General features: G+C 69.2%; 97 protein-coding genes and 1 pseudogene (1 of these 98 only partly in view). 45 read left to right on the top strand and 53 right to left on the bottom strand.

Annotated features, from left to right (window positions below; all coding sequences use genetic code 11):
• Positions 1-121 precede the first annotated feature (121 nt).
• Positions 122-886 carry a hypothetical protein gene (locus tag BLU09_RS00885; protein ID WP_244171330.1) on the top strand — a complete coding sequence of 255 codons (765 nt, stop codon included), beginning with the start codon at positions 122-124 and terminating at the stop codon, positions 884-886.
• 374 nt (positions 887-1,260) lie between these two features.
• On the top strand, positions 1,261-2,739 hold the full coding sequence (locus tag BLU09_RS00880) for an FAD-dependent monooxygenase (RefSeq protein WP_090484389.1): 1,479 nt from the start codon (positions 1,261-1,263) through the stop codon (positions 2,737-2,739).
• Positions 2,740-3,074: 335 nt separating this feature from the next.
• Here BLU09_RS00880 and BLU09_RS00875 read toward each other — a convergent pair whose 3' ends face one another.
• The gene (locus tag BLU09_RS00875) at positions 3,075-5,015 is read right to left on the bottom strand and encodes an amidohydrolase (protein ID WP_090484387.1); all 1,941 of its coding nucleotides are present in this window, start codon (positions 5,013-5,015) and stop codon (positions 3,075-3,077) included.
• 738 nt (positions 5,016-5,753) lie between these two features.
• Between BLU09_RS00875 and BLU09_RS39150 the strand changes: the two are divergent.
• Positions 5,754-5,918: pseudogene (locus BLU09_RS39150) on the top strand (IS3 family transposase); the annotation flags it as partial.
• Positions 5,919-5,987: 69 nt separating this feature from the next.
• A complete protein-coding gene (locus tag BLU09_RS00870; RefSeq protein ID WP_244171463.1) occupies positions 5,988-7,061 on the top strand; it encodes an outer membrane protein assembly factor BamB family protein in 1,074 nt (357 codons plus the stop codon).
• Positions 7,062-7,161: 100 nt separating this feature from the next.
• Here the strand turns inward: BLU09_RS00870 and BLU09_RS00865 are convergent, their stop codons facing one another.
• From BLU09_RS00865 to BLU09_RS00845, 5 genes are all read right to left on the bottom strand, one after another.
• The gene (locus BLU09_RS00865) at positions 7,162-7,902 is read right to left on the bottom strand and encodes a hypothetical protein (protein ID WP_090484383.1); all 741 of its coding nucleotides are present in this window, start codon (positions 7,900-7,902) and stop codon (positions 7,162-7,164) included.
• Positions 7,903-8,208: 306 nt separating this feature from the next.
• Entirely contained in the window at positions 8,209-8,781 is a 573-nt protein-coding gene (locus tag BLU09_RS00860) for a HesA/MoeB/ThiF family protein (protein ID WP_090484381.1), read from the bottom strand.
• A gap of 9 nt (positions 8,782-8,790) precedes the next feature.
• On the bottom strand, positions 8,791-9,039 hold the full coding sequence (locus tag BLU09_RS00855) for a hypothetical protein (RefSeq protein WP_026113817.1): 249 nt from the start codon (positions 9,037-9,039) through the stop codon (positions 8,791-8,793).
• Between the two features lie 162 nt (positions 9,040-9,201).
• A complete protein-coding gene (locus tag BLU09_RS00850; RefSeq protein WP_090484378.1) occupies positions 9,202-10,509 on the bottom strand; it encodes a S8 family peptidase in 1,308 nt (435 codons plus the stop codon).
• Between the two features lie 143 nt (positions 10,510-10,652).
• Positions 10,653-11,594: a hypothetical protein gene (locus BLU09_RS00845; RefSeq protein ID WP_090484376.1), complete on the bottom strand. Its 942-nt coding sequence runs from the start codon at positions 11,592-11,594 to the stop codon at positions 10,653-10,655.
• Positions 11,595-12,007: 413 nt separating this feature from the next.
• Here BLU09_RS00845 and BLU09_RS00840 point away from each other — a divergent pair, with 413 nt between their 5' ends.
• The 3 genes from BLU09_RS00840 (at position 12,008) to BLU09_RS00830 (ending at position 15,871) form a co-directional block, all read left to right on the top strand.
• Positions 12,008-12,715, top strand: a complete 708-nt coding sequence (locus BLU09_RS00840) for an endonuclease V (RefSeq protein WP_090484374.1) — start codon at positions 12,008-12,010, stop codon at positions 12,713-12,715.
• 196 nt (positions 12,716-12,911) lie between these two features.
• A complete protein-coding gene (locus BLU09_RS00835; RefSeq protein ID WP_090484372.1) occupies positions 12,912-15,257 on the top strand; it encodes a GMC oxidoreductase in 2,346 nt (781 codons plus the stop codon).
• A 107-nt stretch (positions 15,258-15,364) separates the two neighbouring features.
• On the top strand, positions 15,365-15,871 hold the full coding sequence (locus BLU09_RS00830; RefSeq protein WP_186817697.1) for a DUF2267 domain-containing protein: 507 nt from the start codon (positions 15,365-15,367) through the stop codon (positions 15,869-15,871).
• Between the two features lie 4 nt (positions 15,872-15,875).
• On the opposite strand, the gene BLU09_RS00825 is transcribed toward BLU09_RS00830, so the two are convergent.
• The 4 genes from BLU09_RS00825 to BLU09_RS00810 form a co-directional block, all read right to left on the bottom strand.
• On the bottom strand, positions 15,876-16,247 hold the full coding sequence (locus BLU09_RS00825; RefSeq protein ID WP_244171329.1) for an MPN domain-containing protein: 372 nt from the start codon (positions 16,245-16,247) through the stop codon (positions 15,876-15,878).
• A gap of 10 nt (positions 16,248-16,257) precedes the next feature.
• On the bottom strand, positions 16,258-17,247 hold the full coding sequence (locus tag BLU09_RS00820) for a hypothetical protein (RefSeq protein ID WP_090484366.1): 990 nt from the start codon (positions 17,245-17,247) through the stop codon (positions 16,258-16,260).
• Between the two features lie 30 nt (positions 17,248-17,277).
• Positions 17,278-19,047: a vWA domain-containing protein gene (locus tag BLU09_RS00815; protein ID WP_090484365.1), complete on the bottom strand. Its 1,770-nt coding sequence runs from the start codon at positions 19,045-19,047 to the stop codon at positions 17,278-17,280.
• 290 nt (positions 19,048-19,337) lie between these two features.
• Complete coding sequence (locus BLU09_RS00810; protein WP_090484363.1) at positions 19,338-20,045, bottom strand: metallophosphoesterase; 708 nt, start codon at positions 20,043-20,045, stop codon at positions 19,338-19,340.
• A 433-nt stretch (positions 20,046-20,478) separates the two neighbouring features.
• Here BLU09_RS00810 and BLU09_RS00805 point away from each other — a divergent pair, with 433 nt between their 5' ends.
• Complete coding sequence (locus tag BLU09_RS00805) at positions 20,479-21,147, top strand: RNA polymerase sigma factor (RefSeq protein ID WP_011551621.1); 669 nt, start codon at positions 20,479-20,481, stop codon at positions 21,145-21,147.
• Positions 21,148-21,195: 48 nt separating this feature from the next.
• The gene (locus tag BLU09_RS00800) at positions 21,196-22,383 is read left to right on the top strand and encodes a hypothetical protein (protein WP_090484361.1); all 1,188 of its coding nucleotides are present in this window, start codon (positions 21,196-21,198) and stop codon (positions 22,381-22,383) included.
• A 50-nt stretch (positions 22,384-22,433) separates the two neighbouring features.
• Here the strand turns inward: BLU09_RS00800 and BLU09_RS00795 are convergent, their stop codons facing one another.
• From BLU09_RS00795 to BLU09_RS00780, 4 genes are read right to left on the bottom strand one after another with little or no spacing between them, the layout of a single operon-like run.
• Positions 22,434-23,606, bottom strand: coding sequence for an AraC family transcriptional regulator (locus BLU09_RS00795; RefSeq protein WP_090484359.1), 1,173 nt, complete (start codon positions 23,604-23,606; stop codon positions 22,434-22,436).
• A gap of 11 nt (positions 23,607-23,617) precedes the next feature.
• The gene (locus tag BLU09_RS39765) at positions 23,618-24,172 is read right to left on the bottom strand and encodes an anti-sigma factor (RefSeq protein ID WP_090484357.1); all 555 of its coding nucleotides are present in this window, start codon (positions 24,170-24,172) and stop codon (positions 23,618-23,620) included.
• A complete protein-coding gene (locus BLU09_RS00785; RefSeq protein ID WP_090484355.1) occupies positions 24,165-24,932 on the bottom strand; it encodes an RNA polymerase sigma factor in 768 nt (255 codons plus the stop codon). The genes BLU09_RS39765 and BLU09_RS00785 overlap by 8 nt, the downstream gene beginning before the upstream one ends.
• Before the next feature lie 3 nt (positions 24,933-24,935).
• Positions 24,936-25,421 (bottom strand): PaaI family thioesterase, encoded by a 486-nt coding sequence (locus tag BLU09_RS00780; RefSeq protein ID WP_090484353.1) that lies wholly within the window; start codon positions 25,419-25,421, stop codon positions 24,936-24,938.
• A 117-nt stretch (positions 25,422-25,538) separates the two neighbouring features.
• On the opposite strand from BLU09_RS00780, the gene BLU09_RS00775 reads away from it, so the two are divergent.
• Positions 25,539-27,887, top strand: a complete 2,349-nt coding sequence (locus BLU09_RS00775) for an ATP-dependent helicase (protein ID WP_090484352.1) — start codon at positions 25,539-25,541, stop codon at positions 27,885-27,887.
• A 105-nt stretch (positions 27,888-27,992) separates the two neighbouring features.
• The gene (locus tag BLU09_RS00770; RefSeq protein ID WP_090484350.1) at positions 27,993-28,457 is read left to right on the top strand and encodes a hypothetical protein; all 465 of its coding nucleotides are present in this window, start codon (positions 27,993-27,995) and stop codon (positions 28,455-28,457) included.
• A 28-nt stretch (positions 28,458-28,485) separates the two neighbouring features.
• On the opposite strand, the gene BLU09_RS00765 is transcribed toward BLU09_RS00770, so the two are convergent.
• A complete protein-coding gene (locus BLU09_RS00765) occupies positions 28,486-29,577 on the bottom strand; it encodes an outer membrane protein assembly factor BamB family protein (protein WP_090484348.1) in 1,092 nt (363 codons plus the stop codon).
• A gap of 35 nt (positions 29,578-29,612) precedes the next feature.
• On the opposite strand from BLU09_RS00765, the gene add reads away from it, so the two are divergent.
• From add to BLU09_RS00745, 4 genes are all read left to right on the top strand, one after another.
• Positions 29,613-30,773, top strand: a complete 1,161-nt coding sequence (add, locus tag BLU09_RS00760) for an adenosine deaminase (RefSeq protein WP_090484346.1) — start codon at positions 29,613-29,615, stop codon at positions 30,771-30,773.
• A gap of 81 nt (positions 30,774-30,854) precedes the next feature.
• Positions 30,855-31,634: an SDR family oxidoreductase gene (locus BLU09_RS00755; protein ID WP_090484344.1), complete on the top strand. Its 780-nt coding sequence runs from the start codon at positions 30,855-30,857 to the stop codon at positions 31,632-31,634.
• Between the two features lie 161 nt (positions 31,635-31,795).
• Positions 31,796-33,220, top strand: a complete 1,425-nt coding sequence (locus BLU09_RS00750; protein WP_090484341.1) for an RtcB family protein — start codon at positions 31,796-31,798, stop codon at positions 33,218-33,220.
• 30 nt (positions 33,221-33,250) lie between these two features.
• A complete protein-coding gene (locus tag BLU09_RS00745) occupies positions 33,251-33,793 on the top strand; it encodes a hypothetical protein (protein WP_090484340.1) in 543 nt (180 codons plus the stop codon).
• Here the strand turns inward: BLU09_RS00745 and BLU09_RS00740 are convergent.
• Positions 33,790-34,311 carry a GNAT family N-acetyltransferase gene (locus tag BLU09_RS00740; RefSeq protein WP_090484338.1) on the bottom strand — a complete coding sequence of 174 codons (522 nt, stop codon included), beginning with the start codon at positions 34,309-34,311 and terminating at the stop codon, positions 33,790-33,792. The two genes, BLU09_RS00745 and BLU09_RS00740, sit on opposite strands and share 4 nt — an antisense overlap.
• Positions 34,312-34,318: 7 nt before the next feature.
• Positions 34,319-35,548, bottom strand: coding sequence for a glucose-1-phosphate adenylyltransferase (gene glgC, locus BLU09_RS00735; RefSeq protein ID WP_090484336.1), 1,230 nt, complete (start codon positions 35,546-35,548; stop codon positions 34,319-34,321).
• A gap of 255 nt (positions 35,549-35,803) precedes the next feature.
• Here glgC and BLU09_RS00730 point away from each other — a divergent pair, with 255 nt between their 5' ends.
• Together BLU09_RS00730 and BLU09_RS38625 are read left to right on the top strand one after the other, a co-directional pair.
• Positions 35,804-36,685 (top strand): GGDEF domain-containing protein, encoded by an 882-nt coding sequence (locus tag BLU09_RS00730; RefSeq protein ID WP_026113815.1) that lies wholly within the window; start codon positions 35,804-35,806, stop codon positions 36,683-36,685.
• Positions 36,686-36,688: 3 nt separating this feature from the next.
• A complete protein-coding gene (locus BLU09_RS38625; RefSeq protein ID WP_167371002.1) occupies positions 36,689-36,859 on the top strand; it encodes a hypothetical protein in 171 nt (56 codons plus the stop codon).
• Between the two features lie 149 nt (positions 36,860-37,008).
• Here the strand turns inward: BLU09_RS38625 and BLU09_RS00725 are convergent, their stop codons facing one another.
• The 5 genes from BLU09_RS00725 to BLU09_RS00705 all read right to left on the bottom strand — a co-directional run bounded on the left by BLU09_RS00725 (position 37,009) and on the right by BLU09_RS00705 (position 45,816).
• Positions 37,009-38,037 carry an NAD-dependent epimerase/dehydratase family protein gene (locus BLU09_RS00725; protein ID WP_090484334.1) on the bottom strand — a complete coding sequence of 343 codons (1,029 nt, stop codon included), beginning with the start codon at positions 38,035-38,037 and terminating at the stop codon, positions 37,009-37,011.
• Positions 38,034-42,446, bottom strand: a complete 4,413-nt coding sequence (locus tag BLU09_RS00720; RefSeq protein ID WP_090484333.1) for an AMP-binding protein — start codon at positions 42,444-42,446, stop codon at positions 38,034-38,036. The genes BLU09_RS00725 and BLU09_RS00720 overlap by 4 nt, the downstream gene beginning before the upstream one ends.
• 8 nt (positions 42,447-42,454) lie before the next feature.
• Positions 42,455-44,065: an NPN-dependent hydroxyacid isomerase, LarAH14/15/16 family gene (gene larAH, locus BLU09_RS00715; RefSeq protein WP_011551640.1), complete on the bottom strand. Its 1,611-nt coding sequence runs from the start codon at positions 44,063-44,065 to the stop codon at positions 42,455-42,457.
• 13 nt (positions 44,066-44,078) lie between these two features.
• On the bottom strand, positions 44,079-44,744 hold the full coding sequence (locus tag BLU09_RS00710; protein WP_011551641.1) for an HAD family hydrolase: 666 nt from the start codon (positions 44,742-44,744) through the stop codon (positions 44,079-44,081).
• A 91-nt stretch (positions 44,745-44,835) separates the two neighbouring features.
• The gene (locus tag BLU09_RS00705) at positions 44,836-45,816 is read right to left on the bottom strand and encodes an NAD-dependent epimerase/dehydratase family protein (RefSeq protein ID WP_090484331.1); all 981 of its coding nucleotides are present in this window, start codon (positions 45,814-45,816) and stop codon (positions 44,836-44,838) included.
• Positions 45,817-46,163: 347 nt separating this feature from the next.
• On the opposite strand from BLU09_RS00705, the gene BLU09_RS00700 reads away from it, so the two are divergent.
• The 6 genes from BLU09_RS00700 (at position 46,164) to hemH (ending at position 54,516) form a co-directional block, all read left to right on the top strand.
• Complete coding sequence (locus BLU09_RS00700) at positions 46,164-46,481, top strand: SWIB/MDM2 domain-containing protein (protein ID WP_011551643.1); 318 nt, start codon at positions 46,164-46,166, stop codon at positions 46,479-46,481.
• Between the two features lie 165 nt (positions 46,482-46,646).
• Complete coding sequence (gene treY / locus BLU09_RS00695) at positions 46,647-49,748, top strand: malto-oligosyltrehalose synthase (protein ID WP_090484329.1); 3,102 nt, start codon at positions 46,647-46,649, stop codon at positions 49,746-49,748.
• Positions 49,745-51,886 (top strand): glycogen debranching protein GlgX, encoded by a 2,142-nt coding sequence (gene glgX / locus BLU09_RS00690; RefSeq protein ID WP_090484327.1) that lies wholly within the window; start codon positions 49,745-49,747, stop codon positions 51,884-51,886. The genes treY and glgX overlap by 4 nt, the downstream gene beginning before the upstream one ends.
• A gap of 128 nt (positions 51,887-52,014) precedes the next feature.
• On the top strand, positions 52,015-52,965 hold the full coding sequence (locus BLU09_RS00685; RefSeq protein ID WP_090484325.1) for a TerC family protein: 951 nt from the start codon (positions 52,015-52,017) through the stop codon (positions 52,963-52,965).
• 70 nt (positions 52,966-53,035) lie between these two features.
• Positions 53,036-53,422, top strand: coding sequence for a Co2+/Mg2+ efflux protein ApaG (apaG, locus tag BLU09_RS00680; protein WP_090484323.1), 387 nt, complete (start codon positions 53,036-53,038; stop codon positions 53,420-53,422).
• Positions 53,422-54,516 (top strand): ferrochelatase, encoded by a 1,095-nt coding sequence (hemH, locus tag BLU09_RS00675; RefSeq protein WP_090484322.1) that lies wholly within the window; start codon positions 53,422-53,424, stop codon positions 54,514-54,516. The genes apaG and hemH overlap by 1 nt, the downstream gene beginning before the upstream one ends.
• Here hemH and BLU09_RS00670 read toward each other — a convergent pair.
• A complete protein-coding gene (locus BLU09_RS00670; RefSeq protein ID WP_090484320.1) occupies positions 54,461-55,486 on the bottom strand; it encodes a hypothetical protein in 1,026 nt (341 codons plus the stop codon). The two genes, hemH and BLU09_RS00670, sit on opposite strands and share 56 nt — an antisense overlap.
• A 48-nt stretch (positions 55,487-55,534) precedes the next feature.
• Positions 55,535-56,125: a hypothetical protein gene (locus tag BLU09_RS00665; RefSeq protein WP_244171327.1), complete on the bottom strand. Its 591-nt coding sequence runs from the start codon at positions 56,123-56,125 to the stop codon at positions 55,535-55,537.
• 184 nt (positions 56,126-56,309) lie between these two features.
• On the opposite strand from BLU09_RS00665, the gene BLU09_RS00660 reads away from it, so the two are divergent.
• Entirely contained in the window at positions 56,310-59,855 is a 3,546-nt protein-coding gene (locus BLU09_RS00660) for a DEAD/DEAH box helicase (RefSeq protein ID WP_244171326.1), read from the top strand.
• A 24-nt stretch (positions 59,856-59,879) separates the two neighbouring features.
• Positions 59,880-60,266, top strand: a complete 387-nt coding sequence (locus BLU09_RS00655; protein WP_090484316.1) for a DUSAM domain-containing protein — start codon at positions 59,880-59,882, stop codon at positions 60,264-60,266.
• Between the two features lie 373 nt (positions 60,267-60,639).
• On the opposite strand, the gene BLU09_RS00650 is transcribed toward BLU09_RS00655, so the two are convergent.
• Positions 60,640-61,602: an L-threonylcarbamoyladenylate synthase gene (locus BLU09_RS00650; RefSeq protein ID WP_090486914.1), complete on the bottom strand. Its 963-nt coding sequence runs from the start codon at positions 61,600-61,602 to the stop codon at positions 60,640-60,642.
• 31 nt (positions 61,603-61,633) lie between these two features.
• Between BLU09_RS00650 and BLU09_RS00645 the strand changes: the two genes are divergently transcribed.
• From BLU09_RS00645 to BLU09_RS00625, 5 genes are all read left to right on the top strand, one after another.
• On the top strand, positions 61,634-63,055 hold the full coding sequence (locus tag BLU09_RS00645) for a TIGR01777 family oxidoreductase (protein WP_090484313.1): 1,422 nt from the start codon (positions 61,634-61,636) through the stop codon (positions 63,053-63,055).
• Between the two features lie 72 nt (positions 63,056-63,127).
• Positions 63,128-64,057, top strand: coding sequence for an ABC transporter ATP-binding protein (locus BLU09_RS00640; protein WP_090484311.1), 930 nt, complete (start codon positions 63,128-63,130; stop codon positions 64,055-64,057).
• A complete protein-coding gene (locus tag BLU09_RS00635; protein WP_090484309.1) occupies positions 64,054-64,776 on the top strand; it encodes an ABC transporter permease in 723 nt (240 codons plus the stop codon). The genes BLU09_RS00640 and BLU09_RS00635 overlap by 4 nt, the downstream gene beginning before the upstream one ends.
• Entirely contained in the window at positions 64,773-66,641 is a 1,869-nt protein-coding gene (locus BLU09_RS00630) for a motility-associated ABC transporter substrate-binding family protein (RefSeq protein WP_090484307.1), read from the top strand. The genes BLU09_RS00635 and BLU09_RS00630 overlap by 4 nt, the downstream gene beginning before the upstream one ends.
• Positions 66,638-67,753 (top strand): hypothetical protein, encoded by a 1,116-nt coding sequence (locus BLU09_RS00625; RefSeq protein WP_090484305.1) that lies wholly within the window; start codon positions 66,638-66,640, stop codon positions 67,751-67,753. Before BLU09_RS00630 ends, BLU09_RS00625 begins: the two co-directional genes overlap by 4 nt.
• Here the strand turns inward: BLU09_RS00625 and BLU09_RS00620 are convergent.
• The 4 genes from BLU09_RS00620 to BLU09_RS00605 are packed head-to-tail and all read right to left on the bottom strand — an operon-like array spanning position 67,742 to position 71,292.
• The gene (locus BLU09_RS00620) at positions 67,742-68,575 is read right to left on the bottom strand and encodes a GvpL/GvpF family gas vesicle protein (protein WP_244171325.1); all 834 of its coding nucleotides are present in this window, start codon (positions 68,573-68,575) and stop codon (positions 67,742-67,744) included. The two genes, BLU09_RS00625 and BLU09_RS00620, sit on opposite strands and share 12 nt — an antisense overlap.
• Before the next feature lie 8 nt (positions 68,576-68,583).
• Positions 68,584-68,994, bottom strand: a complete 411-nt coding sequence (locus BLU09_RS00615) for a response regulator (RefSeq protein ID WP_011551663.1) — start codon at positions 68,992-68,994, stop codon at positions 68,584-68,586.
• Positions 68,991-71,096 carry a PAS domain-containing sensor histidine kinase gene (locus tag BLU09_RS00610; protein ID WP_373284000.1) on the bottom strand — a complete coding sequence of 702 codons (2,106 nt, stop codon included), beginning with the start codon at positions 71,094-71,096 and terminating at the stop codon, positions 68,991-68,993. Before BLU09_RS00610 ends, BLU09_RS00615 begins: the two co-directional genes overlap by 4 nt.
• Before the next feature lie 4 nt (positions 71,097-71,100).
• Positions 71,101-71,292: a hypothetical protein gene (locus BLU09_RS00605; RefSeq protein WP_090484299.1), complete on the bottom strand. Its 192-nt coding sequence runs from the start codon at positions 71,290-71,292 to the stop codon at positions 71,101-71,103.
• A 215-nt stretch (positions 71,293-71,507) separates the two neighbouring features.
• Between BLU09_RS00605 and BLU09_RS00600 the strand changes: the two genes are divergently transcribed.
• The 4 genes from BLU09_RS00600 (at position 71,508) to BLU09_RS00580 (ending at position 75,425) form a co-directional block, all read left to right on the top strand.
• Entirely contained in the window at positions 71,508-73,022 is a 1,515-nt protein-coding gene (locus tag BLU09_RS00600; RefSeq protein ID WP_090484297.1) for an FAD-dependent oxidoreductase, read from the top strand.
• A gap of 57 nt (positions 73,023-73,079) precedes the next feature.
• On the top strand, positions 73,080-73,568 hold the full coding sequence (locus BLU09_RS00595; protein WP_090484295.1) for a hemerythrin domain-containing protein: 489 nt from the start codon (positions 73,080-73,082) through the stop codon (positions 73,566-73,568).
• Between the two features lie 444 nt (positions 73,569-74,012).
• Positions 74,013-74,462, top strand: coding sequence for a PH domain-containing protein (locus BLU09_RS38620; RefSeq protein ID WP_167371000.1), 450 nt, complete (start codon positions 74,013-74,015; stop codon positions 74,460-74,462).
• Between the two features lie 288 nt (positions 74,463-74,750).
• Positions 74,751-75,425, top strand: a complete 675-nt coding sequence (locus BLU09_RS00580; protein WP_090486911.1) for a DNA-3-methyladenine glycosylase family protein — start codon at positions 74,751-74,753, stop codon at positions 75,423-75,425.
• Positions 75,426-75,446: 21 nt separating this feature from the next.
• On the opposite strand, the gene BLU09_RS00575 is transcribed toward BLU09_RS00580, so the two are convergent.
• Positions 75,447-76,712, bottom strand: a complete 1,266-nt coding sequence (locus BLU09_RS00575) for an MFS transporter (protein WP_090484288.1) — start codon at positions 76,710-76,712, stop codon at positions 75,447-75,449.
• 210 nt (positions 76,713-76,922) lie between these two features.
• Between BLU09_RS00575 and BLU09_RS00570 the strand changes: the two genes are divergently transcribed.
• Both BLU09_RS00570 and BLU09_RS00565 read left to right on the top strand, forming a co-directional pair.
• A complete protein-coding gene (locus tag BLU09_RS00570; RefSeq protein WP_186817696.1) occupies positions 76,923-78,350 on the top strand; it encodes an APC family permease in 1,428 nt (475 codons plus the stop codon).
• Positions 78,347-78,952, top strand: a complete 606-nt coding sequence (locus BLU09_RS00565; RefSeq protein ID WP_090484284.1) for an SAM-dependent methyltransferase — start codon at positions 78,347-78,349, stop codon at positions 78,950-78,952. Before BLU09_RS00570 ends, BLU09_RS00565 begins: the two co-directional genes overlap by 4 nt.
• A 59-nt stretch (positions 78,953-79,011) precedes the next feature.
• Here the strand turns inward: BLU09_RS00565 and BLU09_RS00560 are convergent, their stop codons facing one another.
• The 5 genes from BLU09_RS00560 to BLU09_RS00540 form a co-directional block, all read right to left on the bottom strand.
• Positions 79,012-80,301, bottom strand: a complete 1,290-nt coding sequence (locus BLU09_RS00560) for a pyridoxal phosphate-dependent aminotransferase (protein ID WP_011551671.1) — start codon at positions 80,299-80,301, stop codon at positions 79,012-79,014.
• 54 nt (positions 80,302-80,355) lie between these two features.
• Positions 80,356-81,162 (bottom strand): hypothetical protein, encoded by an 807-nt coding sequence (locus BLU09_RS00555; RefSeq protein WP_244171324.1) that lies wholly within the window; start codon positions 81,160-81,162, stop codon positions 80,356-80,358.
• 177 nt (positions 81,163-81,339) lie between these two features.
• The gene (dps, locus tag BLU09_RS00550; protein ID WP_090484282.1) at positions 81,340-81,816 is read right to left on the bottom strand and encodes a DNA starvation/stationary phase protection protein Dps; all 477 of its coding nucleotides are present in this window, start codon (positions 81,814-81,816) and stop codon (positions 81,340-81,342) included.
• A 131-nt stretch (positions 81,817-81,947) separates the two neighbouring features.
• Positions 81,948-82,472, bottom strand: coding sequence for a carboxymuconolactone decarboxylase family protein (locus BLU09_RS00545; RefSeq protein WP_090484280.1), 525 nt, complete (start codon positions 82,470-82,472; stop codon positions 81,948-81,950).
• Between the two features lie 6 nt (positions 82,473-82,478).
• Entirely contained in the window at positions 82,479-83,033 is a 555-nt protein-coding gene (locus tag BLU09_RS00540) for a peroxiredoxin (protein ID WP_011551675.1), read from the bottom strand.
• A gap of 475 nt (positions 83,034-83,508) precedes the next feature.
• Between BLU09_RS00540 and BLU09_RS00535 the strand changes: the two genes are divergently transcribed.
• Positions 83,509-85,104 carry a sigma 54-interacting transcriptional regulator gene (locus BLU09_RS00535; RefSeq protein WP_090484278.1) on the top strand — a complete coding sequence of 532 codons (1,596 nt, stop codon included), beginning with the start codon at positions 83,509-83,511 and terminating at the stop codon, positions 85,102-85,104.
• 17 nt (positions 85,105-85,121) lie between these two features.
• Here BLU09_RS00535 and BLU09_RS00530 read toward each other — a convergent pair whose 3' ends face one another.
• Positions 85,122-86,486, bottom strand: coding sequence for a hypothetical protein (locus BLU09_RS00530; protein WP_090484275.1), 1,365 nt, complete (start codon positions 86,484-86,486; stop codon positions 85,122-85,124).
• 255 nt (positions 86,487-86,741) lie between these two features.
• Here BLU09_RS00530 and BLU09_RS00525 point away from each other — a divergent pair, with 255 nt between their 5' ends.
• Positions 86,742-87,317, top strand: coding sequence for a Uma2 family endonuclease (locus tag BLU09_RS00525; protein ID WP_167370999.1), 576 nt, complete (start codon positions 86,742-86,744; stop codon positions 87,315-87,317).
• A gap of 16 nt (positions 87,318-87,333) precedes the next feature.
• On the opposite strand, the gene BLU09_RS00520 is transcribed toward BLU09_RS00525, so the two are convergent.
• The 3 genes from BLU09_RS00520 to BLU09_RS00510 form a co-directional block, all read right to left on the bottom strand.
• Positions 87,334-88,224: a 5-oxoprolinase subunit C family protein gene (locus BLU09_RS00520; RefSeq protein ID WP_090484273.1), complete on the bottom strand. Its 891-nt coding sequence runs from the start codon at positions 88,222-88,224 to the stop codon at positions 87,334-87,336.
• Positions 88,221-89,510 carry a LamB/YcsF family protein gene (locus BLU09_RS00515; protein WP_186817695.1) on the bottom strand — a complete coding sequence of 430 codons (1,290 nt, stop codon included), beginning with the start codon at positions 89,508-89,510 and terminating at the stop codon, positions 88,221-88,223. The genes BLU09_RS00520 and BLU09_RS00515 overlap by 4 nt, the downstream gene beginning before the upstream one ends.
• Positions 89,511-89,762: 252 nt before the next feature.
• On the bottom strand, positions 89,763-91,364 hold the full coding sequence (locus tag BLU09_RS00510) for a c-type cytochrome (protein WP_090484269.1): 1,602 nt from the start codon (positions 91,362-91,364) through the stop codon (positions 89,763-89,765).
• Positions 91,365-91,503: 139 nt separating this feature from the next.
• On the opposite strand from BLU09_RS00510, the gene BLU09_RS00505 reads away from it, so the two are divergent.
• Positions 91,504-92,640, top strand: a complete 1,137-nt coding sequence (locus BLU09_RS00505) for an aminotransferase class V-fold PLP-dependent enzyme (RefSeq protein ID WP_090484267.1) — start codon at positions 91,504-91,506, stop codon at positions 92,638-92,640.
• Positions 92,641-92,652: 12 nt separating this feature from the next.
• Here the strand turns inward: BLU09_RS00505 and cysK are convergent, their stop codons facing one another.
• Positions 92,653-93,573, bottom strand: coding sequence for a cysteine synthase A (gene cysK / locus BLU09_RS00500; RefSeq protein WP_090484265.1), 921 nt, complete (start codon positions 93,571-93,573; stop codon positions 92,653-92,655).
• Positions 93,574-93,594: 21 nt separating this feature from the next.
• Complete coding sequence (gene epsC, locus BLU09_RS00495) at positions 93,595-94,440, bottom strand: serine O-acetyltransferase EpsC (RefSeq protein WP_011551683.1); 846 nt, start codon at positions 94,438-94,440, stop codon at positions 93,595-93,597.
• A gap of 209 nt (positions 94,441-94,649) precedes the next feature.
• On the opposite strand from epsC, the gene BLU09_RS00490 reads away from it, so the two are divergent.
• On the top strand, positions 94,650-96,299 hold the full coding sequence (locus BLU09_RS00490) for an AMP-binding protein (protein ID WP_090484264.1): 1,650 nt from the start codon (positions 94,650-94,652) through the stop codon (positions 96,297-96,299).
• Here BLU09_RS00490 and BLU09_RS00485 read toward each other — a convergent pair.
• Both BLU09_RS00485 and BLU09_RS00480 read right to left on the bottom strand, forming a co-directional pair.
• Entirely contained in the window at positions 96,286-96,687 is a 402-nt protein-coding gene (locus BLU09_RS00485) for a TfoX/Sxy family protein (RefSeq protein WP_090484262.1), read from the bottom strand. The genes BLU09_RS00490 and BLU09_RS00485 overlap by 14 nt on opposite strands.
• Before the next feature lie 62 nt (positions 96,688-96,749).
• Entirely contained in the window at positions 96,750-97,685 is a 936-nt protein-coding gene (locus BLU09_RS00480; RefSeq protein ID WP_090484259.1) for a LysR family transcriptional regulator, read from the bottom strand.
• A 70-nt stretch (positions 97,686-97,755) separates the two neighbouring features.
• On the opposite strand from BLU09_RS00480, the gene BLU09_RS00475 reads away from it, so the two are divergent.
• Positions 97,756-99,129 carry an MFS transporter gene (locus tag BLU09_RS00475; RefSeq protein ID WP_090484257.1) on the top strand — a complete coding sequence of 458 codons (1,374 nt, stop codon included), beginning with the start codon at positions 97,756-97,758 and terminating at the stop codon, positions 99,127-99,129.
• A gap of 17 nt (positions 99,130-99,146) precedes the next feature.
• Here BLU09_RS00475 and BLU09_RS00470 read toward each other — a convergent pair whose 3' ends face one another.
• Positions 99,147-100,343, bottom strand: coding sequence for a serine/threonine-protein kinase (locus BLU09_RS00470; protein WP_090484255.1), 1,197 nt, complete (start codon positions 100,341-100,343; stop codon positions 99,147-99,149).
• Positions 100,344-100,373: 30 nt separating this feature from the next.
• Positions 100,374-101,531, bottom strand: a complete 1,158-nt coding sequence (locus BLU09_RS00465) for an oxygen-binding di-iron domain-containing protein (RefSeq protein WP_090484253.1) — start codon at positions 101,529-101,531, stop codon at positions 100,374-100,376.
• Positions 101,532-101,750: 219 nt separating this feature from the next.
• Between BLU09_RS00465 and BLU09_RS00460 the strand changes: the two genes are divergently transcribed.
• On the top strand, positions 101,751-102,221 hold the full coding sequence (locus tag BLU09_RS00460; RefSeq protein WP_090484251.1) for a YqaA family protein: 471 nt from the start codon (positions 101,751-101,753) through the stop codon (positions 102,219-102,221).
• A 160-nt stretch (positions 102,222-102,381) separates the two neighbouring features.
• Positions 102,382-104,115: a lamin tail domain-containing protein gene (locus BLU09_RS00455; RefSeq protein ID WP_244171323.1), complete on the top strand. Its 1,734-nt coding sequence runs from the start codon at positions 102,382-102,384 to the stop codon at positions 104,113-104,115.
• 74 nt (positions 104,116-104,189) lie between these two features.
• Here BLU09_RS00455 and BLU09_RS00450 read toward each other — a convergent pair whose 3' ends face one another.
• Positions 104,190-105,377: an AI-2E family transporter gene (locus tag BLU09_RS00450; protein WP_090484247.1), complete on the bottom strand. Its 1,188-nt coding sequence runs from the start codon at positions 105,375-105,377 to the stop codon at positions 104,190-104,192.
• A gap of 121 nt (positions 105,378-105,498) precedes the next feature.
• Here BLU09_RS00450 and BLU09_RS00445 point away from each other — a divergent pair, with 121 nt between their 5' ends.
• Positions 105,499-105,915 (top strand): DoxX family protein, encoded by a 417-nt coding sequence (locus BLU09_RS00445; RefSeq protein WP_090484245.1) that lies wholly within the window; start codon positions 105,499-105,501, stop codon positions 105,913-105,915.
• Between the two features lies 1 nt (position 105,916).
• Here BLU09_RS00445 and BLU09_RS00440 read toward each other — a convergent pair whose 3' ends face one another.
• The 4 genes from BLU09_RS00440 to BLU09_RS00425 form a co-directional block, all read right to left on the bottom strand.
• The gene (locus tag BLU09_RS00440) at positions 105,917-107,176 is read right to left on the bottom strand and encodes a threonine/serine exporter family protein (RefSeq protein ID WP_090484243.1); all 1,260 of its coding nucleotides are present in this window, start codon (positions 107,174-107,176) and stop codon (positions 105,917-105,919) included.
• 138 nt (positions 107,177-107,314) lie between these two features.
• Positions 107,315-108,220 (bottom strand): hypothetical protein, encoded by a 906-nt coding sequence (locus tag BLU09_RS00435; protein WP_090484241.1) that lies wholly within the window; start codon positions 108,218-108,220, stop codon positions 107,315-107,317.
• The gene (locus BLU09_RS00430) at positions 108,217-108,645 is read right to left on the bottom strand and encodes a phage holin family protein (RefSeq protein WP_090484239.1); all 429 of its coding nucleotides are present in this window, start codon (positions 108,643-108,645) and stop codon (positions 108,217-108,219) included. The genes BLU09_RS00435 and BLU09_RS00430 overlap by 4 nt, the downstream gene beginning before the upstream one ends.
• A 14-nt stretch (positions 108,646-108,659) precedes the next feature.
• Positions 108,660-109,097, bottom strand: a complete 438-nt coding sequence (locus BLU09_RS00425; RefSeq protein ID WP_090484237.1) for a hypothetical protein — start codon at positions 109,095-109,097, stop codon at positions 108,660-108,662.
• Positions 109,098-109,282: 185 nt separating this feature from the next.
• Between BLU09_RS00425 and BLU09_RS00420 the strand changes: the two genes are divergently transcribed.
• Positions 109,283-110,083, top strand: coding sequence for a pseudouridine synthase (locus BLU09_RS00420; RefSeq protein ID WP_090484235.1), 801 nt, complete (start codon positions 109,283-109,285; stop codon positions 110,081-110,083).
• A gap of 22 nt (positions 110,084-110,105) precedes the next feature.
• Here BLU09_RS00420 and BLU09_RS00415 read toward each other — a convergent pair whose 3' ends face one another.
• The 3 genes in view from BLU09_RS00415 to BLU09_RS00405 are tightly spaced (at most 17 nt apart) and all read right to left on the bottom strand, a layout consistent with a single transcriptional unit that may run on beyond the window.
• On the bottom strand, positions 110,106-110,930 hold the full coding sequence (locus BLU09_RS00415) for an aminotransferase class IV (RefSeq protein WP_090484232.1): 825 nt from the start codon (positions 110,928-110,930) through the stop codon (positions 110,106-110,108).
• A 17-nt stretch (positions 110,931-110,947) separates the two neighbouring features.
• On the bottom strand, positions 110,948-111,517 hold the full coding sequence (locus tag BLU09_RS00410; RefSeq protein WP_090484231.1) for an anthranilate synthase component II: 570 nt from the start codon (positions 111,515-111,517) through the stop codon (positions 110,948-110,950).
• A protein-coding gene (locus tag BLU09_RS00405) for an anthranilate synthase component I family protein (protein WP_090484230.1) crosses the window boundary here: on the bottom strand, positions 111,514-112,943 show its 3' portion. Its footprint extends 25 nt past the window's final position; 1,430 of the gene's 1,455 nt are visible here — the last part of the coding sequence; its start codon lies beyond the right edge, outside the window; its stop codon occupies positions 111,514-111,516. Before BLU09_RS00405 ends, BLU09_RS00410 begins: the two co-directional genes overlap by 4 nt.

Genomic DNA, 112,943 nt, shown 5'->3' with positions numbered 1-112,943 from the left:
CTCACTCGCGAGGTCCCTCTGTCCGTGCCGCCTCGAGGCGTTTCTCCACCTGGGACTGCGACTCTCGTGCGCATGCCGTGTTATTCGGCTCGGCTCAAGACCTTCGGACACGGAGCGAGTCATGCGAAGCCTCATTCTCTGGACCCTGCTGTTGTTCTCCACGACGGCCCTGGCAGCCGAGACACGACTGGTCGTGAGGGCTCTCGCTCGGGACGGCAAGTTCGTCGGGACGTCCATGGGAGGCGTGCGGGTGGTGCTCCGGGATGCGCAGTCCGGCCAGGTGCTGGCCAGCGGCGTCACAGCCGGCTCGACAGGCAACACCCAGACGCTGATGAAGCAGCCGCAAGTGCGGGGGGCGCCGCTCGCGGATGAGTCATCCGCGAAGTTCACGGCCACCCTGGACCTCACCGAGCCGCGGCTGGTGACCGTGGAGGTGTCCGGGCCCCTCGCGCAGCGGCAGGCACTCGCCACCAGCACGACCCAACTCTGGATGCTGCCCGGCAAGCACCTCGAGGGCGATGGCCTCATCCTGGAGCTGCCCGGCTTCGTGATGAACGTGGTGACCCCGTCAGCTCACGAGTTCTTCAAGCTCCCGGCCGACAAGAAGCTCACCCTTCCTCTTCGCGCCAACCTCACGCTCATGTGTGGCTGCCCTACCGAGCCCAAGGGGCTCTGGGACTCCAATCGGTATGAACTGCAGGCCACGGTGAAGCACAACGGGAAGCCGCTCACCCAACTCCCCCTGAAGTACGCCGGGAAGACCAGCACCTTCGAGGCCGCGCTGTCCGTTCAGCAGCAGGGTATCTACGAAGTCACCGTGACTGCATACGACCCCATCACCGGCAACACCGGAGTGGACTACACCACGTTCATCGTCGAGCCGTGACAGAGGCGCTTCCGAGTAGCCCGAGCGTCAGCAGGACTGGCGGGAGGGCTGGGGAGGCCTTCCGGCACTTCGGTGGTGTGTCGCGCGTCGTGCTCGGCGACGACGCCCGCGCGCTCGTCGAGGACCGCACCGGCTTTCTGCTCGAGCTGAAGGAGTAGGGAGCGCGGCCGAGAGGTGAGAGCACATCTGGCCTCGCCACGCGCGGGAGCAGGCGTCCACGCTTTCCGGGGCCGAGACGGGCCGTTGGAGCAGCCATGGCAGCCCTCTCCGTTCTCTCCACTGCCAGCAAATGCCAGACCCCGGGTATTGCCGCAAGCCCCCCCGGTCGTGCTCCACCATCGCCCGTTTCGATCCAGGAACGGGAGGGCCGAGAAATGCACGCGGACGTGGTGACACAGCACGCAGTGGTGATTGCTGGAGGGGGCCCGACCGGGCTGATGCTGGCGGCGGAGCTGGCGTTGGCGCAGGTGGACGTTGCCATCGTCGAGCGGCGCGCCAGTCAGGAGGTCGCCGGCTCTCGAGCGCGCGGCCTGCACGCGCGCAGCCTGGAGGTGCTCGATCAACGAGGGGTCGTCGAGCGCTTCACCTCGCAAGGGCAAGCGGTCCAGAATGTTGCGTTCGGGCAGGCGCATTTGGACCTCAGCGACTTCCCGACGCGTCACAACCATGGGCTCGCGCTCTTACAGGAGCGCTTCGAGCGCATCCTGGCGGAGTGGGTGGGTGAACTGGCGGTGCCCATCTACCGTGGGTGCGAGGTGACGGGCTTCGCGCAGGACGACACCGGTATCGACGTCGCGCTGTCCGACGGCCGTGTGTTGCGGGCGAAGTACCTCGTCGGGTGCGACGGGGGGCGCAGCCTCGTCCGCAAGGCGGCAGGCATCGAGTTCCCGGGGTGGGACGCGTCGATCAGCTACCTCATCGCCGAGGTCGAAATGACCGGAGCGCCGGCGTTCGGCATCCGCCGGGACGAGAAGGGCACCTACGCCATGGGCAAGCTGGAGGACGGACGCGTGGGCGTCGTGTTGAGAGAGGAGCGGGTCGGCACGGGCGACGCGCCGACCTTCGAGGGGCTGCGCGAGGGGCTCGTCGCGCTCTACGGGACGGACTACGGCCTGCGCAGCGCCACGCACCTCTCGAGGTTCACCGACATGACGCGGCAGGCGGCGTCCTACCGGGACCGGCGGGTGCTCCTGGCCGGCGACGCGGCCCACGTGCACTCTCCGATGGGCGGACAGGGGCTCAACCTCGGTGTGCAGGATGCCGTGAACCTGGGGTGGAAGCTGGCCCAGGTCGTGCGTGGCGTCTCGCCGGAGAGTCTGCTCGACACGTACCAGGCCGAGCGGCACCCCGTCGCGGCCCGTGCGCTGCGGAAGACCATGGCGCAGACCGCGCTGAGCCGCGGTGACGCGCGGATGGACGCCGTGCGCGAGACGCTGGCTGAGCTGCTGCGGATGGACGGGCCACGCAAGCAGTACGCGGCGATGATGTCGGGGCTGGATGTCCACTACGATCTGGGCAACGGACACCCGCTGCTCGGGCGCCGCATGCCGGACCTCGACCTGGTCACCGCCGACGGCCCGCGGCGCGTGTTCCACCTGTTGCACGACGCGCGGCCGGTGCTGCTCAACCTGAGCGAGCCCGGCACGCTCGACATCACGCCCTGGGTGGACCGGGTTCGGACGGTGGCTGCTCGCTACACGGGGGCGTGGGAGCTCCCGGCGCTCGGCGCGGTCACGGCGCCCGCTGCGGTGCTGATTCGACCGGACGGACACGTTGCGTGGGTCGGGGAGGGCACGGACCAGGGGCTGCGTGAGGCCCTGACCCGATGGTTCGGGCCGCCGCGTGCGACGTAACGCGTTTCGCTTACCTCCTGGGAGACACAGAGCGGGCGCAGATAGTCCCGGGAGAGGCATTGGCTCCGTAGGCCAGTACCGGAAGACCTCCCGGGTCCGTATTGCGGTGGCATAGGGGGCAGCCGTGCGTGCCGCTTGACAAGGCCTGGCGGAGGCCGACCTCCCGAGGGGCCCCGGCAGCACCTGTAAACCACTCTCGGTGACCATGTCCGATTTGACGGGGGCAACTCCAATCGCCCACGACCTGGGGGCCACGAACCTCGCGCAACTGCACAGTTTCATCTCCGAGGAGGTGTCCCCGACCGGCAGACAGACCGGCCGGGGACCCAGCAGACTCAGTCCTTCGCAGCGTAGAGCCGAACGCCGCCCTTCCACGTCGACAGCACCTTGATGTCGCGCATCTGCTGGTAGATGGCCTGAACGGGCGGCAGCTCCTGCTCCGTCCTCGCCACATCGTGGCCATGGCCCCGTGCGGGCAGCTTCTTCCCCATGCTCAATGGGTCCTGCTGCAGGACCACGAAGTCGGCGAGGTGGCCAGGCTTCAGCGACCCGACCCAGTTTTCGGCCCGGCAATGCCAGGCCGCGTCATAGGTGACGGCGCGCAAAGCCTGCTCCGGCGTCAGGCGTTCGTCCTCGTTCAGGACGCCCTTGTCCGGATCGGCTTCCATGATCCGGGTAATCGCCTGCTCCATCTGCCGCAGCGGCCCGAGCGGGCTGACGCTGTAGTCGCAGTGAAAGGTGATGCGCAGACCTCGGTCCAGCGCCGACTTGCACAAGTCGAGGGTGCGGGCCTTGTCTTTCTCGAAGATCGCCTTGTCGAAGGCATAGCCCCAGTAGCCGACGTGACCGATGAGGAAGCTGGGAGAGATGCCCCATGTAGACATGGTATTCAACTGCTCGGGGCTGAGCAGCGAGCAATGTTCAATCCGGTCGCAGCGGTCGGCTCGTTGCTCCGGCGACAGGGACTTCAGCGCGTTGACATAGGCCTGCGTCGTGAACTCAATGGCCTTGTCTCCGTTGGCATGGATCATCAGCGACCAGTTCTTGTTGACTGCCTTCTGCACCAGATCCGCGAATTCCGGGGGCATGGTGTCCGGCTGCGAGGCCGCTACATTGGGGAAGTTGAAGTTGCCGCGGTTCTTCGCCGGGTCGCAGCGGTATTCCGCGTTCTGGTATCCGGTCAGTCCCTGGTTCGACCCGTCGGAAACCACCTTGAGGTGCCCGATGTAGAGGTCCTCGTAAGCGGCCACGGGCTTGTACGGCTTCAGGTCATCCCCGATATCCTCCGGCGTCAGGATCACCTTTGCCCCGCCAATGCGGACATGCGACTTGTAGACCTTCAGGTACGCCTTCAATACCTTGAGTTGGACTTGGTTCAGACCCGCGTCATAGAGCATGGTCACGCCCCGCTTCGCGGCCGTTTCGAACAGTCGCGCCAGGTTCAGCACGGCTTGCGCCGTTATTCCCAACATTTGGCGCCGGGGAATGGCGGCCAGAGCCGGCTGCATCTCCGGAATCTCCTGAAGTTGGCCCTTGTTGGAGTCCTTGTAATCCTCGAACGTGTCGAACTTCTTCTGCAAGTCCGTGCTGTTTTCGTAGGTGAGCTTCAGGGCCGCCGTGTTCAGGTAGGCGGTGTGCATCGACGCGCTCAGGAGCAAGACCGGCTTGTTGGGGACATGCCGGTCGAGAAAGTCGGCATCGATTGTCACCAGTTTGTTCAGCTCGCCCGGCGGGTTCACCGTGAACGGCATGAGCGCTGGATCGACCTCGCGCCCCAGGACCCAGTCATCGGACCTGTGGTGGGAGTCCGCCTCGGCCTTGAGCTGTTCTGACAGCCAATTCTCATTGTAGCCGGACCGCAGGAACTGCCCCTCGAAGGCCCCTATGTCGGGGAAGCCCGCCATCATCGCCGACGCCACAATGTGCACGTGCGGTTCGATCAGCCCGGGCAATAGGGTCTCGGTGGCTTTCAGTTCGTGCGTATTGAACGAGATGCCAAGTTTCTGCATCTCCGCTTCCACCGCCGCGCGCTTGCCGGCGGCGACGACCTGGCCCTGATGGATGCCAATGGCCTCCACCACCTCCGTCGAGCCGTTGATCATCGGGCGGATGATGCCCCCGTAGATGAGCAGGCTTTCCGGAGCCTCCGGCCCACGCGCGGCATGCTCTTCAGGCACGCGGCTGAACGCATCGGTGGTCAACAACTCTTCGCCAAGAGTATCCATCAAGGGATTGTTGCAACCACAATGGGTGCAGGTCGGATGGGAGTGGTGCATGGTTTACGCCTCGTGGCTATGGGTGAATTTCGAACTGCGCCGCTGCGTGCTGAGGCACCTCGGTCAAAGGCAATTGCAACGGGCGCGCCAAGTCCTCCAGTTAGAGGCCTTCCCACGGAAAGCAGAGGAGAGGTTCAGCTCGCGTCCTCCCGTGGCGCATCAACCCAGAGCGCTGACGTGTCAGCCCTCCGCACTGACATGTCAACGCGTGCGATGACTTTCCGTGGGGCCGTGTAGGCGGAGTGGGCCGCCTCCCCGTCGTGTAGCTCCGTCAGTTGCGACGGATGAGCCTGCCCAGAATTCGGCCGCTGGGGCATGGGTCCGTCTCCCAATAGGCAGCGCGTCAATGCGAGTGAGCGAGGCGCGCACGGTCATCGTTCCGCCTGGGTTGGCGATGCGCGGGGCGGGCACTTGGCACCCGGTGAGGTCCGCCTATTCGCGCGACTATTTCAAACACCTCGAATCAGGTCCTCCTTCAGCCCAAGAGGACTTGGTTCATCTGAACCCAAGAGCGTGTATGTCTTTAGCGACGGGCAGCCACGCCCATGCAGAACGCGAAGAACGCCGATGTCGCCGAGACCCGCCTCGTAGAGTTCGAGCTACTCAACCCCGGCTCGCGCTTCGCGGTCGCCGAACTCTGACGCCCCTGGGAGCGCGCCTCGCTCATTCGCTGTGACGCGCTAGAGCGCGTCCGCAAACTAAAAAAGCTGCGGCTTGGTTCGCTATGGAGGCCGCGGCGACGCGCAGTTGGCCGAGCGCATTCGCGCCATTCACGCCATGAGCCGACAGACGTCCGGGGCACTCCGTATCCATGCAGAACTGGCCGCCGAAGGCGTCCGCGTCGGCCGCGAACGCGTCGCTCGCTTGACGCGTGCAGCCAACTTCAAGGCGACTGGTCCGAGGTGTCTCCGCTTCCAGACGAGAGCAATCGCGACAAACGCCATCCACCGGGCTAATGAATGGGACCTACCCATGTCGAATTCATCTCGCTCCGTATTCTTTGGCGCCAATGCTGCGCGGACCGGACACTTCGAGGGAACGGGGCCGCTCGTGGTCAAGCGAGCCCGCTGGAAGTTCAAGCCGAGCACGCTTGCGACCACACGCAACACGCCTGCAATCCACGATGGCGTGCTGTTCGCGAACTTCGACAATGACAAGCTCTACGCGCTTGACCTCGCGAAGGGAAAGGAGCTCTGGAGCGTGCGGGTCGGGGGGCGCGTTCCCGAGAGCCTCTCGAATCCGATGGTTGCGCATGGTTTGCTCTTTGTCGTCGGTGGCGGGCAGTGTCACGCCGTCGATCTTGGCACGCACGCCATCCGCTGGAGCATCTCGTGCGACTCCGAGGCGACCTCCTCGCCCATCGTTGTCGACGACGACGTCTACGTGGGGACGCGGCTCGGTGGCGTGGTCGCCATCGACGCGCGTACGGGAGTTGAGCGATGGCGCGTGCTGCTACGATGTGGTGAGAGTGTGCAGGCTGCGGTCAGCGTGACGCGCGATCAGGTCGTCGTCGGGACCCGGCGCGACTTCGTCGAGGGCCACGTCGTCGCGCTCGACCGCGCGACGGGGGGCGAGCGATGGTCGGCGAAGGCCGGTGCGATGGCCAACGGCGGAGCGCCCGCGATCGCAGGCAGCACGGTTTATGCTCTGTCCGGTCTGGGGATGTGCCTTCGTGCGCTCGACCTCGCCAGCGGCAAAGAGCGTTGGTCGTATGAGACGGGCGACGCGCTGTGGGGAACGCCCGCCGTTGCGGACGGCGTCGTGTGCTTCACCGGCTATCACGGGATTCTCCACGCGCTGGACCAAGATACCGGGAAAGAGATTTGGTCGGTCGCGCTCGACAAGCCGCCGAAGGATACGGTCTCGCCAGCGATCGCAGGTGGCGTCGTCTACATGGGGGCCGGCAACGTCGTCCACGCCTGGACGCTCCGGGAGGGAACAGAGCGCTGGCGGTGGAAGGCTCCCTACCGCGTGTCGACGGCACCGCTCGTCGCCGACGGCACGGTCTACGTGGGCTGTGACCGCGCGGTCGTCGCGCTGGGGTAGCGTCGGTCACCCGGCTTCTACATGACTCGCAGGCCCAGGCCCCTGCCGTGCCTCAACATGGCCTCAATCCCGCCTATGCGCACGATACAGGCCCGAACAGCTACCAGAGTGCTCGGAGCTTCGGTCCGCGGTAGCCCCACTTCACGTTGAGCAGGTTCGAATTGGGCTCGATGCGGCCCCCGTCGTCGTCGCGCCAAACGACTTTCGGCCTGTGGACCATCCGCGCGTAGTCTTCGTCCATACGAATCATCCATTCCTCGTGGGTGAGGAGCGTGCTCGTGCTGTCGGCTTCGTCCGTGCACGTGAGCCCGAGCCGGGTGAGCAGCTTGAACGCGTCTCCGTCGGCGGTGAAGTCGCCATCGATTTCCCTCAGGAGCCCGAGCTCGACATCGTGCCCATAGGCGAGCCGGTCGATTCGACCGCAGCGCAGGTAGCGATCCGCGCGCCCCATGAACGGCGACTTTCCGAGCACCGAGGGAATGATGCGGGCCACCCCGTTGGCCCACAGCGTGAGCTTCAGGGTGTTCGAAGCCAGCTCGACACGACCACCCTGCTGGGTGCCCGCTCCTTCGGCGACGACGAGCTCTTTCGATGCCACGTAGGTCGTGCCCGTGAACTCGAGTTCGACTGGCGTCTTCTTTTCGAAGCGAACCTGCAGCTCGGCCCGGAGCCCCCCTCGCGACGAGCTGGTGAGCGAAACCAGCACGCGCGTAACCGCCTTTTTGGCGCGAATGAGTGGCACCAGCGCGGACAGGTCGAGTGCTGTCAGCCCTCGACTCGCCGCGATGGCGCGCCCCCAGTCGTTCCACAACTTCACCGCAAGCAGTTCTCCGGTCGCCATCGAACCTCCGAGCACGTGAATCGCAGGTTGTGGCGGTGCGCTCCGCCAGCCATATCGCGTGTCGAGAAGAGTTGCCGATTTGACGGGGGAAAATCTACCTCCTGCGCACGCCGCGTTGAGGCGTGTTGCGAGTCGCAGGCGAGGACGCTCGCCGCGGTGTTGCTCGCTGCGGGGCCGGCCGCCATCCGTGATGTCGCGAACCGCGTCGGTGGTGAGACGGAGAGCGCGTTCACCGAGGTCTTCCATCGTCGCTTCGCGAGACGCCAGGGGCGAAGCGGCGCCGAGTCCGGTGCACGCGCCCGTGAGTCACTGGGACAGGACCGAACTCAGGTTCACCAGCGAATCACGGCGGGTGCCGTGCTTCACGAAGTCCTGAATGGCGCGGGCCAGTGTCGCGGAGAGCAACCCCAGCAAGGGGAGATGTGCGCCGCCTTCGCAGGTAGCCTGGCCCTGGGCGTCCTCTGCATCCGGGGTGAAGCGCTCATCCCAGCGCACCAGCCCGAAGGTGCCATCCGCGCTCACCGCGCCGTGGACAAGCGGCTTTCCCGTCCGGCGCGCGTAGTCGATGAGCACTTGCCGGCTGAGCTGGTTGTCCATGCAGTCCACCAGCAGGTCCGCGCCACCGCAGAGCGCCTCCGCGTTATCCCGGGTGAGCCGCACGCCGTGGGACTCCGCCTTCACCCCGTGCAGGTTGAGGAGTTGGAGCTTGAGCGCCTCGGCCTTGTTCTTCCCGACGGAGGGCTTCACGTAGGCCTGGGCGAGCAGGTTCTTGGACTCGACCCGGTCGAAGTCGACGAAGACCAGACTGGCCCCCAGGTTGCGGCACAGCACCGCCGCGGTGGAGCCGATGGCGCCCACGCCACAGAAGAGGATTCGCATGGCGGTGCCTCACCGGGCCCCGAAGGGGACCTTGGGACGCAGGTAGATGCGCTCCTCACCCCGCGCGCCTCGGAACCGGTCGACGACGAAGTGGGCGAACGCGTCGTCGCGAAGCTGGCTCAGGTGAAGGCCGGGCACTCCGCCCGAACGAACCAGCTCCGTCGCGATGCGGCGGATGTCGGTGTCCGGCACGGGGCCGTCCAGCTCCACGGGGACGTCCGCGGACATGCCGTCGTAGGTGATGTTGAGCGTGGCCATCGTCGTGTGCGCCTCCTCACGCGCCCGGCGGAGCGCGAGGGTGCGCCCGGTGGGACTCACGCCGGGACGGCAATGGGGGCAGGCTCCTGACGATACCGGCCAGCGGTGTTGCCAACCGGGCCCGGCTCCCCTCACGGGAAGCCGGGCTGCCAGGGAAGACGCCTACCGCGGCTCGCTGCTGCTGACCACGGCGGGCTTGGGCAGGAAGTCCTTGAGTTGCACGACGGGCAGCCCCGGGAGCGCGGTGATGAAGCCTGAGTACGCCATCAGGTTGGGCGAGCACCAGCCCGGGTTGGACACTGTGTTCTCGGTGGCGTTGGTGAACACCGCATTGGCGACCGTCTCGGGCTTCGCCGTGGGATTCACCTCGAGGAACAGCGCGGCCAGTCCCGTCACGTGAGGGGTGGCCATGGAGGTGCCGCTCATCTCCCGGCTTTCGCGGTCGCCGTAGTGCCAGGAGGACTTGATCTTGTTCCCCGGCGCGAAGACGTCCACGCAGTCCCCCCAGTTGGAGAAGGTGGCGCGCTTGTCCTTGCTGTCGGTGGCGGCAACGGTGATGGCCTCCGGCGCACGGGCGGGGGAGTGCTTGCAGGCGTCGTTGTCTTCGTTGCCCGCGGCGACGACGTAGGTGACCCCCGCGGCGATGGAGCGGCGAACCGCGTCGTCGAGCGCCGGGTCCTCGTCGCTGCCCAGACTCATGTTCGCGACGGCGGGCGAGACGTGATTCCGGGTCACCCAGTCGATGCCCTCGATGACGCCAGAGGTGGCTCCGGAGCCGTCACAGCCCAGCACGCGGACGGAATGGACAAACGCGTTGCGGGCCAGACCGTAGGAGGCGCCCGCCGCCGTGCCCGCGACGTGTGTCCCGTGGCCGTTGCAGTCATTGCCCCGCATGCTGTCGCCAATGGCGTCGTAGCCGATGGAGGCCCGGCCACCGAACTCCCGGTGCGAGAAGCGCACACCGGTGTCCAGGATGTAGATGTGCACGCCCTGGCCCGTCGCGGTGAAAGTGTAGACCTTGTCCAGCGGGAGCTTGCGCTGGTCCATCCGGTCGATGCCCCACGTGGGACCCTGCTGGCTTTCGGCGATTTTGACCACGCCATTCTCTTGCACGTAGTCCACTGCGGGGTCGTTCGCCATGGCCCGCGCCTGGGCTTCCGTCATCTTGGCCGCGAAACCACGCAACGCATTCTCATACATCGCGAATGCAGTGCCACCGTAAGCCGTGGTGAGGCTCGTCGTGGCTTGCTGGACCTCGACCTGTTCCAGGCTTTGGGCGGGTGACTTCAGGACGACAATGTATTCGCCCGGAATCTTCTTTCGGACAGTGATGAACTTGCCGGTCTGCTTCTGGCCCATCGTGGGCCTGCTGGCCGTGCGGTCCTTGCAGGGCACCTGCCGCGATGCGCACGCCCCCATCAGCAACATCATGCCCACGGAGACGAACAGCTTCAGTGTGTGTCGATTCATGTTTTACCCAGAGGAAATGGTTGTGATGGGTAAAACGGGTGTACATCAAAAACGGCTTATTCATGAATCAACCCGGAGGGATGAGCCAGCGGTCCGTGATTGAACATGCCATGGCGCTCCAAGGCGCGATGTCTGGCCATGACCTACCACGGACGAATGGTGGTTCCCCATACGTACAAGACTGCTTCCAGTGGACGTTTCCCGGGGCGTGACAGGATGTCGTTGATGCCCATCTCTCGTGCCGCGTTCACCAGGTGGGCATGCCACGTGCCATGCGTGTCGGAGAGTCGCGTTGCGGAGATGGCCAGCGCGCTCGCGCCTACGGAGTAGCCGCCAAAGACGAGCGGACCGCTGGCGGAGTCCTCCTTCCCCTTCACTCCGCGAGGCCACTCCCGGCAGGCCGCCAGCGGTAGGAGTGAGCCCGCGGGCCGAGCGCAGTAATCCCGCACCAGGGTGGCAGTGAAGGTTCCCGCAGCGGGATGCGCGGCCATGGCGAGGAAGGCGCCCGTCCACGCAAGCGTGGTGGCCCGTTGCGTCCGCTCCACGGCGCGTCCCTTCGCATCGACCCGGGTGGGAAAGCCCGAGGGCAGGGCGGACAGTTCCACCAGTCGCGCGATGAGCCGCTCTGCCGCGGCCTCGGAGGGCGCATGGCCTCGCAGCCGGCCATGGAGCAGCAGGGCCGCGGCGGCCGGCGCACTGTCACACGGCCAGATGGAGGTACTGAAGCTGGGCAGCAGCAGCTGGTGTTCGAGCGCCTTCACGACCTGGCTGGCCAGGGCATCGAAGAGCGCCGTGGACGCAGCGTCCTGCATGCCCGCGCGTTCGATGCCCGCGAGCATCAGCAGCACATAGCCCCGGTAGAGGATGCTCCGTGGCAGGGCGTGGCCCAGGACGACGTCCGTCCCACCGCGCATGAAGGGGGCCCGGGCCCGTCCCAGCGCGTCCGCGAGGAGCGCATGCAGTCGTCGCTGCGTGTCCGGCAGGGGATGGCCGTCCAGCGCCGCTTGAACGAGGATGAAGGACAGGTGGCCATCACAGAGGAGCTGTGACTCCACGAAGCGGCGCTTCGCATCGCCGAGCAACATCGTCCCGCACCCCTTGCCGAGGATGCGCTGTTCCAGTGCGTCCAGCGCGGATGCGGAGCGCTGCCCGTGTCCCTGGGATGCGGAGGGAGGGCGGGGCGGCGCATGGTCGCTTTCTACCGGGCCCTCCGCTCTTGCGCTGCCGGCCAGGCATGCACAGAGCGCGAGGAGGGAAAGGCCCGTCCGGCGGAAGCGGGCGTGGGTGGGTCGTGGCATGGGCGGAGAGCTGAGCACGCACGCGTAGGGGCAAGGTCCGCCGGTGGGCTCGCCGGTCGCCAGGACAGGCTCAGCGGTTTCTTTTCGCGCGTGGAGGGGCGCGGGTTCCAAAGGGGTACGCCCAGTTCACCAGTCCACGCTGAAGGGACGTCATGGGTTGCCCTTGAGGTCAGAGCCTTCAGATTGGCAGTGGAGGTTGGGTGTGCATGGAGCTTCAGCCCGAGGTGAGCCGGTGGGACGTCACGCCTTCGGAGGCGGTGGAGCTGCAGCGCCGGCTGCGTGAGCAGTTGGTGCTCCGGCCGCCCCCTGGGCTGAAGGTGGAGCGCATCGCGGGCGCGGACATCTCCACGGAGAAGGGGAAGGACACCGGCTTTGGTGGGTTCGTCGTCCTGGACGTGGAGACGTTGGCGCCGGTGGCCCAGTCTGGGGCGGCGGTGACGTTGCACTTTCCCTACGTGCCGGGCCTGCTGTCATTCCGCGAGCTTCCCATCGTCGCCGCTGCCTGGGAACGGCTCACGGTGCGCCCCGATGTGGTCATCTTCGATGGACAAGGCACCGCCCATCCCCGGCGCATGGGGATTGCGTGTCATGGCGGGTTGCTGTTCGGCGTGCCGTCCATTGGCTGTGCCAAGTCCCTGCTGGTGGGGACGCACGGACCGCTGGGGGAGGCGAGAGGCTCCACCGCGCCCCTCACGCACCGGGGCGAGGTCGTGGGCATGGCGGTGCGCACGCGCAAGGGCGTGCAGCCCGTCTACGTGTCCCCGGGCCACCTGATGGACCTGCCCACGGCGGTGGAGTTGGTGCTCAAGGTGAGTCCGAAGTACCGCGAGCCGGAGACCACGCGGCATGCGCACCGGCTGGTCAACGCACTCCGTCGCGCGGACGGAGAGGGCGCCGAACTGGAGTAGGTGCCGGCCCCTGATTTTGACCGCCGTCCCAACCGACTCTATGTCCGGAGGTGGCTCCCTCGCTTGGGGCCTCAAGGAACGGCGGCTCGGGCGTCTGTCTCCCTGTCCGTCCTTCCCGCCAGCCCGTACTGGCGGTAGCACCTCAGGCCGCGAAAAGGGGCTGGGGCCAGGGCGGGAGATGTCATTGGGAGCGCGAATGCGGAGGTTGTCGTCACCTTGGAGTGAGCTGGCGTCGCATTACGCCGTGGTGGTGGTGGGCTCGGGGTACGGAGGGGCCATCACCGCCAGTCGGTTGGCACGCGCGGGCCAGCAGGTCTGTGTCCTGGAGCGAGGCCGGGAGCTCCTGCCCGGTGACTACCCGCGCACGGACGCCGAGTTCATGTCCGAGTTCCAGGTTCACTTCGACCCCGAGGCCGCCGCCGATGTGGGCAGTCCGACGGCCTTGTTCGAGCTCCACCGGGGTGGGGACGTCTCCGTCGTCACGGGCTGTGGTCTGGGCGGGACGTCGCTCATCAATGCCAACGTGGCCATGCGGCCGGACCCTCGCGTGTTCCTGGATGGGCGTTGGCCGGACGCGTTCCGCGCCGACGTGGACGGCTTGCTGGAGGACGGCTTCGCTTGGGCCGAGCACATGCTGCGGCCGTTGCCCTATCCGGAGTCCGCGCCGCCGCTGGCCACGTTGTCGGCGCTGGCGAAATCGGCGGAGAAGCTGGGCGGCACCTTTCGCCGGCCCCCCCTGGCCGTCACCTTCGAGGAGGGCGTCAACGCCGCGGGGGTGCGTCAGGGCGCTTGCACGTTGTGCGGTGACTGCATGACGGGCTGCAACTTCGGCGCGAAGAACTCCGTGCTGATGAACTACCTGCCGGACGCGCACCGCCATGGGGCGAAGCTCTTCACCGAGGTGGGGGTGCGCTACCTGGCGCGCGATGGCGCCCGGTGGCGCGTGTACTACCGGCCGATGAACGCCGGCCGCGAGCGGTTCGATGCGCCAGACCTGTGGTTGACCGCCGACCGCGTCATCCTCGCGGCGGGGACCATGGGTACCGCGGAGCTCCTGCTCCGCTCGAAGGCGCTGGGGCTGTCCCTCTCCGGGCGTCTGGGCCAGCGTTTCAGCAACAACGGGGACGTGATGGCGTTCGGTTACAACACGGACGTCCCTGTCCATGGCGTGGGTCTGGGCGAGGCGCCCTCCGCGGGGCGCGAGCCCGTGGGCCCCACCATCACCGGTATCATCGATGACCGGGCCACGCTGCGGCAGGAAGACGGCATGATCATCGAGAACGGCGCGATTCCCGCCGCGCTCGCGCGTCCCGTGACGGCGCTGCTCGCCGCTGCGTCGGCCATCGCCGGGCAGGACACGGACCGGGGCGCCATCGACCGGGTTGGAGAACTGGCGCGCATCGCGGACAGCGCCGTGCGCGGCCCGTACCACGGGGCCATGCGCAACACGCAGACGTTCCTCGTGATGTCCCATGATGACGGCGCGGGTGAACTGCGCCTGTCGGGCGACCGGGTCCGCGTCCACTGGCCGGGCGCGGGGCGGCAGGCCGTCTTCACGCGGGTGGATGAACGCCTGCGCCGCGCCACGGAGGCGCTGGGCGGAACCTTCGTGCGCAACCCGCTCTGGAACAAGCTTACCGGCCACGAACTGCTGTGCACCCATCCCTTGGGCGGGTGCGCTATGGGCGAGCGCGCGGAGGAGGGCGTGGTGGACCACGAGGGCCGCGTCTTCGCGAGGCCCGAGGGCACGGAGGTCCACGAGGGCCTCTACGTCAGCGACGGCTCCGTGATTCCGAGGCCGCTGGGCATCAACCCGCTGCTCACCATCTCCGCGGTGGCGGAGCGCACCGTGGCGCTGATGGCCCGGCGGCACGGTTGGAGCGTGGACTACTCGCCGGTCCCGGAGGCCCCGGGGCCGCGGCCCACGCAGCCCCTGGCCGTGCAGTTCACCGAGACGATGTACGGCTACATCTCCGCGGGGGCCGACGAGGACTTCCTGCGAGCCGGGGACCCCGCGCGCAGGGATACGTCGCCGTTCCGCTTCATCGTCACGGTGGACTCACGGGACCTGGAGGAGACGCTCGCGCATCCGCTGCACCCCATGCAGCTGTCGGGCTGCGTGGTGGCGCCCGTGCTGTCCTCCCGTCCGATGACGGTGGAGCAGGGCGTGCTGCACCTGATGACCCACGAGGGCGCTCGTCCTGGCGGACGGCGGATGCGCTACCAGCTCCCGCTGGTCTCCGAGTCCGGCGAGCGCTTCTTCGTCGACGGCTACAAGGACATCCATGACGACGACGGTCCGGACCTGTGGGTGGACACCACGCGGCTCCTGGTGTCCATCTACCGTGGCGAGGATGCTTCGGGGCCCTGCATCTTCCGGGGCTACCTGCGGCTGAACGCCAAGGACTTCGCCGTGCAGCTCTCCACCCTGCGGGTGCTTCATGCCCAGGGCACGGTGCAGCGGCTGGCCGCGCTCGCCCGCTTCGGACGTTTCTTCTTCGGGGAACTCTTCGAGACGTACGTGCGCAGCAAGGCCGCGTAGCGAGCGGGGAGGCGGCGGCACGGCTTTCGTGCCGCTACGTCGTGCTCCTTCTGGATGGCGTGGGCACCGTGAGGCGCACACGCCATTTCATGAAGGAAGGACAGCCCATGCCCAATGACCGTGAGCAGGGAAAGGGCGCTCCGCAGGGCAGCGAGCGTCAGACCAGCCGCCGGGATACGCCCATCGAGGTCCGCAGGCGGCTGCGGCACGAGTCACGCACGAGCCAGACGTACGCGGCCTTCATCAAGCACCTGTGCGAGCGCGGCGGCATGTCACCCGCCGTGGCCGAGAAGGCCGCGGTGTCCGTCCTCTGCGCTCTGGAACAGCGAATCCTCAGTGAGGAGGCAAGCGACCTGGAGGACCAGCTTCCTCGCAAGCTGACCCTGCTGCTGCACCGCTGTGAGAAGCACGAGGAAGAGCTGCCTCCCAAGTTCCACCGCGAGCACCTTCTGCGTCGGGTCGGGGAGGACCTGAGCCTTCATCCAGATGCGGTGGAGCCGGTGGTTCGCGCGGTGATGGATGCCGTCCGCCACCAGATAACCGAAGGGGAGTCCGAGGACGTCATGGGCCAGCTCCCGCAGGACATCCGCGACCTCTGGACGCGCACCGTCTGAGGACTCACGCGAGGCCGCTGGGGGTGTGGCGGATGCCGGAGGCGCTGCGAAGCGCCTCTGCCCACCAGGGCTCGGCCGCCACCAGGACGTCTCGGCCTCGCAGGCGCGCCACCATGCCCTCGGGCGCCACGACGGAGAAGCGCAGGGGCTTCCCGAGCGCGGAGGTGAGCGCGGCCATGGTGCTTTCATCCTCGGCGGAGAAGCCGAGTGGTCCGTCGGGGTGGCTGTGCGCCACCTCTTCAAGGACGTCACGCAGCCGCCAGATGGCTTCCCAGCGGGCGCGTGAGTCGGGCAGTTGATTCGGACTGTCGGACGCGTCGCACCACAGCACTTCGTCGCCGTGGCCGATGAGCAGGCAGACCTCTCGTGTGGACATGTCCGTCTCCTCAGGCATGCCGGGTCACCACCAGGACATCCGTTTCAATGGCCTCGCGAATGACGGACGGCAGGCTCTCCAGCGTGACATCTCCGTCCGCACCGGCCAGGCAGATGCCCGCGTCCAGGACCTGGAGCGAGTCCGCCGCGACGATGGAGACGAAGCGCTCCCCCATGAAGGCATACGTCACCTCCAATCGCTGGCCCGCGAGCCGCCGCAGGTCCAGCGGACGAGCGCCCGCGTTCAGCAGCGCCTCCTGTGCGCGCTGCATGCCGTCCTCCCTCGGATTCCCGCGGACGCCCCGCGTCGCCAGACGGGCCATGCGTCGCTGGGCTTCCTCAATCACCTCCGCGGACCGGGCCCTCCGCTCGGCGTCCTCTCGCTCCTGTCGCGTCCGTGCCGTCTGGGCCTCACGTTCATGGTTCAGACGGCGCAGGCAATCCTCCGCCGGAGCGCGGCCGCCCTCCGCCACCGCGAGTATCCGGCCTCGGACCTCGGCGGGTGCGAAGCGGATGCCCACGTCGCGCGAGACTCGCTCCAGCAGGGCGTAGCCAAACGCGGCCCGCAGGGGGGCGCTCACGCCCCGAATGTGGGCGAGGGGTTGGTTCTGCTCCAGCGCGAGGCGTGCCGCGCCCTCGGCTTCGCTTTCGAAATCCACGCCTTCGAAGAGCAGGGCGCCGTCAAACCAGCGGCGCGCGCTCACCGGCGCCAGGCGCGGCGGCTCCTCCTCCGGCATCAGCTCCAGGGGCTCCGCCACGGCGCCCTCTCGCACCAGCCGGCGTCCCCATGCATGGCCCTGCACGCGCGGCAGCGCCTCCAGGCACTCGGGCTCGGAGGGTTCACGCGGCGTGGCGTCTCGTCCCTTCACTTCGAAGCGCCACCACCCCGGGGTGACCGGGGTGGTGACACGGAGGCGTCGCGAGGCGGAATCCACGGTGCCACCGCCCAGATACGGCAGCACCACCGACTCCACCTTCCCGAGGAACTTCCGGTAGTCCACGACGCCTCCTCCTTCCTCACTGCGTTGGCTTCACGCCACCTTCAGCAGCGGCGTGCGCATCACCCGCTCCACCCAGCCGGACTGGGCGGTTCCGGGCAGCGTGGGCGCATCCATCAGCGCCTTGAGCACCCGGGGGACCTGGTACGGGTCCTCGAACTGGTCCACGTTCACCTCGCTGAAGGGCACTCGCAGCTGCGCGGCGCAGGTTCGAACCGTCGAGCCCCGCGCATGTGCCACCGACACCAGCAGGGCCATCGCCGACACCGGGATGCGGAGGTCACGGAATGCCCGGGCGAACTGGTCGCCTGCCTCTCCGGCCTCGTCTCCCACCACGATGACCACCAGCTTCGCGTCTTCCGGCACACGAACGCCGTCACGATGCAGCGCGTACACCGCGGACGCGTGCGCCGTTCCACCCGACGCCCGCAGCCCCGCCAGCATGTGCTGGACGGCGATGCGGTTGGCGGCCTTGGGACGCAGCACCGTACCCAGGGTGTCGAACGCGGCGATGTGCAGCTTGTCCATCGGGAAGCCCGCGAGGATGCGCGACAGCGCCTCCTTCGAACGCTCGATGGCCCCCTCCATGGAGCCCGACTTGTCGATGAGGAACATCACCCGCACGTCGGTCTCCGCCGTCGCCTCCGCCACCGCCTGCCGTGCCGCGTTGTCGCTGGCCTCCTCCAGCTTGCGTCGCAGCACCGCGCTGCGGACGTTCTTCGCGATGTTCAGCGCCCGCTGGTCCGTGGCCGTGTGCACCGCCTTCTCCCAGCGCGCGCGGATGGCCGGGTCCGTCAGCAGGCCCAGTTCCTCGAGCGTAGGCGTCATCAGCCGCAGGTCACGGTCCGACAGCGAGGGCAGCAGCGCCGCCATGATGGCCGGCGTGAGACCCACGTCCTTCGGCAGCCGGCCCACGACCTCCTTGTAGGAGAGGCGCTCCAGGTCGATCCACTCGCAGATTTCCGCCTCCGACAGGCCGTCGAAGCGCTCGCGCTTGACCAGCGTCAGCCCATTCAGGCCCACCTCGCGGTGGCCCTGCGCGGACTGCTTCTGCTTCCAGCCGAGCACCTCGAAGAAGCCCTGCGCGCGCGGCTTGTAGCCCGCCTTGCGCGCCAGCTTCTTCAGCGTCTCCTTGTAGCCCGCCTTCACCAGGCCCTGGAGCATGGGCATGTTGGCCTCACGCGCCGCCAGCCACTTCGACGCCACGCGCTTCCAGCGGCCCAGCGGCGCCTTTCGGGACGCCGGGTCACCAAAGCCCGCCTCGCGGTTGAGCCGAGCGATCTCCGGATGCTCCAGCAGCTCCGCCACGCGCAGCACGGCCTTGGGCGTGAGCATGCGCGTCGACTTGCGCTCGTAGTGGAGCACCATCGCCTCGCCAATGGCTCGCCAGTCGTCGTCATGGAACGCCACGCCGCCCTGTTCGTCGCGCACGGGCTGGCCCGCGTGCTCCTGCACCAGCATGAGCGCGCACGTCGCGACCTTGAGGTCGCGCCAGTCCGTCTGGGTCAGCGCGTACGACGCGAAGTGCGCCATCAGCTCCGCGTTGAGCCGGTAGATGCCCAGGAGCTGCCGGTAGAGCTTCACCGCGGCGGGCACGAAGAGGCCCGGCTTCACCGGTCGCCCCTTTTCACGCTGGAACGGCGTGGCGTGCGCCGCCGCGTACCAGGTGCCATTCACATCCAGGCCAGGCCGGTTGTGCCACAGGTGGGCGGAGCCTCCGAGCACCAGGTCCAGCAGGCGCTCGGCGGGACCGCGCTGCGACTCGGGCAGCAGCGCGTTCGGGTTCTGCGTCTGGGTCGTCATGGTGTCCCCCTAGGGACGTGCCGCGGGTCAGGCGCGGGGCGGACCACTCGCGACGAAGCGAGCGGAGTGCACCGCGCGTGGACGCACGAGTGCCTTGCGCTTCAGCGAAGGCGGCCCGTGCGAAGTGAGGATGGAAGGGAAAGGGTGCGCCCGAGTGACGAGGCCGGTTCTTGGATTAACGGTCCCAGTGCTCTACCGCTGAGCTACGGAGCCACGAACGGCTCCGGCGGGATTCGAACCCGCGACAGCTGTATGGCGTGTTGGACCCCGTCGGCCGGGCGCGAAATCGATTACGAGAAGACGGACACGTCGCCGTGGACCGGAATCCGGGCCACGGCCTTGCCGCCCCGGTACGTACTCCGGGCCGGCACCGAGACGAGCTCCCAGGTGGGGAGCACCACCGCCGTCAGCGACCGTCCGTAGACGCACCCGGTGTCGATACCCACCGCGTGCTCGGTGACGAGCGGCGCGTCGAAGACGGTGTGGCCGAAGATGACCCGCTCGGGGCCCTTCCAGTGGTGCGTCCAGAAGTTCCAGCCATCAGGTGCCTTGGACGGCCAGTAGCTCTTGGCCGCTGGGGGCCGGATGCACTGGGCATGGAGCAGGTGGTACGGGTCCTGTTTCTCGACAGGGATGTCCGGCAGCAGGCCGGCGTGCACCACGATGGCGTTGTGCTCCGGCAGCCGCAGGTAGCGAGGCAGCCGGGCCATCCAGTCGTAGTGCCCGGGTTGGAGCACCCGGCGAGTCTCGAGGTGGTCGGGAGGCAACCGCTCGTCCGCCCGGTGGCGCTGCTGGAGGTGCTTCTCCTCGTGGTTGCCGAGGATGGCCTCGTGCCGCATGGCCAACTCCACGCACTCGCGGCGCTTCGGGCCCCGGTCCACCAGGTCACCCGCGAAGATGATCCGGTCGCTGGAGGTCGCGCCCACCTTGCCGAGCAGCTCCACGGCTTCGTCGTAGCAGCCGTGAAGGTCTCCGATGACGATGGTGCGGCGGGACATGACGCGAATCCTCGAGAAGGAAAAGGTTGAGCGCCCGAGTGAAGAAGCCAGTTGGCTGATTCCAAGATCAGTGACGGACCACCCGTCGGCATACGCCCATGGGGCATATGTGTGGAGTCGAACCACGGCTTGTAGGGCCGCTTCGGCCGGGCGCTCGAAAGCGATGGGGGCGAAGACGCGGGCCCCCGCTGTTCCTGACAGGTGATTTTCCGGGGCCCGGTTCCTGACGCCTGCTCTATAAATCCCGTCAGGAACGCCATGCGGCTTTCGTCCGACTTCGCGGGTGCCAATTGTCCGGTGATTCCGCCGGGTTGGCGCCCCCTGCTTGTCTCGGAGGCTGCCTGCGGATGCCAACGTGGTACCTTGCCGCGCCACATCCCCGTAACCCAACATCCCGGGGCGACTTCCCCGGCGCAGCCCCCAGGTCCTTCCGGTGTACGAGCAGCTCACGGATGACGAATTGTTCGCGGAGGTGGTCCGCCGCCGCGCCACTGGCGAGCCTGTTGGAGGCCCGCTTGGGGCGTTGGTGCAGCGGTGGGCCCGACCCTCGCGGTACGTCATCAGCAAGATTCAGGCGAGCTACGGCCGTGGTTCCCCAGCGGACGCGGACGAGCTCTTCCAGGACGCGGTCGGGAAGTTCATCGACCGGGGTCTGGACCAGTTCCGCGGCGTGTCGGAGCAGATGCCCGGCCGGAGCGCGTCTCCCAAGACGTTCTTCCTGCGCATCGTCAAGCACGTGGCCATCGACTTCTACCGGAAGCACCGCGAAGAGCTCGCGGCGCCTCCGTCGGACCCCGATGACGCCATGGAAGAGCCACCCTCCGAGGTGGCTCGCGCCGTCGAGTTCGGGAAGCGGCGTGAAGAGCGCGCCGAAGCCCAGGAGCTATATTGGGCGGCATTTGCCCGCCTCCAGCAGGAGCACCCGAAGGAAGCTTCGGCTTGGGACCTGTACCACCACGAAGACGTCGAGGATCACGAAGAATGTGCCCGGCGCCTGAGCATCACCGTGGTGAACAGCTACAAGCGCGTCAGCCGGGCCCAGGCCTACCTCAAGCTCTACCTGCTGGACCTTCATCGCGAGTCGCATGGGGAGGAAGCGTGAGCCGCCTCCTTCCCCGCCACACCCGGGGTACCCAGGAGGAATGAACCCATGATTGTTGGAGATACGCTGTCCCGCTATTCCGCCCGCCGCTCGCAGCTCCTGTCGGGCACGGCTTCTCCCGGTGAAGTGCTCGAGGCGGCGGGGGACCTGCTGCGCCGCCGCTCCCGGTTGGAGACCGAAGGTGTGGACGCGGCCCTGCGGGGCCTGGGTCGACCTCAGGTAGAAGCCTGGTTGAAGGCGCAGAAGCCCCAGTCGCTGCAGCCGGTGCTGCTGAGGGCCGCGGAAGAAGCTGTCGAGGTGGCGCTCGACGGCGGTGAAGAGGCGGACATGTGGCGGGTCTCCGCGCTGGAGGGAATTTCCGCTCGCGACCGGGCCGCCTCCGCCGCATATGCCCTGGCCGTCTGGGAGGGCTTTCACGGTGCCCTCGACGGCGAGTCCGCGCAGCTTCGAGACCGCTTTCTCGCCGCGCTCCAGAGTCTGGACTCAGCACTCCGTCCTCGAGCGCGTTGGTTCATCCCACTCAATCCGCAGCGCCGGCAGGAGCGCGACCTCCTCGAACTCGCCGAGCAGGACGCCGCCTGGTGGTTCTCCGCGCGCGCCGGCTGCGATGACCTGGTCGCCACCTGGACGGCCAATCCCCAGACGCTGACGGCCCATCTTCAGGACTGCGACGCGTGCCGCGCGGACATGGCGGATGCCGCGCCCGTGGACATGCCCCCCCGCCGGCACCTCACCGCGGACGACCTCTGGCGCCTCGACATGGGGCTGCTGTCCGAGGACGAGCGGACCCGGCTGGATGCGCACACCGCGCGCTGCGGCGAGTGTGCCCAGGCCGTGCTGGCGCTGGACGAGGGCGAGGCGGCCATCGAGGAGGCGCTGGACATGGAGGAGGACGGGACGGTGGCCCGCTCCGCTCGCGCCTCGCGCGCGCCGGTCTCCCACCGCGCTCACGCCGCCCGTCTGCCGGAGCAGCGCGAAGTGCTGGATGAGCGCCGCGACTTTCGCGTGGTGCTGGTGCGCGAGCGTCAGCGCGTGCGCCTGCTGGTGCAGCCCTTGTCTGGCCGGACCGTGACGGCGGCGGTGTTCCTGAGCCCTGGCCGTCCCTCGCTCAAGCCGGCCCATGGGCCGGAGGGCATCGCCTTTGATTTGACGTCCGCGTCGTCCACCGGCGCGCGCTCTGCCCACCTGTCCGTGCAGGCGGGGAGCGAAACCCTGGAGCGCGACTTCGCCTTCTGACGGGAGGTCCCCGTTTCACGCCGGGGCCCGTGGTCACGGGCCCTCCGCGCTCAGGGGGACATGGGGATTGCGGTCCGCTGCGTGTCGAGCGCCTGACGGCTGCGCACGGGGGGGCGCGGAATGGGAAGGCTCCCCGCCGGCAACGTGGGGCTGAAGCCATTCACCAGGAAGGAGATGATGAGCTGCGCGTTGGGTGGGCGGGTGCCGAGCGCCGCGCCGCAGACGTCCAGTTGGTCCAGCACCCGGGGGCCCTCGGTGCGCTGGTAGCGGTTGCACGTGGCACCCACCTGCGGGTCCAGGTGTCGCGCCATCTCGCGCATGTTGCGGCCCCAGCGCATGGTGAGCTTCTCTGGCGTGAGCTGGATGTCGACGGGCTCCTCACCCCACGTCCCCTCGATGACGGTGCGCCGTCCACCGGCCTTCAGCTTCAGCTCGAGCGCGCGCTGTCCCAGCGTGCCCGTCACCGCGATGCCGTGCTCGTAGACCTCCTCGCCGAGGATGCTCACCCAGACGCCGTCCTTGCGCCGGGTGTACGGCTTGTCCGCGGCGATGCGGCCGTGGTTGAACCAGACGTCACCCACACGGCCCAGGGGCAGTTGGTCGTTTCTCGCCACCGGCGCGGGTGCGTCCTCCAGTCCTGAAGGACCGGCGGCGGCCACCACCGGCCGCGAGGCCAGCAGGTCCGTCACCGGCACGGACGAGTCGACGACCTCGAAGCGCACGCCGTCCAGCCAGGCCTGTCCCGTGCCGCTCATGATGAGGCCGGCCATGATGGTGGTGGCTTCCTTCGGGACGTCCAGCACCACGTCGTAGCGCTTGCAGCCCGCGGTGCCCACCAGGGCGCGCGACTGCATGTTGTCGAAGGCCAGGGGCTGCTTCGGGTCGGGCCCTTCCACGCGCATCCACAGGCCCGCCCAGCCCTCCACGTCCTTGATGCGGAGCGCGCCGGAGAAGCGCAGCCGCTTGCCCCGGAAGTCATGCGCGCCGAAGGCCTGCATGAAGGTGCCGTAGCCATTCTCATCCGGCGACAGCGAGCGCAGATAGGCGCTGCGGTTGCCTTCGCACGTGGCGCTGCTGTCCACGCCGGCCTCGTAGCGCTTGGGGGCGCTCTCCGTCACATACCAGCCCACTGGCAGCTTCTGGGCGCCTTCCGACGGCTGCGCACTGGCCCCGGTGGAGGCCAGCGCGAGCAGCAGGGCGGCGAGTTTCTTCCGGAAGTCCATGACGGGAATCCTCACAGCGACACGGGGCGGCGCGCGCTCAGCGCACCCTCGGGGAGGCCAGTGCGGGCCTCATAGCGCGGGACTTCACCCGTGCCCCAGGGATATTGGACGAGCAGCCCACGCTCCTCGGCCGCCTGGGTGCAGGACGCCTGGGTGGCCAGGTCCGGGCACGCCACGACGATGGACTGAGGCTCGGCGACCTCCAGCTCCAATTCCACCGAGGGCGGCTCGACATGAAGGGCCAGCGTCCTGGGCGCGTCGGGCGGTTGCCGTCCACCGGGCAACACGACGAAGGCCCAGGCCGCCGCCGCGGCCAGTGCGGCACCGGCCAGGCCGGCCGCGAGACGTCGAGTCTCCCAGCGGGCCGGGCGGAGGACGTGGACGGCGGGCGCATAGGTGTTGGCGACTTCGTGGAGTTGCTCTGACAACAGGGCTTCTTCCTGGAGCAGGCGGGCGCACGGATCACATTCCAGCGTGTGCGCTTCGAGGCTCGCGGCCTTCTCTGGTGCCAGGGCCCCCAGGATGTACTGCTCCGCGGAGTCGCGGGTGAGGTGGGGCTTAAGCATGGGTTTCCTCCTCGAGCGCGGTGCGCAGCTTCTTGCGGACCTCGCACAGGATTTGCCGCACGCGCTGGACCGACAGGCCAACGCGTGAGGCGATTGCGGCATGAGGGAGCTCCTGGCCGTCACAGGCCAGGAGGAAGACGTTTCGTGCGCTGGGTGACACCTGCGCCAGCGCGGCATGGGCGCGGGAGAGTTGCTCCTCGGTCAGCAGGCGCCGCTCCGCGGACACGGACGGGTCCACCGGGTGGTGACGCTCCGGCAGTTCATCCACCGCTCCGGCAATGGACTCGCGACGGGCCCGTCGTGCGTCGTCCGCGGCCAGGAAGGCCGCCTGGGTGAGGGCGAGGTTGGGCAGGCGAAGCTCCGTCAGCAGCCCGCGCTGCTGTTGCTGGATGAGCCGCGCCCAGGTCTCCTGGGCCAGCTCTTGCGCCCGGTCCACCCGGACGCCACGTGCGAGCAGCGATACCACGACCCGCCGGTGATGGCGTGCGACCAGCGCGTCCCAGGCCGCCCTCTCACCCGCCAGGGCGCGCCGCGCGAGGAGGGCTTCGTCCTCCCCGGGCGCCGTCGCCTCGGCCGGCTCGTCGGCTTCCTTTGACAATCGCAGCGTCGTCATCCGCAGGCCCTGCACGGCTGCACTCATGCCGTCTTCCCGTCGCTCAGAGGCGTCCGGGGAGCACGCCTCCTCCCCGGTGTCCCCTGAACGTGTGTCCGGCGCGGACATATCGATGGGGGCAGGGAAGATGTGGGGCGGGGTGGGCAAGGGTCAGTTGACGGCGGGACTGTCTCCCGACGCCCAGCGGAGGTTGGAGAGCTTCACCACACCCTGGCAGCGGCCGCACACACGGCCTTCACCGTCGTACACCCGGGCGGTGGCGAAGAGGAGGGACACCGTCTGGCTGTCGATTTCGGACTCCACGCGCAGACTGTCGCCGGTGACGGCGCGCTCGAAGCTCATGGACAACTGCACGGTGGCGCAGCGCCGGCCCGGGTCCACCAGGGCGCCGGTGCAGCCCACGGCGTAGTCGAAGAGGGCGGCGAGGATGCCTCCGTTGACGGCGCTGGCGCTGCCGGCGCCGCCCCGGTGTTCAGGCCGAAGTTCGGGGATGGTGACGACCACCTTCCGGCCCTCCGGAAAGCTGAGTTGCGCGCCGAAGAGGCGCAGGGTGAGGCTCTGGGAGAACTGCTCGGCGTAACGGTCCAGGTCAGCCTGGGAAGGCCTCGAAGGGGCGCCGGACGTGGAGTCGGACATGGAGTCGCACCATTATATAAGCGCACCGCATGCCTTGGGGGCCGAGCGGCCGGGCGGGACTGCGGAAGGGCGCCCATTGGTGGGGGAAAGACGTTAGAAGCATGGGTTCCCTCCCGAATGTCTCCCGCGAACCCACACGAATCCGCCCTCCTCGAAGACCTCAATGCGCCACAGCGCGAGGCCGTGTTGCATGGTGACGGCCCCCTGCTCGTCCTGTCAGGGGCGGGCAGCGGCAAGACGCGCGTCATCACCCGGCGCGTGGCGTATCTGGTGAAGGTCCACAACGTCTACCCGTGGCGCATCCTGGCCGTCACCTTCACCAACAAGGCGGCGCGGGAGATGCGCGAGCGCCTGGTGCAGTTGCTGGGGGCCCAGGCGAACGAGCTGGTGGTGAGCACCTTCCACTCGGCGGCGGCGCAGATTCTCCGCCGGGAGGCGGAGCACGTGGGGCTCACCCGCTCCTTCGTCATCTACGACGACTCGGACCAGCTCAACGTGGTGAAGCGCGCCATGCGCGAGGCGGGCATCGAGTCCATGCAGCCGCGCGAAATCCTCCACCGCATCGACCAGGAGAAGAACGCGGCCCGGCTCCCGGAGCACATGCAGGTCGCGCCCGGCGACGAGCGGGGCCAACTGGTGCGCAAGGTGTACGCGGCCTACCAGGAGCGGCTGCGCGCGGCCAACGCGGTGGACTTCGGAGACCTGCTGCTCCTGCTGGTGACGCTGTTCCGCACCCGGCCGGACGTGCTGGAGAACTACCGGCGCCGCTTCCACCACGTGCTGGTGGATGAGTTCCAGGACACCAACCCAGTGCAGTACGCGCTGCTGAAGCAGCTGGCGCCGCCCCCTTCCGCCAACCTGGTGGTGGTGGGCGACGACGACCAGTCCATCTACCGGTGGCGTGGCGCGGACGTGGACAACATCCTCGGCTTTCCGCGGCAGTACCCCGGCGCGAAGGTGGTGAAGCTGGAGCAGAACTACCGCTCCGACCAGAACATCCTGGACGCGGCGCATGAGGTCATCCGGAAGAACACGCGGCGCATGGAGAAGAAGCTCTGGTCCGAGCGCCAGCGGGGCCAGACGCTCAACCTGATGCTCAACCGCGATGAGCGGGCCGAGGGGCAGGAGGTGGCGCGGCAGATTCTGGCGCTGCAGCGGGAGGGCTTCATCAAGCTCTCCAGCATGGCGGTGTTCTACCGGGCCAATGCGCAGAGCCGCGTGCTGGAAGAGGCGCTGCGCCTGGCGCGCGTCCCGTACACCCTGGTGAGCGGACGCAGCTTCTATGACCGGGCCGAAGTGCGGGATGCCTCCGCGTATCTGCGGCTGATGGTGAACCCGCGCTCGGACGCGGACCTGCTGCGCATCATCAACATCCCGGCGCGTGGCATTGGCGACACCACGGTGGAGCGGGTGACGGACTTCGCCAACGCGCGCGGCGTGAGCCTCTACGAGGCCTTGTCCCAGCCGGAGCAGATTCCCGCGCTCAATGGTGCCGCGGTGAAGCGGCTCAAGGGCTTCCGCAACCTGCTGGAGTCCCTGACGGCCTTCGCCCAGACGAACGAGGAAGCCGCGGGCGCGGTGGACCAGATGCTGCGCGAGACGAAGCTGGTGGAGACGCTTCAGGCCGAGGGCAGCGACGAGTCTCAGACGCGCGCGGAGAACCTCCGCGAGTTCCTGGGCGCGGCGCAGGAGTTCGACCTGAACCGGGCGGCCGCGGCGGTGGCTGCCGCGGCGAATCCCCCCAGCGACGTTCCTCCCGAAGTGGACGCGGCCCCGCTGACGGCGGACGTGCCGGCGCTGCAGGCCTTCCTGGAGCAGATTTCGCTGGTGGGCGAGGCGGACGCGGAGGTGGGCGAGGGCCGGGTGGCGCTGATGACGCTGCACGCGGCCAAGGGACTGGAGTTCGACGCCGTCTTCCTCACCGGCATGGAGGAGAACGTCTTCCCGCACTCGCGCGCGGTGAAGTCCGAGTCCACGTTCCTGAACGAGGTCGCCTCGGCGGACGGGGAGCCCTCGGAGGAGATGGCCGAGGAGCGGCGCCTCTGCTACGTGGGTTTCACGCGCGCTCGAAAGCGGCTCTTCGTGAGTCTGGCGCAGTGTCGCTCGCTGTTCGGTGAGCTGCGCTACAACGCCCCCAGTCGCTTCCTGCGGGATGTGCCGCCGGCGCTGTTCGGCATCAGCGAGCAGGAAGTCCCCGAAGCGCCTCGGCCCATGGTGCCCTCGACGCCGCGCAAGCGGACCTGGGATGAGGACGACGGGCCGCGCATCGACCGCTCGTACTCGCAGGCGTCGGACATGGACGGCGTGGGCGGGGACGTGCGCGGCATGCGCGTGCGCCACGAACAGTTCGGCGTGGGCCGCGTGGTGTCCGCGGATGGCAACGGCCCCAACGCGAAGGTGACGGTGGAGTTCGGCGGAGGCGTGGGCCTCAAACGCATCATCGCCCGTTTCCTGATGCCGGGCTGAGAAGGGGCCCTCCGAGTGGACACGCCGGATTGGAGACTGGTGGGAGCGACAAAAGAAAGCCCGCGCGCCTGACAGGGCGAATGCGCTGGTGGCAGAGTCCGGCGCGTGAGACTCGCCTCGCTGACCTGGTGCCTCCTGCTGGTGTGGTGTGGCTTCGGCTGTTCGCGAAGCTTCTCCTCGCAGGACCTCGGTGTGCAGTACGAGCCGCCCTCGGGCATGGACCTGCGCTCCGTGGAGGCCGGGCCCCCGGCGCTGGCCCGCTTTGACGGGGGATTGGAGCTGCGCTCGGTGCGCGGCGCGGCGCCCGCCCTGGATGCAGGCCCGGAGGCCGTGCTGGCGGCGGCGGGGTTGAAGGCGCCCGGAAAGTTGCTTCAGGACACGGAGGGTACGCTCCCGGCGGGGCCCGTGGCGCGCTACGAATTCTCACAGACGGGCGGCGCGCGCACGCTGGTGTACTTCCTTCCCAGGAAGGACGGCTTCGTCCTGGTGACCTTCTCCGCGCCTGAGCGTGACTACGGCACGCTGTCCGCCCGCGTGGAGCGCTCACTGTCGACACTGCGGGCGTGGTGAAGTCCGCGGCGGCGTCCTGATTGGAGGCTCAAGGGTCGGTCTTGCGCAGCCGCCACGACAGCACGCGGCCATCCAGTCCCAGGACGATGACCTGGTCGCCGAGCACCACGGGGCGGGTGCGCAGCGGCGTGTCCGCGCGGACCGAGAAGGCCTGCGCCCAGGTCGTCGTGTTCAACGCGATGAGCCGTCCCTGACGCCCGCTGGTGGGCACCAGCAGCAGGTCCTCTCTCACCGGCGTCACCTCCGAGACGAACGGGTCGGGCAGCGTGACGCGCGCCACCTCCTTTCCATCCGAAGGGGACAGGCCGACGAGCGCGGAGGCCTCCCCAGCCGTGCCGACCCACACCGTTCCGAGCGCCAGCGAGGGGGGACTGCTCAGGGCCGCCGCGGGGGCCTGCTCCCACAGGGACGTGCCGTCCCCGAGCCGCAGCGCCAGGACGTGTCCCTGGCGGGTGCTCACGTAGAGCGTGTCCCGCCACAACGTCATCCCCAGCACGTCCCGGAGGTCCCGCTGCCAGCGCTTCGCACCATCCTGGGTGGCCAGGGCCATCAGCCCCGCGTCACCCAGCGCCACCACCAGCAGGCCGTCCTGGAGGACCGGCACGGGAAATCCACGGGGCGCGGCCGTCGGCTCGGGCTTTCCGGGTGGAGGGCGCTCCCAGTCCGTCTTCCCCGTGTCCGTGAAGAGGGAGCGGACGGACCCATCCGGCGCGACCAGGAAGACGAATTTCCCCTCCGCATCCGCCACGGGTGCGGTAAGGACAGGGGGCTCTCCGGTGAGGCGCCATTGCACCGCGCCATCCGCGAGGCTCAGCCGGACCAGGTCTCCGCCCACCGTCCCGGCGATGACGCTGTCTCCCAGCAGGGCCGGGCGTGTGGCCACCTCTCTGTCCAGGGCGGCCCGCCAGGAGACCTGGCCGGTCCGCTCCAGGCGGACGACGGTGCCCGCCTCATTGGCGGTGATGACGCCGTCCGGCAGGGCCACCAGCCCCGCTCGAGACGACGCGTCCGTGGAATGGCGGAAGTCGCTCGTCGCGGGCTCCCGGCACCCCATGGCGGCCACCAATGTCAGCGCCAGGGCGGGCAGCAAGGGCGTGCATGGACAGGCGCGAGACGACATGGTTTGGAGGATGACGCAAGGAAGGAACTTGGACCATGCCTACCATTCGTGATGACGAGATTCCCAGCGCCACCGGCATTCCTTCGTCCGCCCGTCGGACGGACTTCGTGCCGCCGCCCACCCTGGCGGTGACGGAAGAGCTGTTGCGCGCGCTGCCCAAGACGGACCTCCACTGCCACCTGGACGGGTCCATGCGCCTGAAGACCATCCTGGAGCTGGCCGAGCAGCAGAAAATCAAGCTGCTCGCCGACACCGAGGATGGGCTGGCCAAGGCCATCCACATGGGCGAGGTGTGTGAGAGCCTGGAGGAGTACCTCGTCGCCTTCGACGTGACGCTCTCCGTGCTCCAGACGGCCGAGTCCCTCTACCGCGCCGCCTACGAGCTGGCCGTGGACGCCGCCGCGGAGAACGTGCGCTGGCTGGAGGTCCGCTATTCGCCCGCGCTGCACCTGCAGAAGGGCCTGAAGATGACCACGGTCATCGACTCCGTGCTGGAGGGCCTGCGCGCCGCGAAGCGGGAGACGGGCATCAAGTGCGGCGTCATCGTCTGCGGCATCCGCCACATCAACCCGCAGACGTCCATGCGGCTGGCGGAGCTGGCGGTGGCCTACAAGAACCGCGGCGTCATCGGCTTCGACCTGGCCGGCGCGGAGGCGAGCTTCCCGGCGAAGGACCACCGGGACGCCTTCCAGCTCATCCTCAAGAACAACGTCAACTGCACCGCGCACGCGGGTGAGGCCTATGGCCCCGAGTCCATCTCCCAGGCCATCCACAACCTGGGCGCGCACCGCATCGGCCACGGCACGCGGCTGCGCGAGGACGGGGACCTGCTCAACTACGTCAACGACCACCGCATCCCGTTGGAGGTGTGCCCCACCTCCAACGTGCAGACGGGCGCCGTGACGAGCCTGTCGGCGCACCCGCTGAAGTTCTACTTCGACTACGGCCTGCGGGTGACCATCAACACGGACAACCGCCTCATCACCGACACCACGGTGACCAAGGAGCTGTGGACGGCGCACTCCGCGCTGGGCCTGTCGCTGGAGGACCTGACCACCATCCTCGTCTCCGGCTTCAAGAGCGCCTTCCTCCCGTTCCGGGAGAAGCAGGACATGCTGCGGGCGGTGAACGAGGAGATCGCCCAGACGCTGGCGGCCTTCGACCAGAAGCGGCACTTGGTGAAGCAGCCCGCTTGATGACGTGACGTCCGGCGTCCCGGCCCCGTGCGAGGTGCAGTCGTCTCGCACGGGCCGGCGCAGGCCGCGAGGAGGTGGCACGTGGACCTGGAACTGGGTGGCAAGGTGGTACTGGTGACAGGTGGCTCGGAGGGGCTGGGAGCCGCGGTGGCCCGGCGGCTCGTCCGGGAGGGCGCGAAGGTGGCGCTCTGTGCCCGCGGGGCGGAGCGGCTGGAGGCCACCGCCGCGGCCCTGCGCGCCGAAGGTGGGGACGTGCTCACCGTCCAGGCTGACGTGTCGCGTGCGTGGGAAGTGGAGCACTTCGTGGATGCCGCTCACGCGCGCTTCGGGCGCATCGACGGGCTGGTGAACAACGCGGGCACCGCGGCGGGCCAGCCCTTCGCCTCGGTGAGTGACGCGGAGTGGGAGGCCGACCTCCAGCTCAAGGTCTTCGCGGCGATTCGTGCCTCGCGGCAGGCGCTGCCCTTCCTGAAGGAGTCGGGGAGCGGCGCCATCGTCAACGTGCTGGCCATCGCGGCGAAGACGCCGGGCGCAAACTCCACGCCGTCGTCGGTGTCTCGCGCGGCGGGGCTCGCCTTGACGAAGGCGCTGTCCAAGGAGTTGGGCCCGCACGCCATCCGGGTGAACGCGGTGCTGGTGGGCATCATCGAAAGTGGCCAGTGGGCGCGCCGTGCCAAGGAGGTGGGCAAGCCCGTGGAGTCCTTCCAGCAGGAGATGGCGCGTCACGCCGGGATTCCGCTGGGCCGGGTGGGGAAGGCGGAGGAGTTCGCGGACACCGTGGCCTTCCTGCTGTCGCCCCGTGGTGGCTACATCAGCGGCGCGGCCATCAACGTGGATGGCGGCCTGTCCGCGGCCGTCTGATTTCCCTTCGTCAGGAACGGGCCGGGTGCCCGTGTGTGGATGATGAAGACGGCTTCGCGCCGTCTGGCGACCGCGGCTGCTGACCCCAGGTCCCTCATCTCTCCGTCACGTCCCCCTGGGCGTGCCCGTCTTCGGGCCCCAGGGCATTCCTGAGTTGGGTCATGCAGCCGAAACTGAACCGGCTTCTCCGGGCGCTCGCCCGCGAGGGGCTCGAGGTCGCCTATGACGGCCGCCTCTATTCCGTCCGCCTCCTGGGTGACGCTCACGCGCCGCCCGCCGAAGTCCTCCTTCCGCCGGACCTGCCCGTGGAGGGCAAGGCCTTCCAACAACTCGCCCAGCTCGCGGCCCTGAGACACCCCGGTGGTGGCGAGGTGCTGCGGGTACGTGCCACGCCCGACTTCCACCCGGGAGACTCCGGGGTGGCCATTGGCTCGGTGCTCCACACGCGCGGGCTGGTGGTGCCCGGCGCCATTGGCACCGACATCAACTGCGGCATGCGGCTGCACGTCGCGGACATCTCCGCGGAGGACTTCCTGGCGAAGCGGTCGCTCTTCGTCGAGCGGATGAAGGGCCACTACTTCTTCGGTACGCGTGACGTCACCATGGCCTCGCGGGCCTCCGAGGCGCTGCTGCGCGACGGCGTGCAGGGCTGGCTCCTGGAGACGCTGGAGCAGCCGCTGGGGTGCGCGGGACGGGCCGACCTGGCGCAGCTCGACGCGGAGGTGTCGCGCATCCACCTGGGCGGCGGGCTGAAGGGCCATCCGCGCTGGGCGCCCGAGTCCTTCACGCGCGAAGGGCTGGTGCGCGACGCGGGCCTGGCCACCATTGGCGGCGGCAACCACTTCGTGGAGGTGCAGCGCGTGGAGGCCGTGGAGGACCGGGCGCGGGCGTGGGACTGGGGCGTGCGCGAGGGACAGCTCGCGTTCATGATTCACTCTGGCAGTCGGGACGTGGGCAAGCACGTGGGCGTGGCGTGGCAGGACCGTGCGCGCCAGGCGTGGCCCGCGGGAACGCCGCTTCCGGCCAGCGGCATCCTCCCCCTGGGAGATGCGCGGCTCGTCACCGAGTATCTGGAGGCGGAAGCGACGGCGGCCAACTACGCTTTCCTCAACCGCCTGCTGCTGGCGGAGCTGCTGCGCCAGACGCTCCGGGAGCTCTTCGGGGACGTGGAGGCGCCGCTCGTCTATGACGTGCCCCACAACCTGACGCTGCCCTACGAGGGCGGCTGGCTGGCGCGCAAGGGCGCATGCCCGGCGGGGGCGGAGCAACCCGTCATCATCCCCGGCTCCATGGGGGCCACGTCCTTCCTCATGGTGGGGTGTGGGGATGCGCGGGCGCTGGAGTCCGCGTCGCACGGCGCGGGCCGCGCGCGCTCCCGCTTCTCCCTGTCGCGTGGCGGCGCGGACCAGAGCGAGGCCGCCCTGGGGCTGACCGGCGTGGACTGCATCACCCTTCGCGCGGAGCGCCGCGTCGAGGAGGCGCCCGCGGCGTACAAGCCCATCCGTCCGGTGGTGGATGCCCAGGTGGAGGCCGGCATCGTCCGGGAGGTCGCCCGGCTCTGCCCCCTGCTCACCTTCAAGGCCTGAGCAGGGAGGGAAGGGGGCACGTCATTTCACTTGGCGTGCTCCCCCGTCTGCGAGTGGAATGGCCGCGCGGCGGGCCCACTGCCCGCACGGCATCTCACGCGGCATCGAGGGGAACTGGGGACCATGGAGAACACCTACGGAACGATGAACTCTCCCGGCGGAGCGGGCGCGAAGGAGGCCGTGTCGCTGCCGGCCATCCTGCTGATGGTCCTGTCCGCCATCACCGTGCTGCTGGGGCTCATCAACGTGCTCCAGGCCTTCGGTGGGGCGGACCCCGCCGTCGAGGAGGCGCTCAACAACCCCGACCTGCCCGAGGGGGCCCGGCAACTGCTCGCGGGCATGACGACCACGGGCGGCAAGCTGATGTTCGCGCTGCCCACGCTGGTGCTCAACGGCCTCGTCTTCTTCGGCGCGCTGAAGATGAAGAACCTGCAGAACTACGGGCTGGCGATGACCGCCGCCATCATCTCCGTCATCCCCTGCTGCGGCCCCTGCGCCTGTCTGGGCATCCCCGTGGGCATCTGGGCCCTGGTGGTGCTGAACAAGCCCGAGGTGAAGGCGGCCTTCACCTAGCCGCGGCGCCAGGCCGGCCATCGTCCCATGGCCGTGGCCGGCCGCTGCTTCTGCATCCGCACGCACGCCAACTGGACGTCGACCGTGAGTGGGCGCCGGGAGGAGTGGACGGAGGCATAGCCGTGCCGCTGATAGAAGTGTTCGGCGTTCAGGCTGGCATCCAGCCCCAGCAGTGGCGCGCTGCCCCGCCAGACGGCGGACTCCAGGGCCGACAGCAGGGCAGGGCCCACGCCATGGCCCGCCTCGTCTGGCACCACGTAGAGCGCTTCCAACTCACCTAGCGCCGCGTCCACCTGGCCGAAGCCCACCGCGCGCCGGCCGCGTTCCGCCACCAGCACCGTGCGCGGACGCTCCGGCCGCAGGTAGCCCTCCGGTTTCAAGAGCCGCACCCAGGTGCTCACCTCGTGCGGCGCGTACGCGCGAGGGCACAGGGCTTCCACGGCCAGGGTGTGGATGCGCCACAGCGTGCGGCGGTCGGACTCCTTCGCGGGCCTCAAGAGGAGTCCGTCCGCGCCCATGGCCGCCTCAGGTCACCTTCATGCCCTTGGGAATCACCACCACGCCCCCGGGCGTGACGTGAAAGCGCCGCCGGTCCTCCACCGGGTCGAATCCGATGGTCATCCCCGGAGGAATCTCCACGTTCTTGTCGATGATGGCCCGGCGGATGCGGCAGCGCCGGCCGATGGTGACGTTCTCGAACAGGAGGGAGTCCTCCACCTCCGAGTACGAGTTGACGCGCACCTTCGGCGACAGCACCGAGCGCCGCACGCTGCCGCCGGAGATGATGCAGCCCTCCGCCACCAGCGTGTCCATGGCGTGGCCCACGCGGTGGTTCTGCTCGTCCGCGAAGACGAACTTCGCCGGCGGGTAGTTGTTGGGCTGGGTGTGGATGGGCCAGCGGTCGTTGTAGAGGTTGAACGTCGGGTCCACCTCCACCAGGTCCATGTTGGACTGGTAGTAGACGTCGATGTTCCCCACGTCCCGCCAGTAGCCGCGCTCCTTGGCCTCCTGGCCGGGGACCTCGTTCTGGGCGAAGTCGTACACGTACACCGGCGCGCGCTTGTACAGCTCGCTGATGATGGACTTGCCGAAGTCGTGCGCGCTCGCCTCGTTCGCCGCGTCCCGCACCACCTCCTGCACCAGCACGTCGGTGGAGAAGAGGTAGTTACCCATGGAGGCCAGGCACATCTTCGGGTTGCCCGGCATGGGCGGCGGGTCCTTGGGCTTCTCCAGGAACTGCCGCATCCGCCCGTCCGGCCCCACGTCGATGATGCCGAACTCGCGGCCCTGCTCGATGGGGACGGGAATCGCGGCCACCGTGCACGCCGCCTTCTTCGCGCAGTGGAAGTCCAGCATCTGGCGCGTGTCCATCCGGTACACGTGGTCCGCGCCGAAGACGAAGATGTAGTCCGGCTCCTCGTCGGTGATGATGTTGAGGTTCTGGTAGATGGCGTCCGCGCTGCCCTTGTACCAGTCCAGCCCCGTCCGCATCTGCGCGGGGACGGCTTCCACGTAGTGGCCCAGGAACGCCGTCATCCGCCACGCGCGGGACAGGTGGTTGTTGAGCGAGTCGCTCTTGTACTGCGTCAAGACCTTCATCCGGTACACACCGGAGTTGGCGAAGTTCGAGAGAACGAAATCGATGATGCGGTAGCGGCCGCCAAAGGGGACAGCGGGCTTCGCGCGCTCGCGCGTCAGGGGCTCCAGGCGCGTGCCAGCGCCTCCAGCCAGAATCATCGCCAGGACTTTGGACATAGGTGTTCCGGACGTTAGTCGTCCCTGGAGGGCCGGCAAGGGCACGTGTGCCCGCCTGCCGGCCATCGTTGAATGCCGAACCGCCTGTTCAGGTGTCCTGACCGGCGCTGGACGTCCCGACGCCTCGGGTTTCCGGGCCTCGCCCGGTGGCCACCCCCGGCTGGCATGTGGGAGAAGCGCCGCAAAGGGCCGAAGAACCGGCCCCCGCTGCGTTGCATGGCGTCTGCCGAGGCTATCGTGCTAGCCTCGTTTCCGATGGCCGGCGACGAAACCCGCGTCACCAAGATCTCAACGCTCAACGTGCATGCCCACCGCAGCACGGAGTGTTGTCTCGTGCAGATTCATGGCCCGGAGCTCGGCAAGAAGTACCTCATCGAGGATGCCGAACTCACCATCGGGCGGGATCAGCACAACCACATCGTCGTGGACCTGGACAACGTGTCCCGCCGCCACGCCCGGATTCTGGGGCGTGGGGGGAAGATGCTCGTTGAAGACCTGGGCTCCACCAACGGTACCTTCCTCAATGACCAGGAAGTGCTTCAGGCCTCTCCGCTGCGCAGCGGAGATCTGGTCAAGGTCGGAGGCTCCATCTTCAAGTTCCTCGATGGCGACAACATCGAGACCCAGTACCACGAGACCATCTACACGCTGACCATCGCGGACGGCCTCACGGGCATCAACAACAAGAGGTACTTCCTGGAGTACCTCGAGAAGGAGATGGGCCGGTCGACCCGCTATCAGCGCACCCTCACGCTGATGATGTTCGACATCGACCACTTCAAGCAGATCAACGACGTCCACGGCCACCTCGCCGGGGACTACGTGCTGCGGGAGTTGGCCCAGTCCATCAAGCGCCTGGTGCGCCGCGAGCAGTGCTTCGCCCGCTACGGCGGCGAGGAGTTCGCCGTCGTCCTCCCGGAGGACGGCCCGGACAAGGCGCGCCTGTTCGCGGAGAAGATTCGCCGGCTCATCGAGGGCAAGTCCTTCGTCTACGACGACAAGGAAATCCCCGTCACCATCTCCATTGGCGTGGCCGAGCAGACGTCGGACATGCTGGAGCCCACGCACTTCATCAAGGTGGCGGACGCCAACCTGTACAAGGCGAAGAAGTCGGGCCGCAACCGCGTGGTGGGCTAGGCCGTGGCCGCCAGCGCAAGCGAAGCGGGTCCGTCCTTCCTCGCGCGGTTGGTGCTCGTGCTCGTGGGCTGCGCCTTCCTCGGCGCGGCCTGGGTGTGGAGCCACCGCGCGGAGCCCTGGGCCGCGCGACTGGTGGACAACGCCCTCCGCACGGTGGGTGTGTCGCAGCGCTAGGGGTGAGGTGAAGCGCCTGGGCGCGGTGCCGCCGGGAGGCGTCGCCCGGACGGCTCCGGTCGTGGCACGGCGCCGGGCTGCGGTGCACTCCCAGCGGCGAGAGCAGGGGCGGGAGTCCGGTGCCCGGAAGCTCCCGCCGCGAGCTTTGCTCAGGTGTTCTCGCGCAGCTCCGCCAGCCGGCCCTTGGTGCCCGGCAGGCTCTGAGGCGGCATCTTCCCGTAGATGTGCTGCACCGTCTCGGAGAGCGTCTCCTGGATGTCGCGCGCGCGGAAGCCAAGCTCGGCCTCCGCCTTGGATGCGTCCAGCCAGAACCAGTGCTCGCCGATGTCGATCTCCTGCGGGTCCAGCGTCGGCGTGGTGCCGCGCACCTTGGCCCAGCGCTCCAGCAGCTTCCCGCCGAGCACGTTGACCTTGGAGGGGAGCTTCAGCTTCGGCGCGGGCACGCCGGACAGGCGCTCCAGCCGCTGGAAGAAGTCCTTCATGGACAGGTTCACCCCCATGAGGTGACGGCCGTACACCTCGCCCCGGGTGAGCGCCTGGACGAAGGCGTCCGCCGCGTCGCGCGCGTCCACGAAGGAGATGCCGCCGCCCGGCATGGCCGGAATCTCGCGGTTGAGGAACTTCACCACCGTCCACGTGGAGGACAGCCGGTCATCCCCGGGCCCCATCAGCAGGCTGGGGTTGAGCACCACCAGGGGAATCTCGTGCTTGCGGCAGTACGCGAGCGCCAGCTTCTCCTCGTAGATTTTCGACAGGTAGTAGGGCCACTGGCCCACCACCGTAATCGGGTAGTCGGCGCGCTCGTCGAGGACCTGCGCCTCCTTCGACACCGCGATGGTGCCGGAGGTGGAGGCCAGCACCACGCGCTTCACGCCCGCCTCGCGCACGTCCCGCAGCAGCTCGCGCGTGCTGTCCACGTGCAGCTCGAACATCTTCCGCGCGTCCTTCGGCTGGAAGGAGACGAGCCCCGCCAGGTGGTAGACGGCGTCCACGCCCTCCAGCGCGCGGCGCACCGCGTCCCGGTCCTTCAAGTCACCGGGGACGTACTCCGTGCCCGCGTAGGGGGCGCCCGAAGGCCGCGAGCGGCCGATGAGCCGCACCTCGTGGCCCGCCGCCACCAGCCTGGGCACCAGGTGCGTGCCCAGAAAGCCCGTGCCTCCCGTCACCAGCAGCTTCACGAGTCCTTCCCTTCCGTGGACGTGGACGCGCGGGGACTGGTCCCGGCCGGAGGCAGGTCCACGCGCTCCAGGTTCAGCACCCGGCCGTCGCGCAGCGCCCGCATCGAGTCCTCGGCGATGCGCGTGACGTAGCGGTAGCCCTCCGAGCGCGCCATGCCCTGCACCCGCGTGCGCAGGTCCGCGTGGCCCAGCACCGGACCGATGTTCACCCGCAGGGGCGTCTTCGTCTTGGGCAGCACGCTGCCCTTGGGCAGCGCGTCGAAGGCGCCGCCGATGTACAGCGGCAGCACGTCCATGTTGAAGGTGAGCGCCAGGTAGCCCAGCGTGGACTTGAACTCCATCAGCTCACCGGTGGTGGAGCGCGTGCCCTCCGGGAAGATGAGGACGTTGAAGCCCTGGCGCAGCGCCTCGCCCGCCATCCGCAGCGACTCGCGCAGCGAGCCCTGCCGTTCAATGGGGACCAGGTTGGTGAAGTTCTCGAACCAGGCGCGCTTGAGCGGCGTGTTGAAGAAGTAGTCACGCGCCGCCAGGGACACCAGCCGCTCGCCCTGGTCACCCAGCGCCACGCGGACCAGGCCCGCGTCCAGGTGGCTGGAGTGGTTGGCGATGACCAGGAAGTTGCGGTTCTGCGGGATGAAGGACTTGCCCGTCACCTTCACGTCGAACACGCCGCCGTAGAGCACCTTCTGCCCGAAGGACAAGAGCTGACGGCCCACGTCCGCCACCACGTCGGGCACCGGAATCTCCACCTCTTCCGCGCGCTCGTTCTCCTTGGAGATTTCCTTCGCGCGCGTCTCCACCGTGGGGCGCTTGCCGGAGGACGCCACCACCTTGCGCAGGTCCTCCACCGTCTGCACCTGCGTCAGGTCGTCCACCGCGGGCAGCGGCACGCCGGCGGCCTCCAGCGCGGAGGACAGCTCGGTGAGCATCAGCGAGTCGAAGCCGAGGTCCCCGCTGAGCAGCGCGTCCGGACGCACGTCGGACACCGGCCGGTGGCTGACGTCCGCGATGAGCGGGAAGAGCCAGTCCGCGATGCCGCCCGTGGCGGGGTTGGCCGCCTTCTCGCGCGCCTTGCTGGCGCTGGCCGCCATGCGCTCCTGGCGCTTGAGCTCCTCCACCACCTGCTTGCGCTTCACGCTGCGCTTGGCGGTGCGCGGCAGCTCGCCGTCCCACAGGCGCAGCACCTTCACGCGCCGGTAGAAGGGCATGCCCGCGCTCACCTTGCGGAAGTGCTCCTCCAGCTCGCGGCGCACTTCCTCGCGTGGGCGGTCCGCGTAGTCGGGCACGCACAGGCACGCCACCTTCTCACCGCCCGCGTCGTCGGGCAGGCCGACGATGGACAGCTCCTTGATGTGCGTATGGTCCTGGTACAGCTCCTCCAGCTCGTCCGGGTAGATGTTCTTCCCGTTGTGGTCGATGATGACGTCCTTCGCGCGGCCCACCAGGTACAGGTGGCCCTCCGCGTCCAGACGTCCCAGGTCGCCCGTGTGGAGCCAGCCGTCCTTGAGCACCGCCTCGGTGGCCTCGCGGTCGCCGAAGTAGCCGGGCATGACGTTGGGGCCCTTGGCCAGCACTTCACCCAACCCGTCATTGTCCGGATTGAGGATGCGCAGCTCGATGCCGGGCAGCGCGCGGCCCACCGTGCCGGGCTGGCGCTTGTTGCCGGGCTTCGTCACCGCCAGCACCGGCGCGGCCTCCGTCAGGCCGTAGCCCTCCGTGATGTTGAAGCCCAGCTCGTGGAAGGCCTTGTGCACGTCGTCCGGCAGCGCCGAGCCGCCCGACACGATGACCTTGATGCGCCCGCCGAACTTGCGGTGCACCGGCCAGAACAGCAGCTTGCCCAGGTTGATGTTGTTGCGGTTGCGCAGCTCGCCGTGGGTGGCCATCAGCGCCTTGAGCGCCTGTTCGATGAACGGCGGGCGGCTGGCGAACTCCTGCGTAATCTTGCGGTGCAGGAGCTGCCACAGCGCCGGCACGCCCACCATGGCGGTGATGCGGCCCGTCTCGAACACCTCGCCCAGCCGGTCCGACGTCAGCTCGTCGATGTAGGTGATTTCCGCCCCGCGCCAGAAGGGGGTGAGGAAACCGGCGGCGAACTCGAAGGTGTGGTGCAGCGGCAGGACGGACAGCACGCCGTCGCCCACGCCGATGTCGAAGGTCCCCGCCAGCTTCGCCACCAGCGCGGCGAAGTTCCGGTGGGTCAGCATGACGCCCTTGGGCGTGCCCGTGGTGCCGGAGGTGAAGATGATGCTGGCCAGGTCATCCGCCGCGGCGGACCTGCGCACCGGTCCGATGCGGTCCGGGTGCGCCGGGTCGCCCGTCATCGCCTCCGCGAGGCTGGCCACGGTGACGCCGTCACCCAGCGCGGCGAAGAGGCCGGGGAAGTCCCGGGCCGCGTCCTCGGAGACCAGGCACGCGCGCGCGTCCGCCCGGCGGGCGATGTTGACGAGCTCCGCCTCGCTCAGGCCCGGGTCCACCGGAACGACGGTTGCGCCCGCGCGCAGGATGCCGAAGTAGCTGATGCCCCACTCCGGCCGGTTCTCCGACACCAGCAGCACGCGGTCGCCGTGCTTGATGCCCGCGGCCAGCAGGAAGCTGCCCACGCGCGCGGCATAGCGGTGCACCTCGCCGTAGGTGAAGCGCTCCTCCTTCTCGCCCGCCACCATGCGGAAGGCCACGCGGTGCCGGTACGCGTGCACCGTGGCTTCCATCAGCTCCAGCAGGTCGCGGTGCGCGGGGATGACGGTGCGCTTCTCGCGCTCCTCCTCCATGCCCGGGAACACCCACTTCTCCAGGCCAGGGAGGTGTGTCCCCAGGAAGTAGTCGCGCCAGTCGATGTGCTCCGGGTCCCAGGGCACCTTCAACCGGTCCGCGTGCGCCATGCGCGCATACACGGAGCGGGTGTTGTCGCAGCGGAAGACGTAGCGGTTCTCGTAGAGGAAGGGGAGGAACAGCTCCGTCAGGGCGATGATGCCCTGGGCGTTGTCGTCCACCTCGTCCAGCGACTCCTTCGCCTTGTCCAGCATGGCCTGGACGGCCGGAGCGCCCCACGCGGGACGCACCTCGTCGATGGCCTTCTTCAGGAAGCGCGCGCCGCGCGACAGCATGGGCGCGCTGAACAGCTCGAACTCCTTCTTGCTGACCGGCTGCGGCTCGACGCGCGAGCGCAGCTTGTTCATCAGCGCGTTGCCGGACTCGCGGTTGCGGTAGTAGCGCCGCCGGTACAGGCCCACCAGCTCCACGGAGCGGCCGGCGTAGAAGGGATTCTCATCGCCGGAGGCGAGCTGGTAGATGCGCCGCTCCTCCACGTCCATGGCATGCGCGGTGATGCCGATGGTGGCGCCCGCCACCTGGTCCACCGGGATGATGTCCAGGATGGTGTTCTCGCCCGCGGGGATGCCGCCGGGGCCCTTGATGCCCGCGAAGGCCAGGGGCGCGGAGGTCGTGAAGCCTTCATTCCAGCCGGGGAAGGGGAAGTGCCGCGCACTCTCCACGATGGAGGGCCGGACGATGGAGTAGCGCAGGCCCGGCGTGGCCGCGAGCACCTGCTCGCCCAGGGACTTGGTGTACGTGTACGTGTTGGGCCAACCCCAGTGGGCGGCGCGCTCCATGCCGGCGCGCACCAGCTCGCCGCTGAGCCACAGCTTGCGCTCACGGCCCACCGCCAGCCGCAGCGTCTTCTCGTCGTTGGGGTCGCGGCCTTCTTCCTCCAGCCGGTCCAACGCCTTCTTGCGGAAGGTGGACGTGAGGGCCCGGTCCTCGGCCTGCTCGCGCAGCCGCGCGACGATGCGCGCCGCGTCCTGCAGCTCCTGCTCCAGGCTGAAGTCGCGGCCGTCCATCTCCTCCCGCTTGGGGAAGTAGCCGCGAATCTCCTCGTCCTCGAAGACGAGCCCGCTGCGGTTGCCGGCCACGAAGGCCGTGGACATGTGAATCAGCGGGACGGACCAGCGCACCGCCAGCGCCGCGGCGAACTTCAGGCCGTGGGTGTTGACGTTGAGGCCCACCTCCAGCGACGGGTTGAAGGACACCAGACCGGCGCAGTTGATGAACGCGTGCACCTTGCCGGTGAGCGCCTCCACCTGGGGCTCTTCCAGGCCCATCCACGGGTCGGTGATGTCGCCGTCCAGCACCTCCACCTTCTGGCGGATGAAGGCCAGCGCGCCTTCATCCCCCAGGCTGTCTCGCAGCGGCTGGAAGGGCTCACTGGTGGCGACCTTGTCGAAGAAGCGGCGCTCGGCGGACGCGGCGCTGCCCTTGCGGACCAGCACGTATACCTTGTCCAGGTCCTGCCCGTAGCGGGTCAGCAGCATGGACAGCGTCACCTTGCCCACGAAGCCGGTGGCGCCCGCGAAGAGCAGGCGCTTGCCGGTGAAGGTCTGGGTGACGTTCAGCTCGGGAAGGGCGGCCATGGGCGTCCTCACTTCACATCCACCATCACCGTGGGCGCGATGCGCAGCAGGCTGATGGTGGCCGAGCGGCCCATGAACCCGCGCGCCTCTTCAATGGCCTCGGTGAGCGTGTCGGTGCGGTCCCAGCCCATCAGGGCGGGGACGTGGTTGTTCTCCGCGCCCGCGACAATGACCTTGCCCACGTGCTGGCGGCCATTCTCGCCCCAGTACCACATGTAGAAGGGGTGCACGCCGTGGTAGGCGTTGCCCTTGCGGTACAGGTGCACGTAGCTGGGGTTCTCCGCGAACTCGCGCTCGTACTTGTGCTCCAGCTTCATGGAGTCGCGCGTCTCCGGCAGCAGCCGGTGGAAGAACTCGATGTAGCTGGGGTGGTGCTCCGGGTCGAACTCGTCGTAGGCCGGGTGCAGGAGGATGAGCACGCCGCCCTTCTTCACCAGCGGCACGCCGCGGTTCAGGTTGTAGAAGTAGCCCAGCCCCATCACCTGCACCAGCAGCGGGTTGAGGATGGAGTTGACGCTGTACGGGGAGATGAACGGGATGGGGAAGATGACGATGTCGCTCTGCCCCTCCACCGGCACCACGTACTGCTTGTAGCTCGTCTCCAGCGTCTTCGCGTGCGTGGGCTCCGTGGCGCCGGCGTAGACGCCCGTGACGTCATAGGGCGCGGGGACGGAGTTGAGCACCTTGCGCGCCGCCGCGCGCGGCAGCTTGGACAGCGCGAAGCGCATGGCCTGGAACTTCAGCCGGTCCGCCTCCGTGTAGTCCTCTTCCTTCTTCGCCAGGAAGTCGGTGGGGCCGCCGAACATGCGGTTGTTCAGCGCCGTCTCGATGTGGAAGACCTTCAGGTGCTTGTCGATGTTGCGCCCGATGCGCTCGTTGCTCTTGTAGAGCGCGCTCGTCTTCGGCTCCATGTAGCTGTCGGAGGCGCGGATGGTCTTCGGGTTGTGGTGGTGGCGCAGCGACGCGTAGTTGGACACGCCGGTGCCCATGGACTTGTGCCCGCCGTTCATGGGCACGAAGTTCACATTCACGTAGACGATGAGGTCGCTCTCCGCCACGCGGCGGTTCACCGACACCTCTTCACCGTGGGACGTGCGCTCCAGCGCGACCATCCCGTCCGGGTCCTCGGCGTCGTGGTTGTAGTAGCGGTCCGGGTAGTAGGCGTCGAAGATCTTCTCGCCCACCATGCGCTTCATCTCGCCTTCCGTCATCCGGCGGTGCAGGGCGTTGGCGATGATGAGGTGCACGTCATCCACGCCGCTGTCGGCGGCCAGCTCCAGGACGATTTCCAGGATGGTCTGCCGCACGTCCGGCGTGACCATGGGCGGCAGCGGCACGCTGATGTCGTCGATGACGCACGTCAGGCGCATGCCCGGCTTGAGGAGCGCGTGCAGCGGCTCCATGCCCTCCGGGTTGTTGATGGCGTAGCGGATGGCGGCCTTGACGTTGGGCACGCCGGCCAGGGGCGGGCGCGGGAAGATGACGCGCGTGCCGACCGGAAGGTCTTCCTGCAGGAAGTTCTCACCGTGGAACAGCACGCGCGGGGGGCTGCCCTTCTCGGTGATGACGACCTGGCTTTCCTCGTCGTACAGCTTCTGGAGCGTCTTGAACGGGCGCATGGCGTGGGGGCTCTTACTTGAGGTCGAGGATGGGCCAGTTGTAGGCGCGCGCGATGGAGCGCAGCCGCAGGTCCGGGTTCACCGCGGTGGGACGGCCCACCACCGCGAGCATCGCGTAGTCAGAGGCGCTGTCGGAGTAGCCGTGGCACTTGTCCAGCGACAGGCCCTCCTTGGTGCAGTAGGCGCGGATGGCGTTCGCCTTGTTCGCGCCTTCGATGATGGGCGGAATCACCTTGCCGGTCGCCTTGCCGCCCACGAACTGCATCTTGTTGGCGATCATGTCGTCGGCGCCCAGGTGGCGCGCCAGCGGGCGCATGGTGAAGTCCAGCGCGCCCGTGACGAGGACAATCTTGCAGCCGCTGCGGCGGGCCTGGTCGATGAGGTCCTGCGTCTGCTCGAAGAGGGCGGGCTGAAGCACGTCCTCGAACATGTCCTCGGCGATGGTGACCAGGCGGTCTTCGCTCAGGCCCGCATAGTAGCGGTAGAAGAACTCGTTGAACGTCTTGCGGTCCACCGCGTCCATGACACCGAAGAGCGGCACGCTGAGGGCGGTGCTCAGGGTCCGCCCCGCGATGCCCAGGACGGAGCCGCGGTTCATCGCGTAGTACGCGTAGACGTGGACGACGTTCGTCTTCACGAGCGTCCCGTCGACATCGAAGAAGGCAGCTTTCGAGGACATGGGGCTGCGGGCTTCCTGACACTTCGAGGGGGGGGAGGTCAATGATGCCGGGAGTTTGGCGTGCCTCCCGGCGGCTCGGGGGGAGAAGGGGCTACAGCCAGCCCTGCTCCCGGTACCACTGCACGCTGCGACGGATGGAGTCCGCCAGGTCGCGCTGGGGGTGAAAGCCGAGCAGCCGCTCGGCCTTGGCTCCGGAGCACGTCCAGGCGGGCGCCAACAGCTGCTTCGCCATCTTCCGGCTCAGGGGCAGCTTGCGGCCCGTCAGCTGGGACACGCCGTCCGCCGCCGTGGCCATGGCCCGCAGCAGCGCGGGGGACACGCGCACCGTGCGGGGCGTCAGGCCCAGGACCTGCGCGCCCAGGTCCTGCACCTTCTCCAAGGACAGGGGCTCGCCGGGGCCCGCGCAGAAGAAGGCCTCACCAATGGCCGCCGGGTGGGTGGCCTGCAACAAGAGGATGTCCACCACGTCCTCCACATCCACCATGGTCAACGGGCGAGGGCCGCCGGACAGCTCCAGCCGGATGCCGCGCTGAGCCATCTTGAAGAAGGGGAGGTTCTCCCGGTCCCCGGGCCCCAGGATGCGCGGCGGCCGGGACACCGTGACGGGCAGCCGGTCTCCATAGGAGAAGGCGATGCGCTCCGCCTCCGCCTTGCTCTCCCCATACCATTCGTGGGGGTGGAAGGCGTCTTCCTCCACATGCGGCCGGGTGGGCGTGGACGGACCGCAGGCGGCCAGCGAGCCGGTGAGCACCAGCCGGGGGCGGTGGCCCGCGGCCACCATGGCCTCGCACAGGTGGCGGGTGCCCTCCGCGTTGACGCGCATGAAGTCGTCGCGTGTCGCGCCGCGGCGAGCGCCCGCCAGGTGGAAGACGACGTCCTGGCCCGTCACCGCGGCTGAGAGCGTGGAGGGCACCGTCACGTCGCCCTCCACCCGCGTGTAGGTCAACCCCGCGAGCCCCGAGGCATCTCCTCCCGGGCGCAACAGGCATGTGACGCTGTCTCCCCGCGCGGCCAGGGCCTTGGCCAACCACATTCCCAGGAAGCCGCCTGCACCGGTGATGAGGGCTCTCATGTTGGGGTTTCATCCAAAAAAACACACCACGACCGCAAGGAGAATCCGGCGGCCGCTTCCGGGAGTGATCCACGCCGTTAAGGGGTTTCCCGAGGGAAGATAGCGTTCCGGAGGCTGATTTTCGGGCTCCGGACGCGTTCCGAAGTGAAGGCGCGCGAGGGTGCCGAGCGCTCCGGAGGCTGATTCTCGGGCTCCAGCCGCGTTCGTAGAGGGGCGCTCAGAGGGAAAAACGCAGGAGAGGGCTGTTTTTCGGGCTTGGGCGTGCTACTTCTACGCCGCAACGGCTCTCGCTTCACATAAGCAAAGCCGTACAACGTCCCCTTCGGAGGGGAGGAGACTCAAGACGAATGGCCGCCAAGAAAGCTGCTGCGAAGAAGGCTCCCGCCGCGAAGAAGGCTCCCGCTGCGAAGAAGCGCACGCCGAACGCGTCGTTCATGAAGGAGATGACGCCGTCTGCCGCGCTCGCTGAGATCGTCGGCGCGAAGCCGCTGCCGCGCACCGAGGTTGTCAAGAAGCTCTGGGCCTACATCAAGAAGCAGGGCCTGCAGGACGCGAAGAACAAGCGGCAGATCAACGCCGACGACAAGCTCAAGCCCATCTTTGGTGGCAAGAAGAGCGTCACCATGTTCGAGATGACGGCGCTGGTGAACAAGCAGCTGAGCTGAGCATTGGCCGGGGCCTCCCGGTGGCCGTACTCGGGGCTCGCCGCGACAAGCGGCGGGCCCTTTGCATTTCCAGGGGTTGGCGTGTCGGCGCGGAGCGTTGGATAGAGGGCGGACGCGTTTCTGCGTGCTGGCGGTCGGCGGGCGGGCGGCCTACCTCTGCGCCACATGTTGCTCGACGCCTTGGAAGAAGAGGGGTCCGCCTCGAATGGGGCGGGTGGCGCCACGATGACGGCGGAGGCCCTGGCCGAAGGGCTCTACGCACGCGTCCAGGCGGAGCTGGATGCGCGTCCGCACACGCCCCTGTCCACGTACCGAGTGCAGTTCCATCAGGGCTTCACCTTCGAGGACGCGCGGCAGGTGGTGCCGTACCTGGCCCGCCTGGGGGTGAGTGACCTTTATGCCTCGCCCTATCTGAAGGCCACCCCCGGAAGCACGCACGGCTACGACTGCGTGGACCACCAACAGTTGAATCCCGAAGTCGGGACGCCCGAATCGCACGCGGCGCTCTGCGCGGCGCTGCGTGCGCAGGGCATGGGGCAGGTGCTGGACGTGGTGCCCAACCACATGGGCATCGAGCGGGACAACCGTCTGTGGTTCGACGTGCTGGAGAACGGCCCGTCCTCCGTCTACGCGAAGTTCTTCGACATCGACTGGTCGCCGGTGAAGGAGGAGCTGCGGGACAGGGTGTTGCTGCCGATTCTGGGGGACCAGTACGGCATCGTCCTGGAGCGAGGGGAGCTGAAGCTGTCCTTCCGCGACGGCGCCTTCTTCCTCCATTACTACGACCACCTGCTGCCGGTGGCGCCGCGTCAGTACTCCCGCATCCTCCGCCATGGACTGGAGCGGCTGGAGTCGCGGCTGGGGGAGGAGCACCCCGGCATGCTGGAGTTCCTGTCCATCCTCACCGCCATCGACTACCTGCCCTCGCGCACGGAGGTGGAGCGGCCGAAGGTGGTGGAGCGCCACCGGGAGAAGGAGGTCATCAAGCGCCGGCTGGCCGCGGTGACGGCGGAGTTCCCGGAGATGCTGGCCTACATCGAGGACAACGTCCGCGTCTTCAATGGCGAGCCGGGCAACCCGCGCTCATATGACCTGCTGGACTCGGTGCTGGCGGCGTGCAGCTATCGGTTGGCGCACTGGCGGGTGGCGGGCGAGGAAATCAATTACCGGCGCTTCTTCGACATCAACGGCCTGGCCGCGCTGCGCGAGGAGGACCCGGATGTCTTCCAGGAGGCGCACGCGCTCATCTTCCGCTGGCTGCGCGAGGGGCTCGTCACGGGGCTGCGCATCGACCACCCGGACGGCCTCTTCGACCCGACCGCCTACTTCCTGGACCTGCAGGAGGCGTACTTCGTGGAGCGGGCCCACGCGCTGTTTCTCCAGACGCATGCGGAGGATGACACGCGCTGGCCGGCGGTGGAGTCCACGCTGCGCGAGCGCTGGCGCGCGGAGGTGACGCAGCAGCCGGACAGTCGGCTGCGCAAGGCGCTGTACGTGGTGGTGGAGAAGATTCAGGGCGGCCGCGAGCGCATGCCCGAATCCTGGGCCGTGCACGGCACCACGGGGTACCGCTACGCCAATGCGGTGAGCGGCGTGTTCGTCCAGCCGGACGCGGAGAAGGCGCTGACGGAGACGTACGAGCGCTTCGTGGGAGGGCAGGCGGACTTCGCCGAGCTCGTCTACCAGAAGAAGCTGCTCATCATGCGCGTGTCCATGGCCAGCGAAATCAACGTGCTGGCGCACGCGCTCAACGGCATCTCGGAGATGAACCGGCGCACGCGCGACTTCACGCTCAACTCGCTGCGGCGGGCGCTGGTGGAGTTCATCGCCCTGTTCCCCGTCTACCGCACCTACGTGGACGGCTGGCGCCCGGAGCTGGACGGGCGCGACGTGCAGTACATCGAGTGGACCATCCAGCGCGCCAAGGAGCGCAACGCCACCACCAACGCGTCCATCTTCGACTTCCTGCGCGACATCCTCCTGCGCCGCTACCCGGAGCACGCGGACGCGCGCGAGCGGGCGGAAATGCTGCGCTTCGCCATGAAGCTGCAACAGGTGACGGGGCCTGTCATGGCCAAGGGCCTGGAGGACACAGTCTTCTACATCTACAACCGGCTGGTGAGCCTCAACGAGGTGGGCGGCGAGCCGGAGCGCTTCGGCGTCCACGCCAACACCTTCCACCTGCGCAACCAGGAGCGCGCGGAGCGGTGGCCGTCCAGCCAGCTCACCTCCAGCACCCATGACACCAAGCGCAGCGAGGACGTGCGCGCGCGCATCAACGTGCTGACCGAGGTGCCGGAGGAGTGGCGCAAGCGGGTGAAGAAGTGGGCCCGCCAGACGGAGAAGGCGGTGTCCCAGCTGCCGTCCGGTCCGGCGCCCACGGCCAATGACATGTACCTCTTCTTCCAGACGGTGGTGGGGGCGTGGCCCATGGGCGACGCCCACTCCGCGGAGGAACTGGCGGACTTCCAGCGCCGGGTGCGCGAGTACATGGGCAAGGCCATCAAGGAGGCCAAGGTCCGCACCTCGTGGACCAACCCCGACAGCGCCTATGACGAGGCGGTGGCGCGCTACGTGGACGCCTGCTTCGACTCGAAGGTGACGGGCTCCTTCCTGGCGGACGTGCGGGACTTCAAGCGCTCCATCGAGCGCGCGGGCCAGTACAACGCACTGGGGCAGCTGCTGCTGAAGATGGCCTCACCTGGCGTGGTGGACACCTACCAGGGCTGCGAGCTGTGGGACTTGTCGCTGGTGGACCCGGACAACCGGCGGCCCGTGGACTTCGCGCTGCGCGCGCGGCTGCTGGAGACGCTGGACGCCGAGGCGGAGAAGGACCGGGCCGCGCTGAGCGCACGGCTGGCGGCGAACCTCGATGACGGCCAAGTGAAGCTCTACGTCCTGACGGAGTCCCTGCGGCTGCGCCAGCGGCAGGCGGCCCTCTTCCGGAAGGGCGGCTACCGGGCGCTCGAGCTGACCGGCGCCCGGGCGAAAGCAGCGGTGGCCTTCGCCCGCGAGCACGGCGACACGGTGTTGGTGGCCTGCGCGCCGCGTTACACCCTGTCCGCCCTGCAGTCCCCCGAAGGGCTGGCGGGCGCTTACGGCAGCACGTTCCTGGACCTTCCGGAGGCATATGCGGGCATGATGTTCCGCGATGTGTTCACCGGCCGTCAGGTGCGGCCCGAGCGTGGACCGGGTGGCGCGGTGTTGCCCCTGGGGCCGCTCCTGGCGGAGTTCCCGGTGATTCTGCTGGAGAGGAGCGCCGGATGAGGAGGGCCGAGGTGCTTCCAGGGAAGCCGTATCCCCTGGGCGCCACGTTCGATGGGCAGGGTGTCAACTTCGCCGTTTTCAGCGAGCACGCGAAGAGGGTCGAGGTCTGTCTCTTCGACCCGGAGGACCCCGCGAAGGAGACGCGCCGCTTTCCCCTGCTGGAGACGACGCACCAGGTGTGGCACGGCTACGTGCCTGGCCTGGCCGCGGGCACCCTCTACGGACTGCGCGTGCACGGGCCCTACGAGCCGAAGAAGGGGCTGCGCTTCAACCCCCACAAGCTGCTGGTGGACCCGTATGCCCGGGCCATCCACGGCCAGGTGGACTACCAGGCCCCCATCTACGCCTATACGCCAGGCACCAAGGAGGACGACCTCGCGTTCGACACGCGCGATGACGCGGCCGCCGTGCCCAAGGGCGTGGTGATGGGCGCGGACACCTTCGACTGGGAGGGAGATGCCCCGCCCGCCGTGCCGTGGCACGACACGCTCATCTACGAAGTCCACGTGAAGGGCTTCACCAAGCTGCACCCGCGCGTCCCGGAGGCGCTGCGGGGCACCTACGCGGGGCTGGCGCACCCGGCCAGCATCGAGCACCTGAAGAAGGTGGGCGTCACCGCGGTGGAGCTGCTGCCCATCCAGCACATCGTCGACGAGCCCTTCCTCATCGAGCGCGAGAAGGTCAATTACTGGGGCTACAACACGCTGGGGTTCTTCGCGCCGGACGCGCGCTACAGCGGCTCGGGTTCGCTGGGCGGGCAGGTGGACGAGTTCAAGCGCATGGTGAAGCAGCTGCACCGCGCTGGCATCGAGGTGCTGCTCGACGTCGTCTACAACCACACCTGCGAAGGCAACCAGCTGGGCCCCACGCTGTCCTTCAAGGGCGTGGACAACGCGGCGTACTACCGGCTCACGGAGAAGGACCCGCGCTACTACCTGGACGTCACCGGGTGCGGGAACTCGTGGAACGCCACGCACCCGTACGCGCTGAAGCTCGTCGCCGACTCTCTGCGCTATTGGGTGGAGGAGATGCACGTGGACGGGTTCCGCTTCGACCTGGCCACCACGCTGGGAAGAGACAGGCACGGCTACGACACCCGCGCCGCCTTCTTCCAGATCATCCACCAGGACCCGGTGCTCAGCCGGGTGAAGCTCATCTCCGAACCCTGGGACGTGGGCGACTTCGGCTACCAGGTGGGCAACTTCCCGGTGCTGTGGAGCGAGTGGAACGGCAAGTACCGCGACACCATCCGGCGCTACTGGAAGGGCGATGACCGGCAGGCGGCGGAGATTGGCTACCGCCTCACCGGCAGCTCGGACCTGTTCTCACTGTCCGGCCGCAAGCCCGCCGCGAGCGTGAACTTCGTCACCGCGCACGACGGCTTCACGCTGCACGACCTCGTCACGTACAACGACAAGCACAACGAGGCGAACGGCGAGGAGAACCGCGACGGCGCCAACGACAACCACTCCTGGAACTGCGGGGTGGAGGGCGAGACGACCGACGCCGAGATCAACGCCCTGCGCGAACAGCAGAAGCGCAACTTCCTGGCCACGCTCTTCCTGTCCCAGGGGGTGCCCATGCTGGTGGCCGGCGACGAGATGGGCCGCACGCAGAAGGGCAACAACAACGCCTACTGCCAGGACAACGCGCTGTCGTGGGTGGACTGGGAGCTGAACGACACGCAGCGCGCGCTGCTGGACTTCACCTGCGCCCTGACCAAGCTGCGGCGTGAGCAGCCGGTGTTGCACAAGCGGCGCTTCTTCCGCGGCGCCCATATGTGGGACAGCGAGATGAAGGACCTGGCGTGGTTCCGGCCCGACGGCCAGGAGATGCGCAAGGACGACTGGGAGAAGCCCTACGTGCGCTCGCTGGGATTCCTGCTGGGCGGTGACGCCATCACCGCGCCGGACGATGAAGGGAACCGGATTGTGGGGGACACCATCCTGGTGCTGATGAACGCCCACCACGAGCCCATCACCTTCAGGCTGCCCGCCGTCGAATGGGGCGCGGACTGGGAGCTGGTGGTGGACACGGCGTTGGCGGGGGAGTCGCCTCGCACGCATACGCCGGCGGGAGGCACCGTGCAGGTGGTGGGCCGCTCCCTGGCGGTGCTGCGCCGCCCGGCGACGGAATAGCCCCCTCGGGGCCGGAAGGGGCCCGCTGGACGAACGCAGGAGGTCCAGCGGGTTTCACGCGAGGGGTCGACGCACAGTCAGCCCGCCGGTAGGGTGCGCCCCGTCATACCCTGCAACAGGATTGCTACGTGAACACGCAAGTCGCGCTCTGGGTGGGTTTCAACGTCTTCGTCCTCGCGATGCTCGCGCTGGACCTCGGGCTGTTCCATCGCAAGGACCATGCGGTGACGCCGAAGGAGGCGGGCCTCTGGACGTTGGTGTGGATTACCCTCAGCCTGATTTTCTGCGCGGGCATCTGGCACTACCAGGGGCCCACCGTGGGGCTCCAGTGGTTGACGGCGTACGTGGTGGAGTACGCGCTCTCCGTCGACAACCTCTTCGTCTTCCTGATGGTGTTCAGCTACTTCCGGGTGGCGCCCGAGCACCAGCACCGGGTGCTCTTCTGGGGCATCCTGGGCGCGTTCGTCATGCGCGCTGGCCTCATCATCGCCGGCACGGCGCTGGTGAAGCAGTTCCACTGGCTCATCTACCTGTTCGGCGCGTTCCTCGTCTTCACCGCGGTGAAGATGCTGGTGTCCAAGGACGAGGAGATGGACCCGGAGCAGAAGGGCATCGTGAAGTTCGCGCGCCGGGTGCTGCCGGTGGCCCGGCTGGGTGAAGGCAGCCGCTTCATGGTGCAGGAGGACGGCCGCAGCAAGTTCACGCCGCTGTTCATCGTGCTGCTGGTGGTGGAGGCCACGGACCTGCTCTTCGCGCTGGACTCCATCCCCGCGGTGCTGGGCATCAGCCAGGACGCCTTCATCATCTACACGTCCAACGTGTGCGCCATCCTGGGCCTGCGCTCGCTGTTCTTCGTCGTGGCCAGCCTGATGGAGAAGTTCCACTTCCTGAAGGTGGGCCTGAGCGCCATCCTGGGCTTCGTGGGCGTGAAGATGCTCATCACCTTCTTCGACATCCACGTCCCCATCGGCATCTCCCTGGGCGTGATTGCCGGCGTGCTGGTGGCGGCCATCGTCGCCTCGCTGGTGTGGCCGAAGCAGCCGGAGCCCGGACAGGACCGGGAAAGCGCGAAGACGTAGGCAGGGCGCTGGGGCTTCCAACCCAGCGTTTTCCTTGCAAGTGGCCGCCGTTGCCGCCAAATCTGGGGGCATGTCCTCCAGCGCCACCACCGACGGCATCCGCATCACCGTGAAGCCCGCCTACTGGCCGGAGCGCAGCGCTCCGGAGTCCGGGCAGTTCGCCTTCATGTACACGGTGGAGATTGCCAACGAGGGCGACGCGCCGGCGCAGCTCAAGGCGCGCCATTGGGTCATCACCGACGCCACGGGCAAGGTGGAAGAGGTAAGGGGCGAGGGCGTGGTGGGCCGCCAGCCCCACCTGGGGCCCGGAGAGCGGTTCGAGTACACGAGCTGGGCCATGCTGCGCACGCCCTTCGGCACCATGCGCGGCACCTATGACATGGTGCGGCCGGACGGCACGCACTTCGAGGCGCGCATCGCCGAGTTCGCGCTCACCCTTCCCAACTCCCTGCACTGATGCCAACGCCCACTTCGAAGCGAGGGCTGCTGCTCGTCAATCTGGGGACGCCGGATGCTCCGCAGACGGGGCCCGTGCGCCGCTACCTGCGCGAGTTCCTCAATGACCCGCGCGTCATCGACATCCACCCGCTGGGTCGCTGGGCGCTGCTCAACTTCATCATCCTCCCGATGCGTCCGGCGAAGAGCGCGGAGGCGTACCGCAAAATCTGGATGAAGGAGGGCTCGCCGCTGCTCGTGTACAGCCAGGCCCTGGCGGCCCAGGTGGCCGAGCGGCTGGCGGGGGAGTACGAGGTGGTGCTGGCCATGCGGTATGGCTCGCCCTCCATCCCCGACGGCATCGCGGCGCTCAAGGCGCGCGGCGTGTCGGAGTTCACCGTGCTGCCGCTGTACCCGCAGGAGGCCGCGTCCTCCACCGCGTCCTCGCTGGCGCGCACCTACGAGGTGCTGGCCCAGTCGTGGGACGTGCCCTTCGTGCGCGCGGTGCCGGCCTTCTTCGAGCACCCAGGCTTCCTGGATGCCTTCACCGCCGTGGCGCGGCCGGTGATTGACGACGCGCGCGCCGACTACGTCCTCTTCAGCTTCCATGGCCTGCCGGAGCGGCACATGCGCAAGAGCGACCCCACGGGGACGCACTGCCTGTCCACCGCCTCGTGCTGCGATGCCATGACGGACGCCAACCGCCACTGCTACCGCGCGCAGAGCTACGCGACGGCGAGGGGGCTGGCCCAGCGGCTGGGCCTGCCGGCGGATGGGTGGAGCGTGTCCTTCCAGTCGCGGCTGGGCCGCACGCCGTGGGTGAAGCCGTACACGGACGTGGTGTTGCCGGAGCTGGCGAAGAAGGGCGTGAAGCGCCTGGCGGTGATGTGCCCGGCCTTCGTGGCGGACTGCCTGGAGACGCTGGAGGAGATTGGCCTCCGCGCGCGCGAGCAGTTCCTGGAGGCGGGAGGGGAGTCGCTGACGCTGGTCCCCTCCCTCAACGCCCACCCGGCCTGGGTGGACGCCGTGGTGCGCATGGTGCGCGAGTCGGACGGGCCGCCTACTGCTGTGGCTGGGCCGTCGGCGCTGGCGCGGGAGCCGATTCCACCGCGGTGAGGCGCAGCTTCAGGGCGCCGGCGGGCACCTGGAGCGCGGCGGCGGGGAAGCCGCCCTTCGTCACCGACGTGATGGTGCCCTCCCAGGAGCGCCACCGCCCGGCCTTCACCAGGAACTCGCCGCGACCGGTGATGCTCACCTCGGCGCTGGCGCTGGTTTCGGGCGTGGTCCGGGGCCGGGGGCGTCCCGAGTCGTCCGCCTCCGCGTCTTCCTCCGCGGCGCGCGCGGGCGAGGTGGCGGGCTCCTCCTTCCCGCGGACCTTGCCGGCCAGCTTCTCGGAGATGTCGTACTCCAGCGTGGCCACCTGTTCGCCCCCGTCGGCGGGCGTCAGGCTGGCGAGCTTCACGCGGTTGCTCCGCTCGGGCTGGCCGGCCTGGAACTGGGGTCCCAGCGCCTCCATGAGGATCAGCTCGGTGCCGAGCGACCACGCGTCACCGGTGCCCACTGGATCTCTCGGCAGCTCCAGCACCAGGGTGGCGGTGTTGCGGGTGGCGCCCTGCAGGCCGTCGAGCACGAAGCCGCGCTCGCTCAGCGTGGCCGTGTCCGCGTCGACGTTGCTGCCCACGGGGACGACGCGGAGGCGGTAGTCACCCGAGTCGGTCCGCTCCATGAAGTAGGTGACGGGGCCGGGCAGGGCCGCGGGGGCCGCGGCGACGGGGGCGGGCTTCTCCTTGCCCTTGCCCTTGGCGCTCTTGGTGGGCGCGGCTTCCTCGGTGCTGGCGGGCGCGCCGCCGGTGCGCTCGATGTCGAGCCGGTACGACGTGGGCGCACCTTGGGCAAGCTTCCACCGGAGGACCACCTTCGAGGGGTCCGCGGGTGGCTCCGCGGCAGCCGCGGGAGCGGCTTCCGCGGGGGGCGGAGCGTCCTTCATCCCCGGCGGGCGGGGAATGGGCTCCATCTTCCCACGGGGCTCTTCCTTGCAGGCGGTCAGTGACAGGGCGACGACCAGACCAAACACGCTTTGCTTCACGCGGGGACGCTCCTTGGCAGCCCTCGCGGGATATCGAAGCAGGCGAGGTCATTCAAGTACGTCACCCGGCCGCTTCGAGGACGAATGGGCGAGATACACGTCGACCTGCGTCTTGACGCGTCCGGCGAAGTCTGGGTCGAGCCGCTCCATGATGGCCCATTCGAGCTCGAGGTCCCTGCGGAGGTTGGGCCTGGCGGAGCGCACCAGCACGGGCTCGGTGGAGAGCAGGACCGTGGGCATGATGTTCTGCTTCTCCTCGGGGGTCGTCATGGTCGTCGTCTCCGGCGTCGGCAGCGACTGCGTCCGGGCGGGCATGTTGGCGGCCATATGGTATGCGCGCACGGTGAACCGGCCGTCGGGACGCTTGTGCCCCTCGACGTAGACGCGGGACCAGTGGGTGAAGACGTCGTAGTTGCCGGAGACCTTCCACGGCGTGATGAGGAACATCGGGTCCGTGCTGGGCAGCAGGGCATAGCCGCGCTCACTCAGGATCGCCTCGGCGGCCTTCATGACCTGCCGGGCGGGCATGTCGTACACCACATAGCTGCTCGTGCGCTCCAGCAGCGTCTGGCGTTGGTTCGTGCAACCCACCAGTGCGAGCAGCGTGAGGATGCTTACGAACGCGGGGTTCATCGTCATCGGCGGGCCTCCGTGAGGGGACGCGGGACGTGTGTCGTTGGGTGACAACGCCACGGCCAGGGGGGCCATATCGGCAGGGACATACGGAAAGTGGAGCGGGGCCGTGCAGGGCAGCCAGCCGTCTTGCGTCCTCGCGTCACGGGTCTGCTTGCGTTTCGTGCGTGCTTTGCGAAGAAGCGGGTGCATGTCCGAGCCGCCAGAGAAGCCCGTGACTCCCTTGTTCGATACGACCCGTGACGCGCTGGCGTGGCTGCGGGCGCAGGGGCTCGAGCACTTGTCGCGGCTGAGCCCGGCGGTGCTGATGCCGCTGGTGGAAGCGGCCTGGCTGCCCCAGGCGCGTCCCGTGCTCGCCCGCCGAAGGCTGGTGGAGTTGCTGAGCACGGACTCGCTGGCGCGGTGGATGACGGAGGCGATGCCCTCTCCCCGGATGAAGGAGCTGCTGCCCGCGCTCGCCTGGCGCTTCGTGGAGGCGGAGCGGCTGGGGGCGGAGGCGTCGCGGGCTTCGCTCGAGGAGCGGCTCGCTCCGCCCGCCGAGTCCCGCACGCATCGCGTCCATGGCCTGCTGCTGGCGCTGCGTGCGCGCGTTCCGGCGTCTGTCGCCCCCCGGCCCATGCACGCGCTGGTGCCGGACCTGATGCAGTATGACGCGCCGCTCCCAGGCTTCCGTCTCCGCGAGACGCGCATCTCCGAGCTGCCTGTGGGGGCGCATGCGGGCTTCATCCTTCCCGAGGCCCGGCTGATTTTCGCTCCCACCGAGGTGACGGGGGACTGCTCCTGTGGCGCGACGTTCTGCGTCCACCTGCTGGCGGCCATCGACACGGCGCTGCTGTGGTTGCGCCAGCCCTGGTCCGAGTCCTTTGGAGAGGAGCTGGAGGAACTGGTCCGTCCCGGTTGGGAGCGCGCGCTGCGGGCGCTGGAGCGGGCCGTTGACGACAGTCCCGGTGGGCCTGGAGGTGGCGAGGTCTCCTGGCGGCTGGACGTCATCAACGGGTACGGCGTGGAACTCGCGGCCTACGTGCACAAGCGCAACAAGAAGGGCCAGCGCAGCACGGGCGCGAAGGTGAGCCGGCGCAAGCTGCTGCAGGACCATGGCTCGCAATTGTCGGCGGCGGACGCGCGCCTGGCGGCGTTGCTGCCGGAGTCGGAGGCCCCCGCGTCGCGCGCGCTGCTCTTCGAACTGGTGGGGCATCCCCGCATCCACCTGGATGAGAACCCGGACCTGCTGGTGCGCATCGAGCGCGCGAAGGTCGGGCTCGTCGCCGAGGACCGGGACGGCGTGGTCATCGTGAGCGCGGGGGTGGATGGCGCGATGCTGCCCGCGGCGATGCTGGAGCGGGTGCGCAAGGCTCAGCCGGAGGAGGGGCTCTACATCTGGGATGAAAGCCAGCGGGTGCTCACGGTGCTGGACGCGGGCCCCGAGGTCCGCGCGCTGCTCACGGCGCTGAACCGCCATGGCAATTCGTTCCCGCCGGAGAGCCACGTCGCGCTGCTGGACCAGCTGTCGAAGCTGTCCCTGCGCGTGCCGGTGGCGTTGCCTCGGAGCGTCTTGGGGGAGTCGGTGCCGCTGCGCTACGCCCCCGTGGTGCGCATGGAGGCGCATGCGAGCGGGGCGGTCCGGGTGGAGCTGCGCACGCGCCCATTGCCGGACAGTCCCACGTTCATTCCGGGGGAGGGGGCGCGCGACGTCCACGTCCGGCGGGGGACGGGGGCCGTGCACGCGGTGCGTGACTTCGTTCAGGAGCGCGACGCGGCGGAGTTGCTTCAGGCCCGGCTGCCGCTCGACACGGCGGAGCCCGAGGAGCTGCCCTTCACCTTCCGCTTCACCAGCGCGCAGGGCGGCCTGGCGGTGCTCTCGGCCTGTGTGGAACTGGAGCCGAAGCCGGAGCTGGAGTGGGTGGGGGCGCCGGTGCGGCTGTTCCATGCCGCCGCGCCTCCGGCGCTGAAGGTCATCCTTGAGCGGAAGCGGGACTGGTTTGGCGTGCTGGGGGGGCTCTCCGTGGAAGGCGAGCGAGTGGAGCTGGCGCGGCTGCTCGATGCGGCGCGGCGGAAGGAGCGTTTCGTCCAGGTGGACTCGACGTCCTACGTGGAGATTGAAGGCGCGCTGCGGGAGCACCTGGAGCGGCTGGCGGACCATGCGCATGCCACGCGCCATGGCCTGGAGGTGGGGCCTTCCGCGGTGGAGACGCTCACGGCGCTCGAGGACGCGGGCGCCGAGGTGGAGGCGGACAAGACGTGGCAGTCCCTGGTGGAGCGCATCTTCGCGGCGAAGGAGCTGAAGCCGCGGGTTCCCTCGGGACTGAAGACGGCGCTGCGCGATTACCAACTGGAAGGCTTCCGCTGGCTGACGCGGCTGGCTTCATGGGGCGCGGGTGGGGTGCTCGCGGATGACATGGGCTTGGGCAAGACGGTGCAGGCGCTGACGGTGCTCCTGGACCGGAGCAAGCTGGGACCCGCGCTGGTGTTGGCGCCGACGTCGGTGGCCTTCAACTGGATGGACGAGGCGAAGCGCTTCGCGCCGTCGCTGCGGATGACGCTGTTCTCGGACGCGGCGGACCGGGGCCGGACGTTGGAGCAACTGGGGCCCAAGGACGTGCTGGTGTTGAGCTATGGCCTGCTCACGCGGGACATCGAGCGGCTGTCGAAGCTGCGCTTCTCCACCATCATCTTCGACGAAGCGCAGACGTTGAAGAACGCGACGACGCACCGCTTCCGGGCGGCGCGGGCGCTCCAAGGGGACTTCAAGTTCGCGCTGTCGGGCACGCCGCTGGAGAACCACCTGGGCGAGCTGTGGAGTCTCTTCGCCGTCGTCTTCTCGGGGTTGCTCGGGAGCTGGGAGGCGTTCCGTTCGCGCTTCGCCGCGCCGATTGAGCGGGGCGTGGACCCGACGGCCGCGCCCGCGCTGGCGCGGGTGCTCCAGCCCTTCCTGCTGCGCCGGACGAAGGCGCAGGTGGAGGCGCAGCTTCCGCCTCGGACGGACATCCGGGTGCCCATCGTCCTCTCGTCGGAGGAGTGGGCGCTCTACGAGGACGCGCGGCTGGCGGCGCTCTCTGATTTGGAGACGCGCAAGCCGAAGATGAAGGAGCAGGAGCGGCGCATCGAGATTCTGGCGGCGCTCACGCGGCTGCGGCTCCTGGCTTCACATCCACGGCTGTATGACGCGGGGTCGAAGCTGGAGTCGGCCAAGCTGGAGCGGTTCATGGAGTTGGTGCGGGAGCTCCGCGCGGAGGGGCATCGCGCGCTCGTGTTCAGCCAGTTCACCTCCCACCTGGCGTTGGTGCGCGAGGTGCTGGACGCGGAGGGGATTGATTACGAGTACCTGGATGGGCAGACGCCCGCGGGGGCTCGGGCGGAGCGGGTCCGCGCGTTCCAGGAGGGAGACGTGCCGCTGTTCCTGATTTCGCTCAAGGCCGGTGGCTTCGGGCTGAATCTCACGGCGGCGACCACGGTGATTCACCTGGACCCGTGGTGGAACCCCGCCGTGGAGGACCAGGCCTCCGACCGCGCGCACCGGATTGGGCAGGAACGGCCGGTGACGGTGTACCGCCTGGTGACGCGGGGGACCATCGAGGAGCAGATGCTGTCGCTGCACGAGCACAAGCGCGCGCTGGTGGCGGGGGTGCTGGAAGGAAAGGACGCGGCGGGACGGCTGTCGACCCAGGAGTTGCTGGGGCTGTTGTCCCAGCGGCTGGCTCCGCCGGGGGAAGAGGAGGGGCCTCGGACTCGGCACTGATTCCAATCCTGGATAGGGAATGACATGGACGGCTTGAACTGGACCGATGTTCGAGACCTCGCCCGCCGTGTGGCCCACGGGGAGCCATTCGCGTTCACGGAGTCGACACGCTCGATACTGCGTAGGACAGCTCCTCAAGTGGGGATCGCCCTCAGTGATGCGGAGCGAGCGCTACAGTCTGAGCCCACCGCTGAGGAGTTGTTGGCGGAAGTGTCGCGACGCATCAGCAATGGTTCGCGGCGTCTGTCTCGCACCTTGGCTGAAGTGGAGCGTTGCCGGGACACTGGTGACGTCGACGGCGCTCGCCAGTTACTGAACGATGTGCTCGTCGTGGAAGTGGTGCCGCACTACCAGGACATCCTGCGTGCGAATCTTGCTGCACTGGATGACGGGGGGGCTGCGCGCAGTTGAGCCTCTCCAACCAGAGCAAGGTGGAGCCCAACTCCGGGCTGGACCAAGCCATTGTGCTGCACCGGGTTGTTGAGTCACCAGATTGGTCGAAATCAGGCCGCTTGCTTCAGCCTCAGCTCCTGCCGGGCCTGACTCGGCGAAAGGAAGTCGTGGCGCTCAAGTAATCAGTGCTCGTTATTCCGATGGGCCCATTCCAGCAGGGCCAGCCGGAGTTCCGCCCCGAGTGGCGGTGGGGCACGCCGAGGCCGCTACCGTCGAGCGCCATCCCTCCTGCCGTCCGCTGCCCTGCAACCTTTTCAAGAAATCACCGACCGGTGAACGGTTACCCCAAGCCCTACCTTCAAAGGCAGACCCAAGCTGCTTGGCGTAATCGCTACCCGCGCGGCGCGGCGGCACGGGAAAGCCTGTCGCGGACAGCGATGCCCAGGCCGCTCTCAGCAGGGAGGCATGCCACGAGCACTTCGTGCCCCTGTGCATCCGCCTCACGCAGCCGGGCGTACAACACGCGCGCGGCACCCGCGGGCTCATCCGGCACATCGAAGCGTGGCACGTCGGGTGGCAACGCAAGGCTCGCAGGCCCCAGTACCCCCACGCGCAATCCCTGTCCACGCAGTTCCTGGACGCGCGCCACCGCCTGCCCGGGCTCGGTCAGCACCACGCCGGCACGCGGCGCGTAGTGTGACTCCAGCGAGCCTGACACGCGCACCTTGGACGAAGTCCTCACCGGCACCTTGCGCCCCAGCACCCGCTCCACATCCTCCGCAGCCAGTCCTCCCGGCCGCAGAATCGCGGGCTCATCCGAGCTCAAGTCCACGATGGTTGACTCCACGCCCACCGTGCACGGGCCTCCATCCAGGACGAGGTCCACGTCTCCGCCCAGATCCTCCCGCACGTGCTCCGCCGTGGTGGGGCTCACCTTCCCGAACCGGTTCGCGCTCGGTGCGGCCAGCCCTCCACCCAGCTTCTGGAGCACCGCGAGCGCCACCGGGTGATTCGGCACGCGCAGAGCCACCGTGTCCTGCCCACCCGTGACGGCATCCGTGGCCCGCGCCGTGCGCGGCAGCACCAGCGTCAACGGCCCGGGCCAGAAGGCTTCGGCCAGCTTCCGTGCGGCCTCTGGGACCTCACGTGCCCACGTGTTCAGGTGCTCGACGCCTGGGATGTGGACGATGAGCGGGTGGGTGGCGGGGCGGCCCTTGATGGCGAAGACGCGGCGCACGGCCAGCTCGTCCTCCGCGTTGGCGGACAGACCGTAGACGGTTTCCGTCGGCAGGGCGACGACACCACCGTGCCGCAGCAATTCCACCGCGCGTTCAAGGGACTCTGGAGCAATCATGCGCCGCCGCACTGTCGCCCCAGGAGGGAACATGGGCAAGTCGCACGTCTTCGATGCTCGCACTCGGATGCCCGTCACGGCCAAGGACCTTTTCGCCTGGCATGCCCGGGAAGGGGCGCTCGAACGCCTGACGCCCCCCTGGGAGCGGATGGAGGTCCTGGAGCGTACCGGCGATGGCATCCGCACCGGCGCCCGCGTCGTCGTCCGCATGCGCGTGGGCCCCATCCCCCAACGCCTGGTGGCCGAGCACACCGCCTACGTCGAAGACGCCATGTTCCAGGACACGCAGATGTCCGGCCCCTTCGCGAAGTGGGTCCACACCCATCGGATGTGGCCCGAGCCCGCCTCGGGCACGTCCATCCTGGATGACGAAGTGGAATACGTCCTCCCCGTAGGCCCCCTGGGCAGCCTCTTCGGCGGCAGCTTCGCCCGGCGCACCCTGGAGCGGATGTTCGCGTACCGGCACCGCGTCACGCTCGAGGACTTGAAGCGTCACGCCGCCTTCGCGGGGCAGGGGCCGCTCACCATCGCTGTCACCGGGGCCTCGGGGCTGGTGGGCTCGTCGCTGGTGCCCTTTCTCACCACGGGCGGCCACACGGTGAAGCGCATGGTGCGCGGCAAGGCGGACTCCTCGCGGAACGAGGTCGCCTGGGCGCCTGACAAGGGCGAGGTGGACACCGACGCGCTCGAAGGCGTGGACGCCGTGGTGCACCTCGCGGGCGTCAACGTGGCCGGCCAGCGTTGGACCCCCGCGTACAAGGACGCCATCCTCAAGAGCCGCACCCAGGGCACTCGCACCCTGGCCGAAGCCCTGGCGCGGATGAAGCGCAAGCCGAAGGTGCTCGTCTCCGCGGGCGGCAGCAGCATCTACGGGGACCGCGGCGACGAGGTCCTCACCGAGGAGAGCAGCGCGGACGGGAAGGGCTTTCTCTCCCAGGTATCACGCGAGTGGGAAGCCGCCGCCGCACCCGCCGAGGCCGCGGGCATCCGCGTGGTGCACCTGCGCATCGGCCCCGTCCTGGACGCGCGCGAGGGCGCCCTGGCGAAGATGCTGCCAGCGTTCCTCGCGGGAGGCGGCGGGCCCATCGGCTCCGGGCAACAATGGATGAGCTGGGTGTCGCTGGAGGACCTGCTCGGGCTCATCCACTTCTCTGTCTTCACCGACGCCGCGCGCGGCGCCATCAACGCCGTGGCGCCGGGGGCGGTGCGGCAGGCGGACTTCGCCCGGACGCTGGGCAAGGTGCTGCGGCGTCCGGCCGTCTTCCCGGTCCCCGCGCCCGTCGTGCGGACCCTCTTCGGACAGATGGGGCAAGAGGCGCTGCTGGATGGCGCGCGAATCGTGCCTCAGGCAGCCCAGCGGCTGGGGTTCGCCTTCCTCCTTCCCGACCTGGAAAGTGCGCTGCGCTTCACGTTGGGGCGCACGACGATGGGCCCTGAATACCGCCATTCTTAGCGAGTCCGGCGCTTGACAATCCCCTCCGCTGCGCCAGAAGAAACGACGCATTCGAAGGGGAGAGGACTCCTGATGATTCAGGTCGAAGGGCTGACCAAATACTACGGTGAGCACGCGGCGATCCGGGACCTGGCCTTCACCATCAGCCAGGGAGAAGTCATCGGCTTCCTGGGCCTCAATGGCGCTGGAAAATCGACGACGCTGAAGGTCCTGGGGTGCGTGCTGCTGCCGACCTCGGGGCGTGTCGTCATCGACGGCCATGACGTGGTGAGCAATGCCCACGAGGTCCGCCAGCGCATCGGCTACCTGCCGGACGTGCCTCCGCTCTACGAGGAGATGACGGTGGGGGAATACCTGGCCTACGTCGCGCAGCTTCGCGGCGTCACGTCCCGGGACACCGCCCACCGCGTGGGTGAGGCCGAGGAGAAGACGGGCCTGCGTGACGTCCACGGCGAGCTCATCTCCACGCTCAGTCACGGCTACCGCCAGCGCGTGGGCGTGGCGCAGGCGCTGGTGCACAAGCCCGCCCTGCTCATCCTCGACGAGCCCACCAGCGGGCTCGACCCCCGGCAGATTGTCGAGATGCGTGACGTCATCCGCGGGTTGAAGGGCGCGCACACGGTGCTCGTCTCCAGCCACATCCTCCCGGAAATCTCCCAGACGTGTGACCGGCTGCTCATCATCCACAAGGGGATGTTGGTGGCGCAGGGCACGGAGGAGGAGTTGGCGGCGAAGATGGGCGGCCGGGGCACCATCGAGCTGGAGGTGCGCGGCGACAAGGCGCGCGCGGTGGAGGTGCTCCAGCGCTTTGGCGCGGTGGAGGTGGACCGCGCGTCGGACGGCCTGGTGGCGCTGACGGTGCGGGCCTCGCCCGACCAGCGGCCCCAGGTGGCGCAGGCGGTGGTGGGCGCGGGTCTGGAGTTGTTGCGGCTGGACCAGGGCGCCGGTCAGCTCGAATCCATCTTCTTGCGGCTGACACACGGCCAGGAGGCGCGCGCGTGAAAGCGCTGCTCATCGCCCGCCGCGAGCTGTCCGCCTATCTGCGCACGCTCAGCGGCTACGTCATCATCGCGGTCATCCTCGCGTTGAACGGCTTGTTCTTCAACGCGTATGCCCTGGGCGGCGCCAGCAAGCGCTCCGCCGAGGTGCTGTCGCAGTTCTTCTATTACTCGAGCGGCTTCACCGTCGTCGCCTCGGTGTTCATCTCGATGCGCCTGCTGGCCGAGGAGCGTCAGACGGGCACGCTGTCGCTGCTGTACTCGTCACCGCTGCGCGACCGCGACATCGTCCTGGGCAAGTTCCTCGCGGGATTGGCCTTCCTCGCGTTGTACCTCCTGTGCACCGTCTACATGCCGCTGCTGGTGATGGTGAACGGCAAGGTGTCCTTCGGGCACGTGGCGGCGGGGTACTTCGGTCTGCTGTTGCTGGGCAGCGCGTCGCTGGCGGTGGGGACCTTCGGCTCCTCGCTGGCGCGCAACCAGTTGCTCGCGGCGATTACGTCCGCGGTGATGCTGGTGGCCCTCATCCTGTGCTGGCTCCTGGCGCGAATCACCGAGCAGCCACTGGCGGATGTCTTCAGCGCGATGTCGCTGTGGAATCAGCACTTCCCGCCGTTCCAGGCGGGGCTCATCCACGTGCGTGACGTCGTCTACTACCTCGTGGTCACCTACGTGGCGCTGTTCGCGGCCACGCGGGTGCTCGAGGCGCGGAGGTGGCGATGAGCGCGCGTCCTTCGAGCGGGGGGCTCCCCGTGACGCTGGCCTTCGTGTCGGGCCTGCTGGCGGTCTTCCTCGGTGAGCGGCTCTTCGGCATCGGCACGGGCCGCACCGTCCTGTCGGGCCTGGGCGTGGCGGTGGCGGTGGGTGCGCTGGGCTGGCGCTTCGCGCGCATGCGGTCGGCCAGCGCGGACCGGCGTGCCGTCGAGGCGTGGGTGTCGGGCCTGTACGGCGTGGGTCTCCTGGCCCTGGGGCTCTACTTCGTCCAATCGGACGTAGGCACCGGGCTCTTCGGCGGCCCCTTGTCCCAGAAGGCGCCTCGGCTGGCGGTGTCGCTGGCGGCGCTCTTCCCGGCGTTGCTCGCGTGCTGCTTGCTGCCGCTGGCGATGGTGGAGGTCGCCGCCGCGGCGATGACGCGCGCACCCGTGCTGGAGACGGGCCGTGTCCGCAGCGCGCTGTACTCCGGGCTGGGGCTGGCCTTCGTGCTCGTCTTCGCCTTCGCGTCCATGTTCGTCGCCACCCAGGCGGACGTGACGTGGGACCTGTCCTACTTCCGCACCGCGAAGCCCGGCGACGGCACGCGCAAGGTGATTCGCGGGCTCAATGAGCCGCTCCAGGTGACGCTCTTCTTCCCGCCCGCGAACGAGGTGGGCGAAGCGGTGGGGCAGTACTTTCGCGACCTGTCCGTGGAGAGTCCGGGCCTGCTCAACGTGGTGCGGCTGGACCAGGCGGTGGAGCCGGCTCGGGCGAAGTCGCTGGGCGTCCACAACAACGGCACCATCGTCCTGGCGCGCGGCGACCGGAAGGAGCCGCTCACGGTGGGCCTGGAAATCGAGCGGGCGCGCGGCCAGCTCCAGCGGTTGGACCAGGAGGTCCAGCGCCGCCTGCTGACGGTGGCCCGGCCTCGCCGGGTCGTCTACTTCACGTCCGGCCACGGTGAGCGCGCCGAGTCGCGAGCGGTGCCGGGCGAGACGACCCGCCCGTCCGTGGAGAAGCTGAAGGAATTGCTGCGCGCGCAGAACGTGGACGTGCGGCCGATCGGTGTCTCCGAGGGCCTGGGCACCGAGGTGCCGCGTGACGCCTCCGTGGTGGTGGTGGCGGGCCCGACGCAGGCGTTTCTCCCCGAGGAGCTGAATGCCCTGCGCGAGTACTCCGCGCGCGGTGGCCGGTTGTGGCTGGCGCTGGAGCCGGAGGGGCCGGACTTCCAGCCGCTGCTGGAGCCCCTGGGCCTGAAGTACCTCAAGACGCCGTTGGCCAATGACCAGGTGTACTTCCGCACGTCGCGGCAGCAGAGCGACCGCGGCAACCTGGGCACGGCGACGTTCTCCTCGCACCCGTCCGTCACGTCGCTGTCGTCGTTGGCGGGACAGGCGCCTGCTGTCTTCCTGAGCGCGGGCGCCCTGGAGCAGATTCACCCGTTGCCGGGTGGCATTGCGCAGGACGTATCGGTGCGCGCGCACGGCGCCACCTTCGCGGACGCCAATGGCAACTTCACGTTGGACGCGGGCGAGATGCGGCGGCCCTGGCCCCTGGTCATCGCGGTGGAGAAGCCCGCGCCGGCCGGCCAGGAGTCGATGCGCGCCGTGGTGATGGCGGACGCGGACGCGGTGAGTGACTTGCTGATAGGCAACATGGGCAACGCGTACCTGGCGGTGGACACGCTGCGGTGGCTCACCGGTGAGGAGTCCATCTCCGGCGCCGTGTCCTCGGAGGAAGACACGCCCATCCAGCACACGCGGGAGCAGGACGTCCTCTGGTTCTACGCGACGGTGTTCCTGGGGCCGGCCCTGGTGCTGGCGGTGGGCTTCGTGACGACGCGCCGGCGGGGACGCCGCGCGCCGCGCCCCGCGGTGGCGGGAGGTGAGCGATGAAGGTTCGGGACCTGGCCCTCCAAGGGGCCCTGGCGGCGGCCGCATTGATTGCGGCGTTCGTCGTCTGGCAGCGCGAGCCCTCCGCGGGCCCGGGTGAAGTCACGGTGGTGGATGTTCCGGCGCGCGCGCTGGACAGCATCCGCTACGAGGACGACTCCCGCTTCGTGGACGTGTTCCGCGATGCCAGTGAGCGTGACCGGCTCTGGGTGCGGCTGGGCTACAAGGCCTCCAGGGCCGCCTCCGGCGGTGCGAATGCCGGCGCCACCGACGCGGGCGTGGCTCCGCAGGCGGCGGACGCGGGAGTCGCCACCGCGGCGGTGGGCACGGACGCGGGCACTGGCGCCGCCACGGGACAGCCGCCCGTGGCCGCGCGCGAGGAACCGCCACCGCCGCGCGAGCTGCGCGCCAACGAGGTGGCGGACAAGCTGTTCTCCCGCTTCGCGCCCATGCGCGCGATGCGGGCGCTGGGTGAGCTGGACGCGAAGAAGCTGGAGGAGGTCGGCCTGGCCACGTCTCCGCGCAAGCTGACGCTGACCGTGGCCGGCAAGGCGCGTGTGTTCGCCTTGGCGTCGCCTCCGGGCGGCTGGGGGACGCCGTACCTGCGCAGCGAGGAGGACGGCCGCGTGTACCTGCTGGGGCCGGCGATGCTGCCGGACCTGGAGAACGCGAACAGCCGTCTGGTGGACCGCCGGTTGCACACCTTCGACCTGGGAGACTTCGACGCGGTGACCATCCGCGCGGGCGGCGCCACCCGTGCCTTCCGGGCCACGGGCAAGGCACCCGGCCCGGTGGTCCTGGCGCCGGAGGACGCACCGGAGCGGCCGGACGACTTCGCGCGCAACTGGCATGACCGCGTGTGGCGGATGATGCCGGTGGACCTGCTCGGCCGCGACGAGCCGCTTCCCGGGGGCGAGCCGCAGGAGTCCTTCCGCGTGGACTACCTGCGCGCGGGCCGGGCCGTTGGCCACGTCATGGTGGTGAAGGGCGAGGATGGCTTCTACGCCCGGACCGAGCACACCACGGGCTGGGCCCGGCTCCACGCCGGGATGGACGCGCTGGCGGAAGAGGCGGCGCGGGTGACGGCGCCCGTGTCCTCCGCTTCAGGGAAGTGATGTGTCCTCGTCACGCAGGCCCAGGTGCACGTCCACGAAGCTGTACGGCGCCCAGGGACCGGTGAAGCGGAACGAGTACGTGTCCGCGCGCGCTGCCAGGGAGCGGACCTTCTCCTCGAAGGACTCCTGCCGGGCCCGCTCGACGAGGAAGGCCGCGTTGAGCAGCATCCGCTCACCTACGGGGGGATGCTCGCGCATGGCGGCGGCGCGGGGGCGCAGGCCCTCCAGCAGCGCCCGCATGTCACGCCCGGCGCGGTCCTCCACGGCGGCCTCCAAGCGGCGCTCGTGCTCGGCCTCCGGCTCATCATCGCGCCGGTGAAGCTGGGCGTCTTCCAGCACCAACCGCTGGGCAAGGTGCTCGCGGTGCCAGAGCACCTTCAGGCCCAGCTCCACCTTGCCCTCCAGCGCGTCCAGCACGCCGGACAGTTCGCGATGAGCCGTGCGCAGCACCGCGCGTACCTGGGCCTCGGACGCCATGACGGTGCCGAAGGCCACGGGGAGCACGGTGTGCTCACGGAGCAGGGTTTCGGTGACGCGCTGGTGCCCGAGCAGGTGCGCTCGCGTCGGGTCCACCACGCGGCCTGGCGCCACGGACACCAGGGCCGTGAGGCCCGCCTCGCTCACCGCGTACACCTGCGCGGGAACGGTGCCCAATCCGATACGCCCGACGTCCAGGGGCGCGGTGGCACGGACGATTCCGTAGAGATACCGGGGCCCGTCGGGCGTCACCGTCTCCGCCGTGGGGGGCGAAGGCCGGGCGGCCTGGGCCGGGCGGGTGTCGCCGTGAGCCGCCCCCTTCCGGGGCCGTGTCGTCCGGGACATGGTGCGCTTCACCTCGCCGATGCGCCTCCGTGGGTGGCGAGCACGCGGCGGACTTCATCCACCAGCGCGTCGGGCAGGCAGGGCTTGGTGACGAAGGAGTCGCAGCCCGCGCCCTTGGCTTCGTCGGACTGCCCCGTCATCGCATGGCCCGTGAGCGCCACCACGGGGATGGCGCGCGTGCGGTCGTCGCCCTTCAGCCGCCGTGTCGCCTCCCAGCCGTCCATGATGGGCAGCGACAGGTCCATGAGGATGATGTCGGGCCGCAGCTCGAAGGCCTTGTCCAGCGCCTCCTGGCCGTTCTTGGCCTCGGCGACGCGGAAGCCCGAGAACTCCAGGTACTCGGCGTACATCTCCCGGGCATCTTGATAGTCGTCAACGACCAGCACGAGGGGCTTCGGGGTCTCAGATGGGTTCATCATGCGCGCCTCGCGCGTCGGGGAAAGTGCAGGGTGAATGTCGAACCCTCGCCCTGGGTGCTCTGGAGGGTGACGCGCCCCCCCAGCATGGCAGCCAGGCGACGGCAGATGGAGAGCCCCAGACCCGTGCCTCCATAGGCTCGGGTCGGAGAGCTGTCCACCTGCTGGAAGTCCTCGAAGATTTTTTCCTGGTTGGCTGGGTCGATGCCAATGCCCGTGTCCGTCACGGAGATGGTGAGCGTGGACGTAGCAGCCACGTACTCCGCCTGCACCTGCACTGAGCCTTCGTGCGTGAACTTCAACGCATTCGACAGGAGGTTGAGGACGATTTGTTTCACCTTCTGCCGGTCACTGTACACCGCCGGCACGCGCGGGCCGAGGTGGGCGCTCACCGTCAGCTTGCTGCGCGCGATGATGGGGTCCATCTCCGCCATCACCTCCTGGAGCAGCTCCGGGATGCCGAAGTCCGACAGGTTCAAGGGCATGCGGCCCGCTTCGATGCGGGTGATGTCCAGAATCTCGTTGATGACCTCCAACAGGTGTCTGCCGTTGGAGTCGATGCGCGTGAGGTTCCGCTTCTGCGCCGGGTTCAGTTCGCCGGACACGCCCTGCAGCAGCATGTTCGTGTAGCCGAGGATGGCGTTGAGCGGCGTGCGGAACTCGTGGGACATGTTGGCCAGGAACTGGGACTTGGCCGCGCTGGCCTGCTCCACCTGGATGGCCTGGCGGCGCAGCATCTCGTTCTGTTCGGCCAGCTCCGCGGTGGCGGCCTGCACGCGCGCCTCCAGGTGGACGGAACCTTCCTTCACCCGCTCCAACAGCCGCGCCTTCTCCAGCGCCTCGCTGCGGTCGTGGAAGAGGGTGACGATGCCCGTCAGCTCACCGGAGTCGCCCAGGACCTTGCTGGCCACGGCCTCCATGGGGAGCGTGGCGCCCGTGGCCGGGTCCACCAGTCCGAGCTGTCCGCGCCAGCGGGGCCGGCCTTCCGCGTCCAGCAGGTTGGCGAGGAACGACGAGAAGCTCGCGTTGTTGGAGCGCAGCCGCCGCAGCGCCGCCTCCCCACTGTCGGGGTGCGTGGCGAAGAGCTTCTCCGCCGGCCCGTTCATCATCACCATGCCGCCCGCCGGGTCGGACAGGATGAGGGGGTCCGGTACGGAGTCCAGCACGCGGTCCAGCCGGTGCCGCTCGCTGCGGGCCTCCCGCTCCGTGTCGCGCAGGCGCCGGTAGCTCTCCCCCAGCGCCTGGGTGGCGCGGCCCAGGTCCGTCACGTTGCGCAGCACGCTCACCAGCGACTCGCGGCCATCCGGCTCGAGCACGGGTGTGCTGACGACCTCGAAGAGCAGGTCGATTCCCTCCACCGGGTCCACCAGCGGGAGTTCCCGGCGGCGCACGGTGGACGTATCACCGCTGGCGAAGCTGGCCAGCGCGGAGGAGAACACCCGCCGGTTGAGCGCCGTCGCCCGGCGGCGGCCTTCGCTCGCATCCGGCCCGGCCACCAGCAGCACCTCCGCGCGGGTGTTGGCGATGTGGGGCCGTCCCTCCAGGTCCGTCAGCAGCACGGGGTCCGCCACGGTGTCGATGATGCGACGGAGCAGCTCTCCGCCCGCCACCTCGCGGCCCTCCGTGGGCCGCATGGCGGCCAGCCGGGGGCCGACGTGCGCGCTCACCCAGGCTGCGTCCGGCGTCAGCGTGGGGCCCTCCGCGGACAGCAGCAACAGGCCCGCGGCGGGCGCTCCAGGACGGCCCAGGGGCACCGCGATGCACCCCTCGGCTGGAAGTGGGGCGCTGGGGGCGGCGAAGAAGCGAGGCGCCCCCTGCGTCAGCGTCTCCGCCAGGGGATGGGAGGTCTCACCCGGCTGGAACGCCAGGGCGTCACGCTGGGCCTCGGAGAGGTTCCGGGCCGCGAGGCAGACCCACCTTTCCGTGCCGCTGTCGCGCGCGAGGCAGGCGGCGACGTCCGACGGCCGCTCGCGGGTGAGCCACGCCACCACGTGCTGCGCGCACAGACGTGGCTCGTCACAGGCGAGCAGGTGCTCAGCCAGGGCGAGCCGAGCTTCGACGTCTGGCTCGGGGGTTGGGGTGGGCAGTGCGGCGGGGGGGACCACTGCGTCAGGCTCCACGGGAGTGAGGGGTGGGCGTTCGCACCTCCACGAACTTCACCACGATGGTGCGTGTGGATGCGGGTGGCCAGTCCTGGAGCGCGTGCCCGTGGACGTTCGCGTCCCAGCGCAGACCCCGGTCCAGCACCCGGTCCAAGACGTCGACGAGGCTGGCGCTTCCAGCCAATCTTTCCACGGGCATCGTCGAAGCTCCTCGGCTCCTGGGGCCGGGTTTTTCTAACGCGCGTCGGCGAGCCACCCCAGAGCAGGCTTGCCCGCACCGTGGTTTGCGAACACGAGAGGGCCGGCAGTGTTCGTTCGTGTACATCTGCAACGCCTTGGAGCTGGGTAGGCGGCCAGCCATGCGGTCCGCTCCCGTGGCTTATCGCTCCGAGGCGCCGTTCCTAGCCTTGGGCCATGGACGACGAGCAGCGGGCGCACAGGTCGCTTTGGACGGTGACGGCCCCCCCGCGCGACTTCCCGGCGCTGCCGGGGGACGTGACGGTGGACGTGGCCATCATTGGCGGGGGGATGGCGGGGCTGACCACGGCGTGGCTCCTGAAGCGCGCTGGCAAGCGCGTGGCGGTGCTGGACATGCACCGCATCCTGTCGGGGCAGACGGGCCAGACGACCGCGCACCTCACCGAGATGCTCGACACGCCCTACGCCACGCTGCGGCGCGACTTTGGTGAGAAGGGGGCTCAGCTCGCGGCGTCCTCCAGCCGCGCGGCCATCGAGCAGATCGCCGCGCTGGTCGACGAGCTCGGCATCGACTGTGACTTCCAGCGCGTGCCCATGTACCGCTACGCGGAGACGGAGCGCGAACTGGCCGGCCTGCACCACGAAGTCACCGCCGCGCGCGAGGCCGGTTTGCTGGCCACCTTCACCCAGGACGTGCCCTTGCCGTATCCCGTGAAGGGCGCCCTGCGGGTGGAGGACCAGGCGCTCTTCCATCCTCGCAAGTACCTGCTGGCGCTGGCGGACCGGATTCCTGGCGACGGCAGCCACATCTTCGAGAACACGCGGGTGACGGAGGTCCACGACGGCGCGCCCTGCCGCGTCGTCACCGACCGGGGCACCGTCACCGCCGCGGCCGTGGTGGAGGCCACCACCACGCCGCTCAACCGCGTGGCCATGCACACCAAGCTCTACCCCTACCGCACCTACGCGGTGGCGGGGCCGCTCAACGGGCCGCTGGAGCCGGGCCAGTACTACGACAGCCAGGAGCCCTATCACTACATCCGCACGCAGCGGGTGAACGGGCGCACCTACGTCATCGTGGGCGGCGAGGACCACAAGGTCGGCACCGACGAGGACACCGCCCGGCGCTACGCCGCGCTGGAGGCCTACACGCTGCGGCGCTTCCCGGTGACGGACATCACCCACCGCTGGTCCGGCCAGGTCATCGAGCCCGCGGACGGGCTGGCGTACATCGGCCGCAACTCGGCCAGCCGCCACGTGTACGTGGCCACCGGCTTCTCCGGCACGGGCATGACGTTCGGCACGCTGGCGGGGATGATGCTCTCCGACGCCATCCTCGACAGACAGAACCCCTTCGCCGCGCTCTACTCGGCGACGCGGGTGAAGCCCCAGGCGGGCGCGAAGGACTTCATCCAGGAGAACGCGGAGGTCGCCTTTCACTTCGTCGCGGACCGCCTGTCCCGGCCGGAGGGGCATCGGCTGGCGGACGTGGCGCCCGGCGAGGGCAAGGTCCTGGAGGTGGCGGGACAGAAGGTCGCGGTGTACCGCGCGGAGGACGGCACCCCCCACGCGGTGTCTCCGGTGTGTACGCACCTGGGCTGCCATGTGCACTGGAACGGCGCGGAGCGCTCCTGGGACTGTCCCTGTCACGGGGGGCGCTTCAGTCCCACCGGCAAGGTGCTCAACGGCCCCGCCATGAAGGACCTGCCGGCGAAGAAGCTACCGACCTGAGCCACACGTCTTCACACCTCAACACGACACACATCATCCACACGGGAGAGGGCGAGCATGGACGCTATCGAGCTGTTGACGCAGCAGCACGACGAGGTGAAGAAGCTGTTCAAGAAGTACGAGAAGCTCTCGGAGGGGGCGGAGTCGAAACGCCAGGAACTCTTCGAGATGATTTCCGACCGCTTGAGCGCGCACGCCTCCATCGAGGAGCAGTACTTCTATCCCGCGGCCAAGGCCCAGGACACGGAGGAGCTGCTGCGCGAGGCCGCCGAGGAACACCTGTCCGCCAAGCGCCTCATCGCCGATCTGCTGGACCTGGAGCCGTCCGACGAGGAGTTCGACGCGAAGATGCAGGTGCTCCAGGAGCAGATTGAGCACCACGTCGAAGAGGAGGAGGGCGAGCTCTTCAAGAAGGTCCGCAAGCTCCTGTCCAAGGAGCAGCTCGTGGACCTGGGTGTCCAGATGCAGCAGGAGTTCGAGGAGCTCATGGAGGGAGAGCCGCGCACCCAGGTGCCCTCGGAGACGGAGCACGCCGCGCTCATCTAGCGCGGGTGGTGGAGGGCATCCGCTGGGCGCTGAGGATTGGGACGCCCTGGCGTGATGTGCCTCGGGAGCGCTTCGGTAGAAGGGGAGGCCGAAGCGCTCGGTAGAAGTCTGGGTGGGTTCACGTCCCATGTGAAGGCGGGGCAGCGCTGTCGCCCGGCCAGTCGTGCCCCGGAGGGAGGGCGTGCTCCGTGGACGGACAGCCGCCGTGTTGACCAGGTCCAGGCCCCATACCTTTCCTCCATGCCCCTGGTCACATGTCCTGACTGCCAGCGCGAAGTCTCGACCTCCGCACCGAGATGCCCTCACTGCGGGCGTCCGATGGACGGAGCCCCCGCGCCGCTACGGCCGGTGATTTCTGGCGAGGCCCCGGGCCCTGAAGAGACGCTGTGGGAGGGCTCGCCCTCCTGGCGGGTCCTTCTCGGTCGACTCCTCGCGCTCGGCTTCGTGGCGCTGGTGCTTCCCGCCGTTCTGCGCGCAGGCGTGGGCCGCCTCGGCCCGTTCCTTCCGAGCAGCGAGGCGGCGGAGCAGGCGGCGAGGGTGGGCTGGTGGATTGTCGGTGCGTTGATTGTCTACGAGCTACTCCGCTTTTTCGGCGCATTCCTCATGCTGAGGACCACACACTACAAGCTGACGAACCAGCGCCTCATCATCGAGAGCGGAGCCCTCTCCAAAACCGTGGGGGAGATCGACCTCCGGAGTGTCGGTGATACCCAGGTCTCGCAGAGCCTGCTGGACCGGCTCCTTGGCATCGGCACCGTTGCCCTCATCTCGACGGACAAGACGTCTCCAATCTCGGTTCTTCGCTGGATGGCCGCGCCGCGCTCCCTCCGCGAGCTCATCCGCACGCGGGCCTATCAGGTGAGCCACAGGCATCTGTTCACTCGAGCCACGTGAGGCGTGCACGCCAGGCGAGCACCTCCGGCTGGGGGAACAAGGTCACCGGCAGTTGCGTGGGCCCACCGCCGGCGGGGTGAGGCTGGGCGCGGGGGCTCGTCGCGACTCGCAACGGGCGTCCGTGCGCGGGCTCGATCCACACCTCGGACGAGCGCCACCATCGTTGCCTGGTTGGATCCGGCAACGAAGCCGAGACATCCTCGTGGATGCCCACCGCTCCATGCAGCGGCGCTCGGCAAGAATCGGGTTGCGCGAGGTGGGCTGGACGGCGGCATCATGGCCACGCCCATGCCACGCCCGCCCCCCGCCATCATTCGCCACCCTGCCTACTACACACCCGCGGTCCGCCGTGCCCTGTCCCGTGCGGACCCGACACTGGGCGCGCTGATGAAGCGCGTTGGCCCCTTCCGGCTCCAGGTGCGCCCGCTGCACAGCCCGTTCGGCGCGCTGGCGGAGTCCATTGTCTACCAGCAGCTCCACGGCAAGGCGGCCGCCACCATCTTCGGCCGCGTGTGCGAGCGCGTGGGCTCGGGACGCAAGTTCACGCCGGAAGCGCTGCTGGCTGTGCCGGACACGTCGCTGCGCGAAGCGGGGCTGTCCGCCAACAAGCTGGCCGCGCTCCAGGACCTGGCGCGCAAGACGCTGGACGGCACCGTGCCGCCGCTGACCAAGGTGCGGCGCATGGATGACGCCGAGCTCATCGAGCACTTCACCCAGGTGCGCGGCATTGGCCAGTGGACGGTGGAGATGCTGCTCATGTTCCAACTCGAGCGGCCCGACGTGCTGCCCGTGGACGACTACGGCGTGCGCAAGGGCTTCATGAAGGCCTATGGCCTGCCGGAGATGCCCAAGCCCAAGGCGCTGCTCGCCTACGGCGAACGCTGGCGGCCCTGGCGCTCGGTGGCCAGCTGGTACATGTGGCGCTCGGCGGAGCTCCCCGACGCGCCGCCCGTGGAGGGCTGACGGCGTTCCTGGGCTGTGGCCTCAGGCGGTGTTGAGCGTGGTGCTCGGGGCGTGCTTCTGGCGCCGCATGGGCACCAGCAGCGCCAGGAAGGCCACGGACAGGACGGTGCCCAGCAGGAAGACGGGCGCGTAGCCCAGGCCAAGCCCGTGCTTCGGGTCCGCGAGCCAGCCCGCGAGCGGGCCCGCGGGCGCCTTGCCCCAGACCTCCAGGCTGGCGAGCAGCGTGTAGTGCGTGGCGCCGATGCGCCGGTCCACGCGCGACATCATGAAGGCGAACATCACCGTGGTGAGCGCGCCGCCGAAGAGCTCCTCGGCCATGGTGACGCCGATGACGCCCGCGTCGGTGACGCCTCCAGTGGCCAGCAGCCACCGCCCCACCAGGGAAATCACCCGCAGCGACGCGGTGAGCCCCACTGCGCCCAGCAGCGGCATGCGCGAGGCCAGCAGTCCTCCGGCCAGTGAGCCGACAATGGACGCGCCCGTGCCCCACGTGCCCACCCACAGGCCAATTTGCGCGGCGGTGAAGCCCGCGTCGACGAGGAACGGCTTGAAGAGCACGTCGGACATGCTCTCGCCCAGCTTGTACGTGGTGATGAAGAGCAGCAGCCAGCCCGCGCCCGGCAGCAGGAGCGACTTCTTGAGGCGCTGGAACAGCTCGCGCCAATCCGGCTCCTGCCGGGCGGTGGCCGCGGACGGCGTGGCGTGTGCCTCGGGGGCAGACTCCCGGGCGAAGAGCATCACCGTGAAGACGGCCAGGCACAGCAGCGCCATGGCGACGAAGAGGCCGGACCAGCCGATGCGCGCGCTGGCCCACACCAGCAGCCCACCGCCCGTCAGCATTCCCAGCTTGTAGCCCACCACCTGCGCGGTGTTGCCCAGGCCCAGCTCACTGGGGCGCAGGGTGTCCACGGCGAAGCCATCCACCGCGATGTCCTGCGTGGCGGCGAACAGGTTCATCAGGAAGACGAGCGCCAGCAGGGCGGGGAGCGCGTCCCGCGAAGCCGCGACCGCCGCCGCGGCGCAGCTGGCCGCGAGCCCCGCCTGCATCGGCAGAATCCACGACTTGCGCCGGCCGATGCGCGCCGAGCCATACCGGTCCACCAGGGGCGCCCAGAGCGCCTTGAGGGCCCAGGGCAACCACAGCGCGCCGAGCAGTCCAATGGTGGTCAGCGAGACGCCCTGCGAGCGCAGGTATACCGGCAGGGCGGTGGCCTGGAAGCCGAAGGGCAGGCCCTGCACGAAGTAGAGCATGCACAGCAGGGCGAGCCGGGACGACGGAAGTCTCATTGACGCCCAGCATAGAGCCACCGTGTCGGGAACGAGGAAGTGTCCGCTCGCCAGTCCGGATGTGGGGCCCTGTCCACGGTAATGCAGAGCGGCCCTCCGTCTCATGGACGGGGAGGGGACGCTCTCTACGCTCATCCTCCCCATGGCCGGGTCCCGGCCTCATCTTGCGCCGGACGGCGAAGGCCGCCGAGGCGCGTGGAGCACGTCACCATGCAGGAGCAGCAGGCAGGAGTCGAAGTCGTGAAGCGGGGCGAGTCCGCGCCGTCGCCGTCGTTGCGCGTGCTGGATGTGATGGCCCTGACAGTGGGCATCGTCCTGGGGGCGGGCATCTTCAAGGCGCCCTCGCTGGTGGCCGCGCAGTCCGCCAGCGGTGAGGCCATGCTGCTCACGTGGCTGCTGGGCGGCGTCGCGTCGCTGGTGGGCGCGCTGTGCTACGCGGAGCTGGCCAGCGCCTGGCCACACCCGGGCGGGGACTACCACTATCTGTACCGCGCGCTGGGCAAGGGGCCCGCCTTCCTCTTCGCGTGGGCGCGGCTGACCGTCATCCCCACCGGCTCCATCGCACTGCTGGCCTTCGTCTTCGGGGACTACGCCACGCAGCTCTTCCCCCTGGGCCCGTATTCGTCGCCCGTCTATGCGGCCATGCTGGTGGTGGGGCTGACGGCGGTGAACATCGCCGGAATCCGGCAGGGGACCCGTACGCAGAACCTGCTCACGGCCCTGGAGGTTCTGGGCGTGGGGGCTGTCGTCATCGTGGGGCTGCTGTTCACGCCCGCGCTGGTGCCCGCGGAGGCGGCGCCGGCACCGGCCGCGTCGTCGGGGACCGCCTGGGGCCTGGCCATGGTGTTCGTGCTGCTGACGTACGGCGGCTGGAACGAGGTGGCGTACCTGTCCTCGGAGGTGCGGGGTTCGCGGCGCACCATCGCCTGGTCGCTGTTGGCGAGCATCGGGCTGGTGACGGCGCTGTACCTGCTGGTCAACGTGGCCTACCTGCGCGGCCTGGGGCTCGAAGGCATGGCGCGTTCGGAGGCGGTGGCCGCGGACCTGATGCAGCGCGCGGTGGGCAGCGGGGGCGCGCTGGTGCTGAGCGTCATCATCGCCATCTCCGCGCTGACGTCCGCCAACGCCACGGTGCTGACGGGGGCTCGGACCCACTATGCCTTCGGGCGGGACAGCGTGCTGTTCAACGGGCTGGGGCAGTGGCACGCGAAGTCCAATGGCCCGTCCCGCGCGCTGCTGGTGCAGGGGGCCATCTCCCTGGCGCTGGTGGGGCTGGGGACGCTGACGCGTCAGGGCTTCGAGACGATGGTGGAGTACACCGCGCCCGTCTTCTGGCTCTTCTTCCTGCTGACGGGCGTGTCGCTGATGGTGCTGCGCGTGCGTGAGCCGGATGCGCCCCGGCCGTTCCGCGTGCCGCTGTATCCGCTCACGCCGCTGCTCTTCATCGGCATCTGCGCCTACGTCCTCTATTCCAGCCTGGCCTTCACCGGGCTGGGCGCGCTCGCGGGGCTGGCCGTGCTGGGCACGGGCGGCGTGCTGCTCGCCGTGGAGGCGGTGCGCACCCGCAGGGGCTCGCAGGGGGCCTCCCCCAAGGCCACTTCCTCTCCCAGACTGCAACGAACGAAGGAGGCGACATGAAGCGAATGATGGTGGTTTTCACGTTCACGGCGGCGATGGCCTCGAACGCCGCGAGCGTTTCGACGGCACAGCAGAAGGTGACGGTGCAGGTCCGCGGACCCTCGGGCAGTTCGGTTCAGGCGCCCGAGGTTCCCTTCGTCCCCACGCCGGAAGGTGCCGTGGACGGGATGCTGGCATTGGCTGGCGTGAAGCCCGGTGACACTGTCTATGACCTGGGCAGCGGCGACGGCCGCATCGTCATCTCCGCTGTCCAGAAGCACGGGGCGAAGCACGCCGTGGGCGTGGACATCAACCCGGAGCGCATCGCCGAGGCCAACCAGAACGCGAGCCAGGCGGGCGTGAAGAACAAGGTGGAGTTTCGCCAGGGTGACCTCTTCGACGCGGACATCCGTGACGCGTCGGTGGTGACGCTCTATCTGCTGCCCTCCGTCAACGAGCGGCTCAAGTCCAAGCTGCTCTCGGAGCTGAAGCCAGGCACGCGCATCGTGTCGCACAGCTTCGACATGGGGGACTGGGCGCCGACCAAGACGGTGCAGAGCGAGGGACGGACGCTCTACCTCTGGGTCGTCCCCGAGCGCGGCACGGGCGGCGCGCCCCGCTGAGCACGGCGGGAGGCTTCCGGGCCCGGCGCCCTCGCCAGGAGGGGCCGGGCCGTCTCACGTCAGGGCGCCGGAGGCGGCTGACCCGGCGTGCGCGAGTAGTGGAGCACCATGGCCTCCAGCCGCGACAGGGCCTTCTCCAGCGTCTCCATGGACGGGCCGAAGGACAGGCGCACGTAGCCGCGGAAGCGGGAGGGCCGCGCGCGGCGCTTGCCGGGATTCACGTCGAAGAACTCGCCCGGAACGGCGATGATTTTCTGGTCCAGCGCGGCGCGGAAGAAGCCCATGCCGTCGTTGAGCGGCGGCGGCAGCCCGGACACGTTGCCCCAGACATAGAAGGTGCCGTCCGGCGCGCGGTCCGTGCGGATGCCGATGCGCTCCAGCCGGGAGTGGAAGCGGTCCCGCTTCTCCCGGAAGGTGTTGTGGATGGCCATCGTCTCCGCCACCACGGGCTCCTCCTGGAGGAGCTGAATCGCCGCGCGCTGGAGCGGCCGGCTCCCACCGCCATCCAGGAAGCTTCCCGCGCTGGCGACCGCATCGATGACCTGGCGCGGCCCCACCGTCCACGTCATGCGCCAGCCCGGGTAGCGCCAGTTCTTGGTGAAGCCGTCGAACAAGACCACCGGGTCCTTGTTCACGTCCTCCACGTAGCGGGCGGCGCTCTCCACCGGGAGGTGTCCGGGGCGGCCCGTCCAGATGTAGTGCGAATAGAATTCGTCGACCAGCAGCGCGCACTCATGCTCGCGGGCCACGCTCACCCAGCGCGCCATCTCCTCGCCGTGCACCAGCTTGCCGGTGGGGTTGCAGGGGTTGGAGAAGAGCAGGGCGGACAAGCCCCGGCCCTGCACCTCGCGCCGCAAGTCCTCCGCGGTGAAGGCATAGCCGCGCTCACCCTCCAGGAGGATGGGGATGGCGGTGAACGCCTTGAAGACGTCCAGCAGCTCCTCATACGCCGTGTAGTCCGGCAGGAAGTGGCCCAGGTTGATGGCGCCCAGGCTGGCCGCGGCGCGGGTGAGTGCCGCGCGGCCACCGCCAGACAGGCACACGTTCTCCGCGCTGTACTGGCTGGGCATGCCCCGGCGGTAGAGCCGGTTGTAGAGGCTGGCGATGGACTCGCGCACCTCCCAGAGCCCGGCGACGGGGGCGTACTCCATGTCGGCCACGTCGATGGTGACCTGGTTCAGCCGGGGCGGCGCGCCGGGGAGGTCTCCTGTCTCCGGCTGGCCCTGGCCCAGGTTGCACCACTCCGGGTTGCTGGAGCGGTAGCCACGGCGGGTGGCCTCGGCGGTGACGAAGATGACGCCGGTGCGGGGCACGGCGCGGAATGCCGGAAGGGGGACGTCGTCGCTCACGGCGTCACACCCTAGCGGAAGTCCGCGCCGTGCGCGCTGCCGCCGCGCGCCCGCTCAGCGGACGATGGGCACCGTCACGGGCTCCAGGTCGTCCACCGTCACCTCAGCCTTGCCCAGGCGCCACAGGACGGGCTGGAAGCGGGCTTCCACGCGCCGCCCGTCCGCCGTCTCGAGCACCGCGGTGCCTTCCTTCGGCAGGTATTCACCCACCTCGTAGTGCAGCCCCGTCAGCGTGAGGCGGTCGGTGCCATCGGGGCCCGTCAGCTCGCCTGGACCGTCCAGCACCAGCGACGTGCCACCCAACACGGGCATGCCGGCTCGCATGCCCACGCGGCCATCGACACGGAACGTGTGGCCCTGTCGTCCAGGGACGCCGCCCTCCACATCCGCCCAGAGGCGCGTCTCGTCGCCGCACGTGCCGTAGCCCACCTCCGCCTGGAGCGGGTGTCCGTCCACTGTCAGTCCGCGCAGGTCCGCCTCCACTTCCATGAGGTCCTCGCCGCCGCGGTAGAGAAACGCGGTGTGACCGGCGAAGCGCAGGCCGTGCACGTCACAGCCGCCCTCATCGAAGGTGAGCACCACGCGGTCCGTCACGCTGTCATGGGGCTCCACCGCGGCGCGGGCGCAGGCCCACCGCGTGCGCACGTCGTACGCGGCGGTGCTGAGGAAGGCGCGACGGGGCTCACCGCAGGTGTACACCGGCAGCACGCCCAGGACTTCCAGCGCGCCGCGCACCTGATGCGAGGCCGCCACCACGCGCTCCACGCGCTGACGGGCGGCGTCCACTTCTTCCTGCGTGGGGGCTCCACCGCCACAGGCGGTGGCGAGGACGGTGAGGGCAAGACAGGTGATGCGTCGCATGGGCGCTTCTCCAGGGGGTGCACGACACCGCGGCTTCGCGGCGGGTCCTGCCCCCGTGGAGAGCAACCGTCATGCCCGGTGCAACCTCGCGAGAACACGAGGCTCGGCCGGAACAGGGCCCGGGATGTGCGTGCAGCGGGTTGCACAGCCCCGGCGGGCCCGTCCGGGTAGGGCGGCTCAGCCTTCGAGCGAAGCGCGCAGGAACCACGCGTGCTTCTCGAACTCGGTGATGATGTCCGTGGTGAGGCCCTCGGAGTCCGAGTCCCCGTTCTCGACGAAGAGGGCGCGGCTCTTGCGCAGGCCGTCCAGGTAGATTTCGATGCGCTCGGCCAGCAGCTTCACGTGCTCCATGTCGCGCGTCGTCTCCTGCGGATACTCCGGCAGGCGGCTCGTCTTGCCCACGTGGCGGCTGGTGCCGTAGGCCTTGCCACCCAGCGTCACCGCGCGCTCGGCGATGGAGTCGTTGTGCGTGGCCAGGCTCACCGCGAACGTTTCGAACAGCGGGTGGAGCGAGGCGAACTGCGGCCCCTTGATGTTCCAGTGCGCGACCTTGATTTGCGAGTGCAGGTCGAGCCCGTCGGCGAGCCGCTCGTTGAGCGATTCAGCGATGGCGGCGCGGGCCTTCTCGGGGAGGGGGCTGGGGCTGCGGTACATGGTGTCTTCCTTTCGGCTGTGTGGTTGTCGGTGTCGGCTGGTTGGATGCGCGGCGGCCAAAAAGGGAGCGCCCCCCGGTGTTTCCACCGGAGGGCGCTTGAAACTTCGGCGATGCCTCGCGACAGAGGGGCTTAAGACTCCAGCCCCACCGCCGCCGCGTGGATGACCGACGCGATGCGAACCGCGTCGTGCACCTGGTCCTCGGAGAGGCCGCCCTCGAGGACGATCTTCTCGTGGGACTGCATGCACATCTCGCAGCCGTTGATGGCACTGACGGCGAGGCAGACCAGCTCGAAGTCCACCTTGTTCGTCAGCACCTGCGCGAGCCGGTTCATCCGCAGCCCGGCGCGCTTGGTCGAGTAGGACTCCTTCCCGATCATGTGCCTGAAGCGGTAGTACACATTGTTCATCGCCATCAACGACGCCGCCGCACGCGCGTCCTCGATGACAGGCTCGGGATTCGCGAGGGCCTTCTTCGCCTCGTTGAGCATGGCCTCCTTCAGCCGCTCATTCCGAGCGGCGAAGGCGCATGCCACGGCCACACCCCAACGCTGCTCCGCGGTGAGGCTGCCACCTTCCAGGACACCCTGGAGGTTGAGGCGGGTGTCCTTGTGGGAGTCCGCGAGTTCAGAGCGGACGACTTCGAGCGAGGCCATGGTGGATTACCCCGCCTTCGACAGCTTCTGGGTCAGGGTCTCCTCACCCTTGGTCCAGTTGCAGGGGCACAGTTCGTCCGTCTGGAGCGCGTCCAGCGTGCGGATCGTCTCGGAGACGTTGCGGCCCACGGACAGGTCGTTGACCGTCACGTGGCGGATGATGCCCTCGGGGTCCGCGATGAACGTCGCGCGGAGGGCCACGCCCTCTTCCTTGTGGAGGATGCCCAGCGCGTTGCACAGCTCGTGCTTGATGTCCGCCAGCATCGGGAAGGGCAGGTTCTTCAGGTCCGGGTGGTGCGTGCGCCACGCGTGGTGCACGAACTCGCTGTCGGTGCTCAGGCCGAGGACCTGCGCGTCACGGTCAGTGAAGTCCTTGTTCTTCTTGCCGAACTCCGCGATCTCCGTGGGGCAGATGAAGGTGAAGTCCTTCGGCCACGCGAACAGGACCAGCCACTTGCCCTTGAAGGTCTCGTTCGTGATGTCCTGGAACTCCTTGCCCTTCTCCAGGGACACGGTGGCCTTCACCTTGAAGTTCGGGATCTTGTCGCCAACGGTCAGCATTACGGCTCCTTGGGATGGGGGCCCGGCGGTGAGCCGACCCCAGTGAACGTGTTCTGTCCTACCGCTTAGCAGTCACCGTGCCAGAACCTCGAATCAATGATTCCAGGGGTTTGGATTTCGCCCCCACTGGGTCGGTGCCGCTGGGCCGGTGTCTAACGAAATCTCGGTGCGTTTCGCCACTGCAATTTCGGTGGATCGACGAACCGGGGGAGACTGGCCGCTCGTGGCCCTCACGAGCGGGCGGAAAATACGAGAAGTGCCGCGTGGTTGCACCCACTCCGGACAGGCAATGGCTCGAATGTACGGCCGCGAACGCGTGCTCCGTTCACCTACAAGGCGGCCCCTCCCCGCATGTTCAAAAGAATCGCTTTGTGTTCCGGGGGTTGCGACGGATCTTCCGGCCTGGAGCGGTGGGGCACGAAATCTCGGTGCCTGCCTCACTGCAATTTCGGTGGAACCCTATTATTTCGTAGGCATGCAGGACGACTTTTCAGGCGCCATCGACGGTGCGAAGGACGCTCGGGACCTCCTTGAGCTGGCAACGGCGGAGGATTCCGTCGGGGATTTGCTGCGCCGTGGGCTCGACTGGCTGACGCGGGTGGTGCGCTTCGACCTGGCCACGGTGTTCCTCCTGAAGGAGGGCCGGCTGGTGTCGGTGGCCGCGCGAGGGCCGTTGGCCAACGCGAAGGTGCGGCAGCACTCGTTGCAGCTGTCGGAGTTCCCCTCGCTGCGGCAGGCCCTGGAGACGCGGCGGGCGAAGGCCTTCACGGAAGAGGACCATGCCCACGGGGATGGAGACCCTTTCGACGGCGTGCTGGATTTGCCGCCGGGGCATTCGTGCATGGTGGTGCCGCTGTGCGCGGGTGAGCGCTGCTACGGCGTGCTCTCCCTGGACCGCGCCGAGTGTGAGACGTACCCCCAGCCGGTGGTGGACCTGGTGGAGGTGTACGGGCAGATGCTGGCCACGGCCATCCAGTCAGCCGAGCAGCGCGCCACCTTCGAGCGTCTCCACCGTCAGGACCACGAGCACGCGAAGCTGCTGGAGGCGCAGCTCGGCGGAGACTCGGAGGGCATCCTCGAGACGTCGAAGAGCCCGGTGATGCGAGACCTGGCGCGGCGGGCGCGGCAGGTGGCGGAGACGGACACGCCGGTGCTGATTACCGGTGAGACGGGCACGGGCAAGGAGCGGCTGGCCCGCGCCATCCACCGTTGGAGCGCCCGCGCGGACCAGCCCTTCGTCACGCTCAACTGCGCTGCCATTCCGGCGGGCCTGCTGGAGAGCGAGCTGTTTGGCCACGTGAAGGGCGCCTTCACCGGCGCCACGAAGGACCGGGCCGGACGCTTCCAGATGGCGCATGGCGGCACGCTGCTGCTGGATGAGGTGGGCGAGCTGCCCTTCGACCTCCAGGCGAAGCTGCTGCGGGCGCTGCAGGAGAAGACATTCGAGCCGGTGGGCAGCGACAAGACGGTGCGCGCGGACGTGCGCATCCTGGCGGCCACGCACGTGGACCTTCAGCAAGCCATTGCCCAGAAGCGCTTCCGCGAGGACCTCTACTATCGGTTGAGCGTGTTCCCCCTGCGCCTGCCGCCGCTGCGCGAGCGCCGCGAGGACCTGCCACAGCTGTGCGCCTTCCTCCTGGAGGAACAGGCGCGCCGGACGGGACGGCGGGGCATGCGGGTGACGCCCGAGGGCCTGGTGCGGTTGGAGGCCTATGAGTGGCCGGGCAATTTGCGCGAGCTGGCCAACGTGCTGGAGCGGGCCACCATCCTCACGCGAGGGACGGAGCTGGGGCCGGAGTCCTTCGACGTTCCCACGCGCGGCGCGGCCGGGGTGACGGCCCTGCCGGAGGAGCCGGCGCCCGCGGTGGGAGGGCAAAAGCTGACCCCCGTGCTGACGCTGGCGGCCGTGCAGCGCGAGCACATCATGCGAGTGCTCTCGCTCACGCGGGGCCGCGTCTACGGCGCCAATGGGGCCGCGGCGCTGCTGGGGCTCAAGCCGTCCACGCTCCAGAGCCGGATGAAGAAGCTGGGCATCGCCCGGCTGGAGCAGTTCGTCGTCGACGAGGCGTGAGCCTTGAAACCGCGCGCCTAGGAGACGCGCGGTGCCGAGGGCGCCACCGGGTAGGTGCCCCGCTGACCGAACGGCGGGTCGAACAGCGCCGGGTCCGACTGCCGCGAGCGGAAGAGGTCGACGATGTAGTTCATCCGCTGGTCCAGCTTGCTCCAGTCCTTCGCCCCGGAGCCCTTGAGGCTGTCCTGGCTCTTGTCGAGCTGGCCCAGCAGCGCGCGCAGCTCGGGGTTTTCGATGGAGCGCAGGTGCGGCGGGAAGAGCGTGGACTCCATGCCCGGAGGCGGCGGCAAATCATTGCCCAGCTTCAGCGCGCTGCCCGGCACGGCCAGCTTCATCATGTGCTCGGTGGCGACGCGGCGGAACACGTTCGCCACGCCATCCACCACGGGGTTCAGCGCCGCGTCCACCAGACCCGTCTTCAAGGCCGCCTTGCCCGCGAGGTTGGCGGGGAAGGGGAGCGCATTGATTTGCGCCTCGACGGTCTGCTTGAGGATGTCGCGGAAGGTGTCCTTCACCGGCGAGTTGAGCGCCTTCTCGACGTAGGGCTGGAGCTGCGTCTGCTCGTGCAGGCCCACCTTGTCGTTGGCCAGGAGCATCAGCTCGGCCTTCTTGTTCGGGTCCTTCTCGAACATGGCCTGGGCGTAGTGGCCGAAGGACTCCTTCAGCAGCGGCTTGTCCGCGGGGAAGCCGCTCAGGTACTGCTCCACCTTGGCGGCGTCAAACTGGGTGTCGCCCTGGAAGGTCTCCACGAAGCGGGCGAACTCCTGGCCCACCTCCTCGAACACCAGCTTGTTGCCGTCGGCGATGGCCTTGCTGACGTTCTGGAGCGCCTCATTGCCCGCCGAGGCGATGTCGCCCAGCGGCAGCGAGGGGAGGCCCAGCTTGCGCAGCAGGTCGTCCACCTTGGACATCGGCCCCATGACGCCGTCGGCGCCCTTGAGCGCGTCCGTGAAGAACTTGGGCATGTCCTCGCCGCGGATGCTCACGCCGGCTTGCTTCGAGGCCCAGGTCGCGAAGGTGGACCAGTTGGCGTTCTCCGTGCCCAGCAACTGCCCCATGGCGTTGGACAGGTCCGAATAGCCCTGGGTAATCGCATGGTTGCGCGCCACCGGGTCCTGCATGGCGGCGATGTTCCGCACGTCCGCGGCGGTGGGATAGCTGCCCGGCGCGACGCTCGGGCCGCGCGCCAGGGCCGCGGGGGCGTTCAGCGCCACGGGCTGTTGCCGGGCGGGCGGAGACTCGAACTGGGACACCCCGGACATGCCGGGCCGGGTCACCTGGGCCTTGGCCTGGGGTTTGACCTCGTTGCGAGCGGGGCGGGGCGGCTCGCGGAGCTCGGTGGGGCGGACGGGGGCTCGGGAACCGATTTTTGGGGGACTCATCTTCTCCAGTATCGGTTGAAACCGGAAAAAGTTGCGTCCCCTGGATGGTGGAGTTCAGGGGGCACGGGGGTTGGGGGAGTCTTTATTTCCGCATCGTCGGGTGAAGCCGGAAAGTGATTTGCGCCCTGCCCCCAAAGGCATGTCGGACCCCTGAGGTAGGAATCATTGGACACGCTGTTGTAGGTGGGGTTCCACTTGGGGGAGGCAATACGGATGATAGAGGGGTGGGAGGCGGCTGGCCTGGGGAGTCCCGAGATGGGGAATGAGACGAAGCGTCCCGCGACCTATGAAGACCTGATGGCGCTGCCCGAGAACATGGTCGGGCAAATCATCGATGGTGAGCTCATCGCATTGCCGAGGCCCGCGAGCCCGCATGCGGTGGCGCACTCCGTCCTGGGCGGGCTGCTCGTCTCCCGGTTCCAGGTCGGGCAGCGAGCGCCGGGAGGGTGGTGGATTGTTACCGAGCCCGAGCTGCACGTCGGTCAGGACGTCCTGGTGCCGGATATCGCGGGATGGCGCCGCGAGCGCATGCCCATGATGCGGCGCGTCCCCTTCTTCACGCTGGCGCCGGACTGGGTCTGTGAGGTGCTATCTCCGTCGACCTGGAAGCTGGACAGGAACCGCAAGCGGGAAATCTACGCGCGCGAAGGCGTGGGGCACGTGTGGCTGGTGGACCCTACAGCGAAGGCCCTGGAGGTCTTCGCTCGACGGGAAGGCGAATGGGCCGCGCGGGGGCAGTACTCGGGGGATGCGTGTGTGCGCGCCGAGCCGTTCGAGGACCTGGAACTGGACCTGGGCGCGCTATGGCCCCCAGAGCTGGAGGCGCCCTGAACCCTGGCGCCGCGGCTTACGGCTTCGTGGGGCGCGTGCCGATACCGAAGTGCTCCGAGTGGTGCCGCCACGCTTCCCGTGCCTCTTCCAGGCTCACTTCCTGGAACCGGACAGCGGCCCCTGGACGGCGGGCACACAGCCGTCCCCAATCGGCGCGAATGACTGTCGCGATGAGTGGATAGCCACCTGTCGTCGGATGGTCGGGGCCCAGCACGATGGGCGTTCCTGAAAGCGTCACCTGGATGGCCCCACGAACCATGGGGCGCGACGTGCCCGTGCCTTCGTCACCATGGGTGAGCGATGGCCCTTGGAGTCGCATCCCCACGCGGTCGGTGGCGGCGGACACGGTGAAGGCGCCTGACAGCAGGGTGGCCACGGTGGCTGGTTCGAAGCGGCGGTTGTCCGGTCCGAGCGTCACGCGGATGGGCGCCGCTGCATCCAGTGACGCACCGGGCGCTCGCGCCTCGGCGCGCTCGTTCGCGTCACCCAGGGGCAGGCTGTCACCCGAACGCAACAGGCGTCCTTCGTATCCGCCCAGTCGCGCGACCAGCAGGGTGCCGCGTCCCCCCAGCACTTCCGGCACGGCGAGCCCGCCGTCCACCGCGACATAGCGCACGCTCGTCGACTCGGGCGCGGGGACGGTGAGGCGCTCTCCATCCGCCAGCGTGAGGGCGCGTCCGTCCATGGACACGCGAACGCTTCGGCCTCGGGCGCGCAGCTCCAACCGGCCGAAGGCTTCCAGCGCCGCCGTTCCACTCGCGTTTCCCACGGCGAGATTGGCCAGGGCGAGCAGCTCCGGGACCAGCGGCCCCCCCGGAGGCACGCCGTGGTGCATCTTCCCCGGCCGTCCCGCGTCCTGCACCGTGACGGGCGCACCCACGCCCGTGATGTCCAGCCAGCCCGTCATCGGTCCACCCGCTTGAAGCGCACCCGGTCCCCGAGCTGAAGCACCGAGCCCTCCTCGGCTGTGAAGGCGGTGAAGTCCAGCGCGGTGCCGATGAGGTTCCAGCCTCCAGGCGATGCGAAGGGATACACCCCCGTGCGCCCACCCGCGATTCCCACCGCGAGGGCAGGCACTCGCGTGCGGGGCGTGGCCAGCCTGGGGACCGCGATGCTCGGGTCGACTTCGCCCAGATAGGCGAACCCGGGGAGGAATCCCACGCAGCGCACCGTGTACTCGCGCGCCGTGTGGCGCCGCGCCACTTCGTCCTCGGTGAGGCCCGCGCGTTCCGCCACCGCGCGCAAGTCCTGCCCGTCGTAGCGCACGGAGATGGTCGTGAGGGGGCGGCCGGCCACTGGGGCTGGGATGCGCAGCAACCGCGCCAGCGCGAGTCGAGGCTCCTCGGGTGGTGCATCCGGGGCGAAGTACACGCAGGCGTGCTCCTCGGTGATGACGGCGTCGAGGACGCCGGGCATGGCACAGAGGGCCTCGCGCGTGGCGCGCCGCTCCAGTCCCTCGGGAAGGACCAGTCGCAGGGCGCCTTCTCCCAGAGGCTCGGCGCGAAGTGCGAGCGCGTCCAAGGTGGCGCGGACCTCGCGCGCCAGCGCCACCGCGCCGGGCGTGTCGCCGTGAACGCAGACGGTGTCCACGCTGCCGCTGCTGGCCAGGCGCACGGTGTTGGCCCGCGCCTGGGCGTGGTCGGTCAGCACCGCGCCGGGCTGTCCTCGGGGAATCAGCGAGCCATCTGGCCGGGTGCCTCGGTCCGCGAAGCCTTCGCGGGCGTAGGCCAGCCCCGCCGCCAGGGCCGCGTCGTGCAGCGCGCCCGTGCCGGGGCCGATGCAGGTGACGGCGGTCCCCAGCGCTTCCACGATGCCCTCCACCACCGCGCGAGCCAGGGCCGGTGTTGCATTGGCCGCGTGGTACAGGGCGCCGTGGGGCTTGGCGTACGTCACGGGCAGATGACGGTCAGCCGCCAGCTTCGCGAGCCGGCCGCACTGCGCGGCCACTTGCGCCCGGAGGTGCTCCGGCGTGACGTCGAGCGCGCGGCGGCCGAAGCCCTCTCGGTCCTCGTAGGACGGGTGCGCGCCCACGCGCGTGCCATGCCGCTCGCACCGCTCCAGCGCCCGGCGCATGGAGGCATCGTCCCCGGCATGCCCGCCGCAAGCGATGTTCGCCACATGGGCCAGCGCGTAGAGCTGTTCGTCTTCACCAGGAAGCTCGCCCAGGTCGACGTTGAGGAGACACTCCGTCATGCGGCGCACCGTACGCGAGCGGCGGCGCGGGTGCAGCCGTCCCCGTAGCCGGAGACGCTGGCGTGCCAGCCGACGGTGCGGTGGGAAGTCTCACGCACCACCCCGGGGCTGGGGCCGGTTGGCTCCGGGGTGGTACGTGCCCAGCGAGTGCCTCGACGAGGTGCCCGCTGAGAGCTTCCAGACGGGATACGCCAGCAGGGGTTTTCCTCGGTCATTTCCGGGGCGTTTTTTCCGCGTGCTTCGGGGCGCGGCTCAGCGCGAGGTGGAGGGCAGCTTGGACAGGCCTCCCGCCTTCACCCAGCGCACCAGGGCACGCGCGGTCTTCTCGTCAATCAACTCCGCGTAGGTGGGCATGGGCGTGCCGGGGAGGAACTGCTCGGGGTTTCGCACCCACCGGACCAGTTCGGCCTCGCTGCGCGAGGCGACCTTGGCGAGCCGGTCGTGATACCGCGCGCCAGGAGCGTGGCAGCTCGCGCAGCCGAGCTTCACGAAGAGGGCAGGGGCGTCCACCTTGGGCGCAGCGGGGCGCGGCTTGCGGGTGGGGGCGGGCTTGCTGGCCAGCGTGGAGGGGCCGGCCGCAGCGGTGTTGGCCGCATCGGGTTGCGCGGACGGTGCCGATGCCGCGCTCTTGCCGGTGGCTCCGGGTGCTGTGGGCATCGCCGAGCCGGAAGCGGTCGCCGAGGCCGAAGGCGTCACTGCGGCATGGGCGTCTTCTCCCTGTGTGCCCTGATGGCTGGCCGGAGGTTGCGCGGGGGAAACTGGCGGAGCCGAGGTTTCTTCCCCTGCTCCCTTCACGGAGGCGCTGGCGTTGGGAACATCTCCCGTGCGCGTCTCATCGGGCGCGCTGGCCTGCGCCGCATCGGGGCGTACCTCCGCGCTCTGCTCCTCCGCCTCCTCCGCGCCCCATTTCGGGCGGACTGACTCCGCGGTGAGCCGCGGCCGCGCACCCTTCACCGCGTTCTTCCTGGGCGGCACGGAGCGCAGATAGTCATAGAGCGCTCGCGCCTCCACCTCGTCCATGCCCCGGAAGCGAGGCATGGGCGAGCGCAGCACGGAGCCATCTGGTGCCAGTCCGTCACGCACCGCGCGGGTGAAGTCCTCCAGCGTCCAATGCGCCAGCCCCGTCTCGTGGAACGTGATGTTGCTGGAATGAACGTTCCTTCCCTCCGGGTCGACGAACGCCATGCCACCCGCGAACACGTCATCGCCCTCTGTCTTCCGAGGGCTGAAGCCATCCGTGTGACACGAGGCGCAGTCGTAGACGTCATGCGCCATGTAGTGGCCGTACTCCCGGGTCGCCGCCTTGGGCGGCACGGGGATGCCCGAGGCGGGCCGTTCCACCGGCTCATTCCCAGTGATGAAGCGGAAGCCGATACCGCCGAAGAAGCTGAACTTCGACGGGGGCGCGGGCACTGAATCTGGCGTGAAGAGCGGGTGCCCGGAGCGCATGAAGCCCAGCACCGCCGCCAGGTCCGCGTCGCCCATGCCGTAGCTGGGCATCACCATCAACCGCCCGTCGCGGCTCACCGCGAAGCGGATGGCCCGCGCCAACTCCTCATCCGTCATGGCGCCAATGCCCGCCTCGGCATGCGACGTGAGATTCGCCGCGTAGAAGCGCCCCATGTACGAGGGCAGCTCGCGCAGCGGCGCGCCCGACGCCGTCTCCGCGTCGCCCCCGCGGTGACATGACTCGCAGCTCGCGTGGAAGATGGCGGCCCCTCGCTCCAGGGCGGCGGGGGACAGGTCCGCGCGGATGGGCGGGTAGGGCGCATGAACGGTTCCCGCGCAGCCCGCCAGCAGGGCGGCGCCCACGAACAACGTGTTCCTCATGGCGTCCAGGATGGTGCGGCGCATGGGTCCTCCGCGGCGAGCAGGACCCGACGCATATCGCATCCCAAGGTGGGACGGAAAAACCACCGCGTCTGTCCACGGCGGACACCCGGCCTTCACGAAGTACGGCGCGGCGCGGCGACGTGGCTACACTCCGGGCACCATGACGCGCTCGCTCGAATCCTACCGAGACCTCTTCCCCGTGCTGAGGGAGCAGCTCTATCTCAACCACGCCGGTGTGGCTCCCACCAGCCTGCGCGCCGCCGAGGCCGTGCGCGGGTGGATGGAGGACATCGTCCACCACGGCATCAAGCACGAGCGCGGCTGGGAGGCCCATTGCGAGCGCGTGCGGGGCCTGGCCGCCCGCCTCATCAACGCCGAGCCCGGCGAGATTGCCTTCGTGCGCAACACCAGCCACGGCCTGGGCCTGGTGGCCGAGGGGCTGGACTGGAAGCCCGGCGACGAGGTCGTCGTCGCATCCTCGCTGGAGTACCCCTCCAACGTCTATCCCTGGCTGCACCTGAAGGACCGCGGCGTCACCGTGCGCGAAATCCAGACGCCCGAAGGGGGCGTGACGCCGGAAGCCGTGGCCGCCGCGCTCACCCCGAGCACCCGGCTGGTGGCCGTGTCCTCCGTGCAGTTCGCCACCGGCTACCGCACGGACCTGGACGCGGTGGGCGCCCTGTGCGAGCGGGCGGGCGTCCTGTTCTGCGTGGACGGCATCCAGAGCGTGGGCTGCATCCCCGTGGACGTGAAGAAGAGCCGCGTCCACTTCCTCAGCGCGGACAGCCACAAGTGGATGCTGGGCATCGCCGGCATCGGCTTCCTCTACGTGGCCAAGGACGTCCTGCCCAGGCTGCGTCCCGTGCTGGTGGGCTGGCGCAGCACCACCGACGCCTGGAACTTCAACCGCAGCCACTTCGAGCTGCGCCCGGACGCGGGCAAGCTGGAGGAGGGCAGCGCCGCGTACACCGGCATCTACGCCCTGGGCGCCGCGCTGGAGCTGCTGCACGAGGTGGGGGTGGACGCCATCTCCACGCGCATCCGCGAGCTGCTGGGCCAGCTGGAGACAGGGCTGCGTGGGCTGGGCTGCGACGTGGGGCCCGCGCCGGAGCACCGGGCGGGCATCCTCACGTTCCTGCCTCCGGAGGGCGAGGCCCGCGCGCTCGGCGCGTGGCTCGCCGGAAGGGAGGTGGCCCTCTCGGTGCGCCGCGGGCGCGTCCGCCTCTCACCCCACTTCTACAACCTGCCCGAGGAGATGGACCGGTTGGTGGAGCTGGTGCGGACGCACCGCGGCTGAGGGCCCTTTGGACTACTGGGCCGGGAAGAGCGGCTCGATGGAGAGGTAGCGCTCGCCCGTGTCGTAGTTGAAGGCGAGCACGCGGCTGCCGTCGGTCATCTCGCCCAGCTTCTGATTCACGGCGGACAGCGCGGCGCCGGTGGAGATGCCCACGAAGATGCCCTCCTCACGCGCGGCGCGGCGGGTGAACTCGAAGGCGTCCTCCTCGGTCACCTGAATGGCGCCGTCCAGCGCGTCCTTGTGCAGGTTCTTCGGGATGAAGCCGGCGCCAAGGCCCTGGATGGGGTGCGGGCCCGGCTGGCCGCCGCTGATGACGGGCGACTTGGTGGGCTCCACGGCGAAGACCTTCAGCTTCGGCCAGACCTTCTTCAACTCCTCGGCGCACGCGGTGATGTGCCCGCCGGTGCCCACGCCGGTGATGAGGTAGTCCAGCCCTTCCGGGAAGTCCTTGAGGATTTCCTGCACCGTCGTGCGGCGGTGGACCTCGATGTTGGCCTCGTTCTCGAACTGCTGCGGCATCCACGAGTTGGGCACCTGCGACAGCAGCTCGTTGGCGCGAGCGATGGCGCCCTTCATGCCCTGCGCGCGCGGGGTCAGCTCGAACGTGGCGCCGTAGGCGGCCATCAGCCGGCGGCGCTCGACGCTCATGGACTCCGGCATGACGAGCACCAGCTTGTAGCCCTTCACCGCCGCCACCATGGCCAGGCCGATGCCGGTGTTGCCGCTGGTCGGCTCGATGATGACGCTGTCCTTCTTGAGCAGGCCGCGCTGCTCCGCGTCCTCAATCATGGACAACGCGATGCGGTCCTTGATGCTGCCGCCCGGGTTGGCGCGCTCGAGCTTCAGATGGACCGTCACGCGGGACGGAAACAGCCGGTTGATGCGCACGTGCGGCGTGTTTCCGATGGTCTCCAGGATGCTGTTCACCTTCATGTGGGGGGCCTCGTCGGTGGGTCAGATGTGGAATTCGAGTGCGTCCAGCGAGCCGTTCTCGCCGCGCTGACGCACCTCGCTGCGGCGGGTAACCACGGATTGAGAGGGGATGCTCTGCGTGAGCCAGGCGTTGCCGGCGATGATGCTGCCCCGGCCCACCACGGTTTCTCCGCCCAGGATGGTGGCGTTGGCGTACACCACCACGTCGTCCTCGATGGTGGGGTGACGCTTCTTGTCCGTCAGCCCCTTCTCCACGACGAGCGCGCCCAGGGTGACGCCCTGATAGATTTTGACGTTGTCACCAATGAGCGTCGTCTCACCGATGACGACGCCGGTGCCATGGTCGATGACGAAGCGCCGGCCAATGGTGGCCCCCGGGTGGATGTCCACGCCGGTTCGCTGGTGCGCGTACTCCGTGAGCAAGCGAGGCAGCAGCGGGAAGCCCAGGGCGTGCAGCGCGTTGGCCACCCGGTAGATGGCGATGGCGGTGAAGCCCGGGTAGGTGAGGATGACCTCGTCCACGGTGCGCGCGGCCGGGTCCGCCTCGAAGATGGCGTCCGCGTCCTGTCGCAGCCAGTCGTACAGGCCGGGCAGCCGCTCCATGAAGCGCGCCGGCAAGTCCCGTTCAATGCCCGGGTACAGGGGCGCCAGCGTGTCCCGGATGCGGTGGAGGCTGGCCTCCACGGTGGTGACGTCGCGGTGGACGGCCGCGGCCGTACACTCCAGGCGCTCGGCGAAGTGGGGGAAGAGCAGGCCGAGCACCTGGCCTACGAATTCGGGGGCAGCGCGCCGTACGTCCGCAGGGAAGCAGTGTCGCTGCCGGGCTTCCAGCAGGGCCGCGACCAGCCTGGCGTTGGAGTCATCCATGAGTCCCGGTTTCTAACGCGGTGCGTGGGCTGGCTGCACGGCGTAATGGCTGATTTCAGGGCTGACTGTCGCTTCCCAGGAGGGGACTGGCCCCCCGGGGGCCCTCGTTGGCAGGGCATGCCGCCTTCCCCCATGCCCCCCTGCCACGCGTTGGACAGCGGTGGTCCGCGGCGCTTGCCGCGTGTCCGGCTCGGCGGGACGATGCCGCCATGTCCCCAAACCCGGTCCCTTCCTACGCCCATGGCACCAGCACCACCCCGCTGCTGGGGGAGACGATTGGCCAGAACCTGCGCCGCACCGTCGAGCGCCACGGCGACCGGGAGGCCCTGGTGGTGGCGTCCCAGGGGTTTCGGGCCACGTATCAACAGCTCTGGGCGCTCACCTCGCAGGTGGCCCGGGGACTGATGGCCCTGGGCGTTCAGAAGGGGGACCGGGTGGGGCTCTGGTCACCCAACCGCTTCGAATGGGTGGCCGTCCAGTACGCCACGGCCCGTATCGGCGCCATCCTGGTCAACATCAACCCTGCCTACCGCACCTCGGAGCTGGAGTACGCCCTCAACCAGTCCGGCACCAAGGTGCTGCTCCACGCACGGGGCTTCCGGCAGACGGACTACCGGGGCATGGTGAAAGAGGTCCAGCCGCGCTGTGCCAGCCTGGCGGCGGCGCTCGTCCTGGAGGACGACTGGCAGCGGCTGCTCGATGGCGCGGCGGATGTTTCAGAGGGCGCGTTGGCCGCCCGCGAGGCGTCGCTCCAGTTCGATGACGCCATCAACATCCAATACACGTCGGGAACGACAGGCTTCCCGAAGGGCGCCACGCTGTCGCACCACAATGTCTTGAACAACGGCTTCTTCATCGGGGAGGCCCTGCGCTACGGCCCCGAGGACCGGGTGTGCATCCCGGTGCCATTCTACCACTGCTTCGGCATGGTGATTGGCAACCTGGCCTGTACCAGCCACGGCGCCACCATGGTGATCCCCGCCGAGGCGTTCGACCCGCTGACGGTGCTCCAGACGGTGCAGGCCGAGCGCTGCACGTCGCTGTACGGCGTGCCCACGATGTTCATCGCGGAGCTGGACCATCCGCGCTTCGGTGAGTTCGATTTGTCGACGCTGCGCACCGGTGTCATGGCGGGCTCGCCGTGTCCGGTGGAGGTGATGAAGCAGGTGCAGTCGCGCATGCACATGCGCGAGGTGACCATCTGCTACGGCATGACGGAGACGTCGCCGGTGTCCACGCAGAGCGCACTGGACGAGCCGCTGGACAAGCGCGTTTCCACCGTGGGGCGCGTGCATCCGCACCTGGAGGTCAAGGTCATCGACCCGGGCTCGGGTGAGGTGGTTCCTCGCGGCTCGCCGGGCGAGCTGTGCACGCGTGGGTACAGCGTCATGCTGGGGTACTGGGCCAACCCCGAGGCCACCGCCGCGGCCGTGGACGCCGCCGGGTGGATGCACACGGGCGACCTCGCGGTGATGGACGACGAGGGCTACGTGAAGGTGGTGGGCCGCATCAAGGACACCATCATCCGGGGCGGTGAGAACATCTCCCCGCGCGAGGTCGAGGAGTTCCTCCACACGCACCCGGGCGTCAGCGAGACGCAGGTCATTGGCGTGCCGAGCAAGAAGTACGGCGAGGAGGTCATGGCCTGGGTGCGCGTGAAGCCCGGCGCGACGCTCACCGCCGAGGAGCTGACGCGGTTCTGCACGGGCCGCATCGCGTCCTACAAGATTCCCCGCTTCTGGAAGTTCGTGGACGCGTTCCCGATGACGGTGACGGGCAAGGTGCAGAAGTTCAAGATGCGCGAGGCATCCGTCGTCGAGCTGGGGCTGGAGGACGCCGCGGCCATCAAGACGGCTTGACGCGTGAGGTGCGCTTCTTCGCCGGCGCCTTCTTTCGCGTCGTCTTTTGGGCCTTCTTCACCGCGGCCCGGTTCGCCGCGTCCACGGCCTTCCGGGCCCAGGGCAGGAGCGCGTAGGCGTCATCCGCCGCGTCCGCGGGCGGAGTCCAATAGCCCATCTCCACCGGGGTCTTCATCCCTTCGTAGATGAACGGCCGGCATCCGGCGGCCTGGAAGTCCGGCTTGGTGACGTCATCCACCTTCAGGAACAACTGACCGCCGCCGATGAGCCCGAACATCCGTCCGCCGAGGTAGAGCCCCCAGCCGCCGAACATCGACCGGGACTTCACGGGCCCCAGCTTCTCCAGCAGTTCCACCGTGTACTCAACGAAGCTGTCCGTCCGGGCCATGGTGCGTCTCCGTGTCTCGATGGGCCTCGCCTCGTGAAGACGGCGCCACCGGCCGCGGCACGCTAGCGCACCCGAGCGCCTGGAGCCGCCTTCCTCGTGCCCCAGGGTTCGGGCATGGCGCGCACGCTCTCCACGATGAAGGACTTGAGCGCCCGCGCCGCGGCCGTGAGGTAGCCCTCGCCCCGGTGTATCAGCGCCACCTGCCGCTTCACCCCGGCGCGCGCCAGGGGCACCACGTCGAAGCCCTGGGCATGGTGGTCTCGGGCCATCAACTGCGGCACCATCGCCACGCCCAGGCCGCGCTCCACCATGCGGCGCATGGCCTCCGCGTTGTCCGTCTCCACCGCCAGGCGGGGTGTCACGCCCCGCGCCTCACAGGCGGCCTCCATCGCCCGGGTGCCGCTCATGCCGGGGATGACGACCCAGGGCTCTTCCACGACCTCGTCCATCGTCACGGGCTTGCCTGACTTCGTCAGCCGGTGTCCACGCGGGACGGCGAGCACCAGGGACTCCTCCCACAGTCGCTGCGCCACCAGGTCCGCGCGCCGCACGGGGAGGGAGAGGATGGCCAGGTCCAGGGCGCCGCGTGCCACGCCTTCCTCCATGGCCGGTGCCAGTCCCTCACTCAGCCGGGGCCGGACCTCCGGGAACTGGCGGGCGAAGGCCGGGATGATGTCCGGCAGCAGGTACGCCCCCACGGTATGCAGCGTGCCGAGCGACACCACGCCGTGTGGCGTCCCCGACAGCCGCTCCAGCTCCGAGGTGCCCGCCGTCAGTGCGTCCAGGGCGCGCTGGGCGTGAGGCAGGAAGCGTTCTCCCGCGTCTGTCAGCACCGCGCCCCCAGGCGTGCGGACGAGCAAGCGCGTGCCCAGGGCGGCTTCGAGTGATTGGAGCTGCCGGGAGAGGCCGGACTGGGACAGACCCAGCCCACGCGCGGCGGTGGCCAGGCGTCCCGCCCGGGCGACTTCGAGGAAGGCTCGGAGCTGTTCGGAGGTCATGCGGATTTCGCAAGAAGTCTATGCGGAAGATGCGGTTTCCGCATGGGGGCCTGGGGCGTACAGAGAGGTGATGGACGGAAGCGGCGTCACAGCGGAGCCCATGGTCAGCGCGCGTCCAGGCGTGGCGCGGCGGACCGCGACGGGCGCGGTGTTGCTGGCCCTGGTGGTCAGCGCGTTCGAAGGCACCGTCGTGACGAGTGCCATGCCCACCATCACCCGGGAGCTGGGAGGTCAGCACCTCTACTCGTGGGTGTTCTCCGCCTTTCTCTTTGCCTCCACTGTCGGCGTGCTCGTCTCCGGGACGCTGGCGGACCGGCTGGGACGCAAGCCCGTCTTTTTCTCGGGCATGGGGTTGTTCCTGGTGGGCTCCGCGCTGTGTGGCCTGGCGGACTCGGTGCCGGGGCTCATCGCCTTCCGGGTCATCCAGGGCCTGGGCGCGGGGGCGTTGCAGCCCACCACGCTCACCATCTCCGCCGACCTCTACACGCTGCGTGAGCGCGCCGCCGTGCAGGGGCTGTTCACGGGGGCCTGGGGCGCGGGCAACGTCGTGGGGCCGCTCATTGGCGGCTGGCTGGTGATGCACGCCTCGTGGCGCTGGGTGTTCCTGGTCAACGTGCCGGTGGGGCTGTTCGCCGCGGCGCTGCTGTACCTCTCCTACCGCGACCCGCCTCGCCGTCCGGAGGTCCGCATGGACCGGTGGGGGCCCGTGCTCGCGGGCTCCTCGGCGGCGCTGCTCCTCTTCTCGTTGGAGCCGGGGGCTGTGAGCCTGCGGTGGGCCTGCGCGCTGGCCGCCGTGGGCGCGGCCTGGCTGCTGGTGCGGCAGCAACGCTCGACGGTGTCTCCGTTGCTCCCGGCGGAGTTGCTGAGAGATCGCGCGGTGCTCAGCGGCATCGTGGGCGGCATCGCGGGCGGCTCGTTGCTGTACAGCATGGCCGCGTGGGTGCCGTTGTGGATGACGGAGCAGGGCGGTCACACGCCACTGGCGGCGGGACTGGCGCTGCTGCCGATGCTGCTGGGCTGGTCCGTGGGCTCCACCTTCGGCGTGAAGCTGCTGGTGCGCGGAGGCATGCGACTGAGCGCCGGCGTGGGCTTCGCGGTGGCGGCGCTGGGGGCCGGGTGGCTGTCATTGGCCGCCGCACGGGGCTGGGGTGTGCCCGCGGCGCTGGTGGGGCTGGCGGTGCTCGGCCTGGGGCTGGGGCCCGCCGCCAGCACGTCGCTGATTGGACCGCAGTCCCGCGCGCCCTGGCACCACCGGGGCATCGTCACCAGCGCGCTCTACGCCACGCGGCTGCTGGGCGGCTCACTGGCGGTGGCGTTGCTCGCGCTGGCCAGCGGGCACTTCGCCCTGCAGTTCGGCATCGCCGCTGGACTCACGGCCGTCGCGGCGCTCGGGTTGGCGCTGTTGGCTCCGGGCAGGACGGAGCCAGCGGCATCGGGGGCGTGACGGCGGGCACGTTCCACTCAGCCCGTGCCGCCTCCCGGGCCCGGCGCTCGGGCGCGCGCGAGGGGCGGCGCCGGCGCTCGTGCCGTCACAGACGCATCTGCATTCAGCGCGTGGGGCCACAGCTTCGCCAGCGCGGTGCGGAGCTCGGCCGCGGACCGGTAGCGGTCGTCGGGGCGTTTCTCCAGCAGCCGCAGCACGACGTGCTCGAAGGGCTCCGGCAGCGCCGGTCGCAACGTGCGCGGCGGCACGGGGCGCTCCTGGACGTGCAGGAACATCAGCGGCACGGGCTCCGGGTGGCGGAACGGAAGCTGTCCGGTGAACAGCTCGTAGGCCACCACGCCGAGCGCGTACAGGTCCGTGGCGGGTGACACCGCGGGGTTGCCCGTCACCTGTTCGGGCGCCATGTACTCCGGCGTGCCGAGCACCGCGCCCTGGGCCGTCGTCCCCATGACGTGCGTGCTCTTGGCGAGCCCGAAGTCCATCAGCTTGAGCACGCCGGTGCGGGTGATGAAGAGGTTGGCGGGCTTCACGTCGCGGTGGAGCACGCCCCGGCCGTGCGCGTGCTCCAGCGCCACCGTCGCGTGGGTGAGCCAGCGCAGCGCCTCCGCCAACGTGGCGCGCCGCTCCATCAGTCGCTGACGCAAATCCACGCCATCCAGCAACTCCACGGTGAGGAAGTGCCGATCGCCGTCCACGCCCACATCGAAGACACGCAGGATGTTGACGTGCTCCAGCGCCCGGGCGTGCTCCACCTCCTGGCGGAAGCGCGCCACCATCGAGGCATCCGCATGGGGCACCGCGAGGACCTTGAGGGCCACGCGCAGGTCCTGGTGGAGGTCGGTGGCCTCGTACACGGTGGAGCTGCCCCCGGCGCCCAGCCAGCGCTCCACGCGGTACCGCTGGGCCACCGTCTGGCCGGGCACCAGGCCTCGCACGGCGCTGGAGGTCGCGGTCACCACAATGCCCTGGAGCAGCGTGCCGTGCGGCGACATGGGGGTCACCGGGCGCAGTGTCTCCCCAAGCGACAGGGCCGGTGGTGGCGTCACCGGCTGGAACGTCGCGTCGGGAGGGGTTTCCGTCCGCTGCGGGACAGGGGGGAGGCCGGCGCGGGGCGGCGGTTTCACGATGGCCGGCGGCGGAGTCACCCGCAATTGCGGCTCCGGCGCGGCGCCCCCCAGGTACGCCACGCCTTCTTCGTCGTCGGTCGAGTGCACCTCGGCCTCCCTCGTCTGCAGTCGTCGCTGTCAGGGGTCGAGCAGCGAAACGTGGGACGGTGCCCCCACGCCCTCGATGTCCAGGTGCGGCGTGGGCAGGTTGTACTCGGCCGCGGCGCTGGTGGCCTCGACGATGATGGGGCCGGCAATCTCCGGCGGCTCGCCGTGGCACAGCAGGTCCACCACGTGCTCCAGCGTCCACTTGCCCAGGCGGCTCACCACCAGCCGCGTGCCGTCGTACTGCGCCGTGTCCGACAGCTCGTGGCTCGCGGCCAGCTTGGCCTCCACGGAGTCGCCCAGGTAGCCGCGCGCCAGCGCCACCACCCGGTCCAGCACGGAGTTCCAGGCCTGCAGGTGCGTGCGGTCCTGCGCCTCGTCCATGATGTCCAGGCCCACCTGAAGCTTCTCCATCCGGTCCAGGAACTGCTGCACCAGCGGTCCCCGGATGATGCGGCCGTGCTGCGGCGCAATCATCTCCACGCCCGGCTCCAGCTTGCGGATGGCCGCCACCGTGCGTTGCAGCGCGGAGTTCACCGGCATGTAGATTTGATGGAAGGCGCGGATGCCCGCCCAGTCGGATTCGTCCGCCCAGATGCCCTTGGCGTTGGAGTCCGTGAGCCCGCCGAAGAGGTCTCCGGTGAAGAGCACGCGCGTCTGCGGGTCATAGAGCATGACGGCGCCGCGGAAGTGGCAGAAGGGCGAGGGAACCGGCAGCAACCGGTGGCCCGTGGGCACGCTGAGGCCCTGTGCGAACTTCTCCGTGGGGATGAAGCGGTGGCGCGGCAGGTTCTGGTGGACGATGAGCCGCCAGGTGTCCTCCGAGCACAGCAGCCCGGCCCGGGGCGCGTAGCGCGCGGAGATGATGCTCGCCGACGAGCCCACGTCCGGGTCCTGGTGGTTGATGAACATGGCCGACAGCCGCTCCATGCCACCAATGAGCGACGTCACCTTGGTGTGGATGGTGGAGAAGTCGCTGCTCGAGCCCGGGTCGATGAGGAGGTTGAACTCCGTGGGCCGCTGCGTCTTCTTGTCCGTACCGCGGAAGCGCAGCAGGTAGGGGTTGGCGTAGAAGATGTTGCCGGGCTCGCGCTTGCCCACCCAGAACGTCTCGGGGGCAATCTCCACCGGCACGAGGCGGAGGTCGGAGCTCTGGCTCGGGCTCGGGACTGGGGCGACGGTGCTGCTCATGGGCGCGGCGTTCCTTCCCTTTCGGGTGTATGCCCCTCCCCATAGCAAGCGCTGCGCCGCGGCCTCCTCTCCCCTGGGGCACCTGTCCGCGGGCGGGGATGGGGCGCAATTCCTGCGTGCGGGTGGGGTGGGGCGCAGACCTTGCGTCCTGGGCGTCTGAGCGCGTGCGCCGCGGCGGGGGGCATGGCAGGCTTGGGGGCCCTCACCTTCGAATCGTTGATGCCCGACCCGTCCGTACTCGCCACCTGGGGCCTCCCGGGGCTGTTCCTCATCGCGATGCTCGCGGGCTCCGTGGTGCCAGTGCCGTCGGAGGCGCTGCTGGCCGCGCTCGTCTACGGCGGGACGGCGCCCGTCACCGCCATCGGCGTGGCCACCATGGGCAACGTGCTGGGCGCGCTGTCGCTCTACGTGCTGGGCCGGTGGGTGGCGGCCGGTGGTGGAGGCGCCTTGGGGCGCTGGTACGCGCGGCGCCGTGAGAAGGAAGGGCCTCGCATGCAGCGCGTGGAGGCCTGGACGCGGAAGTGGGGCGCGCCCGCGCTCGTCATGTCCTGGCTGCCCGTGGTGGGTGACGCCTTCGTCATCGCCGGCGGAATGCTGGGGGTGCGCCCGCTGCCTTTCGTCTTCTTCGTCACGATCGGCAAGGGCCTTCGTTACCTCGCCGTCGCCCTGTCCGCCGCCGCCGCGCTGTAGTGCCCGTCCCGGACGGTTTCACCGATGTTTCACGCAACGTGTCTGCGTTTCGGTCGATAAAGGAGACGGGCGAGCATCGCATTCCCCGTGAATCGGGTAGCGTGTGGATGTCTCATCCGACCACTCAACAGCTCCTTGTCAGGGGGCAGGACCGGACATCATGCGTGACGACGCAACTCCTTCAAGCCATGTGCAGTCGAACTGGCGGCGACATGCCGCCGCGCTGTTGCTGGCGGTGCTCGCGGCGTGTGGTGGCGAGGACTCGGCGCTGGAGCCCGTGGGGCTCGACGGCGCGGAAGTCGGGCAGCGGCAGGACGCGCTGGGCGAGGTCCGCCTTCGCCTGCTGGCGGCGAACACGTCCAGCGGCAACGGGCAGGACTACGACCCGGGCCACGGCATCCGCATCTTCCAGGGCACGGACGCTGACGTGGTGATGATTCAGGAGTTCAACTACAAGTCGAACTCCGCGGCGGACATCCGTGGCTTCGTGGACACGACGTTCGGCACGCAGTTCCACTACTACCGCGAGGGTGGGGCGCAGATTCCCAACGGCATCATCAGCCGCTACCCCATCATCGCCTCGGGCGAGTGGGATGACCCGTACGTCTCCAACCGAGACTTCGCCTGGGCGCGCATCGACGTGCCGGGCCCGAAGGACCTCTGGGCGGTGAGCGTGCACTTCCTCACCACGGGGAGCAGCAACCGTAACTCGGAGGCCAGCAGTCTGGTCAGCCGCATCAAGGCCAACATCCCCGCGGGCGACTACCTCGTCATCGGCGGAGACTTGAACACCGGCAGCCGCAACGAGTCCGCTTTCAGCACGCTGTCCCAGGTGGTGCGCACGGCGGGCCCGCACCCGGCGGACAAGAATGGCAACACCAACACCAACGCGAGCCGCAACGCCCCGTATGACCACGTGCTGGTGGACAGCGACCTGTTCGCGTACCAGACGCCCGTCGTCATCGGTGGCAGCACCTTCACCAACGGCCTGGTGGTGGATACGCGCGTCTACTCGCCGCTGAGCGACATCGCGCCCGCGCTGTCCGGTGACAGCGGGGCCTCTGGCATGCAGCACATGGCCGTCATCAAGGACTTCATCATCCCGGGTGACAGCTCGCCCGGCGACAATGCCTCCGTCACGGTGACGTCGCCCAACGGCGGTGAGAGCTGGGCGGGCGGGAGCGTGCGCGACATCACCTGGACGTCGACCAGCGTCACGAACGTGAAGCTGGAGTACACGCTCAATGGCAGCACCTGGAGCACCCTGGCCGCCAGCACGGCCGCCTCCGCGGGCAGCTACGCGTGGACGGTGCCGTCCAGCGCCACCACCACCGCGCGGGTCCGCATCAGCGACGCGTCCAACGCGAGCGTCAGCGACCTCAGCAACGCGGCCTTCACCATCACCACGGCGCCGACGGGGGGCACGGGCAAGGTCATCATCAACGAGGTGATGGTCAACGAGCCGGGCTCGAACGTCGTGGGCGAGTTCGTGGAGCTGGTGAACACGGGCACCGGGGTGGTGGACCTGAGCGGGTGGACGGTGTCCGACGCGGCCAGCCTGCGCCACACCTTCCCCAGTGGCACCTCGCTGGCGGCGGGCGGAGTCATCGTGGTGTTCGGCGGCGCGGCGGGCATCCCGGCCGGCACGCCCAACGCGGTGTCCGCCTCCACGGGCACCCTGGGCCTGTCCAACAGCGGTGACACCGTCACCGTGAAGACGGCCACCGGCACGGTGGTGGAGTCCGCGGTGCTGTCCTCCGGTGTGAGTGGCACGGATGGCGTGTCCGCCAACCGCAGCCCGGACCTGGGCGCCACGGCGACCTTCGTGCTGCACACCAGTCTGTCCAGCCTGCAGTCCTCGCCGGGTCGTCGCGTCAACGGCCTGGCGTTCTGAGCCTCCCCGCATGAAGTGTCGCGGCCCTGCTTCCCGTTCGCGCGGGAAGCGGGCCGTGCTGTTTCAGCGGAGCCTCAGTGGTTCTCCGGCGGCGTGGGCGACAGGGGCACGCGCTCGCGCGTCTCCGCCGACAGCACGGACGGGCGGATGATGAGGCTTTCGTCGCCGCTCGGACCTCCGGGCGTGGCCGGGTCTCCGGGGCGCGGCGTGGGCCGGCCGTAGTCGCGCTCGTAGATGCGCAGCAGGGCCAGGAAGAAGGCCACGATGAGGGGCCCCAACAGCAGGCCCACCGTGCCAAACGCGGCCAGGCCTCCGAGCAGCGCGAAGAAGACGATGGCGGCGTGCTGGTGCATGCCGCGCCTGGCCAGCAGCGGCTTCACGATGTTGTCCACCAGCCCCACCACCACCGTGCCCCAGATGGCGAGGAACAGCGCCGCCCACGGGTGGCCGCTGAAGAACATCAGCGCCGCGGCGACCAGCACCACGATGGCGGCGCCCACGGCGGGAATGAGCGCCATGAAGAACGCCACGCCCGCGAAGAAGAGCGCCGCGGGGACGCGGGCGATGAGGAAACCGACGAGCGCCGCCGCCGCCTGCACGCCCGCAGTGGCCACCGACGAGACGAGCACCGCTATGGAGACACTGCGGAACTCCCGCAGGATTTCCCCCGTCTGGCCGCGCCGAAGTGGCGAGACGCTCTCCACCCATCTCACCAGCCGCGCGCCCTCCGTCAGCAGGAAGAAGAGGGCGATGAGCATCATCACCGTCTGGAACGCGATGGAGCCCGTCGCGGCCACCGCCCCGGTGACGGCCCGCGCCGCTGTGCCGCCCTGGGTGCTCACCTGCTGCTGGAGCGTCTCGTCGAGCTGGGCTTGCTCCAGGGGGATGCGCTCCAGCAGCCTCTCGACCGGGCCTCGCACGGGGCTGGGAATCTTGCCAATCAGTCCTTCCATCCCTTCCCGCTGCACCGTGTCGGAGACGAACTTCACGCCGTCCGACACCTCGGTGACGACGAAGGCCGTGAGACCTCCCAGGGGGAGGAGCAGGGCCAGGATGACTCCCGAGACGATGGCCCCCGCCGCCAGGTTGTGGTGTCCGCGGAGCTTCCGGCTCAGCCGCGAGTAGAGGCCGTAGAAGGTTCCCGCGAGCACCGCCGCCAGGAAGAAGGCCTTGGCGAACGGGCGGACAACCAGGGCCAGCAGGATGATGGAAAGAATGATGAGGCCAGTGAACACCCGCCGGGCGGTCTGCTCGGTTGCCATACCCGTCAAGGTAGGGCGGCCATCACAGAAGGGTAGGGACGGGTGGCGCTTGGGCCTGCCCGCCTGCTGCCCTGCCAAGAAGGCTTGGGCCCGGCCCCAAGGCGGCTAGAGTGGCCGCGCCATGCCGCCCTTCGAATCCACCCAATTCACTGTCTGGCTGCTCCAGGCGCTCTGCGCCGTCTTCCTGGCCATCCTCTTCCTCCAGTCTGGCCTCGACAAGGTCATCGACTGGAAGGGCAACCTGGGCTGGCTCACGGGCCACTTTGCCAAGAGCCCGCTGCGCGGCGTGGTGCCGCTGATGCTGGCCACCGTCACCGTGCTGGAGCTGGCGGCGGGGGCGCTCAGCGCCGCGGGGCTGGTGTCGCTGGTGGCCACGGGCAGCGCGACGCTGGCCTTCTGGGGCGCGCTGCTCTCCGCGGTGTCGCTGGTGGCGCTCTTCTTCGGCCAGCGGATGGCGAAGGACTACGCCGGCGCGGGCGGACTGGTGCACTACTTCCTGCTGACGCTGGTGGCGGTGTATGTCACCCGCCTGGGCTGAGTCAGAGCACCTTGCGCGTGGGGACCAGGGCGTTGGCGGACAGCAGTCCGGCCACCAACGCCACGGCCACCATCAGCATGGAGAAGGCCGTGTCCACGCCGGCCACCACGTCCCGCTCCAGCAGGGAGGACAGGCTGCGGAAGCCCACGCTGCCGGGCACCAGCAGCATGAGTCCGGGCACCAGCGTGGTGATGGAGGGCTTGTTGCGCAGCCGGGCCAGCGCGTTGCTGCCCATGGCCAGCAGCAGCGCGCCCACGAAGGCGCCCAGCTGCGCCCCCAGCAGCAGCGAGCCCAGACGGGCCCCCGCGAAGGCGAAGGTGCAGGCTCCGGCAATCCAGCCCCAATCCCTGGGGCGCGCGCGGAAGAGCACGCACACCGCGAAGATGGCCACCAGCAGCATGGGCAGCTGCGTCCAGTCCGGCAGCGCGGGCGGCAGCGGCGCCACGGGCGGCTCGGGCAGCACCACCGACAGCCGGCTGCCCAGGGCCACGCCGAAGCCCAACTGGAGGAAGACGAGCGCCGCCGCCGTGAGCCGCGAGGTGCCGGAGATGAGGTTGCGGGTGGCCAGCTCGTTGATGGCCACCGTCAGGGACAGGCCGGGGAGCAGGACGATGAGGCCCGCCAGCGTGGCCACCTGCGCGGACAGCGGCCCCATCAGGCTCGCGGCCAGCGCGGCGACGGCGGAGGACAGGATGGCGGCCACCGGCTCCAACACCCGGGCCGTGGAGGGCTGCTTCCGGGTGAGCACGCCCAGGGTGCCGATGAGCAGGCTGCTGAACGCGGCCACCGCCATCTCCTTGAGGCCTCCGCCGAACAACCGCCCCGCGGCGCCGCCCGCGAGCGTCCAGCACAGGAGCTGGAGCGCGGGGCCGAAGCGCTCGGGCTGCGCGAGGATGGCGTCCACGCGCTGGGCCCCTTCCGTCGGGGGCACCTGACCGTGGATGACGTCGTCCGCCAGCGTGTCCAGCAGCGACAGCCGTTCCAGGTCCATGTCCCCCGGCTCCACGCGGATGAGCGAGGTGCGCAGGGCCTCCGGCGGTCCGAAGGACGAGAAGATGGACGTGGGGGTGGAGAAGAAGCGCCCCTCCAGTCCGAAGCGCTCCGACACCCGCTGCATCAGCAGCTCCAGGCGATGCGCGGGCGTGCCGTAGCGGTGCAGCGCCTCGCCCAGCCGGATGGTGAAGGCGACGGCGGGGCCCGGCGGCGGGGGATGACTGACGGCGGTGCGGAGTTCAGGAGGGACGGCCACGGCGGCGCACATGGCAGAGGCTCCAGGCTGAGTCAAACGACAGTGGGGCACAGCCCTGGTTCCAGGGGCGCAGCCCGCCTGCCTGGGCCCGGCGCCTCGCACCTTCGACGTCGCGGGTTCAGGTCCGCCTCCTCCTGGGCGTTCCGCCCATCAGAGCGTTTTTCCTGAATCCTCCACGCGGGTCGTTTCGATGTTGCTCGCGCTGACGCTGGAGGTGTCGGACGCCGTCTGATTCGAGCTCCCGGGGCCGCCAGGCGCTTGCTGTTCCTCTTCCTGGAGCTTTTCCTGGAGTTGCCCACCGAGCTGGGAGACACCTTCCGTCGCGCGGCGCTTCGCGGGCTCGATGAGCTTGCGCTCCTTGCCAGTCACAGGCAGCAGGCTGGACGCCAGCATGCCCAGCGTGACGCCTCCCACGGCCAGGAGCAGGGGTTGCTCATCCACCGTGCGGTTGAGCCAGTCCGCGGCCTGATGCTGGACGGCTTCGCGCGAGGGCACCCGCTCGCGCGCGTGGGATGCCCGCTCCCGGGCCTTGTGCACGACGCCCGCGGTCCGCTCCCGAATCGCACTGGCCCGGTCGAGCGCCTGGTCCTTCACCTCATGCGCCTTGTCGCTGGCGCGGGCCTTCATGTCGGTGCGAGGGCCATCGCCGCCAGCCCCGGCGCCCATGGCCTCTTCCCCGGTGGAGCGCAGGTCGGCTCGGCCGGCGCGCAGGCCGTCGTAGCGCCACCGTTCGTCTCTCTCCCATGCGAACTCGCTGTCCTTCCGCGCCGCGCGTGTGGTGAAGGCCTTGCGCATCAGGGCCGAGCCAACGCCCGCTCCCATGAGGGCGCCGAGCAGGCTCCAGCCCTTGGGCGAGTCGGCCCGTTCCTTCAATTCCATGCTCTTGTGCATCAGTGTCTCCCTGGCCTGCGTCTTGAGTTCCGTGGCTTTCTCCACGGCGGCCTCCTTCGCGTGCTGCTTGAGCTCGGTGGCCTTGTGTGTGGCGACCTCACGGGCACGTTCCTTCAGCCGGTCGGGTTCCGCCTTCCGGGCCATTTCGTCCGCGAGTTCGCTCATGCGTGCCCGTGCATCTGCGATTTCATGGAGTGCGCGGTCCTGCTCGTCCATCGCCCATCCTCCTTGAGGGTTTGAATCGTTCGTTCAGGTCCGTGGACCCGCTTCATCCGCTGGCGCCCGCTCCAGGCCATGGCGCCGCCCACCGCGAGCAGCACCGCCGCGACGATGAGGGCGGCGGCCCAGAGAGGCAGGGCCTCCGCCAGCACCGCCACCAGGAAGGCGACAAAGGTGATGGCCCCCAGGTGCAGCACCACGCTGCCGCCTGCCAGCAGGCCCGCTCCGGCAGATGCCTTCCTTGCCTCCGTTCGCAGCTCGGCGCGCGCCAGGGACACCTCGGCGCGGACCAGGCGGCGTGCCTGTTCGGTGAATTCGGAGAAGAGCGCTCCGAAGCCGTCTCCGTCCCGATGGGGAATCGTGGGTTCCATTCTGGGCGCTCCCCTCAGGACTTGATGAGCCGGCCGAGTACGAAGCCCGCGGCCACGCACCCCGCGATGAAGAGTCCGGGCCGCTCGCGGACCTGTGTCTGGGCATCCGCGAGCAGCTCCTCGGTGGTTTCGTTCTCCAGCCGGTCGGACGTGCGGCGAAGCAGTCCCGCCGCGCTGCCGAGCAGCGGCCGTGCCACTTTCGCCTCGTCCCTGTCCGAGATGCTCTCCAGTGTGGAGACGAGCCCCCGCATTCCCTTGGCCACGTCACCCCGGCGGCTCTCCACCTGGTGGTAGATGCGCTCCTTCGCGGCGCTGCTCAATTGCTTCGCCTGCTCCTTGCCGGCCTGCCCGATTCCGGATGTACCGGGCTCGCCACGGGCGATGCGGGAGCCCTCTTCCGAGCGCTGCCCGTACCTGCTGCCTTGGATGCTGCCGTCAATGACGCTTCCCATGCTGACTCCTTCAGGTTTGCGAGGGGGAAACTGTCGCGAGGACTTCACAGGTCATCATCCCCGCGTGTCTTCGCCTCAGAAGGTAGACATGCTGCATGGCTGGCCTGGACGGAGCCTGGTACGCGGCAGGGTGGGCGGTGGAGGGCGCGGGCGAAGGTGCGTGGAATGAGAGAGGACGTGGGGAGATGGCGCGGAAGCAGCGGACTCCGAGGTGGCTGGAAGCGGCACGGCGGAGGGGGCCGGAGGACGTGCAAGCCTCCGGAAGGTCGGATTGGTTGGCGAGGGCCCTGGGGAAGGCCGGCGTGATGCCTCGCGCCCAGGCGGAAGCGGCCATCCGCGAGGGACGGGTGACGCTCGATGGGCGGGTGGAGCAGGAGCCCTTCGCGCCGGTGCGTCCGGGGATGGAAGTGCGGGTGGATGGGCGGGTGCGGCACCTGGAGGCGCCCGTGTTGGCGCTGATGTTCCACAAGCCAGCGGGGCTGGTGGTGCACGGCTCGGACGCGGAAGGCGTGGGCACCGTGTTCGAGTGTCTGCGTGAGCGGCTCACCCAGCCGCTGCGCGACTATGAGTGGCTCGCGGTGGGCCGTCTGGACCGGGACACCACGGGGTTGCTGCTCTTCACCAACGACGAGCGTCTGGTCCAACACGGGACGTCACCCGAGCGGCACCTGCCCAAGCGCTACGTGGCGGGCGTGGTAGGGCCGCCACCGGAGGATGCGCTCCGCCGGCTGCGCGAGGGCCTGATGCTGGAGGACGGCCCGACGCGGCCCGCGGGTGCCCGGCTGCGCGCGCCGGACGTGGTGGAGCTCACCCTGACGGAAGGCCGCAACCACCAGGTGAAGCGGATGCTGGCGGCGGTGGGACATCCGGTGCGGACCCTGCACCGCGAGGCCGTGGGTGGCGTGACGCTGGACGTGCCCGAGGGCGCGTGGCGGGTGCTGACGGACGAGGAAGTGTCTCAGGGGTTGTCCTTCTCCGTCTCCTGAGGGCGCGCCCGCCGCGTGGGCCTCAGCGCTCGCGCGCCGCGACGGCCTCGACGAGGCTCCGGATGCCCTGGGCCAGCGCCAGACTGGTGGGGAGCGGCCGGCCGAGGAGGCTCGGTACACCGGTGGCCACCTGGGCGGAGTTGGTGAAGACGCAGGCGCTCACCTGCGCGAGCTGGGCGAACGAGACAGGCCGCTCCACGATGGGCAGCGCCCCCACATGTCCGGCCTCCAGAAGCACTTCGCGGATGATGCCGGGAAGACACGGCGCGGACCGAGGCGGCGTGACGAGTACCCCGTCGCACTGGAAGAAGACGTTGGCCGTGGGCAGCTCGCAGACCTCGCCGGCCTCATTGCCGAGCAGGGGCAGGCGCTCCATCACGCTGAACTGCCGGAAGTAGGCGAGGCCTTTGTGATTCAGCGTGGCCTCGCCCCGGCGGTATGCCCCCGGCTCCTGACTGTCCAGGGCTCGTCCCTCGCGGTGCATCCGCTCCAGGTCTGGGGCGTGCTCGCGGAAGGTGAGCAGCACCCGGCCATCACTTGCCGACAACTTGCCCACACCTCGGAACGCGGGGCCCATCGCGGCGTCGGCTCGCAGGCAGCGCTCAATCGCTTCGCGCACCGCGGCTTCCGCGAGGTGCTCCGAGGGTGGCGTGCGGACGGCGCCGGGGAAGGCGGTCAGGCTCGCGCGCAGCCGCGCCAGGTGCCGGGCGAGGAACCAGGGTTCACCGGCCTCGATGCGGAAGGTGGTGAAGAAGCCCGCGCCGAAGAAGAAGCCCTGCGCGAAGTCCCGCAGGTGCAGTTCTTCCCAGCGCCGGACCTCACCGTCCACCGCGACCGTGGAGAACATGGCGGCCTCCTGTGCGCTCAGTGCGCCGGCTCCAGGAAGTTGGCGAGCAGCTGGGGCCCCTGGGGCGTGAGGAACGATTCGGGGTGGAACTGGACGCCTTCCAGGCGCGGCAGCTCGCGGTGCTTGAGGCCCATGATGAGCCCATCCTGCCACGCCGTCACTTCCAGGCACGCCGGCAGGCTCTCCGCGTCCACGACCAGGGAGTGATAACGGGCCGCGGTGAAGGGGGCGGGCAGTCCTCGGAAGACGCCCTGGCCCGAGTGCTCGATGGCCGCCGTCTTGCCGTGCACGGGCACCGGTGCGCGCACCACCTTCGCGCCGAACACCTGACCCAGGCACTGATGCCCCAGGCACACTCCGAGCACGGGCACTCGCCCGCCCAAGGCCCGGATGATGTCCATGGACACGCCCGCCTCGTGGGGCGTGCAGGGACCGGGCGAGATGAGGATGTGGTCGGGCCGGAGCGCTTCGACCTGCGCGACCGTGATGGCGTCATTGCGCACCACCTTCAGCTCGGCGCCCTGGGCACCCAGCGCTTGCACGAGGTTGAAGGTGAAGGAATCGAAGTTGTCGATGACGAGAATCATCCCGGCCTCCCCACCGATGCCAGGGCCAGGAGCTGCGAGCGCGCCTTGTTGAGCGTCTCCTTGTATTCCTGTCGGGGCTGCGAGTCGTGGACGATGCCGCCTCCCACCTGCGCGTAGGCCCGGCCGTCCTTCACCACCAGCGTGCGGATGACGATGTTCAAATCCAAATCACCCGTGAAGGACAGGTACCCCAACGAGCCCGTATAGAGCCCACGCGCATGTGGCTCCAGCTCGGTGATGAGTTGCATCGTGCGTATCTTCGGCACGCCCGTAATCGTCCCTCCTGGGAAGAGCGCGCCCACCACGTCCAGCGGCTCCACGCCCGGCGCGAGCTGGCCGACGACCTCCGATTCAATGTGGAGGACGTGGGCGTACTCGACGATGTCCATCAGCTTCGTTACCTCGACCGAGCCATAGGTGCACACCCGGCCCAGGTCGTTGCGCTCCAGGTCCACCAGCATGGCGTGCTCGGCGCGCTCCTTCTCGTTGGTGCGCAGCTCGTGGACGAAGCGCGCTTCCTCTTCGGGCGTGCCCCGTCGGCGCGTTCCGGCGATGGGCCGCGTGGTGGCTCGGCCGTTCTCCACGCGCACCAGCCGCTCGGGTGAGGCGCTGACGACGTGGAAGCCGTCCCCTTCGAGATAGCTGGCGAAGTGGACGGGGTTGATGGCGGACAGCGTCTCGTAGAGCGCGAGCGGCTCACCGGGAAAGTCCACCTCCAGCCGCTGTGAGAGATTGACCTGATACGTGTCACCGGCGCGGATGTACTCGCGCACGCGCTCGACCGCGTCCAGGTAGGCATCGAGGGTGAAGTTGGAGCGATACGCCGAGGTGGGCCCGTCCATCGCGGGTGGCGCGCGTGGCGCCGTGGGCCTCGCGGTGCGGACGTGGGCCTCCAACGCGTCCAACCTGCGCTCGCAGTCCTCCCAGTCCGAGCCCGTGGCCACCGCGAGCAATTGGCCCTCGTGGTGGTCCACCGTCAGGAAGGTATCGATGAATGACAGGTCGATTTCGGGCAGGTGCAGGTCGTCCCGTGGGTGCCGGGGCAGGGACTCGAAACAGTGCGCGGCCTCGTAGCCGAAGAAGCCCACCGCGCCGCCGCAGAAGAGCGGCATTCCGGGATGACGCACGCCACGCCACCGGCGCAGGAGCGAGCGCAGCACTTCCTTCGGCGTACCCTGCTGGAGCGCGCCATCCATGAAGCACTGTCCCTCTTTCGCGGTGAAGCGCAGGAAGGGCTTCGCGCCGAGGAAGGAATAGCGCCCCTCGGCGCTGACCCGGGTGCTCTCCAGCAGGAACCGGCTTTCCGCTGGGAGGGCTCGCAGGAGGTCCACGGGACGCAGCGCCCCGAGCGGGAGCCGCCGCACCACGGGCACCTGGTTGTAGCCCTGGGCCACGAACGTCTCGAAGGATGTCCGGTCCGGGAAGC

This window comes from Myxococcus virescens, from assembly GCF_900101905.1.
In the GTDB taxonomy this organism is placed as follows: Bacteria; Myxococcota; Myxococcia; order Myxococcales; family Myxococcaceae; genus Myxococcus; species Myxococcus virescens.
This window is presented reverse-complemented; position numbering and strand designations above follow the sequence as displayed.

Bases quoted from the DNA above. Each gene is read 5' to 3' on its own strand.
- BLU09_RS00540 (WP_011551675.1), bottom strand. From the start codon at position 83,033: ATGCTGACCGTTGGCGACAAGATCCCGAACTTCAAGGTGAAGGCCACC.
- BLU09_RS00580 (WP_090486911.1), top strand. From the start codon at position 74,751: ATGCCACGCCCGCCCCCCGCCATCATTCGCCACCCTGCCTACTACACA.
- BLU09_RS00435 (WP_090484241.1), bottom strand. From the start codon at position 108,220: ATGAGCGAACTCGCGGACGAAATGGCCCGGAAGGCGGAACCCGACCGG.
- BLU09_RS00640 (WP_090484311.1), top strand. From the start codon at position 63,128: ATGATTCAGGTCGAAGGGCTGACCAAATACTACGGTGAGCACGCGGCG.
- BLU09_RS00645 (WP_090484313.1), top strand. From the start codon at position 61,634: ATGGGCAAGTCGCACGTCTTCGATGCTCGCACTCGGATGCCCGTCACG.
- BLU09_RS00870 (WP_244171463.1), top strand. From the start codon at position 5,988: ATGTCGAATTCATCTCGCTCCGTATTCTTTGGCGCCAATGCTGCGCGG.
- BLU09_RS00440 (WP_090484243.1), bottom strand. From the start codon at position 107,176: ATGTGCGCCGCCGTGGCCGTCCCTCCTGAACTCCGCACCGCCGTCAGT.
- BLU09_RS00845 (WP_090484376.1), bottom strand. From the start codon at position 11,594: ATGTTGCTCGGCGATGCGAAGCGCCGCTTCGTGGAGTCACAGCTCCTC.
- BLU09_RS00830 (WP_186817697.1), top strand. From the start codon at position 15,365: ATGCCCAATGACCGTGAGCAGGGAAAGGGCGCTCCGCAGGGCAGCGAG.
- BLU09_RS00520 (WP_090484273.1), bottom strand. From the start codon at position 88,224: ATGACGGGCTGGCTGGACATCACGGGCGTGGGTGCGCCCGTCACGGTG.
- BLU09_RS00710 (WP_011551641.1), bottom strand. From the start codon at position 44,744: ATGTCCTCGAAAGCTGCCTTCTTCGATGTCGACGGGACGCTCGTGAAG.
- BLU09_RS00810 (WP_090484363.1), bottom strand. From the start codon at position 20,045: ATGTCCCGCCGCACCATCGTCATCGGAGACCTTCACGGCTGCTACGAC.
- BLU09_RS00425 (WP_090484237.1), bottom strand. From the start codon at position 109,097: ATGGGAAGCGTCATTGACGGCAGCATCCAAGGCAGCAGGTACGGGCAG.
- BLU09_RS00630 (WP_090484307.1), top strand. From the start codon at position 64,773: ATGAGCGCGCGTCCTTCGAGCGGGGGGCTCCCCGTGACGCTGGCCTTC.
- BLU09_RS00705 (WP_090484331.1), bottom strand. From the start codon at position 45,816: ATGAGAGCCCTCATCACCGGTGCAGGCGGCTTCCTGGGAATGTGGTTG.
- BLU09_RS00595 (WP_090484295.1), top strand. From the start codon at position 73,080: ATGGACGCTATCGAGCTGTTGACGCAGCAGCACGACGAGGTGAAGAAG.
- BLU09_RS00885 (WP_244171330.1), top strand. From the start codon at position 122: ATGCGAAGCCTCATTCTCTGGACCCTGCTGTTGTTCTCCACGACGGCC.
- BLU09_RS00750 (WP_090484341.1), top strand. From the start codon at position 31,796: ATGCAGCCGAAACTGAACCGGCTTCTCCGGGCGCTCGCCCGCGAGGGG.
- BLU09_RS00605 (WP_090484299.1), bottom strand. From the start codon at position 71,292: ATGCCCGTGGAAAGATTGGCTGGAAGCGCCAGCCTCGTCGACGTCTTG.
- BLU09_RS00660 (WP_244171326.1), top strand. From the start codon at position 56,310: ATGTCCGAGCCGCCAGAGAAGCCCGTGACTCCCTTGTTCGATACGACC.
- BLU09_RS00775 (WP_090484352.1), top strand. From the start codon at position 25,539: ATGTCTCCCGCGAACCCACACGAATCCGCCCTCCTCGAAGACCTCAAT.
- BLU09_RS00555 (WP_244171324.1), bottom strand. From the start codon at position 81,162: ATGCGACGCATCACCTGTCTTGCCCTCACCGTCCTCGCCACCGCCTGT.
- BLU09_RS00880 (WP_090484389.1), top strand. From the start codon at position 1,261: ATGCACGCGGACGTGGTGACACAGCACGCAGTGGTGATTGCTGGAGGG.
- BLU09_RS00615 (WP_011551663.1), bottom strand. From the start codon at position 68,994: ATGATGAACCCATCTGAGACCCCGAAGCCCCTCGTGCTGGTCGTTGAC.
- BLU09_RS00515 (WP_186817695.1), bottom strand. From the start codon at position 89,510: ATGACGGAGTGTCTCCTCAACGTCGACCTGGGCGAGCTTCCTGGTGAA.
- BLU09_RS00410 (WP_090484231.1), bottom strand. From the start codon at position 111,517: ATGATTCTCGTCATCGACAACTTCGATTCCTTCACCTTCAACCTCGTG.
- BLU09_RS00780 (WP_090484353.1), bottom strand. From the start codon at position 25,421: ATGTCCGACTCCACGTCCGGCGCCCCTTCGAGGCCTTCCCAGGCTGAC.
- BLU09_RS00815 (WP_090484365.1), bottom strand. From the start codon at position 19,047: ATGACGACCCAGACGCAGAACCCGAACGCGCTGCTGCCCGAGTCGCAG.
- BLU09_RS00850 (WP_090484378.1), bottom strand. From the start codon at position 10,509: ATGAATCGACACACACTGAAGCTGTTCGTCTCCGTGGGCATGATGTTG.
- BLU09_RS00460 (WP_090484251.1), top strand. From the start codon at position 101,751: ATGCCCGACCCGTCCGTACTCGCCACCTGGGGCCTCCCGGGGCTGTTC.
- BLU09_RS00480 (WP_090484259.1), bottom strand. From the start codon at position 97,685: ATGACCTCCGAACAGCTCCGAGCCTTCCTCGAAGTCGCCCGGGCGGGA.
- BLU09_RS00795 (WP_090484359.1), bottom strand. From the start codon at position 23,606: ATGGACTTCCGGAAGAAACTCGCCGCCCTGCTGCTCGCGCTGGCCTCC.
- hemH (WP_090484322.1), top strand. From the start codon at position 53,422: ATGCCAACGCCCACTTCGAAGCGAGGGCTGCTGCTCGTCAATCTGGGG.
- treY (WP_090484329.1), top strand. From the start codon at position 46,647: ATGTTGCTCGACGCCTTGGAAGAAGAGGGGTCCGCCTCGAATGGGGCG.
- BLU09_RS00565 (WP_090484284.1), top strand. From the start codon at position 78,347: ATGAAGCGAATGATGGTGGTTTTCACGTTCACGGCGGCGATGGCCTCG.
- BLU09_RS00485 (WP_090484262.1), bottom strand. From the start codon at position 96,687: ATGGCCCGGACGGACAGCTTCGTTGAGTACACGGTGGAACTGCTGGAG.
- BLU09_RS39765 (WP_090484357.1), bottom strand. From the start codon at position 24,172: ATGCTTAAGCCCCACCTCACCCGCGACTCCGCGGAGCAGTACATCCTG.
- BLU09_RS00545 (WP_090484280.1), bottom strand. From the start codon at position 82,472: ATGGCCTCGCTCGAAGTCGTCCGCTCTGAACTCGCGGACTCCCACAAG.
- glgC (WP_090484336.1), bottom strand. From the start codon at position 35,548: ATGTCCAAAGTCCTGGCGATGATTCTGGCTGGAGGCGCTGGCACGCGC.
- epsC (WP_011551683.1), bottom strand. From the start codon at position 94,440: ATGGATGACTCCAACGCCAGGCTGGTCGCGGCCCTGCTGGAAGCCCGG.
- BLU09_RS00420 (WP_090484235.1), top strand. From the start codon at position 109,283: ATGGCGCGGAAGCAGCGGACTCCGAGGTGGCTGGAAGCGGCACGGCGG.
- BLU09_RS00490 (WP_090484264.1), top strand. From the start codon at position 94,650: ATGTCCCCAAACCCGGTCCCTTCCTACGCCCATGGCACCAGCACCACC.
- BLU09_RS00525 (WP_167370999.1), top strand. From the start codon at position 86,742: ATGGGGAATGAGACGAAGCGTCCCGCGACCTATGAAGACCTGATGGCG.
- BLU09_RS00530 (WP_090484275.1), bottom strand. From the start codon at position 86,486: ATGAGTCCCCCAAAAATCGGTTCCCGAGCCCCCGTCCGCCCCACCGAG.
- BLU09_RS00740 (WP_090484338.1), bottom strand. From the start codon at position 34,311: ATGGGCGCGGACGGACTCCTCTTGAGGCCCGCGAAGGAGTCCGACCGC.
- BLU09_RS00655 (WP_090484316.1), top strand. From the start codon at position 59,880: ATGGACGGCTTGAACTGGACCGATGTTCGAGACCTCGCCCGCCGTGTG.
- BLU09_RS00475 (WP_090484257.1), top strand. From the start codon at position 97,756: ATGGACGGAAGCGGCGTCACAGCGGAGCCCATGGTCAGCGCGCGTCCA.
- BLU09_RS00620 (WP_244171325.1), bottom strand. From the start codon at position 68,575: ATGTCCCGGACGACACGGCCCCGGAAGGGGGCGGCTCACGGCGACACC.
- BLU09_RS00665 (WP_244171327.1), bottom strand. From the start codon at position 56,125: ATGACGATGAACCCCGCGTTCGTAAGCATCCTCACGCTGCTCGCACTG.
- larAH (WP_011551640.1), bottom strand. From the start codon at position 44,065: ATGCGCCCGTTCAAGACGCTCCAGAAGCTGTACGACGAGGAAAGCCAG.
- glgX (WP_090484327.1), top strand. From the start codon at position 49,745: ATGAGGAGGGCCGAGGTGCTTCCAGGGAAGCCGTATCCCCTGGGCGCC.
- BLU09_RS00700 (WP_011551643.1), top strand. From the start codon at position 46,164: ATGGCCGCCAAGAAAGCTGCTGCGAAGAAGGCTCCCGCCGCGAAGAAG.
- BLU09_RS00835 (WP_090484372.1), top strand. From the start codon at position 12,912: ATGCGGAGGTTGTCGTCACCTTGGAGTGAGCTGGCGTCGCATTACGCC.
- add (WP_090484346.1), top strand. From the start codon at position 29,613: ATGCCTACCATTCGTGATGACGAGATTCCCAGCGCCACCGGCATTCCT.
- BLU09_RS00720 (WP_090484333.1), bottom strand. From the start codon at position 42,446: ATGGCCGCCCTTCCCGAGCTGAACGTCACCCAGACCTTCACCGGCAAG.
- BLU09_RS00865 (WP_090484383.1), bottom strand. From the start codon at position 7,902: ATGGCGACCGGAGAACTGCTTGCGGTGAAGTTGTGGAACGACTGGGGG.
- BLU09_RS00730 (WP_026113815.1), top strand. From the start codon at position 35,804: ATGGCCGGCGACGAAACCCGCGTCACCAAGATCTCAACGCTCAACGTG.
- dps (WP_090484282.1), bottom strand. From the start codon at position 81,816: ATGTACCGCAGCCCCAGCCCCCTCCCCGAGAAGGCCCGCGCCGCCATC.
- BLU09_RS00650 (WP_090486914.1), bottom strand. From the start codon at position 61,602: ATGATTGCTCCAGAGTCCCTTGAACGCGCGGTGGAATTGCTGCGGCAC.
- BLU09_RS00625 (WP_090484305.1), top strand. From the start codon at position 66,638: ATGAAGGTTCGGGACCTGGCCCTCCAAGGGGCCCTGGCGGCGGCCGCA.
- BLU09_RS00450 (WP_090484247.1), bottom strand. From the start codon at position 105,377: ATGGCAACCGAGCAGACCGCCCGGCGGGTGTTCACTGGCCTCATCATT.
- BLU09_RS00430 (WP_090484239.1), bottom strand. From the start codon at position 108,645: ATGGAACCCACGATTCCCCATCGGGACGGAGACGGCTTCGGAGCGCTC.
- BLU09_RS00510 (WP_090484269.1), bottom strand. From the start codon at position 91,364: ATGCGCCGCACCATCCTGGACGCCATGAGGAACACGTTGTTCGTGGGC.
- BLU09_RS00800 (WP_090484361.1), top strand. From the start codon at position 21,196: ATGATTGTTGGAGATACGCTGTCCCGCTATTCCGCCCGCCGCTCGCAG.
- BLU09_RS00765 (WP_090484348.1), bottom strand. From the start codon at position 29,577: ATGTCGTCTCGCGCCTGTCCATGCACGCCCTTGCTGCCCGCCCTGGCG.
- BLU09_RS00600 (WP_090484297.1), top strand. From the start codon at position 71,508: ATGGACGACGAGCAGCGGGCGCACAGGTCGCTTTGGACGGTGACGGCC.
- BLU09_RS00415 (WP_090484232.1), bottom strand. From the start codon at position 110,930: ATGTTCTCCACGGTCGCGGTGGACGGTGAGGTCCGGCGCTGGGAAGAA.
- BLU09_RS00875 (WP_090484387.1), bottom strand. From the start codon at position 5,015: ATGCACCACTCCCATCCGACCTGCACCCATTGTGGTTGCAACAATCCC.
- cysK (WP_090484265.1), bottom strand. From the start codon at position 93,573: ATGAAGGTGAACAGCATCCTGGAGACCATCGGAAACACGCCGCACGTG.
- BLU09_RS00570 (WP_186817696.1), top strand. From the start codon at position 76,923: ATGCAGGAGCAGCAGGCAGGAGTCGAAGTCGTGAAGCGGGGCGAGTCC.
- BLU09_RS00855 (WP_026113817.1), bottom strand. From the start codon at position 9,039: ATGGCCACGCTCAACATCACCTACGACGGCATGTCCGCGGACGTCCCC.
- BLU09_RS00505 (WP_090484267.1), top strand. From the start codon at position 91,504: ATGACGCGCTCGCTCGAATCCTACCGAGACCTCTTCCCCGTGCTGAGG.
- BLU09_RS00445 (WP_090484245.1), top strand. From the start codon at position 105,499: ATGCCGCCCTTCGAATCCACCCAATTCACTGTCTGGCTGCTCCAGGCG.
- BLU09_RS00465 (WP_090484253.1), bottom strand. From the start codon at position 101,531: ATGAGCAGCACCGTCGCCCCAGTCCCGAGCCCGAGCCAGAGCTCCGAC.
- apaG (WP_090484323.1), top strand. From the start codon at position 53,036: ATGTCCTCCAGCGCCACCACCGACGGCATCCGCATCACCGTGAAGCCC.
- BLU09_RS00825 (WP_244171329.1), bottom strand. From the start codon at position 16,247: ATGTCCACACGAGAGGTCTGCCTGCTCATCGGCCACGGCGACGAAGTG.
- BLU09_RS00455 (WP_244171323.1), top strand. From the start codon at position 102,382: ATGCGTGACGACGCAACTCCTTCAAGCCATGTGCAGTCGAACTGGCGG.
- BLU09_RS00860 (WP_090484381.1), bottom strand. From the start codon at position 8,781: ATGCGAATCCTCTTCTGTGGCGTGGGCGCCATCGGCTCCACCGCGGCG.
- BLU09_RS00575 (WP_090484288.1), bottom strand. From the start codon at position 76,712: ATGAGACTTCCGTCGTCCCGGCTCGCCCTGCTGTGCATGCTCTACTTC.
- BLU09_RS00535 (WP_090484278.1), top strand. From the start codon at position 83,509: ATGCAGGACGACTTTTCAGGCGCCATCGACGGTGCGAAGGACGCTCGG.